111 protein-coding genes, 1 tRNA gene and 3 pseudogenes (2 of these 115 only partly in view) are annotated in these 112,116 nt (G+C 70.1%); 55 read left to right on the plus strand and 60 right to left on the minus strand.

The genetic code is table 11. From position 1 onward, the window contains the following. Positions 1-118, minus strand: the 5' portion of a protein-coding gene (locus ACPXB1_RS00545; RefSeq protein ID WP_355632346.1) for a DUF2786 domain-containing protein. The gene continues 1,148 nt to the left of window position 1, outside the view; 118 of the gene's 1,266 nt are visible here — the first part of the coding sequence; it begins with the start codon at positions 116-118; the stop codon falls past the left edge of the window. A gap of 194 nt (positions 119-312) precedes the next feature. Here ACPXB1_RS00545 and ACPXB1_RS00550 point away from each other — a divergent pair, with 194 nt between their 5' ends. Continuing rightward, positions 313-804, plus strand: a complete 492-nt coding sequence (locus tag ACPXB1_RS00550; protein ID WP_355588343.1) for a DUF2243 domain-containing protein — start codon at positions 313-315, stop codon at positions 802-804. Beyond that, the gene (locus tag ACPXB1_RS00555) at positions 801-1,688 is read left to right on the plus strand and encodes a cytochrome c oxidase assembly protein (protein ID WP_425734667.1); all 888 of its coding nucleotides are present in this window, start codon (positions 801-803) and stop codon (positions 1,686-1,688) included. Before ACPXB1_RS00550 ends, ACPXB1_RS00555 begins: the two co-directional genes overlap by 4 nt. On the opposite strand, the gene ACPXB1_RS00560 is transcribed toward ACPXB1_RS00555, so the two are convergent. From ACPXB1_RS00560 to ACPXB1_RS00595, 8 genes are all read right to left on the minus strand, one after another. Beyond that, on the minus strand, positions 1,689-1,964 hold the full coding sequence (locus ACPXB1_RS00560) for a hypothetical protein (protein WP_053658947.1): 276 nt from the start codon (positions 1,962-1,964) through the stop codon (positions 1,689-1,691). 14 nt (positions 1,965-1,978) lie between these two features. Then, positions 1,979-3,064, minus strand: a complete 1,086-nt coding sequence (locus tag ACPXB1_RS00565) for a hypothetical protein (protein WP_355630743.1) — start codon at positions 3,062-3,064, stop codon at positions 1,979-1,981. Beyond that, positions 3,042-3,383: a WXG100 family type VII secretion target gene (locus ACPXB1_RS00570; protein WP_425734668.1), complete on the minus strand. Its 342-nt coding sequence runs from the start codon at positions 3,381-3,383 to the stop codon at positions 3,042-3,044. The genes ACPXB1_RS00565 and ACPXB1_RS00570 overlap by 23 nt, the downstream gene beginning before the upstream one ends. A gap of 4 nt (positions 3,384-3,387) precedes the next feature. Further along, entirely contained in the window at positions 3,388-3,837 is a 450-nt protein-coding gene (locus ACPXB1_RS00575) for a YbaB/EbfC family nucleoid-associated protein (RefSeq protein WP_355588351.1), read from the minus strand. Positions 3,838-3,992: 155 nt separating this feature from the next. After that, positions 3,993-5,144 (minus strand): CaiB/BaiF CoA transferase family protein, encoded by a 1,152-nt coding sequence (locus ACPXB1_RS00580; RefSeq protein WP_355630746.1) that lies wholly within the window; start codon positions 5,142-5,144, stop codon positions 3,993-3,995. Further along, the gene (locus tag ACPXB1_RS00585) at positions 5,141-7,297 is read right to left on the minus strand and encodes a 3-hydroxyacyl-CoA dehydrogenase NAD-binding domain-containing protein (RefSeq protein WP_355630749.1); all 2,157 of its coding nucleotides are present in this window, start codon (positions 7,295-7,297) and stop codon (positions 5,141-5,143) included. The genes ACPXB1_RS00580 and ACPXB1_RS00585 overlap by 4 nt, the downstream gene beginning before the upstream one ends. Before the next feature lie 14 nt (positions 7,298-7,311). Then, entirely contained in the window at positions 7,312-8,526 is a 1,215-nt protein-coding gene (locus ACPXB1_RS00590; protein WP_355588357.1) for an acetyl-CoA C-acetyltransferase, read from the minus strand. Then, the gene (locus tag ACPXB1_RS00595; RefSeq protein WP_355630752.1) at positions 8,516-9,682 is read right to left on the minus strand and encodes an acyl-CoA dehydrogenase family protein; all 1,167 of its coding nucleotides are present in this window, start codon (positions 9,680-9,682) and stop codon (positions 8,516-8,518) included. The genes ACPXB1_RS00590 and ACPXB1_RS00595 overlap by 11 nt, the downstream gene beginning before the upstream one ends. A 180-nt stretch (positions 9,683-9,862) precedes the next feature. Between ACPXB1_RS00595 and ACPXB1_RS00600 the strand changes: the two genes are divergently transcribed. The 3 genes from ACPXB1_RS00600 (at position 9,863) to ACPXB1_RS00610 (ending at position 12,070) form a co-directional block, all read left to right on the plus strand. After that, entirely contained in the window at positions 9,863-10,516 is a 654-nt protein-coding gene (locus tag ACPXB1_RS00600; protein ID WP_355588361.1) for a TetR/AcrR family transcriptional regulator, read from the plus strand. A 77-nt stretch (positions 10,517-10,593) separates the two neighbouring features. Next, positions 10,594-11,442, plus strand: coding sequence for an MBL fold metallo-hydrolase (locus tag ACPXB1_RS00605; RefSeq protein WP_355588363.1), 849 nt, complete (start codon positions 10,594-10,596; stop codon positions 11,440-11,442). 7 nt (positions 11,443-11,449) lie between these two features. Then, a complete protein-coding gene (locus tag ACPXB1_RS00610; protein WP_355630755.1) occupies positions 11,450-12,070 on the plus strand; it encodes a CGNR zinc finger domain-containing protein in 621 nt (206 codons plus the stop codon). Positions 12,071-12,076: 6 nt separating this feature from the next. On the opposite strand, the gene ACPXB1_RS00615 is transcribed toward ACPXB1_RS00610, so the two are convergent. Further along, positions 12,077-12,865 carry a zf-HC2 domain-containing protein gene (locus tag ACPXB1_RS00615; RefSeq protein WP_355630758.1) on the minus strand — a complete coding sequence of 263 codons (789 nt, stop codon included), beginning with the start codon at positions 12,863-12,865 and terminating at the stop codon, positions 12,077-12,079. Between the two features lie 72 nt (positions 12,866-12,937). On the opposite strand from ACPXB1_RS00615, the gene ACPXB1_RS00620 reads away from it, so the two are divergent. From ACPXB1_RS00620 to ACPXB1_RS00650, 7 genes are all read left to right on the plus strand, one after another. Then, a complete protein-coding gene (locus ACPXB1_RS00620; protein ID WP_355630761.1) occupies positions 12,938-13,978 on the plus strand; it encodes a TRM11 family SAM-dependent methyltransferase in 1,041 nt (346 codons plus the stop codon). A gap of 423 nt (positions 13,979-14,401) precedes the next feature. After that, on the plus strand, positions 14,402-14,491 hold the full coding sequence (gene kdpF / locus ACPXB1_RS00625) for a K(+)-transporting ATPase subunit F (protein ID WP_036390805.1): 90 nt from the start codon (positions 14,402-14,404) through the stop codon (positions 14,489-14,491). Beyond that, positions 14,491-16,146 carry a potassium-transporting ATPase subunit KdpA gene (gene kdpA, locus ACPXB1_RS00630; RefSeq protein ID WP_425734669.1) on the plus strand — a complete coding sequence of 552 codons (1,656 nt, stop codon included), beginning with the start codon at positions 14,491-14,493 and terminating at the stop codon, positions 16,144-16,146. The genes kdpF and kdpA overlap by 1 nt, the downstream gene beginning before the upstream one ends. 20 nt (positions 16,147-16,166) lie before the next feature. Further along, a complete protein-coding gene (gene kdpB, locus ACPXB1_RS00635; protein ID WP_355630767.1) occupies positions 16,167-18,350 on the plus strand; it encodes a potassium-transporting ATPase subunit KdpB in 2,184 nt (727 codons plus the stop codon). Beyond that, positions 18,350-19,231, plus strand: coding sequence for a potassium-transporting ATPase subunit C (locus tag ACPXB1_RS00640; protein WP_355630770.1), 882 nt, complete (start codon positions 18,350-18,352; stop codon positions 19,229-19,231). The genes kdpB and ACPXB1_RS00640 overlap by 1 nt, the downstream gene beginning before the upstream one ends. 77 nt (positions 19,232-19,308) lie before the next feature. Next, positions 19,309-21,858: a sensor histidine kinase gene (locus tag ACPXB1_RS00645; RefSeq protein WP_355588375.1), complete on the plus strand. Its 2,550-nt coding sequence runs from the start codon at positions 19,309-19,311 to the stop codon at positions 21,856-21,858. Continuing rightward, positions 21,855-22,535 (plus strand): response regulator, encoded by a 681-nt coding sequence (locus ACPXB1_RS00650; RefSeq protein WP_053658977.1) that lies wholly within the window; start codon positions 21,855-21,857, stop codon positions 22,533-22,535. Before ACPXB1_RS00645 ends, ACPXB1_RS00650 begins: the two co-directional genes overlap by 4 nt. Here the strand turns inward: ACPXB1_RS00650 and ACPXB1_RS00655 are convergent. Both ACPXB1_RS00655 and ACPXB1_RS00660 read right to left on the minus strand, forming a co-directional pair. Further along, positions 22,523-22,948, minus strand: a complete 426-nt coding sequence (locus ACPXB1_RS00655) for an SAV_915 family protein (protein ID WP_355630773.1) — start codon at positions 22,946-22,948, stop codon at positions 22,523-22,525. The genes ACPXB1_RS00650 and ACPXB1_RS00655 overlap by 13 nt on opposite strands. Continuing rightward, positions 22,945-23,355, minus strand: a complete 411-nt coding sequence (locus tag ACPXB1_RS00660; RefSeq protein WP_355630776.1) for a hypothetical protein — start codon at positions 23,353-23,355, stop codon at positions 22,945-22,947. Before ACPXB1_RS00660 ends, ACPXB1_RS00655 begins: the two co-directional genes overlap by 4 nt. 252 nt (positions 23,356-23,607) lie before the next feature. Between ACPXB1_RS00660 and ACPXB1_RS00665 the strand changes: the two genes are divergently transcribed. Beyond that, complete coding sequence (locus ACPXB1_RS00665; protein WP_355588383.1) at positions 23,608-24,363, plus strand: dienelactone hydrolase family protein; 756 nt, start codon at positions 23,608-23,610, stop codon at positions 24,361-24,363. Between the two features lie 56 nt (positions 24,364-24,419). Here ACPXB1_RS00665 and ACPXB1_RS00670 read toward each other — a convergent pair whose 3' ends face one another. The 8 genes from ACPXB1_RS00670 to ACPXB1_RS00705 all read right to left on the minus strand — a co-directional run bounded on the left by ACPXB1_RS00670 (position 24,420) and on the right by ACPXB1_RS00705 (position 31,413). Beyond that, positions 24,420-24,944, minus strand: coding sequence for a DUF421 domain-containing protein (locus tag ACPXB1_RS00670; protein ID WP_355588385.1), 525 nt, complete (start codon positions 24,942-24,944; stop codon positions 24,420-24,422). A 78-nt stretch (positions 24,945-25,022) separates the two neighbouring features. Next, a complete protein-coding gene (locus ACPXB1_RS00675) occupies positions 25,023-26,180 on the minus strand; it encodes an L-dopachrome tautomerase-related protein (RefSeq protein WP_425734670.1) in 1,158 nt (385 codons plus the stop codon). A 139-nt stretch (positions 26,181-26,319) separates the two neighbouring features. Then, a complete protein-coding gene (locus ACPXB1_RS00680; RefSeq protein ID WP_355630781.1) occupies positions 26,320-27,192 on the minus strand; it encodes an SMP-30/gluconolactonase/LRE family protein in 873 nt (290 codons plus the stop codon). Between the two features lie 47 nt (positions 27,193-27,239). Then, positions 27,240-28,178, minus strand: a complete 939-nt coding sequence (locus tag ACPXB1_RS00685; RefSeq protein ID WP_425734671.1) for a sugar kinase — start codon at positions 28,176-28,178, stop codon at positions 27,240-27,242. Further along, positions 28,172-29,317 carry a galactonate dehydratase gene (dgoD, locus tag ACPXB1_RS00690; protein ID WP_355630784.1) on the minus strand — a complete coding sequence of 382 codons (1,146 nt, stop codon included), beginning with the start codon at positions 29,315-29,317 and terminating at the stop codon, positions 28,172-28,174. Before dgoD ends, ACPXB1_RS00685 begins: the two co-directional genes overlap by 7 nt. Next, a complete protein-coding gene (locus ACPXB1_RS00695; RefSeq protein WP_355588393.1) occupies positions 29,314-30,024 on the minus strand; it encodes a FadR/GntR family transcriptional regulator in 711 nt (236 codons plus the stop codon). Before ACPXB1_RS00695 ends, dgoD begins: the two co-directional genes overlap by 4 nt. Positions 30,025-30,063: 39 nt before the next feature. Then, a complete protein-coding gene (locus ACPXB1_RS00700) occupies positions 30,064-30,810 on the minus strand; it encodes an SDR family NAD(P)-dependent oxidoreductase (protein WP_355588395.1) in 747 nt (248 codons plus the stop codon). Between the two features lie 123 nt (positions 30,811-30,933). After that, positions 30,934-31,413, minus strand: a complete 480-nt coding sequence (locus tag ACPXB1_RS00705) for a winged helix-turn-helix transcriptional regulator (RefSeq protein WP_355630787.1) — start codon at positions 31,411-31,413, stop codon at positions 30,934-30,936. 105 nt (positions 31,414-31,518) lie between these two features. On the opposite strand from ACPXB1_RS00705, the gene ACPXB1_RS00710 reads away from it, so the two are divergent. Continuing rightward, a complete protein-coding gene (locus ACPXB1_RS00710) occupies positions 31,519-33,057 on the plus strand; it encodes an MFS transporter (RefSeq protein ID WP_425734672.1) in 1,539 nt (512 codons plus the stop codon). Here the strand turns inward: ACPXB1_RS00710 and ACPXB1_RS00715 are convergent. Continuing rightward, positions 33,054-33,176 carry a hypothetical protein gene (locus ACPXB1_RS00715; RefSeq protein WP_355588401.1) on the minus strand — a complete coding sequence of 41 codons (123 nt, stop codon included), beginning with the start codon at positions 33,174-33,176 and terminating at the stop codon, positions 33,054-33,056. The two genes, ACPXB1_RS00710 and ACPXB1_RS00715, sit on opposite strands and share 4 nt — an antisense overlap. 92 nt (positions 33,177-33,268) lie before the next feature. Between ACPXB1_RS00715 and ACPXB1_RS00720 the strand changes: the two genes are divergently transcribed. Both ACPXB1_RS00720 and ACPXB1_RS00725 read left to right on the plus strand, forming a co-directional pair. Next, positions 33,269-34,483: a PP2C family protein-serine/threonine phosphatase gene (locus ACPXB1_RS00720; protein ID WP_425734673.1), complete on the plus strand. Its 1,215-nt coding sequence runs from the start codon at positions 33,269-33,271 to the stop codon at positions 34,481-34,483. A 69-nt stretch (positions 34,484-34,552) separates the two neighbouring features. Next, positions 34,553-35,620, plus strand: a complete 1,068-nt coding sequence (locus ACPXB1_RS00725) for a DUF2855 family protein (protein ID WP_053659022.1) — start codon at positions 34,553-34,555, stop codon at positions 35,618-35,620. Between the two features lie 8 nt (positions 35,621-35,628). Here ACPXB1_RS00725 and ACPXB1_RS00730 read toward each other — a convergent pair whose 3' ends face one another. Then, a complete protein-coding gene (locus ACPXB1_RS00730) occupies positions 35,629-36,429 on the minus strand; it encodes an SDR family NAD(P)-dependent oxidoreductase (RefSeq protein WP_197281624.1) in 801 nt (266 codons plus the stop codon). Between the two features lie 262 nt (positions 36,430-36,691). Between ACPXB1_RS00730 and ACPXB1_RS00735 the strand changes: the two genes are divergently transcribed. Together ACPXB1_RS00735 and ACPXB1_RS00740 are read left to right on the plus strand one after the other, a co-directional pair. After that, a complete protein-coding gene (locus ACPXB1_RS00735; RefSeq protein WP_157552877.1) occupies positions 36,692-36,865 on the plus strand; it encodes a hypothetical protein in 174 nt (57 codons plus the stop codon). Positions 36,866-37,003: 138 nt separating this feature from the next. After that, a complete protein-coding gene (locus tag ACPXB1_RS00740; protein WP_425734674.1) occupies positions 37,004-39,856 on the plus strand; it encodes a hypothetical protein in 2,853 nt (950 codons plus the stop codon). 15 nt (positions 39,857-39,871) lie between these two features. Here the strand turns inward: ACPXB1_RS00740 and ACPXB1_RS00745 are convergent, their stop codons facing one another. Next, positions 39,872-40,330, minus strand: coding sequence for an ATP-binding protein (locus ACPXB1_RS00745; protein ID WP_425734675.1), 459 nt, complete (start codon positions 40,328-40,330; stop codon positions 39,872-39,874). 196 nt (positions 40,331-40,526) lie between these two features. On the opposite strand from ACPXB1_RS00745, the gene ACPXB1_RS00750 reads away from it, so the two are divergent. Then, positions 40,527-40,892, plus strand: coding sequence for an STAS domain-containing protein (locus ACPXB1_RS00750; protein WP_053659028.1), 366 nt, complete (start codon positions 40,527-40,529; stop codon positions 40,890-40,892). Here ACPXB1_RS00750 and ACPXB1_RS00755 read toward each other — a convergent pair. The 8 genes from ACPXB1_RS00755 to ACPXB1_RS00790 form a co-directional block, all read right to left on the minus strand. Continuing rightward, positions 40,889-42,124, minus strand: coding sequence for a PP2C family protein-serine/threonine phosphatase (locus ACPXB1_RS00755; protein ID WP_231640168.1), 1,236 nt, complete (start codon positions 42,122-42,124; stop codon positions 40,889-40,891). The two genes, ACPXB1_RS00750 and ACPXB1_RS00755, sit on opposite strands and share 4 nt — an antisense overlap. Positions 42,125-42,359: 235 nt before the next feature. Then, entirely contained in the window at positions 42,360-43,259 is a 900-nt protein-coding gene (locus ACPXB1_RS00760; RefSeq protein WP_053659031.1) for an ROK family protein, read from the minus strand. 98 nt (positions 43,260-43,357) lie between these two features. Further along, on the minus strand, positions 43,358-44,815 hold the full coding sequence (locus ACPXB1_RS00765; protein WP_053659033.1) for an argininosuccinate lyase: 1,458 nt from the start codon (positions 44,813-44,815) through the stop codon (positions 43,358-43,360). 46 nt (positions 44,816-44,861) lie between these two features. Beyond that, complete coding sequence (locus ACPXB1_RS00770) at positions 44,862-45,737, minus strand: creatininase family protein (protein WP_425734676.1); 876 nt, start codon at positions 45,735-45,737, stop codon at positions 44,862-44,864. Next, positions 45,725-47,473: an ABC transporter permease gene (locus ACPXB1_RS00775; RefSeq protein ID WP_053659037.1), complete on the minus strand. Its 1,749-nt coding sequence runs from the start codon at positions 47,471-47,473 to the stop codon at positions 45,725-45,727. The genes ACPXB1_RS00770 and ACPXB1_RS00775 overlap by 13 nt, the downstream gene beginning before the upstream one ends. Next, positions 47,470-48,543, minus strand: a complete 1,074-nt coding sequence (locus ACPXB1_RS00780) for an ABC transporter ATP-binding protein (RefSeq protein WP_425734677.1) — start codon at positions 48,541-48,543, stop codon at positions 47,470-47,472. The genes ACPXB1_RS00775 and ACPXB1_RS00780 overlap by 4 nt, the downstream gene beginning before the upstream one ends. Before the next feature lie 62 nt (positions 48,544-48,605). After that, complete coding sequence (locus ACPXB1_RS00785) at positions 48,606-49,664, minus strand: extracellular solute-binding protein (protein ID WP_053659041.1); 1,059 nt, start codon at positions 49,662-49,664, stop codon at positions 48,606-48,608. A 236-nt stretch (positions 49,665-49,900) separates the two neighbouring features. Next, positions 49,901-51,049 (minus strand): ROK family transcriptional regulator, encoded by a 1,149-nt coding sequence (locus ACPXB1_RS00790; RefSeq protein ID WP_053659043.1) that lies wholly within the window; start codon positions 51,047-51,049, stop codon positions 49,901-49,903. A 521-nt stretch (positions 51,050-51,570) separates the two neighbouring features. On the opposite strand from ACPXB1_RS00790, the gene ACPXB1_RS00795 reads away from it, so the two are divergent. Together ACPXB1_RS00795 and ACPXB1_RS00800 are read left to right on the plus strand one after the other, a co-directional pair. Further along, a complete protein-coding gene (locus tag ACPXB1_RS00795; RefSeq protein ID WP_053659045.1) occupies positions 51,571-54,288 on the plus strand; it encodes a sugar-binding protein in 2,718 nt (905 codons plus the stop codon). Positions 54,289-54,508: 220 nt separating this feature from the next. Continuing rightward, positions 54,509-55,129, plus strand: coding sequence for a pyridoxamine 5'-phosphate oxidase family protein (locus ACPXB1_RS00800; protein WP_425734765.1), 621 nt, complete (start codon positions 54,509-54,511; stop codon positions 55,127-55,129). A 40-nt stretch (positions 55,130-55,169) separates the two neighbouring features. Here the strand turns inward: ACPXB1_RS00800 and ACPXB1_RS00805 are convergent, their stop codons facing one another. Continuing rightward, complete coding sequence (locus ACPXB1_RS00805; RefSeq protein WP_355592813.1) at positions 55,170-56,090, minus strand: NB-ARC domain-containing protein; 921 nt, start codon at positions 56,088-56,090, stop codon at positions 55,170-55,172. Positions 56,091-56,403: 313 nt separating this feature from the next. Here ACPXB1_RS00805 and ACPXB1_RS00810 point away from each other — a divergent pair, with 313 nt between their 5' ends. Genes ACPXB1_RS00810 through ACPXB1_RS00835 form a run of 6 tightly spaced genes read left to right on the plus strand, consistent with a single transcriptional unit; the run spans position 56,404 to position 61,569 of the window. Next, positions 56,404-56,823 (plus strand): cupin domain-containing protein, encoded by a 420-nt coding sequence (locus ACPXB1_RS00810; RefSeq protein WP_355592811.1) that lies wholly within the window; start codon positions 56,404-56,406, stop codon positions 56,821-56,823. Further along, positions 56,816-58,186 (plus strand): class I tRNA ligase family protein, encoded by a 1,371-nt coding sequence (locus ACPXB1_RS00815; protein WP_355592809.1) that lies wholly within the window; start codon positions 56,816-56,818, stop codon positions 58,184-58,186. Before ACPXB1_RS00810 ends, ACPXB1_RS00815 begins: the two co-directional genes overlap by 8 nt. Further along, positions 58,179-59,228, plus strand: a complete 1,050-nt coding sequence (locus ACPXB1_RS00820; protein ID WP_355592807.1) for an NAD(P)/FAD-dependent oxidoreductase — start codon at positions 58,179-58,181, stop codon at positions 59,226-59,228. Before ACPXB1_RS00815 ends, ACPXB1_RS00820 begins: the two co-directional genes overlap by 8 nt. Before the next feature lie 13 nt (positions 59,229-59,241). Further along, positions 59,242-60,501 (plus strand): lysine N(6)-hydroxylase/L-ornithine N(5)-oxygenase family protein, encoded by a 1,260-nt coding sequence (locus ACPXB1_RS00825; RefSeq protein ID WP_425734678.1) that lies wholly within the window; start codon positions 59,242-59,244, stop codon positions 60,499-60,501. Between the two features lie 5 nt (positions 60,502-60,506). Further along, the gene (locus ACPXB1_RS00830; protein WP_355592803.1) at positions 60,507-60,887 is read left to right on the plus strand and encodes a hypothetical protein; all 381 of its coding nucleotides are present in this window, start codon (positions 60,507-60,509) and stop codon (positions 60,885-60,887) included. Further along, positions 60,880-61,569 (plus strand): LysE family translocator, encoded by a 690-nt coding sequence (locus ACPXB1_RS00835; RefSeq protein WP_355631161.1) that lies wholly within the window; start codon positions 60,880-60,882, stop codon positions 61,567-61,569. The genes ACPXB1_RS00830 and ACPXB1_RS00835 overlap by 8 nt, the downstream gene beginning before the upstream one ends. A gap of 133 nt (positions 61,570-61,702) precedes the next feature. Here ACPXB1_RS00835 and ACPXB1_RS00840 read toward each other — a convergent pair whose 3' ends face one another. The 6 genes from ACPXB1_RS00840 to ACPXB1_RS00865 all read right to left on the minus strand — a co-directional run bounded on the left by ACPXB1_RS00840 (position 61,703) and on the right by ACPXB1_RS00865 (position 66,308). Then, complete coding sequence (locus ACPXB1_RS00840) at positions 61,703-62,359, minus strand: NADPH-dependent F420 reductase (RefSeq protein ID WP_355592799.1); 657 nt, start codon at positions 62,357-62,359, stop codon at positions 61,703-61,705. Between the two features lie 199 nt (positions 62,360-62,558). Continuing rightward, entirely contained in the window at positions 62,559-62,951 is a 393-nt protein-coding gene (locus tag ACPXB1_RS00845) for an ester cyclase (protein WP_355592797.1), read from the minus strand. A 286-nt stretch (positions 62,952-63,237) separates the two neighbouring features. Next, complete coding sequence (locus ACPXB1_RS00850; RefSeq protein ID WP_355592795.1) at positions 63,238-63,720, minus strand: hypothetical protein; 483 nt, start codon at positions 63,718-63,720, stop codon at positions 63,238-63,240. A 67-nt stretch (positions 63,721-63,787) separates the two neighbouring features. Beyond that, positions 63,788-64,225, minus strand: coding sequence for a hypothetical protein (locus ACPXB1_RS00855; RefSeq protein WP_355631158.1), 438 nt, complete (start codon positions 64,223-64,225; stop codon positions 63,788-63,790). Between the two features lie 113 nt (positions 64,226-64,338). Beyond that, the gene (locus tag ACPXB1_RS00860) at positions 64,339-65,172 is read right to left on the minus strand and encodes a hypothetical protein (RefSeq protein WP_355631155.1); all 834 of its coding nucleotides are present in this window, start codon (positions 65,170-65,172) and stop codon (positions 64,339-64,341) included. A 53-nt stretch (positions 65,173-65,225) separates the two neighbouring features. Further along, positions 65,226-66,308, minus strand: coding sequence for a family 43 glycosylhydrolase (locus ACPXB1_RS00865; protein WP_425734680.1), 1,083 nt, complete (start codon positions 66,306-66,308; stop codon positions 65,226-65,228). 223 nt (positions 66,309-66,531) lie between these two features. On the opposite strand from ACPXB1_RS00865, the gene ACPXB1_RS00870 reads away from it, so the two are divergent. The 4 genes from ACPXB1_RS00870 (at position 66,532) to ACPXB1_RS00885 (ending at position 69,962) form a co-directional block, all read left to right on the plus strand. Next, positions 66,532-66,792, plus strand: a complete 261-nt coding sequence (locus ACPXB1_RS00870) for a hypothetical protein (protein ID WP_355592787.1) — start codon at positions 66,532-66,534, stop codon at positions 66,790-66,792. Positions 66,793-66,887: 95 nt separating this feature from the next. Continuing rightward, entirely contained in the window at positions 66,888-68,279 is a 1,392-nt protein-coding gene (locus ACPXB1_RS00875; RefSeq protein ID WP_355592785.1) for a glycoside hydrolase family 6 protein, read from the plus strand. A gap of 284 nt (positions 68,280-68,563) precedes the next feature. Further along, positions 68,564-69,091, plus strand: coding sequence for a DUF6244 family protein (locus ACPXB1_RS00880; RefSeq protein WP_355631149.1), 528 nt, complete (start codon positions 68,564-68,566; stop codon positions 69,089-69,091). 301 nt (positions 69,092-69,392) lie between these two features. Next, positions 69,393-69,962, plus strand: coding sequence for a nucleotidyltransferase family protein (locus ACPXB1_RS00885; protein ID WP_355592781.1), 570 nt, complete (start codon positions 69,393-69,395; stop codon positions 69,960-69,962). Between the two features lie 173 nt (positions 69,963-70,135). Here the strand turns inward: ACPXB1_RS00885 and ACPXB1_RS00890 are convergent, their stop codons facing one another. From ACPXB1_RS00890 to ACPXB1_RS00910, 5 genes and pseudogenes are all read right to left on the minus strand, one after another. Beyond that, complete coding sequence (locus ACPXB1_RS00890) at positions 70,136-71,461, minus strand: SMI1/KNR4 family protein (protein ID WP_355592779.1); 1,326 nt, start codon at positions 71,459-71,461, stop codon at positions 70,136-70,138. Between the two features lie 272 nt (positions 71,462-71,733). Continuing rightward, a pseudogene (locus tag ACPXB1_RS00895) lies at positions 71,734-71,994 on the minus strand (hypothetical protein); the annotation flags it as partial. A gap of 357 nt (positions 71,995-72,351) precedes the next feature. Beyond that, complete coding sequence (locus tag ACPXB1_RS00900) at positions 72,352-72,999, minus strand: nucleotidyl transferase AbiEii/AbiGii toxin family protein (protein ID WP_355631146.1); 648 nt, start codon at positions 72,997-72,999, stop codon at positions 72,352-72,354. A 2-nt stretch (positions 73,000-73,001) separates the two neighbouring features. Further along, a complete protein-coding gene (locus tag ACPXB1_RS00905; RefSeq protein ID WP_355631143.1) occupies positions 73,002-73,568 on the minus strand; it encodes a hypothetical protein in 567 nt (188 codons plus the stop codon). 96 nt (positions 73,569-73,664) lie between these two features. Further along, positions 73,665-76,013 (minus strand): TOTE conflict system archaeo-eukaryotic primase domain-containing protein, encoded by a 2,349-nt coding sequence (locus tag ACPXB1_RS00910; protein WP_355631140.1) that lies wholly within the window; start codon positions 76,011-76,013, stop codon positions 73,665-73,667. A gap of 61 nt (positions 76,014-76,074) precedes the next feature. Here ACPXB1_RS00910 and ACPXB1_RS00915 point away from each other — a divergent pair, with 61 nt between their 5' ends. From ACPXB1_RS00915 to ACPXB1_RS00930, 4 genes are all read left to right on the plus strand, one after another. After that, a complete protein-coding gene (locus ACPXB1_RS00915) occupies positions 76,075-76,386 on the plus strand; it encodes a hypothetical protein (protein ID WP_355631137.1) in 312 nt (103 codons plus the stop codon). A 6-nt stretch (positions 76,387-76,392) separates the two neighbouring features. Further along, positions 76,393-77,544 (plus strand): hypothetical protein, encoded by a 1,152-nt coding sequence (locus tag ACPXB1_RS00920; RefSeq protein ID WP_355631134.1) that lies wholly within the window; start codon positions 76,393-76,395, stop codon positions 77,542-77,544. Positions 77,545-77,674: 130 nt separating this feature from the next. Then, positions 77,675-78,256 (plus strand): RNA polymerase sigma factor, encoded by a 582-nt coding sequence (locus ACPXB1_RS00925; protein WP_355631131.1) that lies wholly within the window; start codon positions 77,675-77,677, stop codon positions 78,254-78,256. Next, positions 78,253-79,098 (plus strand): hypothetical protein, encoded by an 846-nt coding sequence (locus tag ACPXB1_RS00930; protein ID WP_355631128.1) that lies wholly within the window; start codon positions 78,253-78,255, stop codon positions 79,096-79,098. The genes ACPXB1_RS00925 and ACPXB1_RS00930 overlap by 4 nt, the downstream gene beginning before the upstream one ends. A gap of 39 nt (positions 79,099-79,137) precedes the next feature. On the opposite strand, the gene ACPXB1_RS00935 is transcribed toward ACPXB1_RS00930, so the two are convergent. Continuing rightward, entirely contained in the window at positions 79,138-79,698 is a 561-nt protein-coding gene (locus ACPXB1_RS00935) for a hypothetical protein (protein ID WP_205779329.1), read from the minus strand. Between the two features lie 223 nt (positions 79,699-79,921). On the opposite strand from ACPXB1_RS00935, the pseudogene ACPXB1_RS00940 reads away from it, so the two are divergent. The 5 genes and pseudogenes from ACPXB1_RS00940 to ACPXB1_RS00960 form a co-directional block, all read left to right on the plus strand. Then, positions 79,922-80,380 (plus strand): annotated as a pseudogene (locus ACPXB1_RS00940) (thiopeptide-type bacteriocin biosynthesis protein); the annotation flags it as partial. After that, entirely contained in the window at positions 80,377-81,447 is a 1,071-nt protein-coding gene (locus ACPXB1_RS00945) for a lanthionine synthetase C family protein (RefSeq protein ID WP_355631125.1), read from the plus strand. The pseudogene ACPXB1_RS00940 and the gene ACPXB1_RS00945, both read left to right, overlap by 4 nt. Before the next feature lie 13 nt (positions 81,448-81,460). Further along, entirely contained in the window at positions 81,461-82,243 is a 783-nt protein-coding gene (locus ACPXB1_RS00950) for a thiopeptide-type bacteriocin biosynthesis protein (RefSeq protein ID WP_355631123.1), read from the plus strand. A gap of 32 nt (positions 82,244-82,275) precedes the next feature. Next, positions 82,276-82,710 (plus strand): NUDIX hydrolase, encoded by a 435-nt coding sequence (locus tag ACPXB1_RS00955; RefSeq protein ID WP_355631120.1) that lies wholly within the window; start codon positions 82,276-82,278, stop codon positions 82,708-82,710. 33 nt (positions 82,711-82,743) lie between these two features. Next, positions 82,744-82,875, plus strand: coding sequence for a hypothetical protein (locus tag ACPXB1_RS00960; RefSeq protein ID WP_355631117.1), 132 nt, complete (start codon positions 82,744-82,746; stop codon positions 82,873-82,875). 293 nt (positions 82,876-83,168) lie between these two features. Here the strand turns inward: ACPXB1_RS00960 and ACPXB1_RS00965 are convergent, their stop codons facing one another. Both ACPXB1_RS00965 and ACPXB1_RS00970 read right to left on the minus strand, forming a co-directional pair. Further along, the gene (locus ACPXB1_RS00965) at positions 83,169-84,317 is read right to left on the minus strand and encodes a hypothetical protein (RefSeq protein WP_355631114.1); all 1,149 of its coding nucleotides are present in this window, start codon (positions 84,315-84,317) and stop codon (positions 83,169-83,171) included. Positions 84,318-84,721: 404 nt separating this feature from the next. After that, positions 84,722-86,137 carry a hypothetical protein gene (locus tag ACPXB1_RS00970; protein ID WP_355631111.1) on the minus strand — a complete coding sequence of 472 codons (1,416 nt, stop codon included), beginning with the start codon at positions 86,135-86,137 and terminating at the stop codon, positions 84,722-84,724. A gap of 741 nt (positions 86,138-86,878) precedes the next feature. On the opposite strand from ACPXB1_RS00970, the gene ACPXB1_RS00975 reads away from it, so the two are divergent. After that, positions 86,879-86,954, plus strand: a tRNA-Arg gene (locus ACPXB1_RS00975). 374 nt (positions 86,955-87,328) lie between these two features. On the opposite strand, the gene ACPXB1_RS00980 is transcribed toward ACPXB1_RS00975, so the two are convergent. Next, complete coding sequence (locus tag ACPXB1_RS00980; protein ID WP_167945990.1) at positions 87,329-87,502, minus strand: hypothetical protein; 174 nt, start codon at positions 87,500-87,502, stop codon at positions 87,329-87,331. Between the two features lie 327 nt (positions 87,503-87,829). Between ACPXB1_RS00980 and ACPXB1_RS00985 the strand changes: the two genes are divergently transcribed. Next, complete coding sequence (locus ACPXB1_RS00985; protein ID WP_355592777.1) at positions 87,830-88,099, plus strand: DUF6959 family protein; 270 nt, start codon at positions 87,830-87,832, stop codon at positions 88,097-88,099. 103 nt (positions 88,100-88,202) lie between these two features. On the opposite strand, the pseudogene ACPXB1_RS00990 reads toward ACPXB1_RS00985, so the two are convergent. Further along, positions 88,203-88,918, minus strand: a pseudogene (locus ACPXB1_RS00990) (LPXTG cell wall anchor domain-containing protein). A gap of 358 nt (positions 88,919-89,276) precedes the next feature. On the opposite strand from ACPXB1_RS00990, the gene ACPXB1_RS00995 reads away from it, so the two are divergent. Together ACPXB1_RS00995 and ACPXB1_RS01000 are read left to right on the plus strand one after the other, a co-directional pair. Then, the gene (locus ACPXB1_RS00995; protein ID WP_355592773.1) at positions 89,277-90,212 is read left to right on the plus strand and encodes a hypothetical protein; all 936 of its coding nucleotides are present in this window, start codon (positions 89,277-89,279) and stop codon (positions 90,210-90,212) included. Positions 90,213-90,266: 54 nt separating this feature from the next. Further along, positions 90,267-91,151: a maleylpyruvate isomerase family mycothiol-dependent enzyme gene (locus ACPXB1_RS01000; protein WP_425734681.1), complete on the plus strand. Its 885-nt coding sequence runs from the start codon at positions 90,267-90,269 to the stop codon at positions 91,149-91,151. 75 nt (positions 91,152-91,226) lie between these two features. Here ACPXB1_RS01000 and ACPXB1_RS01005 read toward each other — a convergent pair whose 3' ends face one another. The 3 genes from ACPXB1_RS01005 to ACPXB1_RS01015 all read right to left on the minus strand — a co-directional run bounded on the left by ACPXB1_RS01005 (position 91,227) and on the right by ACPXB1_RS01015 (position 93,595). After that, entirely contained in the window at positions 91,227-91,991 is a 765-nt protein-coding gene (locus tag ACPXB1_RS01005; RefSeq protein WP_355631103.1) for a hypothetical protein, read from the minus strand. 383 nt (positions 91,992-92,374) lie between these two features. Further along, positions 92,375-92,974 carry a ClpP family protease gene (locus tag ACPXB1_RS01010; protein ID WP_355592767.1) on the minus strand — a complete coding sequence of 200 codons (600 nt, stop codon included), beginning with the start codon at positions 92,972-92,974 and terminating at the stop codon, positions 92,375-92,377. Between the two features lie 135 nt (positions 92,975-93,109). Beyond that, positions 93,110-93,595 carry a helix-turn-helix domain-containing protein gene (locus ACPXB1_RS01015; RefSeq protein ID WP_355592765.1) on the minus strand — a complete coding sequence of 162 codons (486 nt, stop codon included), beginning with the start codon at positions 93,593-93,595 and terminating at the stop codon, positions 93,110-93,112. A 187-nt stretch (positions 93,596-93,782) separates the two neighbouring features. On the opposite strand from ACPXB1_RS01015, the gene ACPXB1_RS01020 reads away from it, so the two are divergent. Continuing rightward, positions 93,783-94,796 carry a potassium channel family protein gene (locus tag ACPXB1_RS01020; RefSeq protein WP_355592763.1) on the plus strand — a complete coding sequence of 338 codons (1,014 nt, stop codon included), beginning with the start codon at positions 93,783-93,785 and terminating at the stop codon, positions 94,794-94,796. A gap of 12 nt (positions 94,797-94,808) precedes the next feature. Here the strand turns inward: ACPXB1_RS01020 and ACPXB1_RS01025 are convergent, their stop codons facing one another. Then, positions 94,809-95,288, minus strand: a complete 480-nt coding sequence (locus ACPXB1_RS01025; RefSeq protein ID WP_355592761.1) for a MarR family winged helix-turn-helix transcriptional regulator — start codon at positions 95,286-95,288, stop codon at positions 94,809-94,811. 82 nt (positions 95,289-95,370) lie between these two features. Between ACPXB1_RS01025 and ACPXB1_RS01030 the strand changes: the two genes are divergently transcribed. Next, the gene (locus tag ACPXB1_RS01030) at positions 95,371-96,015 is read left to right on the plus strand and encodes an FMN-dependent NADH-azoreductase (RefSeq protein WP_355592759.1); all 645 of its coding nucleotides are present in this window, start codon (positions 95,371-95,373) and stop codon (positions 96,013-96,015) included. Between the two features lie 57 nt (positions 96,016-96,072). On the opposite strand, the gene ACPXB1_RS01035 is transcribed toward ACPXB1_RS01030, so the two are convergent. The 3 genes from ACPXB1_RS01035 to ACPXB1_RS01045 form a co-directional block, all read right to left on the minus strand. Beyond that, positions 96,073-97,107 carry a 2-oxoacid:ferredoxin oxidoreductase subunit beta gene (locus tag ACPXB1_RS01035; protein WP_355592757.1) on the minus strand — a complete coding sequence of 345 codons (1,035 nt, stop codon included), beginning with the start codon at positions 97,105-97,107 and terminating at the stop codon, positions 96,073-96,075. Beyond that, positions 97,100-98,947, minus strand: a complete 1,848-nt coding sequence (locus tag ACPXB1_RS01040) for a 2-oxoacid:acceptor oxidoreductase subunit alpha (protein WP_355592755.1) — start codon at positions 98,945-98,947, stop codon at positions 97,100-97,102. Before ACPXB1_RS01040 ends, ACPXB1_RS01035 begins: the two co-directional genes overlap by 8 nt. Before the next feature lie 368 nt (positions 98,948-99,315). After that, positions 99,316-100,752, minus strand: a complete 1,437-nt coding sequence (locus ACPXB1_RS01045; protein WP_355592753.1) for a hypothetical protein — start codon at positions 100,750-100,752, stop codon at positions 99,316-99,318. A 128-nt stretch (positions 100,753-100,880) separates the two neighbouring features. On the opposite strand from ACPXB1_RS01045, the gene ndhC reads away from it, so the two are divergent. Beyond that, entirely contained in the window at positions 100,881-101,258 is a 378-nt protein-coding gene (ndhC, locus tag ACPXB1_RS01050; protein ID WP_053659139.1) for an NADH-quinone oxidoreductase subunit A, read from the plus strand. 70 nt (positions 101,259-101,328) lie between these two features. Here ndhC and folP read toward each other — a convergent pair whose 3' ends face one another. Further along, positions 101,329-102,198, minus strand: a complete 870-nt coding sequence (folP, locus tag ACPXB1_RS01055) for a dihydropteroate synthase (protein WP_355592751.1) — start codon at positions 102,196-102,198, stop codon at positions 101,329-101,331. Positions 102,199-102,348: 150 nt separating this feature from the next. Between folP and ACPXB1_RS01060 the strand changes: the two genes are divergently transcribed. From ACPXB1_RS01060 to ACPXB1_RS01075, 4 genes are read left to right on the plus strand one after another with little or no spacing between them, the layout of a single operon-like run. Next, complete coding sequence (locus tag ACPXB1_RS01060) at positions 102,349-103,014, plus strand: DivIVA domain-containing protein (RefSeq protein ID WP_355592749.1); 666 nt, start codon at positions 102,349-102,351, stop codon at positions 103,012-103,014. Beyond that, the gene (locus tag ACPXB1_RS01065) at positions 103,011-103,508 is read left to right on the plus strand and encodes an SRPBCC family protein (protein WP_355592747.1); all 498 of its coding nucleotides are present in this window, start codon (positions 103,011-103,013) and stop codon (positions 103,506-103,508) included. Before ACPXB1_RS01060 ends, ACPXB1_RS01065 begins: the two co-directional genes overlap by 4 nt. Positions 103,509-103,565: 57 nt before the next feature. After that, positions 103,566-104,147 carry a DNA-3-methyladenine glycosylase I gene (locus tag ACPXB1_RS01070; protein ID WP_355592745.1) on the plus strand — a complete coding sequence of 194 codons (582 nt, stop codon included), beginning with the start codon at positions 103,566-103,568 and terminating at the stop codon, positions 104,145-104,147. Between the two features lie 13 nt (positions 104,148-104,160). After that, positions 104,161-104,784 (plus strand): hypothetical protein, encoded by a 624-nt coding sequence (locus ACPXB1_RS01075; protein ID WP_355592743.1) that lies wholly within the window; start codon positions 104,161-104,163, stop codon positions 104,782-104,784. Between the two features lies 1 nt (position 104,785). Here the strand turns inward: ACPXB1_RS01075 and ACPXB1_RS01080 are convergent, their stop codons facing one another. After that, complete coding sequence (locus ACPXB1_RS01080) at positions 104,786-105,577, minus strand: enoyl-CoA hydratase/isomerase family protein (protein ID WP_355592741.1); 792 nt, start codon at positions 105,575-105,577, stop codon at positions 104,786-104,788. 3 nt (positions 105,578-105,580) lie between these two features. After that, entirely contained in the window at positions 105,581-106,399 is an 819-nt protein-coding gene (locus tag ACPXB1_RS01085; RefSeq protein ID WP_053659154.1) for a PaaX family transcriptional regulator, read from the minus strand. A gap of 187 nt (positions 106,400-106,586) precedes the next feature. Here ACPXB1_RS01085 and ACPXB1_RS01090 point away from each other — a divergent pair, with 187 nt between their 5' ends. Both ACPXB1_RS01090 and ACPXB1_RS01095 read left to right on the plus strand, forming a co-directional pair. Next, positions 106,587-106,754 carry a DUF3117 domain-containing protein gene (locus ACPXB1_RS01090; RefSeq protein WP_007455245.1) on the plus strand — a complete coding sequence of 56 codons (168 nt, stop codon included), beginning with the start codon at positions 106,587-106,589 and terminating at the stop codon, positions 106,752-106,754. A gap of 145 nt (positions 106,755-106,899) precedes the next feature. After that, positions 106,900-108,375, plus strand: a complete 1,476-nt coding sequence (locus ACPXB1_RS01095; RefSeq protein ID WP_425734766.1) for a leucyl aminopeptidase family protein — start codon at positions 106,900-106,902, stop codon at positions 108,373-108,375. Between the two features lie 7 nt (positions 108,376-108,382). On the opposite strand, the gene ACPXB1_RS01100 is transcribed toward ACPXB1_RS01095, so the two are convergent. After that, positions 108,383-108,970, minus strand: a complete 588-nt coding sequence (locus ACPXB1_RS01100; RefSeq protein WP_053659157.1) for an O-methyltransferase — start codon at positions 108,968-108,970, stop codon at positions 108,383-108,385. Between the two features lie 281 nt (positions 108,971-109,251). On the opposite strand from ACPXB1_RS01100, the gene ACPXB1_RS01105 reads away from it, so the two are divergent. Further along, the gene (locus ACPXB1_RS01105; RefSeq protein ID WP_167947613.1) at positions 109,252-110,673 is read left to right on the plus strand and encodes a S1C family serine protease; all 1,422 of its coding nucleotides are present in this window, start codon (positions 109,252-109,254) and stop codon (positions 110,671-110,673) included. Positions 110,674-110,749: 76 nt separating this feature from the next. Continuing rightward, positions 110,750-111,175: a preprotein translocase subunit TatB gene (locus ACPXB1_RS01110; protein WP_167945984.1), complete on the plus strand. Its 426-nt coding sequence runs from the start codon at positions 110,750-110,752 to the stop codon at positions 111,173-111,175. 301 nt (positions 111,176-111,476) lie between these two features. On the opposite strand, the gene ACPXB1_RS01115 is transcribed toward ACPXB1_RS01110, so the two are convergent. Further along, a protein-coding gene (locus tag ACPXB1_RS01115) for an Mrp/NBP35 family ATP-binding protein (protein WP_053659160.1) crosses the window boundary here: on the minus strand, positions 111,477-112,116 show its 3' portion. Its footprint extends 509 nt past the window's final position; 640 of the gene's 1,149 nt are visible here — the last part of the coding sequence; the start codon falls outside the window, past its right edge — the gene reads right to left on this strand; it ends in the stop codon at positions 111,477-111,479.

A 112,116-nucleotide genomic window follows, 5' to 3' on the forward strand; every position in this document is an offset into this window, starting at 1 on the left:
TGCCGTCCGTCGCGCCGGTGCCGACCATCAGGTGGTCCAGCTGCCGTTCGGCCAGCCGTACGTCGGTGCCGCGCACCGCCGCGAGCGCGTTGGCGACGAGTTCGTCCGCGTCCGGCACGGGCACCTCCTTCTCCGGTTCCGCTGCCTTCTCCGGTTCCGCTGCCGACGAGGCGTACGCCCGCCCAGCTCCATGATCATGCCGTGAGCCGTGCCGGCGGCACGAAACGGGGATGTGCCAGCCGTATCGGCTCCGATCTGCATGGATCGCCCGGTCCGGGGTAGTTCGGCACCGACGTGGATGTGAGGTGTGTCGTGGTCGGTTCCAGCCTGTCGGGGAGGCGCACCGTCGACGTGCCGGACGGTCGTTCCTCCACCCTCGCCGGCGTCCTGATCGGCATCGCGATCATGGCGGCGGTGGACGAGATCGTCTTCCACCAGTTGCTGGGCTGGCACCACTTCTACGACCGGTCCACCCCGTCGGTCGCGCTGCTCTCGGACGGGCTGCTGCACGCCGCCGAGTTGATCGCCCTGGTCGGGGGCTTCTTCTGGTTCGCCGACCTGCGCCGACGGCGTGCCCTGTCCACCCGGCTGACGTGGGGCGGCTTCCTGATCGGCGCCGGAGGGTTCCAGCTCTTCGACGGGCTTGTCAACCACAAGGTGTTCCGCCTGCACCAGATCCGCTACGACGTCCACCTGGTGCCGTACGACGTGGTGTGGAACGTGGCCGGCGCGGTGCTGCTGCTGGCCGGCGTCGCCGTCGTGTGGTCGGCCCGGTCCCGTCGGGCAGGCGACGGCCCCCGATGACAACGGTCCCTGCCGGCCCGCAGGGCTGGCCCGCGCCGGGGACGGACGGGCCGGCGATGCTCCCGGTCGTCGCGCACGGCGGGCACGGTGCGGACGGACCGGGCTGGCTGCCGCTGCTGCCCGTCGTGCTGCTGGCGGGCGGCTATCTGCTGGCGGCGTTCCGCGACCCGCGCGGGTGGGACCATCGGCGCAGCGCCGCCTGGCTGGTCGGCTGCGCACTGCTGGCCGTCGCCGTCGGGCCGCTGGGCCACGTTCCCGACGACCCGCGCGGGCACATGGCGCAGCACCTTCTGCTCGGCATGCTGGCCCCACTGGGGCTGGTCCTCGGCGCCCCGGTGACGCTGCTGCTGCGGGTCGCGCCGCCGCAGGTACGCCGGGTGGTTGGTCGGCTGCTGCGCGCCCGACCGCTGCACCTGATCGCCCACCCGGTCACCGCCGCGCTGCTCAGCACGGGTGGGCTGGCTCTGGTGCTGCTCACCCCGTTGTACGCGGCGGCGGAACGCCAGCCCACACTGCACGACGCAGTGCATCTGCACTACGTGGCCGCCGGGTACCTGCTCGCCTGGTCGTTGGCCGGGCCGGACCCGGCGCCGCGTCGTCCTGGGCTGGCCGTACGGGTCGGCGCGCTGCTCGGCGCGGCGGCCGGCCACTCCGCGCTCGCCAGGTACCTCTACGCGAACGCCGGCACCCTTCCTCCCGGCCTCAGCGACCCGGACGCGGAGGCGTTCCGTTCCGCCGCCCAGCTCATGTACTACGGCGGTGACATCGCCGAACTGCTCCTGGCCGTGGCCCTCTTCGCCAGCTGGTACAACAGCCCGGCCCGGCGGGCCTCGTCGCTCAGAAGGGCCGCGGCACCGGGCGACCCGGTGCCGCGAGGCTCCTGATCAGCTCGGGGTACGGGCGTTCAGGGCGGTGGAGAGCTGGGCCAGGAAGGCGCGGATGCTCTCCTCGCTGTGGGGCGTCTCGGCCTGGTCGTTGAGCGGGCCCGAGTAGCGCAGCGCCTGGTCGAGCGCGTCAAGCGTCTCGGCCCGGTCACCCGGATAGAGCCCGCCGACCACTCCGTCGGCGACCCGGGTCACCACCGAATCGTCGAGCGCCCGGTCGAACTGGATCCCGTAGAGGATCCCGTTGACGTGGCCCTTCCAATTGTCCGTACCCATGAATCTCTGCTCCCCTAGAAGATCCGGCCGCCGTCCCAGCCCAGGATCGGAACGCCACCCAGGCCGTTGCGTTTGAACTCGGCGTCGAGATTGGCCATGTGGCTCACGTCGGGCTGGTAATGACCGCTGCGCGCCGTGGCGTACTGGACCATACCGTCCTTCACGACCAGCTCGCCCGCCGCAGCGACCGGCTGCCCGTTGCCAAGTGTCGAGTGGTGGAAGTCGCCGACCTTCTGGTAGTTCGACGCGTACAGGTTGCCGTTGCGGTCCATCACGAAGATGGCCTGACCGTTGCCGCTGAACACCGTCTGGGCGCTCGCAGTGTCGAACGGCTCGCCGCTCTTGGCGCTGCGCAGCATCCCGTTGCTGTCGAAGAAGACCCGGTGATCTTCGAGTTCCTCCGGACTGAGCCGGCGCACAGCCGTCGGGAAGTGCCCGCCGGGCAGGTGCTCGTTGCGGTACTTGTCGAGCATCGGCTGCGTGTGGTTGTAGCGGGGCGTCGTGTGTGGGCCTGGCACGCGGGGACCCCCAGGGCCCTTGCGCCCACCGCCCTTGCGGGTGAACTTGCGCAGCAGCGTCTTCGCCCGCTTCAGCAGCTGCGGAATGATCTCCTTGACGACCCGCTCGACGACCTCCTTGATGATCCGCTGGATCGCCATCCGGGCCAGGCCGATCGAGACCGGGATCTGGGCCAGCGAGGCGCCGAAGCTGGGGGCTGCCGCCGCGAGCGCGATCGCCACCTGCACGACGAGGATCGTCAGCTGGATGATCACCAGGATCTTCTGCGTCAGGGTGATGATGGCCATCACCAGCAACGCCATGCCGATCAACTCGGCGGCCTGCGCGCCGTCCTCCATCCGGCGCGGCGCGCCCTCCTCGCCGTACCAGGCCTGCTCGAACGCGCGGACGTCCTCCCCGCGGTTGGTCGCGCTTACCTTCGCCGCGCCCGCCTGCGCCTCACCGACAGCCGTACGCAGCTTGCCGGCGAACGCGAACCACATCTGCGACGCCTCGAACAGCAACTCCTCGTCGGCCATCGGCCAGGTGAAACCGACCCAGCCCAGAGCCTCGGCCAGCTCAGGAGGTAGCTGCATACCCATTGGGCAGCTCCATCCTGGTGAAGAGTTCGGAGTTCGCGGTCTCGATCGCCTCGTACGCGTCGGCGGACTGGTCGAGGTTCGCGGAGGTCTCCAACAACTGGTCGCCCATCGACCGGAACACGTCAAGCGCGTGCGTCAGCACCTCGACGTACACGGCACCGAGGAGGGAGCCCGCCTCGTCGGCACCCCACGGACTGCCCGCCCCGTTGACAGTCGACTCCAGACCGCTCACCGCCGCGCCGAGTTGCTGACCGGTGGCCGCGAGCGAATCGGCCGCGGCGCGCAGAGCGTCGAGGTCCACCTCGATCCCGTTGGCCATCGGCTCAGCGCCGATCCATCCGGCGGGTCGCCGCGTCGAGGTCGCCGATCATCCGCTGGAACCCGCGGAAGGCGTCCTCCGAGACCCGTCCGAGCTGCTCGGTGAGGGCTGCGCTGTCGACACCGGCCGCCGCCGTCAGCTCGGCCCGCCGGACGCGCTCGTCGGCCTGAGCCGCCTGGACCGCCTCCAGGACGTACTCGGCGATCGCGCTGGTGCCGGCGCGGGACAGGCTCGGGTCGATCACGAGGCTCTGAAGGCCGCCGTACGCGCCGACCTCCGCTTCGACGAGCCCGTCCCCGCCGACGCCCCGGCCCACCATCTGCTCGGCGGTCGGTGCCGCAGTGTCGTCGTCGGCCGCCGGTTGGGGCGAGGCCGCGGCACCGGCCTGGCTCAGGAGGCGCATCGCCTCTTCGAGTGACCGGCTCAGGCCGGACGGATCGATCCCACTCGCCATGTCGTCCCCCTACGACTCGCAGTCCTGCCCCGGGGAGCGACAGTACCAACGTCCCCGCAACGTTCGCGGCCCCGTAAAGTCCCTTGTGGACGAGGTTGGCGGCGCCACGCGAGCCCGGCGACCTGCGCCGCCCGACCCCCACGGAGCCGGGCGGATCACCGCCAGTCGGCGAGGATCGCGTCGACCGCCACAGCGTCGCGTTCCGGATCCGGGGCGGGAGCGGGCCGATCGGTGGGCGTCCGGTCGAAACGCGGTGCCGGTGCCGGCTGGATCTCACCGTCCACCTCGACGAACGTGCCTCGGGCCGCATTGTGCGGATGCCGGTACGCCTCACCGGGCGCGAGGACCGGAGCGACGCAGGCGTCCAGGTCGGCGAAGACCGCCGTCCACTCGTCCCGGGTCCGCTCGGCGAACCGCTCGGTGAACAGTCGGTGCAGCTCGTCCCAGCCGCTCGGGTCGTACTGGGCGGGCAGGTCCGGCTCGTCGGCGAGACCCAGACCCGTCAGCAACACGGCGTAGAAGGCGGGTTCCACGGCGCCCACTGCCATGAAGCCGCCGTCGGCGGTGGCGTACGTGTCGTAGAACGGCGCGCCGCCGTCGAAGATGTTGCGCCCACGCGGGGCGGCCCACAGGCCGGCGCCGAGCATCCCGTGCAGGAACGACGTGAGCAGGGCGGACCCGTCGACCATCGCCGCGTCGACGACCTGGCCGACACCGGAGCGTTCGCGTTCCAGCAGCGCGGCAAGCACGCCCACCGCGAGCAGCATGCCGCCCCCGCCGAAGTCACCGAGCAGGTTCATCGGCGCGTGCGGGCGCTCGCCGGCCCGGCCCAGCGGTTCCAACGCACCGGCCACAGCGATGTAGTCGATGTCGTGCCCGGCCCGGGACGCCAGCGGGCCGTCCTGGCCCCAGCCGGTCATACGCGCGTACACCAGCCGGGGGTTTCGGGCCTGGCACGTCTGCGGCCCGAAACCCAGCCGCTCGGCGACACCCGGCCGGTAGCCCTCGACGAGCACGTCGGCGGCGTCCGCCAGGCGCAGCAGATCCGCCACCCCCGCCGGGGACTTCAGGTCCAACGTGGTAACCCGGCGTCCGCGCTGCAACGGCCCACCGGTCGGCGCGGCCAGCCGCCCCGCACCCGGGCCACCCGGCCGGTCCACCCGCACGACGTCCGCGCCGAGGTCGGCGAGCATCATGCAACCGAACGGCGCGGGTGCGAGACCCGCCAGCTCGACCACCCGTACCCCCGCCAGCGGCCCGCCGCGCGCCGGACCGCCCGCCGCTGCGCCGGGGCCCGGGGCCGTCACGCGACGCCAGCCGGTGCGACGGTACGGGCGGCGAGCCGCTCCTCCAGGTCGGCCGGAGGTGTGAAGCGGTCACCGTAGCGGGAGGCCAGCTCACTGGCACGGGCCGCGAAGCCGGCCGGACCGCCCGCGTACTGCCGGACGTAGCGGATCACCCCTCCCGTCCAGGCCGGGAAGCCGATGCCGAAGATCGAACCGATGTTGGCGTCGGTCTCGGTACGCAGCACGCCCTCATCGAGGCAGCGCAGCGCGTCCAGCGCCTCGGCGAAGAGCATCCGCTCCTGGAGGTCGGTGAACGGCACCGCCCGGCCGGCGTCGGTGATCAGGTCGGCGAGCCCCGTCCACAGCCGCCCTCGCGTGCCGTTGTCGTAGGAGTAGAAGCCGCGCCCCGCCGCGCGCCCCGGCCGCTCGTACGCGTCGACAAGCTCGTCGACGAGGCGGTGCGAAGGCAACGGCAGGAAGTCCCCGCCGGCGGCCTCGAACTGGCGCCGGATCCGCTGGATGAGGGTGAGGCTCACCTCGTCGGCGAGCGCCAGCGGCCCGGTCGGGTAGCCGGCCTGGAGAGCTGCCTGCTCCACCGACGCGGCCGGTACGCCCTCGGCGACCATGCCGACAGCCTCGTCGATGAACCGGCCGATGACCCGGCTGGTGAAGAAGCCCCGACCGTCGTTGACGACGATCGGCGTCTTGCCGATCCGCCGGCCGAGGTCGAACGCCCGCGCCAGGGCGACGTCGCCGGTCTGCTCGCCCACCACGATCTCCAGCAGGGGCATCCGGTCCACTGGGGAGAAGAAGTGCATGCCGATGAAGTCGGCCGGCCTGTCCACGCCGGCGGCCAGCCCGGTGATCGGCAGGGTCGAGGTGTTGGAGGCGAGCAGGGCGCCCGGCGCCAGCACCGGCAGCACCTCGGCGAACACCTTCTGCTTCAGCGTCGGGTCCTCGAAGACCGCCTCGATGACCGCGTCGCAGCCGGTCAGAGCGTCGACCTGGTCGGTGGTGCTGATCCGGTCCAGGACGGCCCGGGCATCGGCCTCCGAGGCGCGCCCCTTGCGGACCTTGCGGGCCAGCAGCCGTTCGGCGTGCTCCCGGGCCCGCCCGGCGGCCTCCGGGGAGACGTCCTTGACCACCACGTCGATGCCGGCGCTGGCGCAGGCGTACGCGATGCCGGCGCCCATCATGCCCGCGCCGAGCACCGCCACCCGGCGCACCGGCGGCGCGTCCGCCACGGACGGGCGGGCGGCGCCGCCGTTGACGGCCTTCAGGTCGAAGAAGAACGCCCCGATCATGTTCTTGGCTACCTGCCCGGTGAGCAGGCCGATCAGGTGCCGGGTCTCCACCGTGAACGCGGTCTCCAGGTCGACCTGGGCGCCCTCCACTGCGGTGGCAAGGATCGCCTCCGGCGCGGGCAGTCGGGCACCCTTGAGCTGCTTGCGAAGGGTCGCCGGGAAGGCCGGCAGTTGCGCCGCAAGCGATCGGCTGGCGGGTGTGCCGCCGGGCATCCGGTAGTCCGGGCGGTCCCACGGCTGCTGTGGGCGCGGGTTGGCGGCGATCCAGGCGCGGGCCCGGTCCAGCATCTCCGTCTCGGTGGCCACTACCTCGTCGACGATCCCGACGGCCAGGGCGTCGGCCGGGCGCATCCGGCGGCCGGTGAGCAGCACGGTGGTCAGCGCGCCGGCCAGGCCGAGCATGCGTACCGTCCGGGTGACGCCGCCGGCACCCGGCAGCAGACCCAGTGTCACCTCGGGCAGTCCCAGCCGCGAGCCGGGCACTTCCAGCGCGATCCGGTGGTGGCAGGCGAGCGCGATCTCCAGGCCGCCGCCGAGCGCCGAGCCGTTGAGGGCGGCGACCACCGGTCGGCCCAGCGTCTCCAGCCGGCGCAGGTCCCGTTTGATGGTGCCGAGCAGATCGGCAAGCCCGGGGGCATCGGCGCCTGTCGCCCGGATCATCATCGGCAGGTCACCACCGGCGAAGAACGTCGACTTCGCGCTTGTCACGATGACTCCGGCGAGGTCTGGCTCGGCCTCCAGCCGGTCGAGCACGGCGCTCATCGAGGCGACGTACGCGCGGTTCATTGTGTTCGCGGACTGGTCGGGGTCGTCAAAGGTGAGCGTGACGATGCCGTCGGCGCCGCTGTCGTACCGGATGGTGTTTGTCATTGTGGTCCTCCGGGTCAGCAGCGCTCGATGACGGTGGCGACGCCCATGCCGCCGCCGATGCAGAGGGTCACGACGGCGCGGCGCAGGTCGCGGCGTTCCAACTCGTCCAACGCGGTGCCGAGCAGCATCGCTCCGGTCGCGCCGAGCGGGTGGCCCAGAGCGATCGCGCCGCCGTTGACGTTGACGCGGTCCGGATCCAGCCCGAGGTCGCGGACGTACTTGAGGACCACTGCGGCGAAGGCTTCGTTGATCTCGAACAGGTCGATGTCGTCGAGGGTCAGGCCGGCGGCGGCGAGCGCCTTGTGGGTGGCCGGGATCGGGCCGGTCAGCATCAGCGTCGGGTCGGCGCCGGTGACCGCCGCGCCGACGATCCGGGCGCGCGGGGTGAGGCCGAGGTCCCGGCCGACCTGCTCCGAGCCGACAAGCACCAGCGCGGCACCGTCCACGATTCCCGACGAGTTGCCGGCGTGGTGGACGTGCTCAATGGCCTCCAGCCAGTGGAACTTCTGCAAGGCGACAGCGTCGAAGCCGGCAGCCTCGCCAATCGTGGCGAAGGACGGCGTGAGCTTGGCCAGCCCTTCCCGCGTGGTGTCCGGGCGGAGGTGCTCGTCCACACTGAGGATGTCCAGCCCGTTGGCGTCGCGGACCGGCACCACCGAGCGGGCGAAATGCCCACCCGCCCACGCCTTGGCGGCCCGCTCCTGCGAGCGCAGCGCGTAGCCGTCCACGTCGTCGCGGGTGAAGCCCTCAAGTGTGGCGATGAGGTCGGCGCTGACGCCCTGCGGCACGAACGACGTGGCAAGCGCGGTCTGCGGGTCGGTGGCCCAGGCGGCACCGTCGGCGCCCATCGGCACCCGCGACATCGACTCCACCCCGCCGGCCAGCAACAGGTGCTCCCAGCCGGAACGGATCCGCGCGGCGGCGGAGTTGACAGCCTCCAACCCGGAGGCGCAGAACCGGTTGAGCTGCACCCCGCCCACCTCGTCGGGCAGCCCGGCCAACAGGGCGGCGGCGCGCGCCAGGTCACCGCCCTGCTCGCCGACAGGTGTGACGATGCCGAGCAGCAGGTCCTCCAGCCGCCCGACGTCAAGGCCCGGGTTGCGCTCACGCAGCGCGTCGATCAGGCCGACGACAAGGGAGATCGGCTTGACCCCGTGCAGCGCGCCGGTGTCCCGGCCGCGTCCGCGCGGGGTGCGGACCGCGTCATAGACGTACGCCTCAGAGGACACGGGCGATCAGCTCCTTCATGATCTCGTTGGTGCCGCCGTAGATCTTCTGGACGCGGGCGTCGGCGTACATCCGGGCGATGGGGTACTCGGTGGTGTAGCCGTAGCCGCCGAAGATCTGCAGGCAGCGGTCGACGACCTCGCACTGGCCCTCGGTGAGCCACGACTTCGCCATAGCTGCGGTCGCCACGTCCAGGTCGCCACGGCTGTGCCGGACGATGCAGTCGTCCAGGAAGACCCGACTGACCCGGGTGCGGGTGGCGCACTCGGCGAGCACCATCCGGGTGTTCTGGTGGCCCATCAGCGGCTTGCCGAAGGCGGTGCGCTCCTTCGCGTACGCGACTGTCAGCTCGACGGCGCGTTCCATGGCGGCGACCGCCCCGACGCCGATGACCAGGCGCTCCTGCGGAAGCTGCTGCATCATCTGGATGAAGCCCAGCCCTTCGGCGCCGCCCAGCAGGTTGGCCGCAGGCACCCGGAAGTCGTCGAAGAACAACTCGGCGGTGTCGTTGCCGTGCAGCCCCACCTTGGACAGCAGCCGGCCCCGGCGGAAGCCCTCCGGGTCGCCGCCGACCTCGCAGACCAGCAGGGAGATGCCGGAGGCCCGCTGCTCGGGGTCGGTCTTGACCGCCATGACGATCAGGTCGGCCAGGCCGCCGTTTGTGATGAACGTCTTCGCGCCGGTGACCAGGTAGTCGTCACCGTCGTGGACCGCCCGGGTGCGCATCGCCTGGAGGTCGGAGCCGCCATCGGGCTCGGTCATCGCGATCGCGCCGACCAGCTCACCGCTGCACAGTCCGGGCAGCCAGCGTCGCTTCTGCTCCTCGCTGCCGTACTCCACCAGGTAGCCGGTGACGATGCCACTGTGGACGGCCAGCCCGAGGCTGCTCTCCCCGGTGTGGGCCTGCTCGTGCAGCAGCACCGCCTCGTGCGTGAAGCCGCCGCCCCCACCGCCGTACTCCTCCGGCACTGACAGCCCGAGCAGCCCCAGCTCACCGGCGCGCCGGTAGTGCTCGCGATCCGGGTGGCCCTGGGCCAGCAGGCGCTCGGTGTGCGGCAGCACCTCCTTCGTGAAGAAGGTGCGGGCCAGGTCGGCGAGGTCGTCGTGCTCCGGCTGCCGCCAGGGCGAGGGGGGACCGTCGAGTGCGGGCGTCGGCATGTCCACCACCCTCGCGCGCTGTTGGCAGCCTGTCAATAACTCTTGATCCACACGCCTTCCTTGATATCGGGCTATCCGCAGCGTGGGGACACCCCGATGTCAGGGAAGGCGAGTCGATCAAGGCGGCGCGGCGGTCGACGCCCCGGGCCGACGTCGTGAGCTGCCGATAAGGTCGGGCAGATGAGTGTCGAGACGGCTCCGCGCCGCCGCCGTCTGGAGCCGGACGCCCGACGCGGGCAGATCCTGGCCTGCGCGGTCCGGCTGTTCGGCGAGCGCCCGTACGCGGACGTGTCGACCACCGACATCGCCCGCGAGGCAGGCGTCGCCAGAGGGCTTGTCAACCACTACTTCGGCGCCAAGAAGGACCTCTACCTGGAGGTCGTCCGGGTCATGGTGACCATCCCCGAGGTCGCCGTGGAACGACTGCCCAAGGGCGACCTGCGCACTCGGATCGACGCCAGCGTCACCTGGTTCCTCGACGTGGTGTCACGGCACAGCACATCCTGGCTGGCCGCCGTCACGGCGCGGGGCATGGGTGGCGACGCCGACGTGGAGCGGGTGCTCGCCGAGGCCGAGGAGGTCGCCGCGGACCGGATGCTCGTCGCCGTCGGGCTTGCCGACGAGGCGGAGCACCACGAGGAGTTACGCGGGATGGTCCGGGCGTACTGCGGCCTGGCGACCTCGACCGCCCGGGAGTGGCTCCAGCGCGGCGCGCTGACCCGCCCTCAGGTGCACCTGCTGCTCACCACCACGCTGCTGACGATCGTGGAGCAGGTCATCCCGCAGGTCATCGCTGGAGGTGTGAGGCAGGAGACTCGGCAAACGCCGGACTGAAATAGGCATACGACTTACGCTTATTTCGTCGGTGGACGTGCGCCGACGGTCGCGACCCGCGTCGCCGAGGAGGAGACATGTCCCCATCCGCCCTGTCCTACGAGGTACTGGTCCTGGATGGCCCGATCCGGGCCGGAGACCAGCGCATGCCGGACGGCTCGCCCATCCACTTCAATCCGACAGCCACCACCCTGATCTCGGGAGCCGAGGAGGCGCTGCTGGTGGACCCGCCGTTCACCCATGAGCAGATCGCGACGGCGGGCGACTGGATCGAGCGGTCGGGCAAGCGGCTGACGGCCATCTACGCCACCCACGGGCACGGTGACCACTGGTTCGGTGCCCCTGAGCTGGTCAAGCGCTTCCCCGACGCCGTCACCTACGCGACGCCCGGCACCATCGAGGTCATGCACCAGCAGGCCACCGTCGGGCGCCAAGAGGTGTTCGACAAGGTCTTCCCCGGGCTGATCCCGGAGTCGCCCGTCGACGCCATTCCGGTGCCGCCCGGCGGAATCCTGCTCGAAGGAAACGTCGCCCAGCCGGTCGAGACCGGGCACACCGACGGCGACCAGACCACAGTCCTGCACGTGCCGTCGATCGGCCTCGTGGTGGCCGGCGACGTCGTCTACAACGGGGTCCACCAGTACCTGCTGGAAACCGTCAACGGTGGTCTGAGGGAGTGGCTCAAGGCCCTCGACCGCGTCGAGGCCCTCGCGCCCCGGGCAGTGGTCGCCAGCCACAAGAACCGCAGCCTCCCCGATGACCCGTCGAGCATCGACGAGACCCGCAGGTACCTGCTGAACGTGGAGCGGCTGTTGGCTGAGAAGTCCACAGCCATCGAGTTCTTCGACGCGATGATGGAGCTCTATCCGGACTGGGTGAACCCGGGCCCGCTGTGGTACGGGGCGCTCGGCCTGATCGGAAAGTGATGTGACAATGCCGTCGGTGTCCCCTCCGCCGTGGCCCGCCACCGCGAGATACGGCCTCGACCCCGCACCGGGCGGCCTCGGGCTCGTCCAGGACCTACTCAACACGCTCCCGGCCGGAGCCCCACGCCAGCCGGATCTCCTCGGCGATCTCGACAGCGCCACGCAGTGGGCGCACGATGTCTGCGCCCGGTGGTCGACGGCCACCGGGCGGCCGGCACCCGACGTGACGCTCGACCCGGCGGACCTGCGGGCGCTGCGAACCTTCCGCGACGAGCTGCGGTACGGGATCGACGCCAGGCTGCACGCCACACCGGAATCCGGGCCGCCCGAGCCGGTGCCGGCCGCTCGTGCGACAGGTGCCACGCTTCTGCTGGACGGGGACGGCTCGGTCCACCTCGATCCCGCCGGGACAGGGGTCGAGTTGCTTGTCTCCCTCGTCCTGGCGGAGTTGTACGCGGCGCAACTCACCGACGTCGGCAGGCGCATCAAGACCTGCCGCAACCCCCGGTGCCAGGTGGCGTTCTACGACCGTTCCCGCAACAACAGCGGGGTCTGGCACTCCGTCCGCGTCTGCGGCCTTCCGGCGAACCTGCGCGCCCACCGGGCACGCCGGCGACAGGCGGGCTGAGCAGGCTCAGGCGGCCCGTCGGTCGCCGGTCCGTGCCGCCGGTGCCGCGTGCCGGTCGGCGGCCTGCGCGGGGTACGCCCCGGAGTTGACCACCCGCAGCGGCCGGTCCACCTCTTCGGGGCGGAACCGCCAGCGTGACGGTGCCTGCTGCCGCTGCGGCGAGGGCCCACCGGGGCGCAGCCCGGGGCGGGACAGCAGCACGGTGATCAGATAGCCGACCACCAGGAAACCGTGGCTGACCAGCCGCTGCCCGTCCACCGAGCCGGTGGCCAGGTCGTTCACCGAGAGCAGCAGCAGCGTGCCGACGAACGCGCTGAGCATCGGCAGCAGCCCGGCCGGCGGGGTGCGGCGTACCGCCACGAAGAGGAAGCCGGCACCCACCGCGACGTTCCAGGCGGCCGACTCGTGCCACAGGTGCTGGCCGGTGGGGTGCAGGTGGTCAGTGGCCGCGCCCCTACCCACCTGGGCCAGGCCGAGCACCAACTGCACCGCGCCGAGCAGGCCGAGCGCCGCGCGCAGCCCGGCGACCAGGGGTCCGCGCCCGGCCAGGCGTCGCCACCACGACTGCCGGGGCGGCGGGGTCGCCGCGGCGGCGGCCAGGATCGCGGCGGCCCGGTCGGGAACGTCGGTGACCAAACGGGTACGAACCCGACGGGTCACCGCAGCCGCCGCCGTGAACCAGGCCCGGCAATCGGCGCACTCGTCGAGGTGCACCTGCGCCGCCGCCCGTTCGTCGGCGGTCTCCTCCCCGTCCAGCTGCGCGGACAGGACCTCCCGCCACTGCTCACACCCCATGTACCGGTAGTCGCTCCGGCGGTCGCTCCGGTTCCCGGCGACCGTCACCCGTTGTGGAATACTCGCCGGACCATGACGCGCTACGGCCTGCTGATCCTGCCCGCCACCAACCGGGTGTACGCCCGCTCCGCCGTCGACCTCACCCAAGCCGAGCTGGAGATCTTCGGCCGCTCGGCGCTCGACGGTCGGATCGGTGAGTTGGACACCGAGGTCGTCGGTGGGGCGTCCTACGTGACGTTCGCCGGCGACGGGCTGACCGAGCGTGACTTCGCCGTCCTGGGCAATCTCTCCGCCGGGTACGCGCTGTTCGAGATCGTCGGCGACCTGCTGCGCCCGGTCGAGTGGACCAGGCTGGACCGCTACGACGACGACCTGCTCACCATCCAGAAGTACCCGGGCAAGACCAACGAGCAGTTCACCAAGCTGCTGCTCAACGTCACACTGCTCGCCTCGGACTGGGCCGGCGAGCTGACCGACCGGCGGTTCCGGGTGCTCGACCCGCTGTGCGGTCGGGGCACCACCCTCAACCAGGCGCTGATGTACGGCTTCGACGCCGCCGGGGTGGAGCGCGACCAGAAGGACGTCGAGGCGTACCGGGCGTTCATCACCACCTGGCTGAAGCAGAAGCGGATCAAGCACCGGGTGCTTGAGTCGGGTCCGGTACGGCGGGAGCGCAAGGTTGTCGGCCGTCGGGTGCGGATCGAGCTGGCACCGACCCGTGAGGAGCACAAGGCCGGTCGCACGCAACTGCTGGACGTGGTGAACGCGGACACCACCAGGTCGGGGGAGTTCTTCCGGCCGGAGACCGTCGACCTGATCGTGGCGGACGCCCCGTACGGCGTGCAGCACGGCAGTCGTACCGCCGATCATGGGTTGACCCGTGATCCGCTGAGGCTGCTCGCGGACGCCGCGCCGGTCTGGGCACGGCTGCTGCGGCCCGGCGGCGCGCTCGGCATCTCCTGGAATACCCACGTGGCCAGCCGGGACGACGCGGCGGCGGCACTTTCCGACGCCGGCCTGAGCGTTGTCGACGCGGAGCCCTACCGCGCGCTGCGGCACCGGGTGGATCAGTCGATCATGCGTGACGTGCTTGTGGCCCGCCGCCCGGCCTGACCGGCCCCCGCCTCCGCCTGCACCACGCCGCGCGAGCCACCCAGCCGGGTCGCTCGCGGTCACTTCCGTTGTGTCCTTTGCTCTGCTTCAACCAGCGCAACGGTGACAGCGCCTCCGTGTTGCGTCCGTTGAAGCAGAGCAAAGGGCGAACAACAACCAGCCTCAGCCTGCTCTGTGCCGCATTTCACCTGTTCAGGCACGGGTGTGAAAACCGCGTCAAGAAACGGTTCGCCGCCGTATTTGTCGCGTCACGACCTCTGCCGACCGGCGCGTAGCGGGGCTTTGATTGCCCCGCGCGACCGGAAGGCGGTCGCGCGAACCTAGCCGGTCTGAGGGAGTCAGCGTGTCTGACGTGGTGTTCGTGGTCCTGACGGTGGCGCTGTTCGCAGCGCTCGCCCTGGTGATCCGGGCGGTGGAGAAGCTGTGAACGCGGTAAACGCCGTCGGCCTGGTGCTCGCGATCGTCCTGGGCGCGTTCCTGGTGTTCGCCCTGTTGTTCCCGGAGCGCTTCTGATGACCATGACAACAGCGGGCGTCATCTTCGTGTTGACGCTTGTGGCGGCCATCGTCGCCGTCTACAAGCCGTTCGGCGACTACATGTTCCGGGCGGTCGCCGGCACCAAACAATCCCGGGTTGAGCGGGGGATCTACCGACTGGTCGGGGTCAACCCGGCCTCCGAGCAGACCTGGGGCGTGTACGCCCGCAGCGTGCTGGCGTTCTCCGGCATCTCGCTGCTGTTCCTGTACCTGTTCCAGCGGGTGCAGAACCACCTGTGGCTGTCACTGGGCTTCGACGCGGTGGTGCCGCACGGCGCGTGGAACACGGCCGTGTCGTTCGTGACGAACACCAACTGGCAGTCGTACTCGGGTGAGTCGACAATGGGCCACCTCGTGCAGATGGCCGGCCTGGCGGTGCAGAACTTCGTCTCGGCGGCGGTCGGCATCGCGGTGGCGGTCGCGCTGATACGCGGGTTCGCCCGCAGCCGCACCGGGCAGCTCGGCAACTTCTGGGTCGACCTGACCCGGATCGTGCTGCGGATCCTGCTGCCGATCGCGGTGCTCGGCGCCATCGCGCTGATGATCGGCGGGGCGGTGCAGAACCTGTCCGGCGGCACCGACGTCACGACGCTCACCGGCGGCTCCCAGACCATCACCGGTGGGCCGGTCGCCAGCCAGGAAGTGATCAAGGAGTTGGGCACCAACGGCGGCGGCTTCTACAACGCCAACAGCGCCCACCCGTTCGAGAACCCCACCTCGTGGACGAACTGGCTTGAGATCTTCCTGATCCTGCTGATCCCGTTCAGCCTGCCCCGGGTGTTCGGCCGGATGGTCGGGCAGAACCGGCAGGGCTACGCGATCGCCGCGGTGATGGGCATTCTCGCGGTCGCGAGCGTCGCCCTCACCAACATGTTCGAGCTGGCCGGTCAGGGCACCGTTCCGCAGGCCGTCGGCGCGGCGCTGGAGGGCAAGGAGGTCCGGTTCGACGTCTCGAACTCGGCGACCTTCGCCGCCGCCACCACGCTCACCTCGACCGGCGCTGTGAACTCGTTCCACGACTCGTTCACATCGCTCGGCGGCATGATGCCGATGGTCAACATGATGCTCGGCGAGGTAGCGCCGGGCGGCACCGGTTCCGGCCTGTACGGCCTGCTCATCCTCGCGGTGATCACGGTCTTCGTGGCCGGCCTGATGGTGGGTCGCACGCCTGAGTACCTGGGCAAGAAGATCGGCTCACGGGAAATCAAGTTCGCCTCGCTGTACTTCCTGATCACGCCGATCCTGGTGCTCGTCGGCACGGCGGCGGCGTTCGCCACAGGCAACAACTCGACAGCGCTGAACGTCGGCCCGCACGGACTCTCCGAGGTGCTCTACGCGTTCACCTCGGCCAGCAACAACAACGGCTCCGCCTTCGGCGGCATCACTGTCAACACCACCTGGTGGGACACCGCGCTCGGGTTGTGCATGCTGCTGGGCCGATTCCTGCCGATCATCTTCGTGCTCGCGCTCGCCGGCTCGCTGGCCCGCCAGGCACCCACCCCCGCGTCCGAGGGCACCCTGCCGACCCACCGTCCGCTGTTCGTCGGGATGGTCGTCGGCGTCACAGTCGTCCTCGTCGCGCTGACCTTCCTGCCCGCGCTCGCGCTTGGCCCGCTGGCAGAAGGGCTCTGACCATCATGAGGAACGAGGACATGTCCGTGACATCCGGGCAGCTCGCCACCGCAGCCGACCAGGGCAAGCGGGTCGGCGGAGGCCTGCTCGACCCCCAGCAGCTCATCCGGTCCCTGCCGGACGCCGTACGCAAGCTGAACCCGGCCACCATGTGGCGCAACCCGGTGATGCTGATCGTCGAGGTCGGCGCGGCCTTCACCACGGTCCTGGCGGTGACCGACCCGTCGGTGTTCGCCTGGGCGATCACCGTCTGGCTCTGGCTGACAGTGCTCTTCGCCAACCTGGCCGAGGCCGTCGCCGAGGGGCGGGGCAAGGCGCAGGCCGCAACCTTGCGGCAGGCCAAGAAGGACACCATCGCCACCCGTCTGGTCGGCTGGAAGCCCGGCGCGCGGGCCAACAGCTACACCGACGAGGCAGTCGCAGCCCCGGAGTTGCGTCAGGGCGACGTCGTACTCGTCGAGGCGGGCGGCATCATCCCCGGCGACGGCGACATCGTGGAGGGCATCGCCAGCGTCGACGAGTCGGCAATCACCGGCGAGTCGGCTCCGGTCATCCGCGAGTCCGGCGGTGACCGCAGCGCTGTCACCGGCGGCACCAGGGTGCTCTCCGACCAGATCATCGTGAAGATCACCCAGAAGCCGGGGGAGAGCTTCATCGACCGGATGATCGCCCTGGTCGAGGGCGCCAACAGGCAGAAGACACCCAACGAGATCGCGCTGAACATCCTGCTCTCCGCGCTCACGATCATCTTCCTGCTGGCAGTTGTCACCCTCCAGCCACTGGCCATCTTCTCCAAGGCGTACCAGGCGGCGGCACCGGACAGCGGGGCGATCACCGACTCCGGCGTCACCGGGATCGTGCTCATCTCGCTGCTCGTCTGCCTCATCCCGACCACCATCGGCGCGCTGCTCTCGGCCATCGGCATCGCCGGCATGGACCGGCTCGTGCAGCGCAACGTCCTGGCCATGAGCGGCCGGGCCGTCGAGGCGGCCGGCGACGTCAACACCCTGCTGCTGGACAAGACCGGCACCATCACGCTCGGCAATCGGCAGGCCGCCGAGTTCGTACCCGTCGAAGGGGTCGCCGTCGAGGCGATGGCCGACGCCGCCCAGCTGTCCAGCCTGGCCGACGAGACCCCGGAGGGGCGCTCGGTGGTAGTGCTGGCAAAGAACGAGTTCGGGCTGCGCGAGCGCGAGGCCGGCGTGATGCCGCACGCCACCTTCGTGCCGTTCACCGCGCAGACCCGGATGAGCGGCGTCGACCTGACCCCGGACGGCAGCGTGGACGGGGGGGCGGTGGGCACTGCCCGCCGGGTCCGCAAGGGCGCCGCCGCCGCGGTGATGAAGTGGGTACGGGAGAACGGCGGCCACCCGACCGAGCAGGTCGGCGAGATCGTGGACGCGATCAGCAGCACCGGCGGCACCCCGCTCGTGGTCGCCGAGCACGTCGACGGTGAGCCCGCCCGCGCGCTGGGCGTCATCCACCTCAAGGACGTCGTGAAAGCCGGCATGCGGGAGCGGTTCGACGAGATGCGCCGCATGGGCATCCGCACGGTGATGATCACCGGTGACAACCCGCGTACCGCGAAGGCAATCGCCGACGAGGCCGGGGTGGACGACTTCCTGGCCGAGGCGACACCGGAGGACAAACTCGCGCTGATCAAGCGGGAGCAGGAGGGTGGCCGGCTGGTCGCCATGACCGGTGACGGCACCAACGACGCACCGGCGCTCGCCCAGGCCGACGTCGGGGTGGCGATGAACACCGGTACGTCGGCCGCCAAGGAGGCCGGCAACATGGTCGACCTCGACTCCGACCCGACAAAGCTCATCGAGATCGTGGAGATCGGCAAGCAGTTGCTGATCACGCGCGGTGCGCTGACGACGTTCAGCATCTCCAACGACATCGCGAAGTACTTCGCGATCATCCCGGCCATGTTCGCCGGCCTCTACCCGAGCCTGGACGCGCTGAACATCATGCGGCTGGCCAGCCCGGAGTCGGCGATCCTGTCCGCTGTCATCTTCAACGCCCTGGTGATCATCGCGCTGATCCCGCTCGCCCTGCGCGGCGTGCGGTACCGGCCGGCCGCCGCGTCGAAGCTGCTCAGCCGCAACCTGCTGGTGTACGGCCTGGGCGGCATCGTCGTGCCGTTCATCGGGATCAAGCTCATCGACCTGCTCATCCAGTTCATCCCGGGGATTTCGTGATGCGCCTACCCACCTGGATCGCCCAACACCTCGCCGCCCTGCGCGCCGTGCTCGTGTTCACGGTGCTGCTCGGGCTGGTCTACCCGCTGGCCCTGGTAGCGGTCGGTCAGCTGCCCGGCCTCAACCACAAGGCCGACGGCTCGCTGATCACCTCGGGCCCGACGACGATCGGCAGCTCGCTTATCGGCCAGTCCTTCACCGACGCCGACGGCAACCCCATCGGCCGCTACTTCCAGTCCCGTCCGTCGGCCGCCGGAGACGGCTACGACCCGACCTCCACAGCTGCCAGCAACCTCGGCCCGGAGAGCGTTGTCGACACCCTGGCCACCGACCCGGAGGAGTCCAGCGAAAGCCTGCTCACCCAGGTCTGCGGGCGCAGCAGGTCGGTCGGCGAGCTGAATGGCGTCGACGGCAGCCGCCCCTTCTGCACCGACGACGGGGTCGGCGCGGTGCTCGCTGTCTTCCGCGCCGACGGTCTGACCGGCCCGGTCACCCGGGTGGTCAGCGTCAACCAGGCTGCCCCGGCCACGCCGTTCGTGTCCTCGTACCAGGGGGTGCCTGTGGAGCTGGCCCAGCCCGGCGAGGACTACGTGGCCGCCGGCGGGCTGATCACCCCGATCCGCGGCGACGCCCCCGCCGAGCCGGCAGTGCCCGCCGACGCGGTCACCGCCAGCGGCAGCGGCCTCGACCCCCAGATCAGCCCGGCGTACGCCGAATTGCAGGTGAACCGGGTGGCGCGGGAACGCGGCGCGGACCCGGCGGCCGTCCGCAAGCTGGTGGACGAGCACACCACCGGACGAGGGCTCGGCTTCATGGGCGAGCCGGGGGTCAACGTGCTGGAACTCAACATCGCGCTCGACAAGCAGTACCCCGCTCGCTGAACGCGTAAGGAAGGGCCCCTTCTTAACGCCTCGCGTTAAGAAGGGGCCCTTCCTTCTGATCGGAGAGGATGGTTCCCGTGCCACGCGGAGAACTGCGCATCTACCTCGGAGCCGCCCCGGGCGTCGGAAAGACGTACGCCATGTTGGAGGAGGCCCAGCGGCGAGCCGCGCGCGGCACCGACGTGGTGATCGGCTTCGTGGAGACCCACGGCCGGCAGCAGACCGCCGCCATGGTCGGTGACCTGGAGCAGGTGCCCCGCCGCACGATGACCTACCGGGGCGCCGAGTTCACCGAGATGGACTTGGACGCGGTGCTGGCCCGCCGGCCGGAGATCGCTGTGGTCGACGAGCTGGCACACACGAACGTGCCCGGCTCGCGGCACGACAAGCGCTGGCAGGACGTCCAGGAACTGCTCGACGCGGGGATCGACGTGCTGTCCACGGTCAACGTGCAGCACCTGGAGTCGGTGAACGACGTCGTCGCGCAGATCACCGGCACGACCCAGCGGGAGACGGTGCCGGACGAGATCGTCCGCGCCGCCGAGCAGGTCGAGCTTGTCGACATGACACCCGAGGCGCTGCGCCGCCGGATGGCGCACGGCAACATCTACCGCCCTGACAAGATCGACGCCGCGCTCGGCAACTACTTCCGGGTCGGCAACCTCACCGCGCTGCGCGAACTGGCGCTGCTCTGGCTGGCCGACAAGGTCGACGAGCAGCTCGAGGTGTACCGCAGCCAGCAGGGCATCGCCGCGACCTGGGAGGCCCGGGAACGCGTCGTGGTGGCGCTGACCGGAGGCCCGGAGGGCGAGACGCTGATCCGCCGTGCCGCCCGTGTCGCCGCCCGCAGCAAGGGCGCCGACCTGCTCGCCGTGCACGTCGCCCGCAGCGACGGCCTGGCCGGCGCGGACCCGGCCCAGCTCGCCCGCCAGCGGGTGCTCGTGGAGAGCCTCGGCGGCACCTACCACCAGGTGCTCGGCACCGACGTGCCGGCCGCGCTGCTGGACTTCGCCCAGGGCGTGAACGCCACCCAACTGGTGCTCGGCGCCAGCCGGCGGGGACGCCTCGCGCAGATCTTCGCCCGGGGCGTCGGGGTGACCACCACCGCGCTCTCCGGCTCGATCGACGTGCACCTTGTCACCCACAAACAGGCAGGCAAGGGCCGTCGGGCGGCAGCGGTGCCGGCCGCGCTGTCGCGACGCCGGAGGCTGCTCGGCTTCGTCCTGGCCGCGCTGGGCATGCCGCTGCTCACCCTGCTGTTGAGGACGCTGCCCGACCTGACGCTCACAAACGACATCCTGCTGTTCCTCGCCGGGGTCGTCGGGGTCGCGCTTGTTGGTGGAGTGTGGCCGGCGCTTGTCGCCGCGCTGGGCGGCTCGCTGCTGCTCAACTGGTTCTTCACCCCGCCGTTCCGCACGTTGACGATCGCCGAGGCGGACAACCTGCTCGCCCTGGCCGTCTTCGTCGGCGTGGCGTTGGCGGTGAGCTGGGTCGTCGACGTTGCCGCCCGGCGTACCCGGGAGGCCGCCCGCGCCGCCGCCGACGCGCAGACCCTCGCCGCCGTGGCGGGTGGCGTCCTGCGCGGCGAACGCCCGCTGCCCGCCCTGCTGGACCAGCTCCGGGAAACCTTCGGGCTGCGCGCGGTGAGCGTGCTGGAGTTGGCCGAGGAGGCCAGCGGCCGTCCGGACAGGTCCCGCGAGGAGCACGCCTGGTGTGTCGTGGCCAGCGTCGGCGACCAGCCGGCCGGCACACCCGACGGCGGTGAGACGGCGGTACCGGTCGACGACCGGATCACAGTCGTGCTCAGCGGACGCCGACTGGAGGCCGCCGACCGGCGGATCGTCGAGGCGTTCGCCGCCCAGGCAGCCGTCGCGCTGCGCCAGGAACGGCTCGCCGAGGAGGCAGCCACCGCCAAACCCCTCGCCGCTGCCGACCGCATGCGCACCGCGCTGCTCGCCGCGGTCAGCCACGACCTGCGTACGCCGCTGGCGTCGGCGAAGGCGGCAGTCACCAGTCTGCGCAGCCACGACATCGAGTTCGACGAGTCCGACCGAGAGGAGTTGCTGGAGACCGCAGAGGAGTCACTGGACCGCCTCGCCCGGCTGGTCGCCAACCTCCTGGACATGAGTCGACTCCAGGCCGGCGTCCTCGGCATCACCGCGACCGCGATCGGCCTGGAGGACGCCGTACCTCTGGCGTTGGACGAACTTGGCCCGGCGGCCGCGACAGTCGCCACGGACATCCCGGCCGACCTGCCGGCGGCCACCGCCGACCCGGGCCTGCTGGAACGGGTGCTCGTCAACATCGTCGCCAACGCGCTGCGCTACAGCCCGCCCGACAAGCCACCCACGATCACCGCGAGCGCGCACGCCGGGCAGGTGGAGCTGCGGGTGATCGACCGGGGGCCGGGCATCCCGGAGGACCAGTGGGAGAACGTCTTCCTGCCGTTCCAACGCCTCGGCGACAGGGACAACCAGACCGGTGTCGGTCTCGGTCTCGCCCTGTCCCGGGGGCTTGTCGAGGCGATGGGTGGCAGCATCATCCCGGAGACCACCCCCGGTGGTGGGCTCACCCTGGTGCTGCGGCTGCCCGCCGCGCAGTCCAGCTCGGAGGGGCCGCAGGAATGACGCGCATCCTGGTCGTCGACGACGAACCGCAGATCCTGCGTGCCCTGCGGATCAACCTGCGCGCCCGCCGGTACGACGTGGACGTCGCCGGCACCGGCGCGGCCGCGTTGAAGGCCGCCGCCACCCATCCGCCGGACCTTGTGGTGCTGGACCTCGGCCTGCCCGACATCGACGGGGTGGAGGTGATCCGAGGGCTGCGCGGATGGACGGCCGTGCCGATCATCGTGCTCTCCGGCCGGGCCGGCAGCGAGGACAAGGTGGCGGCGCTCGACGCCGGTGCCGACGACTACGTCACCAAGCCGTTCGGGGTGGAGGAACTGCTGGCCCGCATCCGCGCGGTCACCCGACGGCTGGGTACGTCAAGCGAGGCGGTGCCGGCACTGCGGATCGGCCAGCACACGGTCGACCTGGCCGACCGCAGCGTACGACGGGACGACGGCACCGAGGTCAAGCTGACACCCACCCAGTGGAGCGTGCTGGAGAAGCTGGTGCGGCACCCCGGCAAGCTTGTCAGCCAGCGGCAGCTCCTCCAGGAGGTGTGGGGGCCGGAGTACCAGAACGAGACCAACTACCTGCGGCAGTACCTGGCCCAGTTGCGGCGCAAGCTGGAGGACGACCCGGCCCGCCCCCGGCACCTCATCACGGAGCCGGGAATGGGCTATCGCTACCGCCCCTGACCCGGCCCGCCTCCGGTGCCCGCCAGGGCCGGCATCCGGACCGGCGCTGTCGGTGCCGCCAGGTCGCCGACACTCTCGGCGAGCGGTGGCGCCACCAACAGCGGGTCGACCTGAATCCGGTCGATGCCGAGCGGGCGCAGCATTGCCCGCAACGCCGACTCGCAGAGTTCCTCCCACGGCTGGTCCGCGCCCATTGCGGCCACCAGCAGGTCGACCCGGGTGAAGGCGATCCCCACCCGCTGCCCCTGCGGTGAACGGCCGGTCCGCACCGTCCGTACCTGCCGTCCCGGCAGATTGCGCACCGGAACGGCGTACCTTGTCGCTGCCTCGTCCATCGTCGGTTGGTCCTCTCTGTCGATCCCACGCCGGTAGACGCCCGCCGATTTCCGGCGGGCCACGGTGGGGAGGCTCATGCGGCGGGCACCGCCCAGGCCGGGCTGTCCTTCGCCGTACGCGGGTCCGCCGGATCGGTCAGGTCGAGCGCGCGGAGGATGTAGTGCGCCACCGCGACCTCCACCCCGGCACGGCGACGCAGGTCGGCCACGGCGCGGTGCAGCACTGTCATGCTGTCGGCGGAGAGCCGCACCACGGCGTCGACGTCGGCGGCGATCCACCACGCGGCGACGGCGCAGGGCTCGTGCCGCAGGTACTCCACAAGGTGACTGCCGGGCGCGGACGGGCCGAGCCGGACGCTCACAAGCGCCTCGTGCCGGCGATCCGGCTCGCCCGCACCCGTGGAGGGCTCGGCCGGGCCGTTGTCCGGGTCAGTGACCGGCAGCGGGTGCCCCCGTTCCCAGCGCGTCATCCGCCAAGGACTCATGAACCCATCGTCACCACCGGGCGGTGAAGACGGGCCCGTCGATACGCGGTTTCGACGGGTCATCGTCAGTTCTTGACGCGCTGTTCACGCGCCCGACCGTGTGCAGGAAACTGAGCCGCCTGGAGACGGTCCGGAGCCGCGTGGCGGCAAAGCTGGAGGGACCGGCGCCACTGGCTGGCGGACCGGTGTCGGGCACGCCGTCCAGGCGAGTACCGTTTCGGACGGACCAAGATCGGATTACGAGGAGGCCCGGTGCAGACGACGACGGTGGACATCCCGACAAGCGACGGAGTGGCGGACGCCTCTCTGACCCGGCCGGACGGGGACGGCCCGTTCCCGGCGGTGCTGCTCTTCATGGACGCCTTCGGCCCGCGCCCGCGCCTCGTGGAGATGGCGGAACGGATCGCCGCCCGCGGCTACCTGGTGCTGACGCCCAACCTGCTCTACCGGGCTGGCCGGGCACCACTTGTCGACCTGTCCCGAATCGGCGACGCCGACCAGCGCAGCGCGATCTTCGAGAAGGTCGTCCCGCTGATCCGCGCGCTGACCGCCGACGTGATCAGCCGGGACACCGCCGCGTACCTCGATTTCCTTGCGGCTCGCGACGACGTCCGCCCCGGCCCCGTCGCGATCACCGGCTACTGCATGGGCGGTACGAACGCGCTGCTGGCCATCGAGGCGCATCCGGACCGGATCGTCGCGACGGCGAGCTTCCACGCAGGGCGGATCGTCCTCGACGAGCCGGACAGCCCTCACCTGGGCGTCGGCTCGATCACCGGCGAGGTGTACTTCGGGCACGCGGACAACGACCAGTCGATGACGCCCGAGCAGATCGCCACTCTGGAGGAGGCGCTCGACGCCGCGGGTGTGCGCTACCGCTCGGAGTTGTACGAGGGCGCCCACCACGGATACACCATGTCCGACACACCGGCGTACGACGAGCAGGCCACCGAACGGCACTGGGTCGCCCTGTTCGACCTGCTGGACCGCAACCTGCCGACCAGCTGAGGCCGGCGGCGGGCTGCGCGCCTCAGCCGCGCCATCGGGCATACGGCGCCCGGCCGTCAGCCGAAGCCGCCCGCGTTGCGCCTGTTGCGGGGCCGACCGGGCGTACGGGTGGTGACGCTGAACCGACCGTCGGGCTCCATCCGCACCTCGCGGACGTCCGCCAGGTCGGAGACGCCCTGCTGGCGTAACAGGGTGTGCAGCTCCTCGTTGGTGATCAGTTCGCGGCGCATGTTCTCCCGCATGACCTCCCCGTCGCGGACAAGCACCAGCGAGCTGGGCCGGATCAGCCGTGCGGCGGCCTGCCAGCGGTACGCGACGGCGTTCAACAGGTACGACCAACCGATGATCACCCCGACCAGCAGCAACCCGTCGGTGATCGAGTTGTAGCCGCCGGACATGCCGTTCTGCGCGGCGTCGGCGAGCAGCACGATCACAAGCAGGTCGGTGACGCCTGTGGTGCCGCTCTCCCGCTTGAGGATGACCCGCAGGAGCGTGAACAGGGCGAGGTACATGACGCTGCCCCGTACCAGGATCTCCAACACCGGGGTGTCCGGGATGAACACCTTGCCCCAGTCGGCCATCCGACGGGCTACCCGCCGGCCGCCCAGCCATGCCTCCCGGCCGTGCCCGCACCGACCGGCGGCGCGAGGCGAGCCCTGTCAGCGGCGCAGCACCACCGGGCCGGCGTCGATCCGGGTGCGGAACAGCGCGTACGGGCGGCGTCGCAGGTCCTGCCCACGCTGGTACTGCGCCTGGCGGTGCAACTGGTTGGCGGTGACGTACAGGTAGCCGTCGACTGCCACCGACATGGTGTCCGGCCAGAGCAGCCGCGGGTCGTGGACCAGGGTCTCGTACTCGCCGTCGGGCAGTCGGCGCAGCACCGCGTTGTGCTCGTACGAGGTGAGGTAGAGACGACCCGCGTCGTCAGATTCCAGCCCGTCCGACGCGGTGCCCTTGTCGCCCTCGTCGACAACCGTGGCCGCGACCGCCTCCTGGGTGACCGACGGGTCGGCAAGTGCCTCGGTGGACACGCTGTACCAGCGGCGGGATGCCAGCGGGCAGTAGTACAACCGGGTGCCGTCGGCCGAAATGGCGATGCCGTCGGAGCCCATCGTCACGGGCTTCGGCGGCCCCTCCGCCGGCCGTTCGAGGAACGGTCGGCCCTCGACCACCGGACGGAACGTCGTCAGCGGCTCCGCCTTGGTGGACGGGTGGTCGTGCAGCCGCCGCCAGGACGCCCCACTGGCCAGGTCCACCACGATGATCCCGTTCGGCCCGTCGGACGCCGAGTCGGTGATGTAGGCGACCCCCGACTCCCCGCGCCGCAGGTCGAAGCGGACGTCGTTGAGGTACGTCGTCGGCAGCGCCACGTCCGGCGGGAAGGTGATCACCTGGGCGACCGTGTCGGTGTCCAGGTCGACTCGGACGAGCTTCGGCCCTCCGGGCTTCGTGGGCTGGAACATCGGGCTGCCGGTGTCGAGGACCCAGAGCCGGTCGGCCGGGTCCACCACGATGCTCTGCACCGAGACGAACGCGCCCGCGTCGTCGCCGCCGGACGGGTCGTTCCACGGCTGGTCGGGGTAGGGCACCTCACTGCCGTCGCGCAGCTCGACGACTGTGGCCGGCACCTCGTCGCCCCACTTGGGGAAGTTGACGAAGATCCTGCCCTGGTGCGAGACGCTCACACCGGTCGGCATCGGGCCGGTGAAGGTGTGCACCAGCTCCAGCTCGCCGAGCGGCTCGTCGCCCACCGGCCCGTTCACGACGTTCGCCCCGCTGCCCGCATCGTCCAGCCCCCTGCCGGTCCGGCTTCGCACCGGCGCGAACCCGCATGGTGCTGTTCCCGCCGTGGCGTCCGGTATGCGTGGCCGTGGCCGCCTCATTCGACCCTCAACCGGCGCCGGCAACAGGAAGGGCCGCTTCCCTGCTGCTCGGCACCGGAGCGGCGGGGCCGGATCAGCAGGTGGCGGTCGCGGTGGGCAGGCCGGGGACCTCGACGTCGACCGCGAGCAGCGCACCGTCCGTGGCGCCTGGCTCGGTGAGCCCGAGCCTGGCGGTCCCGATGAAGAGCCGGCGCAGGTCGGGGCCGCCCAGGCAGATGCCGGCCGGCTGGCGGGCGGGGAGCTGGATGTGGCGGTCCAGCGTCCCGTCGGGTCGGTAACGGCGTACCGCCGAGCCTCCCCACAGCGCGACCCAGAGGTGGCCTGCCGCGTCGACTGTCATCCCGTCCGGGGAACCGTCGGAGTCGGCGAGTCGCAGGAACGGCTCCCGCCCGTGCAGGGCGCCGGTGGCCCTGTCGACTGTGAACCGGTCGACCTCGCCGCGCGGCGAGTCGGCCAGGTACATGGTGGTGCCGGCCGCGTCGAAGGCCGGGCCGTTCGGGATGCTCAGCCCGGTCACAGCGGGTTCCGGCGCCGAGCCGGGGGCGAGCAGGTAGAGGGTGCCCTGGCCGGGCAGTCCCGCGTACGTCATGCTGCCAGCCCAGAAACGGCCGTGCGGGTCGGCGACCGCGTCGTTCATCCGGGTCGGCTCGGGCGCGTCGGCGACCAGGTCGGCGACGGGTAGGGGGTCGCCGGTGGCGGGCAGCACCGTGACGCCGGTGCCGGCGGCGGCCAGCCAGTCGCCGGGTCGGCCGGTCAGCGGGGCTACCGCGCCGAGCGGAACGTCCAGGCGGCGCAGCTCCCGCAGCCGGCCGGGGCGGTCGCCGTCGGTCTCCAGCAGTCGACCGGCGAGCAGGTCGACAAGCACCAGCCGGTCATCGACCCAGCGCAGCCCTTCGCCCAGCTCCAAACGGTCGGGGGCCCAGACGGTCGGTTCGGTCAGCTCCATCGTGCTCCTCCAACGATCTCCGGCGGTCGAGGTCGGCCGCCCGCCGGTCAGCGAACCGTGCCGCCCGGCCCGTGGTCGAGTAGCGCCAGCTCCGCCCGGTCGGGCAGGCCCTCCCAGTCGCCCCGGGTGGCGACCGCGAACGCGCCGGTGGTGACCGCCCGGTCCAGCCGCTCCGGTACGTCGTCGCCATCCAGCCAGCCGGAGAGTAGCCCGGCCACGAAGGCGTCGCCGGCCCCCACGGTGTCCACCACCGGAACCTGCCGGGCCGGCCGGTGCACGGTGCCGGCGGCGCTGTGGCTGGTGGCCCCGTCGGCGCCGTGCTTCACGACGACCTCGGTCACGCCGGCCGCGCGCAGCGACGCGACCGGGTTGGCGGCGTCGGTGAGGATGGCAAGCTCCTCGTCGGAGGCGACGACCAGGTCGATCGAGGGCAGCAGCGGTCGCAGCGTGGCGGCAGCCTCGCCGACCGACCAGAGCCGGCTGCGGTGGTTGACGTCCAGGCAGACGGTGCTGCCCGTCGCGCGCGCGAGCCGTACCGCCGTCACCACCGCGTCGTACGGCTCCGCGCCGAGCGCGCAGGTGATGCCTGTGACGTGCAGCAGTCGGGGCGGTCGCGTGTCGAACGCGGGAGTGACGTCGGCGGGGCGCAGCCGGGACCCGGCGGACCCGGTGCGGTGATACGTGACCCGGTTGATGTCGGCGACCCGGGCCTCGAAGAGGATCAGCCCGGTGGGGGCCGCCGGGTCGACACGGGCCCAGGTCAGGTCGACGCCTTCGGCGCGTAGCGTGCGGCGGACCAGTTCGCCGGGCTCGTCCGCGCCGGTGACCCCGACCCACGCCGCGTGGTGGCCGAGCCGGGCCAGCCCGATCGCCACTGTCGACTCGGACCCGGCGACGGAGATCCCGGCGGTGCCGCCCAGCCGCAACGGCCCGGTCGTGCGGAAGGCCGCCATCGTCTCGCCGAAGGTGAGCAGGTCGGTCACCATTCGGCGAACGACCCGTCGCGGTGCTGCCAGACCGGGTTGCGCCAGGCATGCGGTGTACGCGCGGCCTCGCGGACCGCCGCCTCGTCAACAGTGATGCCCAGGCCGGGCCGGTCGAAGCGGGCGATGTGCCCGTCCACGAACCGGAAGGGTTCCTTGTCGACCACGTAGTCCAGCAGCTCCGAGTCGACGTTGTAGTGGATGCCGATGCTCTGTTCCTGGATCAGGAAGTTCGGCGTCGCGAAGGCCACCTGGAGGCTCGCCGCCAGCGAGATCGGCCCGAGCGGGCAGTGCGGGGCGAGCAGCGCGCCGTACGTCTCGGCCAGCGCGGCGATCCGGCGGACCTCGGAGATCCCGCCGGCGTGCGACAGGTCCGGCTGCACCACGGCGACCCCGGCCTGCAACGGGCCGAGGAATTCGGAGCGGCCGTAGAGGCGTTCGCCGGTGGCCACCGGGATCGGGGTTCCGGCGACGATGTCCCGCAGGTGGTGGGCCTGGTCGGGCAGGACGGGCTCCTCCACGAAGATCGGGCGCAGTGCGGCAAGCTCGGGCAGGATCCGGCGGACTGCGGCCAGCCCTGCCCGGCCGTGAAAGTCGATGGCGATGTCCCGGTCGGGGCCGAGCACCTCGCGGGCGGCGGCGACCCGGCCGACCACCGCGTCCACCTCGGCGGAGGTGGGGATGGGGGAGAGTCGACCGCAGGCGTTCATCTTGACGCCTGTGAGACCGGCGGCGACCTGCGCGGCGGCGGCATCGGCCACCTCGTCGGGCTCGTCTCCACCGATCCACGAGTAGATCCGTACCTGGTTGCGCACCGGCCCACCGAGCAGCGCGTGCACCGGTGCCCCGTACGCCTGGCCGGCGATGTCCCACAGTGCCTGGTCGAGGCCGGCGACAGCGCTGGAGAGGATCGGGCCGCCGCGATAGAAGCCGCCCTTGCTGAGCACCTGCCAGTGCTGCTCGATCCGAAGTGGATCCTCGCCGATCAGATATTCGGAGAGCACCTCGACGGCGCTGCGTACCACCTCGGCGCGCCCCTCGACGACCGGCTCACCCCACCCGACGAGCCCGTCGTCGGTCTCCACCCGGCAGAACAACCACCGTGGCGCGACCAGAAAGGTCTCGATCCGCTCGATCTTCACTGACTGCCCCTTCGCCCCCGTGCCTTTTCGACGTCGCGGACGGCCTTGTCCAGCAACTCACGCATGGCGGCCTCGGCCGCTGTCTCGTCCCGGGCGCGTAGCGCGTCGACAACGGCGCGGTGGCTCGGCACCGGGTCGTCGTGGGCGGCGGTGCCGTGCACGAGCCGATCCCGTTCGGCCAGGCCCGTCTCCATCACCACCTCCATGCGTTCCAGCAGCTCGTTGTGGGTCGCGGCGAGCAGCTTGCGGTGGAAGGAGAGGTCGGCGGCGACGGCGGCCGTGGGATCGCCCCCCGCCTCGGCCATCTCGGCCAGTGCCCGGTCCAGTGCGGCGATGTCGTTGTCGGTGCGCCGGCGGGCTGCCAGCCGCGCGGCGGCCGGCTCGATGATGGCGCGGACCTCGTGCAGTTGGTCGAGCAGTGTCTGGTGCGGGCCCTCGGCGAACTGCCAGCGGATCACGTCACCGTCGAGCAGGTTCCAGTCGGCTCGTGGCCGGACGAACGTGCCGCGCTTCTGCCGGGCGTCGACGATTCCCTTGGCCGAGAGGACCTTCAGCGCCTCGCGCAGCGCCGTCAGGCTGACGTCGAACTCCTCCTGCAGGGCGGCGATGTTCAATGTCGACCCGGCGGCGATCTCACCGGTGAGGATGCGGCGGGCGATGGCCTCGACGGTCTGTCCGTGGACGCCGCGACTTGCATACTGTGCCAATGGTCTTCCGGCCTCTTCGCTGGTGTCGGGTTCGATCTTTCAGGCCGAGGTTTTCACCGCTGTCCAGCCACCGTCCACCACAAGGCTCGCTCCGGTGACGTAGGCGGCGTCCGGTGAGGCGAGGAAAGCCACCGTCGCGGCCACCTCTTCGGGTGTGCCGAACCGTTTCGCGACGGTCTCCTCGACGCTTCGCTGACGGTCCTGTTCGGACACGTCTGCCCAGGCGGCGGTGAAGATCGGGCCGGGCAGCACTGTGTTTACGCGCACCCGCGGGCCGTACTCCACGGCGAGCTGGCGGCCGAGCGCGACCAGGCCGCCCTTGGCCGCCGCGTACGCGGGACGGCCGGGAAGCCCCACCAGGGCGTGCACCGACGAGATCAGCACCACCGCTCCGGACCGTTCCCGCAGGTCGTCGAGGCAGGCGCGGACGCCCAGGAAGGAGCCGGTGAGGCTGACGCCGAGCTGGTGGTCCCAGGACTGCCGGCTGGTCTCGTGGGCCGGGGCGACCTGCACCGCGTAGGCGGTGCTGATCAGGATGTCCACCGGGCCGAGGTCGGCCCGGACGGCGGCCACGGCTGTCGCCCAGTCGGCGTCCACACTGACGTCACCCACTACGGAAAGCGCCCGGTCGCCGCGTGCTGTCAACTCGGCGGCCAGTGGGCGTGGGTCGGTCACGTCGAGCAGTGCGACGGCGGCTCCCTCGGCGGCCAACCGCCGGGCGATTGCCGCGCCGATCCCGCCCATAGCTCCGGTGACCAGCGCATTCTTCCCTTTGAGTCGGCGCATGGCCTGACCCCCTGACCGTGGGCGGCGATATCAACTAATCATTAATTACGAAGACATCTTCACAGTCGAAGGGTGCCGATGCAACCTCGGCCCGCCATTCGGCAGGCTCGGCAGCATCCGGTGTCAGTCGCGGCGGATCAGGCCCGGGCCGGCGGTGATGTCGATGTCGCCGCTGTCGACGTCGTGACCGGCCGAGCAGCGGAGCACAGCCCGCACGGGCTCGCCGCAGTCGTGGTGGCGGGCGACGATCGGAGGGCCTGCGTCGTCGGCGGCCCAGGCGTCGCCCCAGTTGCGCAGCGCGGTGATGACCGGCAGCAGTTCGCGCCCCTTGGTGGTGAGCTGGTATTCGTGACGTGTGCGCTGCCCCGGCTCCCGGTAGGGGATCCGTTCGAGCAGGCCGGCGGCGACCATCTCCTTCAGTCGGGACGCGATGGCGGGCTCACCGATCCCGACCCGGCGGACGAAGTCGTCGAAACGGCGCGTACCGAGCAGAGCGTCACGCATGATCAGAAGCGTCGACCTGCTGCCCACGATGTCCATCGCGCGGGCCACCGAGCAGTTCGTATTCGACCAGGAGTCGCGGTCGTCCCGTAGGTCCTCCATGCGCCAAGCCTACCTGACTTGCATTAGGGCAACCCAGGTGCTTCACTGGATCGCTGCTGGCTTCAGCAGAAGCAAGTCAGCCGGACGCACACCGTGAGGACGCCAATGGCCACCAACACCGCAGCACCCAGACCGGCTGCCACCGCCCGATCAGCCCTTCGCGGCTCTCCCGCCGCGACGCTTCTCGCCACGTGTCTGGGCGCGATGATCACCTTCCTCCAGATCACCGCCACCGTGTCGGCCCTGACCACCATCCAGCGCGATCTCCGGGTCGACGCCACCACATTGATCTGGATTCCCAGCGCGTACACACTGGTCGTGGCGAGCGTGGTGCTGTCCGCCGCCACTCTGGGCAACCGGTACGGGCGTCGGCGCATGTTCAACGCGGGAGTCATCGCCATGATCGCCGGCGGTGCCGTGGTGGTGAGTTCGCCAACAGTGACCTGGGTGATCGTCGGGCAGTTGGTCGCGGGTCTCGGTGGTGCCCTGATCCTGCCGAACAGCCTGGCGATCCTGGGTGCCACCTTCACCGACCCGCACCGCCGTACCGAGGTCATCACCGCCTGGTCGGCGGCCTCCGGCATCGGTCTCGCGGTCGGCCCGCTGATCGCCGGGGCGCTGTTGCGGCACCACTCGTGGCACAGCGTCTACGTGTCCACGATCGTGCTGGGCCTTGTCACCCTCGTCGTCGCCGCGATCGGAGTGGCCGAGTCCCAGCCGAGCGCGGGCCGCCTCGACGTACCCGGCCTGCTGCTCGGCACCGTCGCCATCGCCGCCGCCGTCTACGCCATGATTCGGGGCGGCCGGGACGGCTACACCAGCCTGGTGGTGACGTTGGCCTGGGCTGCCTCGGCCGCCGCGCTGATCGCGTTCGTGCTCGTCGAGCTGCGCACCAGCGCACCGATGCTCGACGTGCGGCTGTTCCGCTCGAAGTCGTTCAGCGCCGTCATGGTCGTCGCCGCGGTGTCGCTGTTCGGCTTCACCGGCGTGGCGATCCTGCTCGTCCTGTTCCAGGAGCGTGCGCAGGCCCTCAGCCCGCTGGACACCGGCTGGCGGATGCTCGCGCTCTTCGGTGTCTACGCGGTCGTGGCCTTCGGCGCGGGGCGGCTGATCCGCCGTACCGGGTTCAAGGCACCTCTCACCGCCGGTCTCGTCCTCGGGGCACTGGCCAGCTTCGGCCTCGCCACCCAGGGCCCGACCACCCCGTTCGACCAGCGGTGGCCGCTGCTCGCGCTGTTCGGCGCGGCCTGCGCCCTGGTGGTGGCTCCGGCGACCGCAGCGGCACTGGCGAGCGTCGCGCCCGCGCAGGCGGGCATGGCCTCCGGCGCCGTCAACGCCGCCCGCCAGGTCGGCTCGGTGCTCGGCTCGTCCCTGCTCGGCACGCTGCTCACCACCACGATGCTGTCCGACCTGCCCGAGCGGCTCGCCGCCCACCAGGTCGACGCGCCCACCCGGGTCGCGGTGCAGGCAGCCGCGGCCACCGGCGCCACCGACGGCCAACCACTGCCCGATCCGGTACGGGCCGCGCTCGCCGAGGCCCTGACCTCCGGAGTCCAGGCCGGCTTGTGGATCAACGGCGTCGTCTTCCTCGTCACCGCCGTTCTCGCGCTCACTCTCGTGCGCAACCGACCGCACCAGCACTAGCCAGGCGCGCCGACCGGGTCGAGCGTGAGCTGTCGGTCGAGCATCCCGAGCTGCTCGCCGCAGCACACCTCGACCGGCCGGGTGCGCCGGCGCCACGCCCGCACCGTAGCGTGTCGCACCGGTGCCCACGGTCGGATCGACCTGGCGCCGGGCGCCACTGGCAGGTTCGTCACCGGGCTTCTACGGTGGTGGGGACACGGGGAGGTGGAGCGTGGTCGACGCGGGCCAAGCAGCGCGTTGGCTACAGCTCAACGCACCCCGGGGCGGGCCCGACGAGTTGTCTCTGCTCGTCACCCGCGCAGCGCCGGCCATCGGCGCGACCGAGGTCGTGATCTACCTGGCCGACTACACCCAGTCCATCCTCGTGCCGCTGCTGGGCGCGGGTCTCGTCCGGGACGAGCTGACGATCGAGACGACGCTTGCCGGCCGCGCGTTCACAAGCCTCGACGTGCAGCGTGCCGCCGAGACCCCCGACCGACTCTGGGTGCCCCTGCTGCTCGGCTGCGAGCGGCTGGGGGTGCTGGAGGTCGTGTCGCCGGACGCTGGTGACGCGGCGATGGACGTGCCCGCCTGGGAGTTGGCGGTGAACATCGCCCAGGTCCTCGTGAACCGCCGGCTCTACGGCGATGTCGTCGAGCGGATGCGGCGCCGCCTGCCGATGCAGGTCGCCGCCGAGATCGTGTGGGGGCTGCTGCCGCCGTTGACCTTCGCCACCGACGAGCTGGTGATCACCGCCATCCTCGAACCGTGCTACGACGTCGGCGGGGACATCTTCGACTACGCGCTGAACGGTGACGTGCTCAGCGTCGGCCTCTTCGACACCTGCGGGCACGGCATCAAGGCGAGCACCCTCGCGTCGCTGGTGGTCAGCGCGTACCGCAACGCCCGCCGGTCCGGCCTCGACCTGGCCGCCACGGCGACGAGCATCGACCGGTGGGTGCACTCCGAGCACCCTGGCTCCTTCGCTACCGCGCTGCTTGCCGAACTGGACCGCCGCACCGGCCAGCTCAGAATCATCAACGCGGGTCACCCGGGGGCCATGCTGCTGCGCGACGGCAAGGCCATCCGGGAGCTGCCGGGCCCGACCGCCCTGCCGCTCGGCCTGGGGTACCTGTCGGCCGGCGCCCCCCGTGTGCACCAGGAGGAACTGCACCCGGGTGACCGGATCCTCGCCTACACCGACGGCATCACCGACGCGAAGAGCGCCGACGGGGAGCGGTTCGGCCTGGACCGGCTCGTCGATTTCGTCGGCCGCGCCCTCAACGACGGGCTGCCCAGCCCCGAGACGATGCGCCGCCTGGTGCGCGCCGTCCTCGCGTACCAGGACGATCAGCTCGACGACGACGCCACGGCCATGTTCCTGGAGTGGCGGCCACCGCATCTGCCGCTCGCGCACCTCAGCCGCCTCGGCGTGCCACAGGGCTGACCGCGTCGAGTGGGATTTTGCACTCGCAGTGCACTTGTCTCCGCATCGAGGGCTGTCTAGCGTCACAGCATGGCCGACTCGTGGACATTCGCCGTGGCCCGCAACGATCTGGGCCGGACCACCCTCGTCGACAGCGCAGCGCCCACTCCGGTTGACGGCGAAGCGCTGCTGCGCGTCGACCGCGTCGGCCTCACCGCAAACAACGTGACCTACGCGGTGCTCGGCGACGCGATGCGCTACTGGCAGTTCTTTCCGCCCGAGCCCCGCGGGCTCGACGGTCAGTGGGGGTTGCCGCCGCTGTGGGGCTTCGCCGAGGTCGTCGCCTCCACAGTGGAGGGTGTCGAGGTCGGTCAGCGCGTCTACGGCTACCTGCCTCCAGCGGGCCACCTGGTGGTACGCCCCGACCGGGTGAACGCGACCGGTTTCCGCGACGCCAGCGCGCACCGGGCCGAGCTGCCGTCGCCGTACAACTCGTACCGGTCGACCACCGGTGACCCCGCGTACCGGCCAGAGCAGGAAGACCTGCTGATCCTGTTCCGGCCGCTGTTCTTCACCTCGTTCATGCTTGCCGACCAGGTCATCGACAACGATTTCTACGGTGTGCGGTCGCTGGTGCTGTCGTCGGCGTCGAGCAAGACGGCGTACGCCGCAGCCTTCGAACTGCACGGCCGTGGCCCCCGCCTGGTCGGGCTCACCTCGCCCGGCAACCTCGCGTTCACGCGGTCGCTCGGCTGCTACGACGAGGTCATCTCCTACGACGACATCGACACCCTCGACGTCGTCGAGACCGCCTACCTCGACCTGTCCGGTGCGCCGGCGACCCGCGCCGCCCTACGCGGGCACCTCGGCGACCGGCTCGTGCGGGACATCGCTGTCGGACTCACCAACCAGACACCAAACGCCGACGCCGCCGGCGAGGTCTTCTTCGCGCCGGTGCAGATGCGCAAACGCGGCCAGGACTGGGGCCGCGAAGGGCTCGACGAACGGTTCACCGCAGCCTGGCAGCGCTTCGCCCCGATGCTCAGCGGGTGGCTCGACGTGCGGGTCGGCGACGGCCCCGAGGCACTACGGGACGCCTGGCTCGACGTCCTCGCGGGCCGTACGCCGCCCCGGACGGGCCACGTCGTCCAGCTCTGAGCCAACCGTCACGGAAGGATCGCGTCGACGTATCCGCCGTCGACCCGGACCGCCGCGCCGGTCGTCGCGGAGGCGAGCGGAGACGCGAGGTAGGTGACCATGTTGGCGATCTCCTCGGGCTCGATGAGTCGCTGAAGCAACGACTGCGGCCGGTGCAGGCGCATGAACTCCCGCTGCGCCTGCTCCCACGGCAGGCTGTCGCCCATGAGGTCGGCGACGAAATCCTCGACACCGCCGGTGTGGGTCGGCCCGGCGAGCACCGAGTTGACAGTTACGCCGGTGCCGGCAGCGGCCTTCGCGAACCCGCGCGAGACACCCAGCAGAGCCGTCTTCGAGACACCATAATGGATCATCTCGGCGGGGATGGCGACCGCCGAGTCGCTGGCCACGTACTGCACCCGCCCCCAACCGCGCTCCATCATCCCGGGCAGATAGGCGCGGGTCAGCCGCACACCGGCCAGCACGTTCACCTCGAAGTAGCGACGCCACTCGTCGTCCGGGATCTCCAGGGCCGGGCTGGGGCCGAAGATGCCGAGGCTGTTGACCAGGATGTCGACGCTGGGCAGCAGGTCGAGCGTGCGGGCCGTACCCGCATCGGTCGACACGTCCGCGTCGACCTCCACCACGTCGGCGCCCGGGACCTCGTCGCGCAACGTCGCGGCGGCGCGCTCGACCCCGGCGGCGGTACGGCCGTTGACGGCCACCCGGGCGCCGGCGCGGGCCAGGCCGGCGGTGATGGCGGCGCCGATTCCCTGGGTCGAGCCGGTGACCAGCGCGGTCCTGCCGGAAAGATCGATCTGCACCGTCATCGTCACCCCATGCGCTCGTCTCACCTCGGCCGTCCCCGTTCGGGGGCCGTTTCGACCGTAGCGGTGCCGCCCGCGCCCGGCAGCCCGAGTCACGCAAACCCCGGCCCCGCCACCTCGCGGTCACCAGCATGCCGCCGACCGCTAGGCTGTGAGCGCGGGGCATCGATGGCCCATCGCCGGCCCGGCCCCGCTGCGTCCCCACGGTTCCCCAGTTGCCGATGACTGAGTCGAGCGCTGCCGTGCACATCTCCTGGAGTTCCTCGTGACCGATATGACGTCCGCCCTGAATCCCTTCAGCGTCGAGGGGGAACGGGTCACCGACGACGAGCGCAGTCCGGAAGCGGACATCAGCGCGGATTCGATGACCCGCCTGCGTACCCCGTTCGCCACGGAGACCCCGGACCGCGAGTCGGCCGAGACGCCCGCCCGCAGCTAGCCCACAATCTGGTCACGACGGTTGGGGCTTTCCTCCACGCCGGATCGACGGGACATCCAGTTGTGGCTTCCGTCGATAGCATGACCTGGCCGGCATCGCATCGATCGAGGTGCCGTCACGGGGGAGGAACAAGTCCACATGAAACGCATCGGAGCAGCCACGCTGGCGACCGCTGTCGGTGTTGCGGCAGTCGTCCTGGCCACCGGCCAGCCGGCCCTCGCCGCCGACTTCGCCAATCTGCCGCTGTCGAGCTGGGCCTATCTCGATTCGCAGAGCCCGACGTCGAAGTTCGTCAACCCGCAGGTCGCGCCGCCGGTCGGCACGCTTGTCGACGATGCGAACAGGCCGCACACCTACCGCTCCTACTTCACCTACGACCTGACCCAGCTCAAGGGCACTGTCGTGCACAACTCGTACCTCTACACGTACGAGGACGCGGTCACCGACTGCTCCACGGCAGTGACGATCGAGGTGTGGCGGACTGCCCCGGTCAAGGCCGGGACGACCTGGAACAACCCACCGGCGGAGTTGGAAAAGCTGATCTCCGCCGGTCGGGGGCAGGGCTCCTACTACTGCCCCGGCTACCTGGGCTTCGACATGGTCGAGACGCTGAACGCCGCGCTCGGCCGTAACGAAAAGTCGATCACGGTCGAATACCGGATCACGGCCGCCCAGGAGGCCGACCCGCGCGCCGGCCGCACGTTCCAGCTGCCGACGCTGAGCTCCACCTCGAACCACCCGCCGACCGTGTCCGACCCGCACCTCGAATCTCCGAAACGACCGTGCGGCACCTTGACCAAACCGTCACCGGCCGCCGCGACGACGATGTTCAAGGCCACCGCCAACGATCCCGACGAGGGCGACTACGCGACAGTCCTCTACGCGATCTGGCCGGTCGACCAGCCGGACCAGCGCCGTGAGTTCTACAGCTACTACGGCACCGACCTGAGCCAGTACGCCGACGGTCAGTTGCTCGCCTGGCAGGCCCGCGCCAGCGACTACTACGACGCGGGGCCGTGGAGCAAGGCCTGTTACGTGATCATGGACAAGGCGCCACCGGCGAACCCGCCGGTGGTCACCTCGAAGCTCTACCCCGAGGGCAACATCCAGGGCGGTGGCGCCGGCGTGACCGGCAGGTTCCGCGTCGCCGCCGGCGATGACCAGGATGTGGTCGCCTTCAGTTGGCGTGACAGCGGTGGCAACTCCGGCAGCGTGAAGGCCCGGCAGCCGGGCCGGACGGCTGTCATCGAATACACCCCGAAGCGTGCGTGGATCGAAACCCTCTACGTCCACTCGGTCGACGCGGCCGGCAACCGAGGGCCGGAGAAGGCGTACCAGTTCTGGGTGGCCGACACCGCGCCGAGCGCGGAGGTCGAAATGGGCGGGGTAGGGCTGCCGAGCACGATCAGCCTGACCGCGCGCAAGCCCGAGACGACAGCCTTCGGCTACCAGGTCAACGGCGGCCCGCAGATCCGGGTGCCGGCCGTCGACGGGAAAGCCACCGACCAGTTCACCTTCACCGAGGTCGGCGAGGTCGCGATCGTCGTCAGCAGCTACGTGAAGAACAAGCTGATCGGGCAGGACACCCTGCGGATCCCGGTCACGGACTCCCCGCGGGTCGAGTCCGCCGAGTTCAACTTCGACAACGAGCCGATCGCCGGCAAGACCGGCTCGTTCACGTTCAAGCCGCGCAACGCCGACGTCGTCGCCTACGAGTACGTCCTGGACAACGAGGCCGCGCAAACCGTTACGGCGGCGGCGGACGACACCGCCGTACTGCCGTGGACGGCGACCGCCGGATGGCACATGCTGATCGTGTGGTCGGTGAAGGCGGACGGCTCGAAGTCGATGGAGGCCTACTACCAGTTCAGCGTCCTCGACCCGGTGCCGAGCGCGTACGCGCCGACGCTGGAATACCTGACCCGGATCGACGGCGTCGGCCTGCCTGTGGAGTTCTACCTGAGCAGCCAACTGCCGAACGTGACAGGCTTCGCCTACCGGTTCGACGGTGGCCCGGAAACCGTCGTGCCCTCCTACGGAGCCAGCGTGTCGATCACGGTCACGCCTGTGCACACCGGTGACAACACGCTGATCGTCGAGGCGTTGCTGGCCGACGGCACCCGGTCGCCCGCGAAGAGCTTCACCTGGCGGCCGTTCGAGGCGCCGGTCATCACGACCGATCCGCCCGGCGGCGGCGCGGCCGCCCAGCCGATGACGCTGACCTTCCGCTCGGTACTGCCCGACACCAGGGAGTTCCGCTACTCGCTGGACTTCGGCGAATACCAGACCATCGCGGCGCGGCCGGACGGCACGGCGACAGTGTCGTTCACACCTCAGTGGGACGGCTGGTTCTCGGCCCGGGTCACCGCGATCGCGCAGGACGGGACAACGTCGCCAGAGCGCGAGATGACCGTCCCTGTCCGCGACACCCGGGTCTCGGTGTGGAGTCAGTACAACGAGTGGTCCCCGCGGGGCGGCATCGGTGTCCCCGGTGACTTCGCGCTCAGCACCGAATGGAAGCCCGAGGTGGTGGAGTACCTCTACCGCCTCAACGACGGCCCGGAACAGGTCACGCCCATCGGGGACAGCTGGAACACGATGGTCCGGGTCGTGCCGGACCGCAACGGACCCAACACGCTAACAGTGCGGGGTCGCACGGCGGACGGTCGGCTCTCGCCGGTCACCGAGTACCTGTTCCAGGTTGGCACCGCGCCGCAGGTCTTCTCCGAGGCGTACCCCCGGGACACCGCTGGCGGCGGTGTCGGCGTCGAGGGTCGCTTCGAGTTCAGCGGCGGCACGGCCGGCATCACGTCATTCGAATACACGATCGGCGGGGTTGCCGGCACTGTGGACGCCGACGCGGAGGGCCGTGCGTCGATCACCTGGACGCCGACCGAGGCGACAGGGCTCCACCTGATCGTCAAGGGCCGCAAGGCCGACGGCACCACCACCGACGAGACCGGGTACTTCATCGTGGTGAAAGCGGACTGATCGGCCCTCGGGTCACTATGTGTCGAGTGGCGCCCCGCAGGGCGATGGCTGCCTGCGGGGCGCCGCCGCGCGTACGCCGCCGAGGTGCTTGGTGATGCGGAGCAGCACGTGACCCGGTGGCCCGACGACGAAGGTGGCCGTGTCGGCGAGGGCGGCGATCAGGGGCAGGCCACGGCCGCCGACGGTGAGCGGGGCGGGAAGCCCGGCGTCGAGTCCGGCGTCGAGCGGGGTGCGTCCCCGGTTGCCGATCTCGATCCGGCAGGCGTCGTCGTCGATCACGATGGTGATGTCGACAGCGCTGTCGGCATCGGCGTGCATCACCGCGTTGGCGCAGGCCTCACTGATCAGCACGGCGAGCTGACCGCGGGAGTCCTCGGTGGCGTCGGTGAGGCTCAGCAGGGTGTTGAGCACGTGGCGGGCGCGGGTCACCGAGGCCGGTTGGCGCGGTAGCGACAGCGTCAGGCTCACCCGCATCGCGCAGCTCCTCCCGGCCCCCACGTCAACAGCCGACCACTCTGTCATACCCGAGTTGGGCGCCGTGGTCGTGCTCAGCACTACCCGCAGGCGCCGAGGCGAAACGGTTCCCGTGCCAGCTCGACCAGCAGCGTGCAAGGGGTTCGCCGGTCGGCCGAATAGGGTATTCGGGGGCCATCGGCGTGGGGAGGTTGTTGTGGATCTGCTGTTGTCGGCCCGGCCGGGCCGGGGCTGCACGGTGCTGGAAGTGCACGGTGAGCTGGACATGGCGACGTCCTCCCGGCTGCGCGACGGCCTGCAACAGTTGATCGACGCCGGTGATCGTCGGGTGGTGGTGGATCTCGCCGGTGTGGCGTTCATGGACTCCAGTGCCCTCGGCGCGCTGGTGGTGATGTTCAAGGCGCTGCAAGGCGTCGGCGGTCAGTTGTCCCTCGCAGCGCCGCAGCCGGCAGTGCAGGGCGTCCTGATGATCACCTCGATGTACAAGGCCATCGACGTCTACGACAGTGTGCAGGCGGCCGAGGCCAAGGTGGCGCTCACCGACGACTCCACCGGCCGCTAGTTGTCGGGCAGCGCGGTGCTGGCCCGCCCCTGGTCGGCGCCGGCACTGGTACGCCGATCCTCGCCGTGCCCCCCGTGCCAGTCGAGGATGAGCAGGGTGGCGTCGTCGGCCAGGGACGGCCCGCTGACCTCCAGCACGGCGTCGGCCAACGCCCGGACGGCCTCGCGGGGGTGCAGACCGACGATCGACCGCAACATGGCCGGTAGGTCCAGGCTGGCGGCGTTGCGCTCCCGCACGCCATCGGTGACCACCACCAACCGGTCGCCCGGCAGCAGCGTCACCTCGCCCGCGTCGTATTCGGCCGCCGCGAACATGCCGAGAGGGAAGTTGCCCGGCAGCGAAAGCATCTGAGTGGCGCCGTCACGGACCAGCATGGGCGGCACGTGCCCGGCGTTGAGCAGCGCACACACGCCGGTGCGCAGGTCGAGACGGCCGAGCACAGCGGTGACGAAACCGCCGGGGACCGGGGTGTGCTCGGCGACCGCGGCATTCGCGGCCAGTGCCTGCTCCACCAGGCCGATCGCCTGGCGGCGGGTGTTGCGCAGGCTGCCCACGCCGAGGGTGGCGGTGAGCGCGCTGGTCACCCCGTGGCCCATGGCATCGGTGACGCTGAAGTGCAGAACGTCACGGGCGAGGCTGTAGTCGAAGGTGTCGCCGCCGATGCTCGCCGCGGGTTCGAGCCAGCCGGACAGGGTGAACGCGCTGCCCTCACAGGTGAACGCGGAGGGCAGTAGGCGGCGCTGGATTTCGGCGGACAGGGTGAACGGAGTGGTGCGTTGCCCCCACTCGAACAGATCGGTGTGCCGGCGGTTGGCGATCACCACGAACGCCAACAGGTGCGCCGTGCGGCTTATCTCATCCAGATCCCGTTGAACAGGCTCGGCGGGCAGGAGCATTTCAAGCAGACCGATCGCCTCACCACGGTCGGTCACCGGCGCCAACACCGTCCACCCGTCGGTGTGCTTGACGACCTGCACCGTCTGGGTGCGTAGCGCCTGCTCGGCGGGGCCACCATCGAACGGCAGCACCGTGGCGCTCTCGTTGCCGTCGTGGCGGTCCGCCCCGGTGCCGTCGATCGGCACCTGATCCAACCGGACCAACGCTCGGCCGCTGAGGTCCGCGATCAGGAACGCGACGCTCCGTGCCCCCAGCGCCGCGCCGATTTCCCTGGTGACCGCCTTGACCGCATCGACCGGCGAGGCGTTCTCCGCCGCGTCCAACATGTGGCTCATGACCTGCTCCCCGCTGCCTTCCACGATCCGAGCCTACGAGATCCGGCAGACCTCGCCGAGCACGAGTATCGCGGCCGTAGCAGGGAGGCAGGCCGGGACGCGTACCTGCGGTCGAGGGCGGGTGTCCGGCGACCGGCGGACACCGCCCTCGCCGTCGACCGGGGTTTCGACGCGGTGGGCACCGGCCTCGGGACGGTATCGGTCCGAGTAGACCCGAGGCGACGACCGGCTGGGCTCAGACGGGCGCGGGCAGGGCCGACATGGCCATGACGAGCGACCCGAGCAGCGCTGCGTCCTGCGCGAATGTGGACAGGACGATGTCCGGCCGGTACGGCAACGCGTGGTTGAGCCGTTCGATGAGCATTTCCCGCACGACCTCGTTGCCGGCGACGCTGCCGACAAGCACGATCCGCTGCGGGTCGAGCAGGAGGCAGCAGGTGACGAGTTGGCGGGCCAACTCGTCGACGCGCCGACGCAACTCGTCGCGGGCCTGGCCGGGCTGCGCCGCAGCGGTGCAGAGCGCGGCGGCCTGGCCGGTCATCCCCAGTCGCAGCGCCAGCTCGTCCAACGCGCGGCCGGAGAATGTCGCCTCCAGCATCGGCTCCAGGCCCGCTGGCCAGCTGTGATCTGTCAGGCCGTAGGCGATCTCCCCGGCCGCGCCGTGGTAGCCGGGCATCACCTCGCCGCCGACCGTCACCGCCGCGGCCACCCCGGTGCCGAGCCCGATCACCAGACCGGGATCGACTCCCTGCAACGCCCCGAAGCGCAGTTCCGCGTAGGCGGCGGCGTTGAGGTCGTTCGACACCCGTACGGAGGTCAGCCCGAGGTGGTCGCGGACCGCGTCGGCCAGCCGCAGTTGCTCCCAGCCGGGTACGTTCGGCGCCAGGTCGATGCTGTCGTCGTGGACCACGCCGGGGGAGGCGATGCCGGCCGCAACGAGCGTGCCGCCGGTGCGGTCCGCGAGTTCCCGTGCCCGGTCGAGAGCCCTGGTGAGGGCCTGCTGAGCACCGTGCTCGGCGTGGGTGGGCAGTCGCTCGGAGACGAGCAGTCGACCGTCGGCGTCGCCCACCCCGATAGCCATTTTCGTGCCGCCGAAATCGATGCCGAGCAGCCGCGGGTTCGCCGATTGTTCCATGGTGATGTCAGATCGCCCTTCGGGCCGTCGGTTTACGTCGTGCCGCGAACGCGGCGACACGACATCATCGTTCACGCGGTGCCGTGTCTGTTGCCCCGTCACCGCGCCACCCTCGCCGCGACCGCCTCGGCCAACGCCTCGTCGGCACGGACCAGCCGGTCCCGGAACGTGTCCACACGCGCCGCTACCGCCGTCATCATGCTTCGCAGTTGCGCCACCTGCTCGCGTACCGCCGCTTCGCCCGGACCGTCGGCCTGGGCCCGGCGGAGCACGAACTCCGGGTGCACCGCGGCGGCCAGCAGGTCCCGGATCGCGGCCTCGTCGAGCTCGGCGAGGCCGAGGTCGGCGGCGGTCGACCGGACGTCCTGTTCGGTCCAGGTGGCGGGCGGGCCGTTGCGCACCAGCCGACCGAGCAGCGAGTGTGCGCCCCGGAACGGTACGCCGTGGCGAGCCAGCGCGTCCGCCGCGGCGGTCGTGGTGGCGCCCGAGGCGACGATCTCCTCGCCGGCCGGCGGACGCAGCGGGTCCAACTCCGCGATCAGCCCGCCGAGTAGGGAGAAGAACCGGTACGCCCGGTCGTCGCCGTCCCAGAGCCGGGCCTGTACGTCGGTGGTGGCGTTGTTGGAGTCCTCCCACCAGGCGGCGCCCACGTTGTTGAGCACGCTGACGGCGTCCGCGGCGGCGGCGCCGGCCATCGAGACGAGGTGTTCCAGCACGACAGGGTTGCGCTTCTGCGGCATGATGCTGCTGCCCTGGGTGAACTCGCCGGGCGTGACGACCCAGCCCCAGCTCAGCCAGTCCATCAGGGTGCGGGCCAGCCGGGCGCCGGTGGCGAGCGCCTGCGCGTTGAGGGTGGCGACGCGGACGAGGTGGTCGGCGCCGGCCACCGCCTCGTACGAGTTGATGATGAGCCGCTCGAAGCCGAGCAGGTCCGCCAGGCGGCGGGGCGAGATGTCCAGGTCGGTGCCGGCGAAGGCGCAGGAGCCCAGGGGCGAACGGTTCATCTCGTCAAGCAGGTCGGCGTAGGCGAACCCCTCGCCGACAAGCGCTTCGGCGTAGCCGGCGAAGACGTGCCCGATGCTCGTCGGCTGGGCCGGGCGCCTGTGGGTGTAGCCGGTGATGACCACGTCGGCGTGCCGGTCGGCGCGGTCCAGGATGGTCCGGCCGGCGGCCAGCACCGCGTCGAGCACCTGGAGGAGTTGATCGCGCAGCACCATCCGGAAGACACCGGCGTCGAGGTCGTTGCGGCTGCGGGCGAGCTGCACGCTGAGCTGGGACACCTCGACCCCGCAGGCGGCGGCGAGGCGCTTCTCCAGCGTGTAGTAGACGTCCTCGACGCTGCCGTCGTAGTCGAACTCCTCCGGCCGGTCCTCGGTGAGGACGAGCAACCCGCGCAGCATCATCGCGGCCGAGTCAGCGGGGATCAGCCCCTGCTCGGCGAGCATGACGACGTGGGCCTGGCTCGCCTTGACCATCGCGGGATACAGGTGGGCGGCGTGGTGATCGAACACGACGCGGAGGTGGTGCTGCTGATAGATGGTCAGTGCGGGCGTCATCCAGGTCTCCCAATGCGATGCGTTGTCGTACGGGTGGCGGGCTGGGTCATCCGATGGCCTGGTCCGACCGGCCGGTGCCGCCGGACCGGTCGGACCAGGCGGTCTTGTCGGACGAGGCGGGCTGGTCCGCCCCGGGTGGACCGGGTAGCGGCGAGGCCAGCCATGCCTCGATCACCTCACGCAGCCGCGCGCCGGCCAGCTGCCGGATTTCTCGCCCGGCCGACTCGGTGGCCAGCGAGACGTGACCCGACCAGCCCTGCCACGGGTCGGGCCGCGACTCCACGAGCACGTACGGGTAGGGGGTGGTCAGCTTCGGCTTCGGTGGCAGGTCCGGCGCGGCGGCCAGGTGCACCGCCGCCGGGTCGAAGCCGAGCACTGCCGAGCTTTCGTACGCTCCGCCGTGTCCCCGGGACGGCAGAGGGCCGAAGATCTCGGCTGTCTCGTCCGGGCTGACCAGCTGGAACCAGTTGGCGAGCAGCAGGCTCGCCAGGTGCCGTCCGGAGACCCACTCCATTGCGGCACGCACTGTGGAGAGGTTGGCGTCGTGTCCGTTGACCACGAGGAGCCGGGGGAAGCCCGCCTCGACGATGCCGGCGAGCACGTCGCTGAGGTACCCGACGGCGATCTCGGGGCGCAGCGCCACGGTGCCCGGCCACTGTCGCGTCTGGCCGGGGCAGGCGGCGTACGGTGCGGCGGGAAAGAGCACGGCACGGGCCGAGCCGGTGGCCAGTTCCCCCGCGAACCCCTCGGCGAGGAGCAGGTCGGTGCCGAGCGGCAGGTGCGGGCCGTGCCACTCGACGGCGCCGACCGGCAGCACCGCGAGGTCCGCCGCCTCGACGACCGCGGCGAACGCGTGGCCGGGAACCCGGGTGACCGGGAGCAGCCCGCCCTCGACACGCCAGCGTTCGATCAGTTCGTCCACTGTGCGGCCTTCCTACTCGCGGTACGGCTGCTGTCCAGCCGACCGGAGAACCACATCACCACGAAGATGAGCAGCACCTGGAGCATTCCGTAGGCAGCAGCGGTGCCGAGTTCGAACGAGTACATCCGGTTGTTGATGGCCACCGAGATCGGCACCGTCGACGAGGTGTAGATCAGCACCGAGGCGACGAACTCGCCGACACCGTGCACGAACGCCAGCAGTGCGCCGGCGAGCACGCCGGGGAGCATCAGCCGCACGGTGATTGTGTAGAAGGCCCGCACCCAGGAGGCGCCGAGGTTGCGGGCGGCCTCCTCCAGCGACGGGTCGATGAGCGCCAGCGCCGCCGAGCTGGACCGGAACACGATCGGCAGGAACCGCACGAAGTAGGCGAGCGGCAGGATCCAGAAGGTTCCGACAAGTACCTGCCCGAGGCTGAACGCGTTGCCTGTGCTGAACGCCGAGATCAGGTTGATCGCGACGACAGTTCCGGGCAGCGCCCAGGCGATCATCACGGCCACGTCGAGCAGGCCGCGTCCGACGAACCGCAACCGCCGCACCGCGTACGCGATGAGCACGCCGATCACCACGCAGCCGACCACGGCGAGAAGGCTCATCTGTACCGAGTTGAGGATCGGCCGGAACGCCTTGGGGTCGGTGAAGATCGTGACGAAGTTCTCGAAGGTGTACGTCGTCGGCAGCACCTGCGTGGTCCAGGTGCGGTTCTCGGAGAACGCGACGAGCGCGATCGTGGCGACCGGGGCGAGCAGGATCATCGTGGCCAGCACCGAGGCGAACGGCGCCAACCACCGCCCGATCGGGTTGTTGATCTCGCGCCGGTTCGCGGAGATCCCCTTCGACTGCGACTGGTAGCTGCGCCGGCCCTCGTACCACCGCATCGCCAGCAGGAAGATGATGGAGACGATGCCCAGCACTGAGGCGTACGCCGAGGCCATCGGCAGGTCGCCGTTGGTCCGGTTGATGTAGATCTGCATCGTCATGGTCTGGCTGACGTTGAACAGCAGCGGCGCGGTGTACGACGCCAGTGAGGTCATGAAGACCAGCAGCGACGCCGAGACCAGCGCCGGGGTGAGCATCGGCAGCATGACGGTCAGCCAGACCCGCACCCGGCTGGCGCCGAGGTTGTACGCCGCCTCCTCGACCGATGGGTCCATTCCGGCAAGTGCTGCGGCGGCGGCCAGGTAGAAGAACGGGTACATGGTGAACGTGTGCACCACGAGTACGCCGGCGATCCCGTCGAACGCCAGGACCGGTTGGTCGGTGCCGAAGAGCGCCTGCAACCCGCGCGGCAGGATGCCGATGTTGCTGTAGAGCAGCTGGAACGACACGGCACCGATCAGCGGTGGCAGGGCCGCCGGCACCAGGATGAACGCCTCCATGAGCCGCCGGCCGCGGAAGGTGAACCGCTTGAGCAGGAAGGCCATCGAGACGCCGACGATGCCGCAGAGCAGGACGCTCGCCGCCGAGATGAACAGCGAGGTGAACAGGGACTGCCGGGCCACCCCGGAGGAGGTGAAGAACTGGAGGTAGTTCTTCGTGCCGTCGGCGCTGACGCTCTCGGCGAAGGTGGCGAACATCGGTTGGACGACGTAGCCCCAGAGCACCAGGACGAGGGGGAAGACGAGCAGGTAGGGGAACCACCGTGAGGTGGCGCCACCGGCCAGGCGCTGGCCGAGCCCTGCCAGCCGGCCGGGTGTGGGTTCGGAACGAACGGTCACGGCCGGACCACCCAGAGCCGTTCGGCTACGAGGCGCAGGCCCACGACGTCGTCGAGCTTGATGCCGGTCGGCGGGTCGATCACGGCTGCCATCACGTCGATGCCGTCGACGTCGACGTTGAGGTGGGTGGCCATGCCGGTGAACTCGATGTGGGTGATCCGGCCGCGCAGCGCCGCCTCGTCGTTCGAGCCGGCGAGCGTGATGTGCTCCGGGCGGGCCGACACCAACGCGGTGTCTCCCTCGGTGAGGCCGTGCCCCGAGGCGGCACCGACGTCGAGCGTCGCGCCACCGGGGAGGCGTACCTGCACCTGGGTCTCCGCCGCGCCGACCACAGGCAGGCTCAGGACGTTGCTGCGACCGATGAACCGGGCCACGAACGAGTTCGTGGGCCGGTAGTAGATCTCCTGCGGAGCGCCGACCTGCTGGACCTGCCCGGACTGCATGACGGCGATGCGGTCCGACATCGACATGGCCTCAGCCTGGTCGTGCGTGACGTAGATGCTGGTGAGGCCGCTCTCGCGGTGGATCCGCCGGATCTCGGTGCGCGTCTCCTCGCGGAGCTTCGCGTCGAGATTGGACAGCGGCTCGTCGAGCAGCAGGGTGCGGGGCCGGATGACAAGTGCCCGGGCCAACGCGACGCGCTGCTGCTGGCCGCCGGAGAGCGCGTCGATGCGCCTGTCGCCGTACCCGGTGAGGTGCACCTGGGCGAGTGCCTCGTTGATCCGGCGGGTCCGCTCCTCGCGGGAGACCCGACGGACCTTCAGCCCGTACGCGACGTTCTGCGCCACCGACATGTGGGGAAAGAGCGCGTAGTTCTGGAAAACCATGCCGGTGTCCCGTTTGTTCGGCGACCAACGCGTCACGTCGTCGTCGCCGAAGTGGATGTGCCCGGACGTCGGGAAATAGAACCCCGCCACCATCCTCAGGGTCGTGGTCTTGCCGCATCCGCTCGGTCCGAGGAGGGTGAAGAACTCACCGGCTCCGATGGTGATGGTGACGTTGTCGACCGCCGCTGCGTCGCTCGACTTGTCGAAGCGCTTGCTGACGGCCGCCAGCCGGACATCGATCATGTTTCTGGGTCCTTCCGGGACGGGGCCGGGTCGTGCCGTGGCACGACCCGGCCCCCGTTAACTCAGCCCTTGTCCTTGATCTCCGCGTTCCAGTGGTTGATCCAGGCCGTCTCGTTCTTGCCGATCACGTCCCAGTCGACGTCCATCGGCTTGAGGCCGAGGTTGGACAGCCACTCCGGCTTCTCGGAGATCTCCACCGCGGGGATCTGGAAGTAGTCCTTGGCGAGGGTGGCCCGCAGCGAGTCGTCGAAGAGGAACTCGAGGAACTTCTCGGCACCGGCCTTGTTGCCGCCCTTGACCGCGGCGACACCGTCGACGAGCACCGGGGCGCCCGAGGCCGGCATGACGTAGCCGAACGGCATCTTCTTGTCGGCCTGCAGCAGCACGTCCTGGAGGTTCCAGGCGCTCACCACACCCTGCTCACGCGACATCTTCAGGTACAGGTCGGCGGGGTTGGCGGCGTACTCGACGGTGTTGGCGTCGAGCTTGCGCAGCCAGTCGTAGCCGGGCTGGGGGTTCGAGCCGTCGGGCGAGAGACGCTGGATCATCGAGGAGTAGATCGAGCGCATGGTGCCGGAGGCGGCCACGTCCCGGATGATGATCTTGTCTTTCCACTGGGGGTCGATCAGGTCGTCCCAGTCCTTCGGCGCCTGCTCGGCGGTCAGCGCCTTGTTGTTGTACATGATGACCTCGGGCAGCAGGATCTCGCCGAACCAGCGGCCCTCGGCGTCCTTGTACCGCGCGTCCATCTTCCCGGCGAACGAGGGCTGCCAGGCCTCCAGCAGACCCTCCGTGGCGCCGGTGGCGAGACCCTGCTGGGTGCCGCCCCACCACACCGAGGCCTGCGGGTTCGCCTTCTCGGCGCGAACCCGCTCGAGCACCTCCTGGGCGCCCATGTTGAGCACCTCGACCTTGCCCTTGTACTCGGGGTTCTTCGCGGTGAACTGCTCGACGACGTAGTCGGTGACAGCCTTGTCGCGGGCGCTGTAGATGACGAACTTCTCGGCCGACGCGGCCGGGGACGAGCCGGCGTCGCCGCTGTCGTCACTGCCGCCGCCGCAGGCGGCGGTGGCAGCCAGCATCGCGCCGAGCGCGATTGTCATGACCCAGGGACGTCTCATTGGTACCTCCACTCAAGGGGGATCTACGGGGGATTTCTGATGGAAGCTCGTAAATCGAAATCGCTGTGCCGAAATACGGTGGTTCTCCGCCCGGTCACGTCGATCGACGATCGAGTGGTGCCCGGAGCGGGGTTCGGGGGTCCGCCGGTGCGGGATGTGGGCGTGCCTCGTCCGGTTGTTCAGGTGCGGACGCAGGGAGTGAAGAAGGGGGACGGGGTGTCGGTCGGTGGTGGTGGTCAGGGCAGGGTGGGCAGCGGAACCGCGGCCGACAGCGCGTAGCTGATCGCTCCGTGCAGCACGGCCTGGTCGCCGAGGGTGGCTCGACGTACCTCAGTCGGGGCCGGGGTCTTGGCCGAGAGCAGTCTCTGGAGTTGTTCGAGCGTGGCGTCGTCGAGCTCCGCGGCGGCGCCGCTGAGCAGCACCATCCCCGGGTCGATCACGCAGACGCAGGAGAGGATGAGCCGGGCCCAGGCGTCGAGCACCTCGTCGAGATACTCGCGCGCCGGGCGCGACGTGGCGGCGAGTGCGATCAGCTCCCGCACCGGCGACTCCGGCCGCCGCCCCGGATGCAGGGCGACCACCTGCTCGGCGATGGCGTTCACCGACCACCGGGCCTCGAACTCGCCCACGCCGCTGTAGCTGTGTTTGGGCGCGGAGTCCAGGGGCATGAAGCCCACCTCGCCGGCCGCCCCGCTGGCGCCCCTGCGGACCTTGCCGTCGAGGACGAGACCGGCGCCGATGCCGTCCGCGACGTGCACCAGCAGCAGGTTGGCGACGTCCGCTCCGGCGCCGGCGACACACTCACCGGCGGCCATCAGGTTGACATCGTTGTCGACGACGACGGGCACGCCGAGGCGTTGCTGAACCGACGCGCCGATCGGCCACGCCTCGACGAGCCCTACCGACGGCGCGAGGCGTACCGCGCCGTTTGTCGAGACGCCCGGCACCGCGATGGCGACGCCGCGCAACGACGGCAGGTTGTCGCCGACGAGGTCCAGGACGAACCCGCAGATGGTCTCGACAACGTCGCCACCGAACCGCGCGGTGCGGTGCGCGATGAGCGCGCCCTCGCTGTCGGCGATTTCGCAACTGATCCGGGTCGGCTCCAGCGACACCGCGGCGACGAGCTCGGCACGCGGGTTGAACTCGAGCATTTCGCGAGGACGGCCGGTGGTGGGGGCGCCCGGCCCGCGTTCGATGAGGTAGCCCTCGGCGATGAGCTCTCGCACGAGAACTGTCACGGTGGCCGCCGGAAGACCCGTCATCTCGGCGAGGTCCACCCGGGACAGCAGTCGCGCCTGCCGGGCAGCCAGGATCACCGAGAGACGCTTGATCTCACGGGACCGCTCACGGCTGACCGGGCTGGTCGTTGCTTTGTCGGACACAGTTATTTCCTACTGAGAAAAAACTATGGCGTCAAGTAACGAGATCATCTCGGTACCTGGCGTGGGAAAACAGAGATCCACGGCGGGCCGCGGTCCGGCTGGACGGTCCCGATCGGACGAATGCGGCTCCAGTGCAGAAGTCGCGCCTCCCAAAATCGGGCAAACGGCTCTGATCACCAAAGTGGAGCGACGAGCCAAGCCTGTGAACAGGCACATCGTTTCTTCGGAGAAGGAAGAAAGTCGCTCCGGCCTATTGACTAGCACGTCGCAAGATCCCTAGCGTTACCGCCCGAAGGCCTTCTGGTGAATCCATCCCTACCACTGTGCGAGCCGCTCTGACGTGGCGGTGGTCAGGCACCACACCCCCACTGCCGAGCGACCCTCACGCGTGGAGACCGCCCCGCGGTCTCCAGTGGACAGCTGTTCACTTCCGGGCCCGGCAGGAGCCAACTGCCAAGAGGCTCCTGCCGGGCCCACACCGTCCCCCCGCAGCACTCGCCCCCACACGAAGAGGTATGCCAATGAAATGGCGCACCACGGCGACTATCGCCATGTGCGGTTTGCTGTCGCTAGGCCTGACCAGTCCGGTCCAGGCCGGCCCCAAGGCCTCATCACCCAAGCCCGACGCCAAGGCCGTCAAGCCTGTCGACCTGGACGTCATGTTCATCGGCGCGCACCCCGATGACGAGGCCGGCCAGCTCGGCATGCTGGGATACTGGAACGAGTATCACGGCATGAAGGCCGGCGTCATCACCACCACCCGTGGAGAGGGCGGCGGCAACGCCACCGGCCTCGAAGAGGGCCCCGAACTCGGCATCCTGCGCGAGGCCGAGGAGCGCAAGGCGGTGGCCTACGCCGGCATCGAGCACATCTACAACCTGGACGCGCTCGACTTCTGGTACACGGCCAGTGCCCCGCTGACCGAAGAGGTCTGGGGTCACCAGGAGACGCTCTCCCGGATCGTGCGGGTGCTGCGGACCACCAAGCCCGAGGTCATCCTCACGATGAACCCCTCGGCCACCCAGGGCAACCACGGTAACCACCAGAAGTCGGCCATGCTGGCGGTCGAGGCGTTCTACGCCGCGGCGGACCCGAAGGCCTTCCCGGAGCAGATCAAGAACGAGGGCCTCAAGCCCTGGCGGGTCTCCCGGATCTTCCAGACCGGTGGCAGCGGCACGACCGGCACCAACGGCCCCGCCTGCGAGACCACGTTCACGCCGGCTGAGGCCAGCAACGTCATCTTCGGCACCTGGCAGGGCTACGAGTCGGCACGGCACGACGGCAACCGGTGGAACACGGTCCAGACCTGGGCCCGCCGGGAGTACGTGTCGCAGGGCTGGGGCAACAGCTCCTTCCCGACGACCAACCCGGCCAGCATCGGCTGCAACCGGCTGACCCTGATCGACACGCGCACCCCGTACCCGGACCCGAACGTCGGTGCCGGCACCGGTGCGCTTCAGGGCGCCACCCTCCGTGCCCCCGGCGGCCTGCCGCTGGGCACCGAGGTCCACGTGCGTCCGCAGAAGTGGGAGGCCCTCGCCGGCCAGCCCATCAAGGTCGACACGGTGCTCTACTCCGAGAAGGCCATCCCCGGCGCCAAGGTCACTCTTGACGTTCCGGCTGGCTGGACGGTCAGTGGTAACGGCAACGTCGGCACGCTCACCCCGCGCAAGGAGGTCGTGAAGAGCTTCACGGTCACTCCGCCCGCGCAGGTCACTGTGGGCGAGCGGTTCCTGATCAACGCCACGCTGACGAGCAAGAAGGACGGCAGCGGTACCAGCAGCGCCCGCGTGCAGGGAACTGCTCCGGTGCGCGGCACCCTGGAGCCGCTGGAGGAGATCGCCGACTTCCGCGAGTGGTCGGTCCGTAACAAGGTCCAGCAGCTCGACGCGCTCATCGAGTCCCTGCTGAACATCCCCAGCGGTGGCACCCGTGACGTCAAGGTCAACCTGACCAACCACGGCACGCGGGTCGAGTCCGGAACGGTCAAGCTGAACGTCCCGGCCGGCTTCACGGTGGCGCAGCAGCAGCTGGCGTACAGCGGGCTTCAGCCCGGTGCCCGCACCTCGGTGACCTTCACGGTCACCAACTCCGACACGTCGCTGCCGACCGCCAACCGGGCGCCGGACAACGGCGCGTACCGGGTGGGCATCGAGACCAGCTACAACGGTGGCAGCGCCATCGAGCCGGGCGTGTTCAACCTGGTGCCGACCACCACCATCCCGAAGGCGGCCACCGCGCCGGTCGTTGACGGCCACGGCCACGACCACGAGTACACCGGCGAGGTCGTCGACATCTCGACGCGCTGGGAGGGCACCGCCGCTCCGGCGTCGGACATCTCCGGCACCGCCCAGTTCACCCACACCGACGACGCCCTGTACGCCGTCTTCAACATCACCGACGACGTGCTCGGCACCCTCCTGCCGGCGGTGGACTGCAAGCGTCCGCGCCGTAACGACAACATCGAGTTCGGCATCGACCCGCGCGGCAACTCGGCGAACACCTCCACGGTGTTCAACGTGGCGCTCTTCCCGGCCACCAACGACCCGGCCAACGGCAACCCGCCGTGCTTCGCCCGGGAGCGCGACAACCACCAGGGTGGTCCGGAGACCGCGCCGGGTCTTGAGATCGCCTCGGTCGTCACCAGCAACCCGTACACGGGTTACCGGATCGAGGTCAAGATCCCGTTCAGCGTGCTGCCGGACAACATCGACCCGGCCCGCATGGGGATGAACGTCCTGGTCAACGACTCGGACACGCAGGATCTGTCCTCGCAGACCCGGGTCGGCTGGTCGACCTGGAGCGGCGTTCGGGCTGACCCGTGGCGCTGGGGCAACGCGATCCTGCCGGATCTGACGGCCCGGCCGTCGGCGCCCAAGGCTCCGATCATGCCGGACACGGCGGCGCAGAGCGTCAACTCGCCGCAGACCATCCTCCAGTCCTCCTCGGACGGGGTGGCACCGGGTGGTTACGCGGCGCTGCCGGACGGCACCGTGAAGATCAAGAAGGTCACCGCGACCAACTCGAAGGTCTCGGTGGAGCTCAAGGTGAAGAAGTCCGGCACCGCCCGGGTCTTCGTCTGGGACGGCGAGCGGGTCGTGGCGGAGACCACGGCCAGCCTGAGCAAGGACCGCACTCTGGTCCTGCCGCTGAGCGGGGCGCTTCCGGCCGGTTCGTCGCTGCTCGTCTCGTACGAGAGTGGTGACGCCACCGCCGGTCTCGCTCACCAGCTGCGCTGATCGATTCGGTAAACGCGTCGACCTGACGCACTGATGGGCCGGGCCGCGAGGCCCGGCCCATCAGCCGTGTCCATACCAGTCTCGTCGGAACGCTCCTACACTCCAGCCCGAACCACGCTCGGCCTTTCGAGGCTGCCGGGACAGGGAAACCGACGGGAGACCACAAGTGAGCGACGCCGACCTGCCGTTGTCCGCAACGCCCCGAACCGGGTTGCGTCGCATGAAGGAGAAGGGGCACAGCGATCGGAGCGCCCTCTTCGACGTCCTGCGGGCCAGCTTCGTCTGCCACCTCGGCGTGCTCGTGGACGGCTACCCGATGGTCGTTCCCACCGTCTACGGATTCGACGACAAGCACCTCTACCTGCACGGGTCGGTGGCCAGCCGGAGCCTCACCACCGGCGCGGAGGTCTGTGCCACCGTCACTGTCGTCGACGGCCTGGTCCTGGCACGCTCGGTCTTCGAACACGGGGTCAACTACCGCAGCGCGATGGTCTACGGTCTGCCGCGTTGGGTGACCGACCCCGACGAGAAGCTGCATGGCCTCCGGACGCTCACCGAGCACGTCGCCCCCGGCCAGTGGGACTACGCCCGTCAACCTAACCGGAAGGAACTGGCTGCCACCGCACTACTGGCGCTTCCGCTCACCGAGGCGTCGGTCAAGACGCGCAGCGGCCCGCCGGACGATGGCGACAGCCCGGACGCGGAACGTGGCAACTGGGCAGGGGAGCTGCCCCTTGTCGCGCGGTGGCAGCAGCCGTTGACCGACCCAGCGCTACCGGCGACCGTACCGGTGCCGGCGCACGTGGCCGCCCGCGTCGGTGCGCGGGTCGACAAACCCTGATCGACGGCGGCCGGGCCCGGCCGCCGTGGGTGGCGGCGTTCTAGCGCAGTTGCCGGGCAAGGTCCGTGAGGGACAGTCGGGGGTCGGTGGCCACGCAGGCGGCCGCCGCCGTCAGTGCACGGGGAGAGCCCGCGCAGTGGGCGATGATGCTCTCCAGCGCCTCGCGCTCGGTGGCGAGCCGCCGCTCACCGAGACGGGACCGGAGCAGGTGCCACGCCTCAGCGGGGCCGAGTTCGTCGACCACGACGGGACGCGCGGCCTCTACCGCCACCAGACAGCTCAGGCGATCCCGGCTGGTCACCACGACCATGCAGCCCGCGACACCGGGCAACAGCGGTCGTGCCTGGTCGGCGTCCCGCGCGTCGTCGAGCACGATGAGCATCCGCCGCCCGGCCAGGGCGCTCCGGTACAGCCCGGCCCGTGCGGCCGGATCGCACGGAATGTCGCCGGGTACGTCCAGCGCCTGGATGAGGCTGCCAAGCGCGTCGGACGGGGCCACCACCTGGTCGTCCGGGCGGCTTCCCCGCAGGTCGAGGTAGAGCACGCCGTCGGCGAAGCGAGGGGCGACGCGGTGCGCCCAGTGCAGCGCCAACGCCGTCTTGCCGATCCCGCTCGGCCCGGTGAGGACGCAGATCACCACTGCCGACATTCGCCGCGGTCCACCGTCGAGCAGCCCGTCGAGTTGGGCGAGTTGTATTGATCGACCGACGAAGTCCGGTGTGCCGAGCGGTAGCTGCATGGGACGTATCCGGGCCGTTGGTGAGGGGCGGGCGGGAAGATCGAGCGCGTCGCGCAGCAGACGAACGGTCGCCGGTCGCGGCTGGGTCACCCGCGCCGACTCCAGGTTGCGGATGCTCCGGACGCTCAGTCCGGTTCTCGCGGCCAATTCCTCCTGGGTGAGATTGGCCCGCTGTCGTGCTGCAATAATTTCATCACTCAGGGTATTGATGAAGCCGATCACAATGCCGTCTCCACTCGTCGGCCCGTACGGATTTGGCCGAATTGCGCGGGCGATGCGCCGGATTTGACCCGCTGTCTGGGAAGTCAGCAGCGACATTTGCCGGTGATCTGCCGGTGCGATTCCTGTTTGCGTGGTCACTTTAAGTCCACAGTGGCCTTGCCGCCATTGGTGGCGGTGAAAGTGGCCAGAACGCGTGACGACGTACCGAGCCTGCTGTGCGCCGTATGTCAGCACTGGTCGATCACCGCCTGGACATCGGCGGGATTAATTGCGTTGAGTAATACCTCAGTCCAACCGAGCACGGAGGATGGGCATGCGTAGATATGTCAGCGATGCAGCAGAACTTACCGAGGAGTACGGGATCCAGATCGGCCGCTGGAAGCAGTACCGGGACCTCGGGCCGCTGCCGTTCGACGCGATGTGGTGCGTCATCCCGCCCGGTGGCAGCAGCGCTGAGGACGTGCACCCGGAGGTCGAGTTCGCGGTCGTGACCCGTGGCACCGCCATCTACGAGGAGGGTGGGGAGAAGGTCGAAGTGCCGACCGGCGGTGTCATCCTGCTCGATCCCGAACAGCGCCATGTCATCCACAACCCGTCCCCGGTGCAGCCGCTGACGATCCTGAGCATCTACTGGATGCCCCAGGACGCCGCCGCTGCCGCCCACGCGGATGCCGCCGATGCGGACGCCGCCGCTGCCACTGACGGTGCGAGTGGTGGTGCGGGCAGTGACTGAGGCCCTCGGTGCGGCGGCACCGGGCGCCGTGCTCGTGGTGACCCCACCGCCGACACCTAACGGGCCACTGCACGTCGGCCACCTCTCCGGCCCGTACGTCGCCGGGGACATCGCGGTCCGCGCGCTGCGCGCCGATGGCCGCCGGGTGGTAGCGCAGTCCGGCCTGGACGCCCACCAGAACTACGTGCTGGCGCGCGCCGAGACGCTCGGGGAGACCGTGACGGACACCGCCGCCCGCTACCAGGCGTTGATCTGTACGGCCCTGGACGCGGCCCGCATCCGCTACGACATCATGGCCGATCCGCTGGCCGACGAGGGCTACCGCAGCAGCGTGGCCGGGCTGCTCACCGAACTGGTCGAGGCGAAGGCCGTCGAGATCGCCCCGGTGTCGCTGCGCGCCTGCTCCGCCTGTCACCGGGTCCTGCACCACGTACGGGTCACCGGGACCTGCCCGGTCTGCGGAGCAGGTGCCGCCGGCGGCACGTGTGAGGGCTGCGGCGGGTTCTGCACGGCCGAGACCCTGGTCGGGGCGCGGTCGACATGCTGCTCGGCCGCACCCGAGCCGGTCACCCACACGATCCCGGTGCTCCGCCTGGCAGAGCACCGGGAGCGACTTGCCGGGTTCTGGTCTCGCGCGGTGCTGCCGCCCCGGCTGCGCCGACTCGTCGGGTCGTACCTCGACGGGGCGCTGCCGGATGTGCCGCTCGCCTATCCGACGGACTGGGGCATCGAGTGGGACGACGGTCTGCGGATCGACGTGTGGGCGGAGATGGCACTGGCCAACCTGGTCATGCCCGCGCGCCACCTGCGTCCGGACGTGGACACCCTGGCCGGGTACCTCGACGCGTGGCAGGGCATCGACGAGCAGTGGATCTTCCTGGGGGTCGACAACGCGTTCTACTACGCGGTCCTGATCCCGGCCCTGCACCTTGCCGCCGGACTGCCCGATCGTCCGACCGGTCTGGTGGTCAACGAGTTCTACCGGCTCACCGGCTCGAAGTTCTCCACAAGCCGGCAACACGCCATCTGGGCCGACGGGTTCCTGTCCAGTGAGGACCCGGCGGTGGTGCGGGCGTTCGTCAGCTGGGACCGGCCGGACAGTTACGAGTCCGACTTCCGCCCGGAGGCGTATGAGGCTTTCAAGACGCGGTACGCGGCCGTCCTGGACGGGAATGCCCCCGCCCTCGACGCGGCGCTTGCGGACATCGAGCTGACGCGGGGCGAGCAGGCACTGCGCCCGGAACACTTCGATCCCGCCACGGCGGTCCGCGCGGCGCTTGCCGCGTACCGCAGCAGCCCGGAACGGGCGGCCCGGCTGCTGGGTCTGATCGGCGGAACCCTCCCGGCGGAGTCCGGTGGCTGAGCCACGGGTACTCGTCGTCGGTGCCGGCCTGGGTGGGGCCCTGCTGGCTCGACGGTTGCAGGATGCCGGCGCCCAGCCGGTGCTGATCGGCGCGGAAATCGACAGGTCGGAGGGCGGGTACGCCGACGCCACAGCCGCCTCCGGCGGCCTGGTGCGGGCGTTCGAGCCCGACCCGGACGCCCGGTCCCTGGCCACCGCCAGCCTCGCCGAACTGCTGGCCGACCCGGTGCTTGCCGAGCAGGCCGGCTGGCGGAAGACCGGCTCGCTCTACCTGCTGGACACCGGCGACTCCGGTCTGGTGGCCGGTGTCGAGGCGCCGGGGGTCGAGGTGCTGACAGGTACGCAGGTCGCCCGCCGGTTCGGCTTCGGCGGGCTGCCGGAGCGCAGCGTGGCGGTCTGGGAACCGCACGCCGGATACATCGTCCCGGACCGACTGCGCCGGGCGGCCCTCGCCGGGCTGGACCGGACCGAGGCAACGCCTGTGGCACGGCTCGACGGGGACACTGTCGAACTGCGGGACGGTCGGCGAATCACCGGCGACCTCGTGGTCGTCGCCGCCGGAGCGTGGACCCCTGGCCTGCTGCGTACCGCCGGGCTCGCCACCACATTGCGCACTAAACACATCCAGTACGCCCACTACGCCGTGGCGCGGAACGACCTGCCGTGTTTCGTCGACGAGACCAGTGGTCTCTACGGCCGACCGGCGGGACCGGGACGCCTGCTGCTCGGCCTGCCGAGCACGCGCTGGGACGTCGAACCGCCGGCCCCCGAGCCGGACGTCGACCTTACCGAACAGGTCCGGGCAACCGCCCTGCTGCGGCTGCCGGGCCTGGACCCGCGGCCGCTGGACCCGCCGGTAAGCGCCGTCGACTGCTACAGCGAACCCGCCGGTCTGGCGCTGCGAGCCGTCGCCGGAACCGCGCACACCTTCACCTTCACCGGCGGAAGTGGAGGCGCCGCCAAGACCGCGTTGGCCGCCAGCCGCCTCGCCGCCACCGCCCTGCTCGACAACCGTTCCGCCGTCAATGTCCCAACGGGTTAGACAGAGGCAGAAGATGACGCAGACATATCACGCAGTGGGTATTGGTGCCGGGCCAGCCAACCTGAGCCTCGCGGCAATGTACGACGTCCTCGCGCCACACCAGATCGCCCTGTTCGAGGCGCGTGACCAGCCGGGGTGGCACGACGGGATGCTGCACAGCGGCGTACGGATGCAGACCGGCTGGGTAAAGGACCTGGTCTCGCTGTACGACCCGACCCATCCGTTGTCGTTCCTCAACTACCTGGTCACCACGGGCCGGGTCTACGCCCTGCTGGGTGCGGGCTTCGACACGATCCCGCGGGTGGAGTACCAGCAGTACCTGGTGTGGGCTGCGAGCCAGTTGCCGCACATCACCTACGGCACCCGGATCGACAGCGTCGAGTTCGACGGCTCGCTGGTGAGCCGCAGCGGCGGGGAAGCTGTCGCCCGGTCCCAGCACCTGGTGATCGGCACCGGGACGACGCCCTTCGTGCCCGAGTTCCTGGGTGCCCTCGACCCCCGACACGTCTTCGTCGCCGACGAGCTGAACCAGCGCCTCACCACGGTGCCCGACGAACCGGACCTGCCCTGGATCGTGATCGGCAGCGGTCAGACAAGCGCCGAATGCGTCGCGGCGCTGCTCAGCCGTGGGTGCCGCGACATCAAGTGGATCGGCCGCCGGTCGTGGTTCGCGCCGTTGGAGGATTCCCCTTCCGCCAACGACCTGTACCGACCCGCGTACCAGGAGGCGTTCCTCAACCTCTCCAGGGACGTCCGCGAACGCCTCGTCTCGGGCCAGATCCTCACCAGCGATGGCATCTCGCCCGGCACGCTGCGCGGCATCTACCAACACAACTACGAGGAGCGGCTGCGGGCCGGGCGGTTCCCGGTAACGATCATGCCGAGCCGGACCGTTACCGGCGCCCGGCAGCTGGACGGCGAGATCGAGCTGGAGTGCCTCACCGCCGGAAGCGGCGAGGAACGGCACCGGGCGGCGAACGTTGTGGTCGCGGCGGGACGGCGGCTCGCGCCGCTGCCCTTCGACCCGGAACTGTCGGCAGCCGTCGACGTGGACGAGCGCGGCGAGCCGATCATCGAGTCGGACTACTCGATCCGGTGGAAGCACGCCGACGACCACAAGATCTTCGTGCTGAACCGGGGCCGTTACGTGCAGGGGCTCGTCGACTCCAACCTGAGCATCCTGCCGATCCGCAGCGCGATGATCCTCAATTCGATCGCGGGCCGCGTCGTCTGCCCGTTCCGCGACGACTACCTCAGCACCCAGTGGGCGTGAGCGCGATGAGCACATTCGACTACGACGACAAGATCTTCGTTTCCGTGGACCACTGCGATCCCGATGCCGCACCGCTTACCGGGCACTACCACCAGCGGGACGACCTCGTGTGGGCGGAGATCACCGGCGGCGCCGTGCGACGCGGCTCGCTGGCCGGGACCTGCGACGCCGAGGGCGTGGTGCGGTTCGCGTACATGGAGGTGCTCACCGACGGCGCCATCGTGGTCGGCGAGTGTGTCTCCCGACCCGAGCGGCTGCCGGACGGACGGATCCGGCTGCGCGAGGAGTGGCGCCGACACGGCCCACTGCCGGACAGCGGCGTGTCCGTCATCGAGGAGGTCGCCCAGGCATTGGCCGCTCAGAGAAAGAACCCGCAGCATGTCTGACATCCAGATCGTCGCCTTCGTCGCCGCCAGCCTCCTGATCATCATCGTTCCGGGGGTGGACTTCGCGCTCGTCACCAGGCAGACCGTCCGGTATGGCCGGCAGGCTGGCTTCGTGGTGCTGGCCGGGCTCGTCGTGGCAGCCCTGGTACATGCCTCGCTCGCCACGGCCGGTCTGTCCGCCTTGCTGCTCTCCTCGCCGGTGCTCTACACGGTGCTGCGCATCGCCGGCGCCCTCTACCTGGTCTACCTGGGCGGCACAATCCTCTGGGCCACCCGGCCACGGCGGGTGGCCCCGGCCGAGCAACCGGTCACGGTCGGCGCGGGCTCGGGCGGCAACGGTACGGGTACGACAGTCGTGGAGCCCTCTGTAGACGAGGAACCGCACGTGGCGCGGCGGTCGTTCATCATGGGGATCACCAGCCAGCTGCTGAACATCAAGGTGGTCATCTTCTACGTGTCGTTCGTGCCGCAGTTCGTCAAGCCCGGTGACGGGGCGGCGGCCCGTACGGCGGTGCTTGCCGCTACGTTCATCGGCCTCGCGGTGCTGTGGTGGGCCTGCTACATCCTGCTCATCGACCGGCTGCACCCCTGGTTGACCCGCCCGTCAGTGCTCAAGGTGATCGAGCGGCTGACGGGCGTGATCCTGATCATCCTCGCGATCCGGATCGCCGTCAGCTCCTGAGCGCGTCCGTGGCGGTCCACCGCGCGTGGACGTGCGTCGTCGGCCTTCGCCGTGGTGGCCGCCGTGGCGGTGGCGGCCGGGGGAGCGGCACCACCGCCACGGCAATGGGTGTGGCCCGGTTGAAAGGGAAAGGTCACCTCATGATTACCGGCTTCGCTCTCTTCAGGTTGAGGACCAACTCCTCGCGGCTCTGCCCGGGCACGGAACGGTTCCACATGGGAGTGCCGGGGGCGGAGCGCCACGATTCGCTCAACGGACTGTTGTCGACGGTGTCGAATCCGAACTGGTCGTACAACCGCGTGACAAGTTCGACCGCTTCGGGGTGGTCGCTTGAGACCGTCAGCGCAATCCGATCGGGAGCGCCTGCCGGTCGTCCCATCCTGAGCAGGCTGGGAGCCTGGATGTGAGTGAATGCCTTGGCGATCTTAGACCTCGGGAGTTGCTCCTGGCGTAGCTCGTGAACGGTCTTCTCGCCAGAGTCGATCACCGGAATATGTCCGTCGCGCCAGATCATGTAGTTGTTGGTGTCCAGCACGATCTTGCCCGCGAGTTCCTCGACAGGTAGGTCGACGACGGTCCTGTACGGAAAGGCGAGGATCGTGAAATCGCCCGCTGCCGCAGCCTCCGACGCATACGCGGCACGGGCCGCCGGGCCGAGCTCGGCAACAAGACCTTTCAATGTCCCCGGCCCACGCGAGTTGGCGATGACAACCTCGTACGCGTTCGCTATTGCCGCACGCGCAATCTGACTGCCCACCTCACCGGCGCCGACGATCGCAATTGTTGTCACGGGTGCCTCCACACAGGATTTCTCAGCGGCGGTGCTTCTTTCACGTGTCCGATCGCGCCCTGCTTTAGCACGCCGGGCGGTGGGGCAACTCCCTTCCGCCGAGGCCCAGGCATTCGCCGTGCACCGGCAAGCCAACCGCCGCCGACCGCGGGAAACAAGGTCGGCGGCGGGCGTCGAGGCCTGTTGTGCGGTTGGCGGGTCAGGCGGCGAGCTGCTGTCGTACGGTGTCGGTGTCCATCAGGTACCACATGTGCTTGAACTTGCCATCCTGGATCTGGTAAAAGGCAGTTTCGGCGAACGTGATGGACTTGCCGGTGGGGGTCAGGCCGTTCCATTCCTTCGCGGGTGTGCCGGTGTCGATCAGGCGGGCGGCTACCCGGTCGCCTTCGACGACGAGGTCCTGGACCTCCCAGTGCAGGTCCGGCACCGCGTCGACGTGCTTGTGGAACTCGGCGACCATGTCGGCCATCTTGACCGGGGTGCCGTTCATGATCACCTCTTCGTGGGCGAAGTCGGCCATGCGGTCGAACTCGCGCTTGTTCGCCAGTTCGACGTACCGCAGGTAGAAGTCGCGCAGCTCCTGAGTGGTCATGCCCGAAATCGTTGCGTTGGTGCTCATGATCAGTTTTCCATTTCGTTGGTGCCGCCTGCTTGTCCAGGTCGGCGGTGCGGCTGGAGCGGACCCGTCCATGTTTTGTACCGCTCGGTTGTAGGTTGAACCATAACAGGTTCTGTACCGATCGGTATGGTGAGTCGGGTCACCTGGTCTCGCTCGCCGCCGGACCGCTCCGGTGGGCACCCGGGCTCGGACGACCTCTCGTCATCGCGGGCCTGAACTCCGAAGGGCCGTCCCGCGCAGGTGGCAGTGCGCTGTCAGGTCAGCGCTGTCGCCAAACTCGGAACGTCTGCTGAAGCCGCCACGCTCCGTCGGGCTGACGAGCCTCGTTGCGCCAGCGGAACTCGTCGGCCTCGATGTCGGAGAAGGTCCAGCGCAGATCGTCACCGTCGAGCACGATCTCGTTGGCGACGCGGGAGGCCAGGAAAGTGTGCGTCCGACGTCGGCCCGGCCCGACCCAGGTCGAGCGCCAGATCCCCGCACCGGCGTTGGGGTCCGGGAATCGCAGGCTCACGCCGTGCTCGACGCCGGGCAGGATCCAGACATCGGTGGTTGCCGACCCGCCCAACGCATACCCGAAGTGCCACTCGCCTCGACGAACGGTCGAGGCGCCATCGGGGGCGTACTCGGTGCAGTCCAACAGCCAGGACCCGGCGAACTGCCCGAACAGACTGAGGTCGAGGCCTTCGGCAGGCCCGTCCGCGACGAAGGCGGCGGCGATGGCAGCGGACGAATCGATCACCATGCCAGAACGATAGTCGTCCGGTGATGTCGGCGAGGCACCTGACAGTCGCTGACCCGACCGATCGCAACTACCCGACGTCACGGCGGACGGCAGCCAGCGCTCCGGCGATCGTGGCTCCGAATCCGAAGGCCATCAGTGGAATTCCCCACCCGAAGGGCAACTGACCGACCCAGTAGAAGTCGGGGCGCTCCGGCAGCATGGCCAGGCTCATCGCGACCACGGCACCGGCGAGGAACATCCCGGCCATCGCCGCGGCGGTCGCGAACAGGGCGAGCCCCACCGACCGGCCGGCCCAGAGGCTGGCACCGATGGCGATCACGAGGAGCACCACTACCAACCAGGTCCAGCCGCCCCCCTCCTCCAGGTAGGCCAAGCCCGAGTACCACCACACGTAGAGGGTGCTGCGACGGAACCACGGGGTCAGGTAGCCGAACAGTGCGGTAGCGGTGCCGAACAGGAGGAGCAGGTCGGGTCTGGGGCGGTACCAGGGAGAGGTGTCGTCCATGGTCCAGGAAACTAACAGCTCTGATCAATGGCGCAGGTCGGCGATCGTCGCCTACCCGCTGTGCCCGGCGTCCCTTGGGGACGCCGGGCACGTGCGTGTCCGCGAACTGTCGATCAGGCGCGGCGGATCTGGAGCACCGCCACTCGAGCGTCGTGACCGTCGACGTTCATGGGGATGACCTTGCGTTTGCGGAGCTGGATCTGCACCCCGTTGGTGCCCTGGAGCCAGCCGATCTGGTCGATGCCGGTGGCGAAGGCGCGCGTCTCCTTCGCCGGGAAGAGCATCGGCATCGGGTCGCGGTTGGTGTCACCGGTCCAGATCACCGGGTAGCCACTGGCGTTCCAGTTGGCGATCCGGTCGTGGAGTACGTCGAAGTGGCGAGCCCACCGGTTCCTGCGCCACGCCTCCTCCGGATCGGTCCTGCCGTTGTGGGCGCCGGCGACGAAGTGCGTGTTGAGGAAGGCGAACTGAAGGGCCGCGTCGTCGTGCGCGGCCAGGAGAACCTCGGAGATGACGCGGTTCGGCGAGACATGCGCCTTGCCCTCGTGGACGGGCGTGACGTCGGCGCGGAGCACGTCGTACACCCGCGGCACGGAGATGGGTACGCGGTGCCCGCCGTCGTCCAGGTGCACATTGCGGTAGCGGGGTCCGAACTGGCCGTTGATCCAGCCCTTCTCCTTCGTGTCGCCGTCTCCCTCGCCGATCTCCTGCCAGCCGACCAGGGGTAGGTCCTCGGGGCCGGTCAGGCGCAGAGCGTTCCGGACGGCGGTGATCGCGGCTTTGCGCTGGCCGAGGTTGGTGCGGCCGATGTTGGCGGTGACGACGCCGAGGTCGCGCCAGGCGGTCGCCGCGCCGGCCGGTGCGGCGAAGGTGAGGGCACCGGTGGTGCCGGCGAGGACGACGCCACCGGCGACGCCGAGGGCCTGCCGTCTGCTTATCGGATTCATTCGATCCTCTCTGGGGACTGTCCGTCGGGGCGAGTGAGGTGTGGGATCGCTTACTACGAGACGAGGAAGCCGCTGGAGGGGCGGGTCAGCACACCTGTCATCGGGAACCGGGGGCCGCCGTCCCACCAGTGCCAGACCACCCGGGCGGTGCCGTCGGCGGCGCGGAAGACGTCCATTCCGCCGGGACCCTGGTGATTGCCGGGCAGGCCTCGGATCGGGTTCAGCCCGGCCGCGCCGGTGAAGCCGAAGAACGGACGGGTGACACCGTCACGGATGGGGGTGCAGCGGGAGCTGGGCAGCGGGGTCGTGCCGCAGTTCGCGATGCCGGTGGAGTATCGGGCGCTGTCCCAGTTGTTGCCCGAGTACATCAGGTACCACCTGCCGTCGGCCTCCTTCCACATCGACGGGTTCTCGACCACGTGGGTGCCGCCGCTGATCTTGGCGGTGTCCCAGGTGATGTCGCTGCTCTTGAGCATGTCCCGTCGGGTGTCCCAGATCGCGCGTCCCTCGCCGTCGGTGCGCACGGTGGAGATGCCGGTCCCCGCGCCGGTGGTGATGGCGTCGTCCCGATAGGTGACGTACAGGTTCCCGCCGCCCACGAACGGGTTAGCGTCGAGCGCCCACCGGCCCGCGTCGGGGCACGCCCATTCGCCCTGGTTCTGGAAGGGGCCACGGGCGGTGTCGGCGACGGCCCGCCCGATGCACTTCTGGCCGGAGCCCTTCCGGGACGCCGTGTAGAACATGAAGAACCGGTCGCCGAAGCGTGCGACGCCGGGTGCCCAGACCGACCCGCCGGGCTCCGCCCAGCCACCCGGGCCGGAGGGCAGTGCGTCGTGCGACGCGCAGTTGGTCATGCCGACGCTGTTGCCGGAGCCGTGGACGAGGACGGGCACGTACAGCTTGCCGGTGGCGCCGCAGCGCGCGCCCGTCCCAGCGCCGACCGTGGTGCCGTAGGTGACGTACGAGCCGTCCTTCGCCAGCACGGTGTCCGGGTCGGCGAGCGGGAACGTGGACGTGCTCGCCAGGGTGGCGAAGTCGTCCTGGGGCACCGCGCCGGCGGGCGGCGCTCCCGTGGTCGCGACCAGTGCGGCCGCCGCGAAGGCGACGATCGCCCCGCGCTTTCGGAAGGATTTCATCATCGGGCAGCCTTCTTCGAAATGGGTGGGTTCGCTGGATCGGTTCCACCGGTACGCCAGCAGCACCGCAGTGCCGAAGGCCCTCCGGCCGTTGGTCCGGGTCACGATGACCCTGGTTCGCTCGCGCCGCCGCTCGGGCGGTGCCCGCGTCTGCCTAGCCGAGGAGTTTCGCCGTCACCGCGTCGGTGACCGGTGCCGGTTCTGCCGTGGGAGGTGCGGTCGCATGGAACCTCCCTATCGATGGTCATCGCTGTTAGGGGGAGGCTATCGAAGGGTGTGCAAATTGTCTACGAACCTCGGTGACTTGATGAAGGATTTGTGCATCGAGACGTACCCGGAACCGACCTTCCGGCGGTGGGCGGGCGGCGATTCATCCGACCTGGCGCTGTTCTTCGGCGCCCGCAAGCCCGCCGCCGCGCTGGCCGAGATCACCGCGCTCGCGCGAGCCGTGACATCAACGACCGTCGCTTCCGTGTCGACGTAACCGCACACCTTGGCAGCGGGGCGCGCCTCCGCTACCGTCCATGGAAACGCTCCCATGAACTTGGATACATCGATGTGATCAGGAGGAAACACGTCGTGGCTACCCTGTCCTCGCTACGCCGCAGATCGGTGGCCGCCAGCGTGGCTGCCGTCGCGGGTGCCGCCGTCGTCGGGGCCTGCCTCGCCGTCGGCAGCGCCTCCGCAGGAACGCTGTCCGGATCGCTCTACCGTGACCCCACTTCGGCTGTCGTCCGCTGGGTCGCCGCCAACCCCGGTGACTCGCGTACCGCCGTGATCCGCGACAAGATCGCGAGTCAGCCGCAGGCCCGATGGTTCGCCAACTTCAACCCGTCGACAGTGCAGGCCGAGGTCTCCGAGCACATCAGCGCCGCCAACGCGGCGCAGCAGATCCCGGTGCTGGCGGTATACGAGATCACCAACCGGGACTGCGGCGGAGCCAGCGCGGGCGGGGCACCGGACCTCAACCAGTACCAGACGTGGGTGTCCAACTTCTCCAGAGGACTGGGCAACCAGACCGTCATCATCATCCTGGAGACCGACTCGCTCGCCCTGCTGACCTGCCTGAGCAGCGCTGAGATCAACGCGCGCAACCAGGCGATCACGACTGCCACCCGGACCATCAAGGCGGGCAACCCCAACGCCAAGGTGTACCTCGACGGCGGCCACTCCACCTGGAACAGCGCAGGTGAGACGGCCAACCGGCTCCGCGCTGCAGGCGTGCAGTACGCCGACGGCTTCTTCACCAACGTGTCGAACTACAACTCCACCTCCAGCGAGGCGAACTTCGGCCGGGCCGTCATCTCCGCCCTCAACGGCATGGGCCTCTCGGGCAAGCGCCAGGTCATCGACACCAGCCGCAACGGTGGCGCCAGCGGTGACTGGTGCGGCGACGACAACACCGACCGGCGCATCGGGCAGTACCCGACGACGAACACCGGCGACAGCAACATCGACGCGTACCTCTGGGTGAAGCCGCCGGGTGAGGCGGACGGCTGCCGCTACACGGCCGGTTCGTTCCAGCCAGACCTGGCATTCAGCCTGGCCAACGGTGCGCCCAACCCGCCGCCGACGACCGCTCCTCCGACGACCCCGCCGCCGACCACGGCTGCCCCCACCACCCCGCCGCCGACCACGGCTCCCCCCACCACGCCGCCTCCCACCACGCCGCCGCCGACCGGTAACGGCTGCTCCGCTTCGGTGGTGCTCAACCAGTGGCCCGGCGGCTTCACCGCGAGCGTGACGGTCACTGCCGGCTCTGCGGCCATCAACGGCTGGACCGTGACCATCACGCTGCCCGGCGGCGCTGCGGTCACCAGCACCTGGAGCGCCCAGGCCAGCGGTAACAGCGGAACCGTGCGGTTCACCAACGTGAGCTACAACGGACAGGTCGGCGCCGGACAGTCGACCAACTTCGGCTTCCAGGGCACCGGCACCGGACCGGGTGCGGCCACCTGCGCGGTCGCCTGACCCCACCACGGCGGGCCCGGCTCGGAGGACCACCCTCCGCGCCGGGCCCGCTCCCGTCCTGAGGTACGCCTGCGGTTGGCCACCGAGAGGTGAGCCGGCCCCGGAAGACCTGCTTCACGAAAGCCGTCCGTCGGCGAAGGGCTTGCCCCGCCAGGGGTGCGGCTGGCCATACTTCTTTCGGCGGCTCGTCCAGCCGGGCTGCGCGGGGTCGGTGCATCCGCGAGGAGCCCGGTAGGTTCAGGTGTCGAGCACCTTCACTGTCGTCGTTTGGGGGCGCTGGCCACGTGTCGCAGATCGAGAAGATCACCGGTGAACTCCGCGCGTTGATGGCGGGGGTCGAACGCGCGCAGGGGTTGGCAGCCGCCGCCGACAGTCAGGCGCAGGAGGTGGCGTTGCGGGCCGCGGGCGCGGGCTTCGTCGCCGTGGCGGCGAGTGTCGCGCGGGTGCGCAACGCGATCGCCGGTATCCAGGGCGGCCTGGGAAGTCTCGCCGGGTCGATCGGTGAGGCGACGAAGACCACCGCGTCGGTGCCGAACGAGGCCAGTGCGCAGGAGACGATCGCCGGGCTGGCGCCGGTGCGGAGCGCCGTGGATGCGGCTCGTGACGCGGCAGCCGGGGCCATCATCCAGATCGGTGAGGCGCAGCAGCTCGTAACAGTGGTCCTTCAGGGCGGGCAGCCCGGGCCGCTGCTGCAGGCACTGGAGGCCGTCAAGCAGGTCCTGATGCAGGTGGTTGCGCGTACCGGCGGGGCCGGGCAGGCCATCGAAGTGGCGATCGCGGAGGCGCGGCAGCTGGGGGCGTCGGGAAACTGACGAGGGCAGGCGGCCTTAACGCGCGACGGTGCGATCATTCAGCTCGTTCGGCGAGACTGATGAAGAGGCGCAGATGACTGTCGAGTACCGGCTGACGCTGGCGGGCGACATCCCGCTGGAGCAGATGGTGTAGCTGGCTGCTCCCGGAGCGGTCGAGACGTCCACGGCGTCCGGCGGCAGGATGCTCGGCGCCGACCTGAACGACGAGCACGGGTACGTCGTGGACATCACCGGCGGCCGGCCCTCGTAGGCCGAATGTTTGGCTGACCAGCAATCCCAACTGCGGCAATCTGGGGAAACGATGCGGCAAGACGAACTGCGGGACCTGGTCCAGCGCAGCCCGTGGCTGCTCCGGGCGCTCGGCGTCGTCCGGGACTCCGGCCTGCCGGACGCATGGATCGGCGCCGGCGCCATCCGCGACCTGGTCTGGGGCGAGCGGTACGGCGATGGATTCGACCCCTCGCTGGTGAGGGACGTCGACGTCGTCTTCCACGACCCGACGGACCTGAGCCGCGACAACGACGACCGGGCAACCCAGCGGCTGGTGACGGCCTGGCCGGAGCCGCCATGGGAGGCGAAGAACCAAGCCGCCGTGCACACCTGGTACCCGGCCAAGTTCGGCGGCGGCCCGGTGACGCCGTTGCGCACCATCGCCGACGCGGTCGCCACCTGGCCCGAATACGCCACCGCCGTGGCGATCCGCCTCGACGCGTACGACCAGATCGCGGTGTGTGCGCCGCACGGCCTCGATGACCTGCTCGACGGAGTGTGGCGGCGCAACCCGACCAGGGTCAGCCCGAAGATCTCCCGGCAGCGACTGGCCCGCCATCGCCCCACCGAACGCTGGCCCGGCGTCCGCGTCGTGATGTGAGCCGGCGTTCGAAGCCCACTGCCCCTGCCGACCTGCTGCTCCCAGGGGTGCCGTCATGGCGTCAGATGCGTACGCCTGGCCCTATCGCTGGAGTTCGATCCAGTAACGCCGGGTAGGGCCGAACTCGGTGTCCCCGATGGACTCGAATACGCCGCCGCATCGCTCGATCGTTTTCACCGAATGTCGATCACCTGGATCGGTTCCTGCTTCCAGGCCGCCAGCAGACAGTTGACCACGTCGACCGTTTCTGTCCAGCCGGCACGGCCACTCAGGCCGGCGGCCAGCAGGCTCGGCGGGACCTGCCCGGCACGCAGAAGTTGCTGCCAGCCCGCGGCGTCGAGCCGCAGGTATTCCAGCGCCGGCAGCTCGCTGACGGCCGGAAGATTGGCGACGACGGCGGATTCGGTGACCACGGTGCGCAGCCGACGGTGGCCGGCAAGCGCGGACAGGTCAGCGGGTGCCGTTCCGGCCCCGACGTACAGCACCTCGGTCTCCGGCCGGACATCGGCGAGCGTCTTGCCGGTGCGCGATCCGACCCGTAAGAGCAGCCCGCCTTCCGGACCCAGCGTCGCCAGGGTGGCGGGCCGCTCGGTGAGCAGTTCAGTCAACGAGGGCGCCAGCCAGCGGGCGCCGGCCGACTCTTCGTGGTCGACGAACAGCACTTGGCCGAACGTCCCCTGCGGCCCGGGGGCGAGGTCGATGACGTAGAGGTTGCCGCCGCCGTCGTCTCCGACGACGAACCATGCCGGCGAGGCCGCCAGCGGCTGCACCCGGCCGTGCGGATCGGGTGCGACGACCTCGGTCGCGCCGTACGTCCAGGACAGGTATCGGGCCTGCGGTTCCAGGTAGGCTCGGGCGGCGGCGTCGGCCAGCGGCACGATTCGCATTCCATAGAAGCGTTCCTGGTCGGCAGGCTGCAGGACTAGGGTGCCCTCGGCTGCGGCGAGGTATAGCGCTCGGACGTCGTCGGGCAGTGCGACGCCGAGGTCCGCCTCCGCCCCGGCCACCTCCGACGGGTCGGCCGGCCGTGCGTCCGGCAGCAGATGTCGGACCAGCGCGGTGACGGTGGCCGCGTCGGCGCCGGCGGAAACGGCCACGTCGTAGCGGATCGGCTTGCGGCGGTACGGCTCCGGGTGTGCTCCGGCGACCAGGTGCACGTTCTCCAGCAGATCGCTGCCCATCCCGAACGAAACCTGCGGCGCGCTCGGGACGATGCTCACTACCGCCGGCCCGGAGCGGGTCGTTACGCCGCGCACCGCGACGGTCTGTCCGCCGGTCAGCCCGGCCAGCGATCTGAGCATGTCCGTCGGCCGCTCACCTCGCTCCAGGCCCAGCCCGTGGAGGCGGTGGTCGCCGTCGTAGGTGATCGATCCGCCGAACGCGCCCGGGGCCATCGTGCCGCGGAACTCGGCCTCTGCTGCCTCGTGCGGCATGCTGCTGCGCAGCGCGGTGACGAACGGACGCCAGACATCGGCCTGAAGCAACGTAGCGTCGATCATCGGCTGATCGTAGGGTGCTCTTGCCTGCTTGGCGTGCCCCGTTGATCAAGACGACGCGGGTGTCCGCCAGAGCAGCATTGACCTGCGCGGCGGCGTGGCGGCGCGGCGGGGGATCAGACGCGGTGTGGGCACGGCGCCATCGTAGCGGCCACACTTCTAATCTGCGGGGCCACTGACTTTCGATTTGCGGCACCAGGTGCGTTCGTCATGCGGTCATCTGGTGTTCGATTTGCGGGCCCCGTCAGCGGGGCGGCCGTGGAAGAGGTCCACCGCTACGCCGTGTTGCTGCGGGTGGCGGCGAGTTCGAGGAAGGCGTCCTCCCAGCGCTGGCGGAGCTGGGGTGGTAGCCACAGGGTGGGCCAGAGCCGCCGGAGGAGGTCGGCGTCGAGCCAGGTGTGCAGGTCCTCGACGGTACTGGCCTCGGTGAGGACCACCTTGTGCATGCTGGCCAAGCGTGCGGCCCGGTTCAGGTCGTACTCGGCATGCCCGGACCAGTCGAGGTGACGCGGAAGCGTCACCGTGCTGTCGGTCGGGACCACTAGACCCTGCCCATCAAGATCAACGGGGTCCCATGGAGGCTCGGGGTGTGGTCCTGGGCTGGGAGAACGGCGGTCCGGGTGGCGTGGGTGAACGCGGGCCACTCCCTGCCACCTCAGGTGAACCCCAGGTCGCTAGACTGGGCCCTCGCGCCCTCGTAGCTCAGGGGATAGAGCATCGGTTTCCTAAGACGACGGTCTGCCGGTGTCCACAGGCCGACGACCTGCTTTCTCCTGCTGTCCCTCGTGGCGTGCCGGTCGCTTCGCGGGCTCGCTGCGATCGCTTGCCGAAGATCAGCTGGACGCTCTGGGCCCTGCGTGTGCAGGCTTACGCTGCCGGGAGTCGGGACCGAGTCACCCTTCCTCGCCGTCGAGCAGGTCGCGGCGCCACTCCGCGAATCGGCTACGGAGATCGTCCAGCGCTGGGCCGGTGATGCCGTACTGGGTGAAGTCGTCGGAGTCGAGCTGGGCGGCTTGTCCGAGGGCGTCGGCGAAGATGCGCGGGTCGAAGCCGCGGTCGGCGCGCTGCGCGAGGGTGAGGAGGGCTTCGCGGGTGTAGCGGCCTGACCGCAGGGTGGCGTCGATGTCGATGAAGTCCCGGGCGAACGCTCGCCCGTAGAGGGCGCTCATCTTGTTCGCTACCGCGTCGTCAGGGTGGAGGACCGGTCCGATCGCCATGAGGATCGGTTCGTTGGCACGCCAGTCCACGCCGAGTTCGACCTTGGTAACCCGTACGCCGTCGGTGACGGCCAGCCGGGCGAAGGTGTCGTACTGGCGCTCGGTCTCGACGGTGAGGCCGTCGTCTCGGTAGGCGTGCACGACGGCGGTGACTGCGGCGGTGAACTCGTCGCGGCGGTCCCAGGCGGTGAACAGGTCGATGTCCTCACTGGGCCGCTCAACGAGGCCGGCGGCCTGGACCGCGTAGCCGCCGGCCAGCGCGAAGCCGTATCGATCGGCCGCGCCGAGCCCGGTACGGGCGAGGCGTTCGTGGAAGGGGTCCACCGCTATGCCGCGTTGCTGCGGGTGGCGGCGAGTTCGGGGAAGGCGGCCTCCCAGCGTTGGCGGAGATGGGGTGGCAGCCAGAGCGTGGGCCAGAGCCGTCGGAGGAGGTCCGCATCGAGCCACGTGTTCAGATCCTCGACGGTACTGGCCTCGGTGAGCACCACCTTGTACATGCTGGCCAGGCGCGCGGTCCGGTTCAGGTCGTAATCGGCGTGCCCGGACCAGTCGAGATGCCGCGGAAGCGTCACCGTCCCTTCGGTGGGACCGTGCAGTGCGGCGAGGGTTTCGGCCACCACGTAAGGCTTCCGGTCGCCGTAGGGCCGGTAGTCCGCTGGCGGCTGGGGTGACATCCTGCGCCGGCTGAGGTTCGTCGCCCGCCGGACTTCCGGTCGGAGTGCCTGGCGGATCGTCTCCCGGCTGTATCCGGTGACCCGCTGCAGGTCCACCGGCCGCCATCCGGCCGCGTGGAACGCCCGCAGCTGCTCGTCCCGCTCGGTCAGCGCGGCGGCCCGCGTCGCCTCATACCGGGAGACAACCGCGTGCAACTCATCCTCGGAGAACCGGCCCACAGTCCTTAGCCTACTACGCTAGGCCCAGCACGCTTGGCGTTTGGTCGTATCTCTGTGATCGGCGGGACCAGTCATGGTGATCGCGATGGGGTGTACTCATGTTCTGGTGAAGCCGAGGGCCCGGTATCCGGGCATGCGGCGTGGGAGTGAGGCGGCGAGGATTGGTGTGGCCGGGTCGTGGTAGTCATGGACCTCGGCGAGGTCCTTGCCGGGCGCGGCGCGGATAACGCGGCCGGCGCATTGGACGAGTAGGCCGTCGTAGGAGATCGGGCCGGCGAGGAAGAGGGTGTCGAGGGCGGGGGCGTCGAAGCCTTCACCGATGAACGGTGTGGTGCCGATGACAAGGAGGCCGTCGCCGGCCTTGGCGCCGTCGAGCCGGTCAACGATGGCCCGCCGTTCGCGGGTGCTCATCGCGCCTTGGAGCACGAGCGCCTGATGTCCGCGTGCGGCGAGTAGGGCGGTGAGGGTCTCGACCTGGGCGACCCGGCGGGTCAGGACGAGACAGTTGCGACCGCGGGTCAGGGCCGCGGCGACGTCGTCGGCGATCTGGGTGTTGCGGGGCTCGTCGAGGGCCAGCCTTCGGTGCACTTCGGCGAGCGCGCCGGGCGCGTCCAGGTCGACGTCGCCGGGTTGGAAAGTGGTCTCGTGGATGAACAGCGCTCGACGTGGTCCGGCGTCGGTGTGCATCGCGGCCGCGAGGGTGCCTTGTTTCTCGTCGGTCAGGGTGTGGCGGACGGGGCCGAGTTGCCAGGTGACGAGTTGGCCGAGGCCGTCGCGTCGGGTGGGGGTGGCGGTGAGGCCGAGCCAGAACTGCGCGGCGATCCGTTTGACCGAGTGCTCGTAGGCTGCGGCGCCGAGGTGGTGGCATTCGTCGACGATGACGTGCCCGTACCCCTGGGTCAGGGTGGCGACGTCGTCGCGCCGGGCGAGGGAGGGCAGCAGCGCGATGTCCACGGTGCCGGTGAGCTTGCGTCGGCCGCCGCCAAGTTGACCGGGCTTGATGCTGAGGAACTGCTCGATGCGGGTGCGCCACTGGTCGGCTAGGGCTTTGCGGTCGACGAGAACCAGGGTGGAGGTGCTGCGTTCGGCGATCACGGCGCAGGCCATGACGGTCTTGCCGGAGCCCGGTGGGGCGACCAGGATCCCGTCGTCGTGGGCGAGCAGAGCGCCGACCGCGTTGGCTTGCCTGCTGGTGAGTTCGGCGGTGAACGCGGTGTCGATCTCGGTCCCGGAGTTTCGTGCGTCCGTGACGGCCAGCCGCGACCCGGCGCGCTCGACGATCGTGGCGATGGTGTGCCGCAGGCCCCGCGGGAGCACCAGGCGATCATCGAGGGTGAGGTCGTAGCCCTGGATGAAGCGTGGGGTGTCCCAGGTGGACTTGCGGAGTCGCTGCAGCTCGTAGAACTTCGGGTTGGTCATGGCGGCGGCATGTTTGAACGTCGCCAGCGCGGCAGGGGTGAGCTGGCCGGCGTCGAGGCTCAGCCCGGCACCGGCTTCCGCGTGGACCACCGCAGGGAGCGGAGGGTGGACCTGGGTCGCGGTGGACCGGCTCATCGTGGCGACGTCCGCGCCGGTGAGGGCGTGTTTGGCCTGCCGGGCGACGTGTTCGGCTTCGCCGGGGCTGAGTCGGTCCAGCGTCGACAGGAACGCCCACTGGTCGGCGTGCGGCTCAAGGGTGCCGAGGTCGAGGAAGGTGGTCAGTCCGTCCTTGCGGCGGCGACCCTGAAGCGGCGCGGCGATGAGGTTGCCGAAGCCACCCTCGGGCAGCACGTCCTGGTTGGGGAACAGCCGGTCGTAGGACCGCAGATCCATCGACCCGCGCAAAACCATCGCCTCGCGCAGCAGAACCGTGCCGACGGCGCGCGCGGTGGCCGCGGGAACAGCGCCGGTGAAGAAGACCCACACGTGGGCGCCGCGGCCCGACTGGGAGATCTCCAACGCGGCCGGCACCGCGCTGGCCCGTGCCGCCTTCACGTACGCGAGGGCGTCGAGCACCGCCGTCGGCCCGTCGAGGTCGGCCACGACGAAGTGGCAGGTGTTGTCGGGCATCAGCGGGTACAGGCCCATGAACACGTCGCCGACCAGATGCGCCGCGACGACCTCCGTCGTGCGGGGCAGGTAGGTGGCACCCCGCCGGGTCGTACCCTTACGCCAACCGCCCGCGACCGCGGGCATCCACCCGGCAGCGCCGGTACGGGCGTTGTCCCACCGCACGGCGTACACGTCGGCCCGGGCCCGGAACCGGTCGGCGAACAACGTCAGCTTGTCCCGGGTCGGCGAAGCCATGGTGACCAGCCCTGGCGGCTCAATCGGCGCGGACAACTGCTCCGGCGCCGCAGACGTGTCCTGGCCGCGCAGCTCCAGCAGACGCGCCAGCCGGGCGTTCTCTGCCCGTAACCGCTCCACCTCCCGCCGAAGATCGACGAACTCGGCCACCGAACCCATGCCGACCATCCTCGCGTATCAGGCTCCGAACACCCCGACACCGGTCCGCTATCCTCCGCCGATGGCATCGAAGGGGACCGCCGCGTTGGAGGCGATGATCGAGGAAGCCACCGTCGACACGGACGGTCACGAGGACCAGCGCGCCGGCCTGTCCGCCATGATCGAGGAGCATCTGGCGGTGCCGTTCACCACCACCGTCCTCGGCGTCGAGGTCACCATAGGCAAGATCGAGCTGGCCGCGGACAGCATCGCCGCGGTCTGCGCCCGAGGCCGCCACCGGCAACGTGTCGGCCTTCTCGACCTTCCGCTACCCACCCCTATGCCGGACGGTGCCGCGTGGATCGATGCCTACCGGCACTGGGCCGGGAGGTAGGCCACGATGAGCGAGTACCAGTACTACGAGTTCACCGCCGTCGACCGTCCCCTCACCGGCCGGGAGCGGGCCGAGCTGCGGTCGCTGTCGACACGGGCCGACATCAGCGCCACCAGCTTCGTCAACACCTACGAGTGGGGCGACTTCAAGGGCGACCCGCGCACGCTGATGGAACGGTACTTCGACGCGCACCTGTACCTGGCGAACTGGGGCACCCGCCAGCTCATGCTCCGGCTACCGAAACACGTGCTCGACCCCGCCACGGTCGCCCAGTACTGCCAAGGTGACAGCGCATCCGCGTGGACTGCCGGCAAGCACGTCATCATCGACCTGCACGACGAGGACGAGGACGGCGCGGACGAGTGGGACCTCGACGGCCACGGCCTGCTCACCTCCATCATCCCGGTCCGGGCCGACCTCTCTGCCGGCGACCTGCGCCTGCTCTACCTCGCCTGGCTGCGCTGCGTACAGTCCGAGGAGATCACCGACGACGAGCCCGAACCGCCCGTCCCCGCCGGGCTGGACACCCTCGACGCGCCCCTCACCGCCGTCGCCGAGTTCCTGCGCATCGACCCCGACCTGATCGCGGCCGCGGCGGCCGGATCGCCGCCGGCCGCATCCGGTGAACCGACCGCCGCGCGACTACGCACCTGGGTCGTCGGCCTACCCGCCCCGGACAAGGACGCCATCCTGACCGACCTGATCACCAGCGGCGAAAGCCACCTGCGCAGCCGACTGCTGCGCCGCTACCGCGACGCACACCGCACTGATACGCCCACCCCAGCAGCTGCCCGCACCGCCGGGGAATTGCTCGCCACCGCCGCGGAGCTGCGCGCCGTGCGGGAACGACGGGATGCCGAGCAGCGGGAACGCGACCGGATCCGCCGCGAACGGTCCGCCGCAGCCGCCCGGCAACGGCACCTCGACACTCTCGCAGTCGACCAACCCGCCGCCTGGCAACGGGTCGACGAACTCATCGCCACGAAGAAGGCCCGCGAATACGACACCGCTGTTCAACTCCTCGTCGACCTGCGCGACCTCGGCGAACGCGACGGGGACAGTTCGTCGTTCCAGCACCGGCTGGCCGAGCTACGGGTGGCGCACGCCCGCAAGCCCAGCCTGCTCGAACGCCTCAACCTCGCAGGCCTCGACACCTGACGGCATGGTTCGCCGCCCGGTGAGCTGGCCGCCATCGCCTGCACGCGCTGCGGTTCTCGCGCCAGCGCCACGGCCTCAGACGTCGACCGTCGGCCTGCAACAAGGACGGCGTGGGCGGCCATAGTGTGGTGTGAGGCATCAAGTATGGCCGCCGGACGAGGACCTGTGGTCCTCGATCGCCGCCGGTGACGAGGCGGCGTTCGGTCGGCTCTTTGACCGATACTCCCGCCCGGTCTACAACCACGCGTTCCGGCTGACCGGGTCGTGGCCGACGGCTGAGGACGTCACTCAGGCGACGTTCCTCGTCGCGTGGCGCCGCCGGCACGACGCCCGCCTGGTGGACGGATCGGCGCTGCCGTGGCTGCTGGTCGTCGCCACCAACGCGGTCCGCTCGGAGTGGCGGTCCGCGCGCCGGTGGCTGGCGCTGCTACGGCGTCTACCGGGTGAGCGGTACGCCGATGGTGACCTCGCCGACGAGGTTGCTGCGCGGCTCGATGACGAGCGGCGGATGACCGAGGTCCTCTCGGTGGTCCGCGGATTGCCGCCTGCCGAGCGGGAGGCGGTGGCGTTGTGCCTGTGGTCCGGCGTGTCGTACCCGGACGCGGCAGCCGTGTTGGGCATCAGCGAGGTGGCGGTGCGGTCGAGGGTGAGTCGTGCGCGCAGCCGCCTGGCCCGTCTGATGCCGCAGGAGATCCAGGAGGGGGAACAGTGAACGACATTCTCGACCTGCCCGCGGAGCGGGACCTGCCGCCGGATGCGGCACACGCGATGCGGGCCCGGATCCTCGGCTTCGTGAGGCCGCGTCCGGCGCGTACGCCGCGACTGCGGATCGCCGTGGCCGGGATGGCGCTGCTGGCCGCGGCATCCGGGGCCGCGGTGGCGGGGTGGGACCGATCGGAGCGATCGACCGTACAGGTGCTGGCCATGGGGGCCGGTGAGCTGTCGCCGACGCTGCGGGACGCGGCGCAGCGGTGCCTGCAGTGGAACTCCCCGCAACGACAGACCCGCCAGGCACCAGGGGAGCGACCCGTTCCGGTGGCCCTGGCTGACCTGGCGGTGGCCACGGAGCGAGGTGACCGTGCGCTGGTGTTGTTCATGAACGACGTCGGCTACGCCACCTGCGACGTGGACGGGGCGGGGACTCCCCGCGAGTCCGGCGGGGGCGCCACTGAGCCGTGGCCGCACGGTGACCTGCTGCCCGGGCCGGTGCAGCGGCTGCTGCTGACCTCCACCGAGCACGACGGCGGGGACGTCAGCGCCAGCGGCCGGGTCAGCAGCCGCGTCCACCGGCTCGTGCTCGACCACGGCGACGGCCACACCACCACAGCACGACTGTCCGAAGGCGCGTTCGGCCTGATGACCAACGACGCCCGACTCAAGGCCGGCAACGACCCTGAACTGGTTAGCTACGACGCCCGCGGGACGGAGATCGACAGGCGTCCGCTGTTCCAGGCCGAAGACCAACTCGAGCACTGCTACGCGGACCCGGACGGGAAGCGGATCTACGGCAAACCGACCAGCGACTGCCGTCCCGCCGAGACGTGGGGGCGTTAGCCATGATCGGAGGCTGCCCGCTGCCCGGGGCGTGGGTCGTCACTCGCGGGTCAGCCCCGGTGGCAGCGCGTCCTCGCCAGGTCGGACCTGGCGGGCACTGGCCACCGGGTCATGTTCCAGGGTGTGGATCAGTGGTGCCGGGCCGCCGACGCAGGTCCAGGTGTCGTCCCAGAGAGCGGAGACCAGCCATGACCGGTCGGCGGGGAAGAACATGTCCGGCAGCGCGCCGTGCGGGTGGCGGATATGACCACCGGTCCGCCAGGTGAGGGCCTGTTCGGGGCCGGCCTGGACCAGCACGTACGGCCAGTTCCAGTAGAGGAACACCCTCGGGGCGTGGGGGAAGACGACGTCGTGGGCGCCGGTGTCGAGGTAGGCGAGCCACCACGGCTGGTCGGGGGTATGCGTGGTGAGGTCCTCGATCAGGGCGTGCTCGTAGGCGGTGGCGGTGACGTCGTCGGTCTGGTACGTGGTGGCGTAGGCGTCGAAGATCGGCGGGATGGCGGTGGTGATCGAGACGCCGGCAGTGGTGTGCCCGGCGATCCAGCCCACGTCGGCGGCAGTGCCGACGCACCAGCCCCGCCCGTCCTTGCTGACCTGCACACCACCATTCAAGCCGCTGCGGCGACGGTTGGCGTGGCAATCGGGCCGTCGCGGAGCGGCGGCCGGCGACCAGCCGTCGTGGGCCACGATGCCCAACGCCTGCCCCGCGCTCGGTGGAGCGCTGATGCTCGCAGGTCCCGCACATCGTGTCCGGGGTGCCGGCCGGCGACGGCGGCAGGCTCAGGGTTGCCGCGCCCGCGGGGTCCGAGGGTGGGGATGGCTGAGCCTGCACCCGTACCGCCCCGAAACCCGCCACGGTGCCGCAACGACCCTCGCCGCCGCCGAGCAGGTGTTCGCCGCCGACTCCCGTGCCGCCCTGCACAGACTCACCGGCGACCGACAAGCCGCCACCGCCGCCGGAATGATCGCCATCGCCGACGGCTTCACCGGCGACGGGCCGCGCTGGCTCGCCACCCACGTCGCCCACCAGACCGGTACCCGCCTCGACCCCATCCAGCTCGAACACGCCCGACGCCGGGTGCACGACGAGCCGCTCGCGGCAGCGCTGGCCGCCTACCGGTCGATGGTCGACGAAGACGGGCCCGACCCCGACGAGGTGCTGGGTGACCTGCTGCACCTGCACCACGCCCGCATGATCGGCGTCGACCCCGCCTCTGAAGAGCACTGTCTGCGGCTGGCCCGAACCATCGCCCGCACCACCCTCGCCGGACGTAAGCCGTGACCGCGGGACAGTCCCTCGCCGATGGCACGGCCGGCATCGCCTTGCTGCACCTAGAAACTGGCAACTGGCCGGCAGCGTACGAGGCATTGCGCCATGCCACCGCCGGTGGCGTGAGCATCGCCGAGGGGGCCAGCCTCTTCTACGGCGCTCCCGCACTCGCGTTCGTCCTCGCCACCACCGACCACCCGGGGCTCGCCCAGGCGCGAGCGGTCACCGCCGACGGCACCGCCACAGTGACCCGCCGACGGCTCGACGCCGCCCACCGCCGCGTCGACCAACACGAACAGCCGCACTACGCCGAGTACGACCTCATCCGCGGGCTTACCGGCCTCGGCGTCGTTCTACGCCGGCTCGGCGATCACGACCTGCTCCGCCAGGTCCTGGATTACCTCGTTCGGCTCACCGAACCGCGAGGCGCACTGCCCGGGTGGTGGTGCGGGAATGGGCACGAACGCCACCAGCCACCGCCCCCAGGCGGTCACGCGAACTTCGGCATGGCCCACGGCATCACCGGCCCCCTGGCGCTGCTCGCCCTCGCCCTCCGTGACGGCATCACCGTCGCCGGACACACCACCGCGATCAACCGCATCAGCCAATGGCTGGACGCATGGCAGCAGCACACCGACGGCACGATCTGGTGGCCGCAAACCATCACCCTCACCGACCTACACAACGGATCGCCAGCGCAGAGAACCCCGCTGCGGCCGTCCTGGTGCTACGGCACGCCGGGCATCGCCCTCGCCCAGCAACTCGCCGCGCAAGCCCTGCACGACACCACCAGCCAGCACCTCGCCGAGACCGCCTTCACCACCTGCATCACCGACGCCGGACAACTCCAGCGGCTCACCGACCGCAGCCTGTGCCACGGCACCGCCGGACTCCTGGCCACCGCCCGCCGCATCGCCGCCGACGCCCTCACCCCCATACCCCTCGATCTCGTCAACGATCTCCACCGGCAAGCCACCCCCACCAGCAACGAGCCCGAAGGGCTCCTCGACGGCAAGGCAGGAGCCGACCTCGTCACCGCCGCCACGACCGCCTGGGACGCCTGTCTCCTCCTCACCTGACGAAAGAGCCACCGTGGACCACACCCCCTGGCACCAGGTCAACATCAGCTACCCCGGCCAGACCGCCCGCGATCGCGAGCAACAGGCCGTCAGCCACCTCAGCCGAGTGCTCCCCGCCGCCGAGACCGCCGGCCTGATCACCTCCTGGTGGTTCATCCGCAAAGGCGCCTGGCGCATCCGCTACCTCCCCACAGACAGCCCAGACAGCGGAAACCAGGCCCGTCGGCTACTCACCGAAGGGGCCACCTGGACCGGCGACATCTATGAACCCGAAACCCACGCCTTCGGCGGCCACGACGCTATGACCACCGCCCACACGCTGTTCCACCACGACAGCCACCACCTCCTCACCTACCTCCACCAGCACCCCACCACCCGGCGCGAACACTCCCTCATCCTCTGCACCTCCCTGATGCGCGCAGCCGCGCTGGACCTCAACGAGCAGGGCGACGTCTGGGCCCAAGTCGTCGAGCACCGCGCAGCACACCTCAACCAGGCACCCAGCACCGATGGCCGCAGGTGGCGGAGGTTCACCGGAGACGTTCGGAGCCTGCTGCTTGGTGCACCTCGCACCACCGGCACCTGGCACACCGCATTCGCAAACGCAGGCGCAGCCCTACACCGCCAACGGGAACAGGGCATCCTCACCCGTGGCCTGCGGGCAGTAATCGCCCTGCACGTGATTTTCCACTGGAACAGGCTCGGCCTATCCGCTACCACCCAGGCCAGCCTTGCTCTGGCCGCCCAAGACGCCATCTTCGGCCTGCCCGACCCGCACCTGCCACACCCCGGGTAGACGCACCAGGAACGAGCGGAGGGAAAGGCACCATGCCCGAGAAGGTGATGACCGACAAGGTTCTCTGCTACGTCGTGCGGGAAGGGCGCTTGCTCGTCTTCCGGCACATCGACTTCAGCTACGAGGAGGTGGGCATCCAGGTGCCCGGTGGCAGCGTCCGCCTGGGTGAGGACCTGGCGGACGCGGCGCTGCGCGAGGCCCGCGAGGAGACCGGACTGACGGGCTTCACCGTCGTGCGCAAGCTGGGGGAGATCGAGTACGACATCAGCCCGCTCCGCTTCGAGATCCAGCGTCGCCACGTCTTCGAGCTGGCGCTGCACGAGTCGACGCCCGAGCGGTGGGCGAGCCAGGAGAACCACGACGGCGAGCAGGAGCCCACCCAGTTCGAGTGCTTCTGGATACCGTTACGGGCCGCGCACGTCCTGCAGTCCGGCCAAGGTGCCCTCGTAGGCCGGCTGTTCGACTGAGCAGGCATCCGACAGAGGCAACCGGGGGAGACGATGCGGGAGGACGAACTGCGGGACCTCGTCGAGCGCAGCCCGTGGTTGGTGCGGGCGCTGCGCGTCGTTCGGGACTCCGGGCTACCGGACGCCTGGATCGCGAGGTCGTTTCTACGCGGCCGTGCGCCGTGACCTTGGCGTGAAATTCGGGGAGTCATCCGAGCCTTATGAGTGGCAGATGTCCAAATGGCTGGCGGACATTCCAAAAGGTCGGCAGGACGTCGCTGCCCATAGAACTGTCGATCCAGAGCGCCAAGGACAGGCTCTCTGATCACAGCGCGACGTTCGCCAATGCTGAATTCCTCGGTCAGGTCTGTTACTCTCGGCCGGCCGTAGATTAAAAGCTCCTGCGATTTTTGCCGCCCTCGCGCCGTGAACTGCTGATGGTCTGGTACTTCCTTGCCTCTGGCCGGCAAGACCGGGTGTCAGCGCTGGACGAATCCCAGAGCCTCGTCACGTAGCCCTTTGAGCACTTCGACGTTTTGTAGTATGACGCCGGGGTCGTGGGTATGGGTGACCTTCAGTCTCGACATCCGATCGAGCACCTCTCCGTCGGCCAGGTTGGCCAGCCAGGCTGCGATCTGCTGGTCGCTCGGTGAGCCGTCTACCCGACTGACCAGATCGACCAGGTCGGTCCGGGCGGATGCTGCGGTCAGGCGTTGTTTTTGGCGATCTGCGGCCGACACCGACGAACCCACCGCCATTGCCCGGCGTTCGTCCTGGTGGCCAACGGCAATCTCATAGCGCGCCGGAAGTGCCGGCTCGGGCGGTTCTGTGCCCGTGACGAGTCGCGGCACGGCCTGGGTGCGGACCCAGCTGGAGATCTCATCGAGTTCGTGCATCAGGACCGGCCACCGGTCTGTGCCCGGTCGATTTATCCCGACCGTCGGAAACAGGGTGACGGGGATGAAGGTGCCGATCGGGGTTTCAGCGATGACGCTACCGACGCGCAGCGGCTCCTCGGGCCGCGACGGCAGGTCGCGTACCGAGCGAGGCATGTGGTCTTCCCGGTACATAGCAGCTAAGCGGACCGCAGTGATCGCGGGTGTCCGGTGCTTCGCGTGGTTCGTGTGGAGCACCAGTCGAGCCAGAGGGTGCATCTGCGGATCGCTCTGACGGTGGAAGGGCTGCAGGCGATCGATCCGCCGCACGAGTTCGCTGCCAGCTCGCAGAGACGGCGGACGGTCACGGAGTTGCTTCCTTGTCCACGCCTCGAATTTTTCGTAGGTGTCCGACGCCGGCACCTCGACGAGCCTGGCCGCCTTCTCGTCGAGCGGCGCCCCCTCCAAGAACTCGACCTCGGCGAACAGCGCGTGCTCAAGCGCGGCCCTCAGTGCCACCAACGCGTCGGCCACGAGGAGTGGCACCTTGCGCGGGATCGGAGCCACGCTGTCTACGACGGTCCGACTGAGTGATCTCGCCGGAACCTCGCGCAAGCCGACCACGCCATCGGCCTGCGTCTGGTAGGCGAAGAGCAGATCGCCGACCTGTCCGATCAGTTCGTCCGCGTGCGAGAGCGTCGCGGCGACGCCGAGATGGCGCTCGGGGAGCCAATGAGGGGTCGGGTCCGTCACGCTGCGATCTTATGTGGTGTGGAGATCGGGCACCCTCGTGCGACGCACCTTCTCGGCCCGATCGCACGCTGGGCACTGCCGTCCTTGCGTCACCTTTTGTATCGCCCGATAGGCGGCAGATCCCCGTGATCTGCACCGGTACAGGGCGCGCTGGCAGCGTGACCAGGCGGCTGCGATTGGCCCGGCATGTGTCCGGTGGCGGAAGCATCTGGGACGACAAAGATCCCCGGTCGGGTCGATCATTCCGGCATTCAGCCCCCGATCAACTCGTCGCCGAATCGGTTGTCCTGCGCGCTCCCGATCGGCTCACCGCATTGCTTAAACGGCACCGACCGTGCGCAGCAATACCGCCACATCGGCGCGCTCGTGGGGGCGAGGCGACGTGGCGGCAGTGCGAGCGATACTCAGTCGGTTCCTGGAATCTCTGTGTCGAGCAGGATGTCCTCATCGGCGTAGATAATTAGCCGCCGGGAAGTGGGGTAATATTCGGTGTGCGTCGCTCCGGGGACCGCGTCGAAGCCAGCGTCGGTGGCACTGCCGACAAGCACGAGGTCGCCGTCGTGAGCTGGATAGACCGTGGTATACCGCACGTTGCTGCCGCTACCTCGGTGCATCTCATCGATCCGTGAGAACTGGTCGGGCTCCGTGAGGAGCGGCGCAACTTTCTGTTCCGCCTGGCGCACACAGTCAAGCAGACACGTGCGCATCGCGGCCGCAGATATCGGCCCGGTCATGACTTCGTCGATGAACCGATTCGAGAACACCTCGTGGTGCCCGTCGCGCGCCCACCGTAGGAACCGGCCGTCCTGCAGGGTCAGACCGACACCGTCGTCGTCTCGCTCTTCGAAAATCGCGAGATCGACCAGCCGGATCATCACTAAGTCGGATTCCAGCAGCGCAGCCCGGAACTCCCAGTCGATTGGGTACGACAAGATCGAGCGACAGTATGGCCGCGGCTCGTTCAGCTGGTCGAAGTGGAAAGACAGGCATGGTCGGCGCAACGAGGGGAGCGTATCCACGACGTCTCCGACGCGGTCGACGCCGAGTTCGTTCCGATCGCTGAGCAACAGGTAGTCGCCAGCACCGATCTCCACCAATCCCACCCCCTGCGGCGACTCCTCGTACCGCATGCGCGCCGTGACCAGCCACTCAGGATTCGGCTGAGGCAGGTCGACGTCCATCGCGACCAGGTTTGGGGAAGCCGCAGAGGGACGCAAGTGCGCTGGGATGTCGAGGGCATCAGCGATCACGACGCCCAGCTCGGCCCCTTCGGGGTACGGCATCACACTCTCACGCAGGTAGCCCGTGAGCCTCTCACCGCGTTGCCGTTGCCTCGCGAGCCGCCCACTGCCCGGCGGTCGCAATGGAGTCCGACTGTTCTTGCACTCCACGACCTCGATCCCGCCGCCGGGTTCGACAGCGATCACATCGCCGACCAGCAGGACGTTCGTCAGGTCGGCAATGATAGGCACCCGTCCAGCGCGGAACAACCGGTCAACCACCTGCATGACGAACGCGGCGTCCTCTGTATCCGTCGGCGGCGGCGCCGCGCGACCCGGGTGCTTGGACAGCGTCCGGATGGTGTGCGCGGGCAGCAACAGCCATGCAAGCGCGTCGCCGATCGCCCGGAGCTTAATTCGATGGTGTTTGAGAAGGTCACGTTCAACTCGCGTAGCGCCCTTCCGGGCGTGCTCGGCGAGAAGCCTCCGCTGCAGGTCGACCACGGAGCCGGAGTTCGGCAGGTCGGCGAAGAATTGCACCAGAAGCCGTCGGATGCCGTACAACTCCTCAGCCAGCGCGGCTTCCTCCTCGGGGTCCATGCACCTCATGGTGGCCGAGCGCTCAAGAATTCGCGAATGTGATTTCCCGGCCCGGTAACGCCAGGGTCATTGCGTTCTGGTCGTGCCGACGTCTGAGCTGGGGTTTCGGAGTTGCATTGCCTCAGTGGAGGCGGTTGAAGCCCTCAAGGCGATCATGAAGTTCTCACGCTGCACGGCAACCGATGGCCCCCGACGATGACATCACCTCTGGTGTCCGTACTGACTGTGACAAGCCCGGGACCGACGCGCCAGCCGAGCCGACGCCGGAGGAGATCGTGGGTGCTGCGCTGGCCTACCGCCCGATTGCCCTTCCGGCTCCGCCGACGCACCCGTCCCACGCTCCCGGCGACGCATCCCGGACCAAGCTAGCTAGGTTGGATACGCGGTCATCGGCATGACTGGAAGCTCGGCGGAGACAGTGGCTGTCGATATGACGGCGAGGTCCGAGAATCCGGAGTGAGCGCCGCTTAGTCCTTCGGTGGCGACGCCGAAAGTGAATACATGGTCTGAACTTTGCTGATCTTCGATGATGTGCGCGACGTGTGCTCTCCAGCCGGCGCCAACCGGGGTGAACCGGTGCCAACGCGGGTCAACCCCGGGCGACGGCGGTCGCAAACCGGGGTTCGTGTGCTCGGCGTGTGCTCCTGGGCTGCGACAACGGCGGTCCGGGGAACGTGGGTGAACCCGTGCCACTCCCTGCCACCCCCGGTGAACCCCCAGGTCGCTAGACTAGGCCCTCGCGCCCTCGTAGCTCAGGGGATAGAGCATCGGTTTCCTAAACCGTGTGTCGCAGGTTCGAATCCTGCCGGGGGCACCAGGTCACAGCCGTGAGTAACGATCACTGTCCGGTCTGCCAGGGCTTGCGTGCCCGATCGCGTCGCCACTGACCTGCTCACGTCAGCGCGGCCCGCAAACCGCCGCGCCGCCCGGCTCCGGCCTGCTGGTGACCTCCGGCTATCAGCCTCGACCGTCATCGTGGGACGTAGCCGGTTGCGAAGTGGACCAACAGGCGCATCGAAGATCGTCTCGCCGACGCCCAGGGTCAGTGCCACCGCGGCGAGCGCCGCGATGCTGCCCCAGCCTGCGGTGAGCAGCACGGCGAGCATCGCCAGGACGGCGCCAGATCACCGCCGAGGGCAAGGGCGGGACGACCCCGCGCCCGGCCGAAGCGGGAGCGCGGGGCCGGCGGGGTCAGCGGACCAGCGCTGTCACCAGCGTCCCGATGCAGGCGACGATGGCGGCGATGATCGGACTGAGCGTCTTGACGTACGCCAGGATGATCCGGTGCCTGTCGGACTGCTCGGCAACGGGTTCGTCCTCGTCCCCTGGTGTCTCGAAGTCTGACCCGCGAGGGATTACAGTCAACGTGACTCCTTCCGTTGCAGCGGTGGAGTCGAATGCGGCGTCCGGTGGCAGCCGGGCGCCGCCCTCTGTGTGAGGCGGCGCAGTACCGTTCGACGGTTCGAGCATCCTCTCGGCGGACGGCTAGCACAAGAGTCGACATTTCACTGTCGGGTACCTGACAAGCAGATGCATCGTATCGAGAAAATTTCGGTGCTACCTCTTGCCAAATGCAATTTTCCGTGAAGCTGTTCTACCGAGCGTGACTGCGCCGAAGCGGATGGTGAGCAGGCGGGCGGTCTGGCCGTCGGACAGCTAGCCGCGTTGCAGGTAGTACTGGATCCTGATCGGATGAGCCAGGAGCAAGCGCAGGTGCTGACCCGTGGTGTCAACTGTGCAGTCGTGCAGCTGGTGGGCCGAACATTTCCTGGCATCCATCTGCAGGGCGACACGTTCGCAGGGATCTGGACGCAGTTGGCCGACGCGGCTCGTACCCTGCGCGAGGACCCCGGTAACGGCGAGGCTCTCGACGACCTGGACTGCACCATCGGAGAGCTGAAGGGCTTCCTCGGCTATTACGAGGCGACGCTCTCGGAGCGAGGGATCCGGCGGCCGTATTGACGAGAGCGGTCACCACGGCACGGTTCGCGGCGCAAACACGAAACGAACCCCGCCAAACACAGCGCCCGGCCCACGAACCATCGGGCCGGGCGCTGTGTTTGGGCTATGCCACGAAGCGGGAACGGCGTCGGCGTCCGATGAGGTAGCCCACGCCGCCGAGGAGCAGAAGCGCGCCGCCAGCGCTGGCCACGGTCGCGGTGTTGGCACCGGTCACAGGCAGCCCACCGCCATCGCCGCCCGAGGCGCCCGGGCTGTCGGAGGACGAGGGGGTCGGCGCAGCGGTCGTCGTGGCGCTTGGCGACGCGGTCGGCGTCGGCTTGGGCGTCGGCGTCGGCTGAGCCGCGCAGTCAAGCGCACGCGCGGCGTACACGCCGTCGTTGAGGTAAGCCAGGAAGGCATCGACGGTGCCCGCGTCGAGCGTCTTCTGCGCCGCCGCCCGCACGTTCACGCCAGCGCCCGTCATCGTCTGGCCCACTTCGATCCGCAGATCCGTTGTCCAGACCGTCTGCGCGTCAGTCTTGAGGAACGCGCGGAGATCATCTTCGGTGCCGTTGAGTCGTTCCTGCAGTGCGCCAGGCAGAACGGTCAACGTGTTGGTGTCTGCCTCGTGCAGGATTCGGGCGGCCAACAACCGCACCTGCACGGTGGCAGCGGTGTCCAGGTCGATTGTGTAAAGCTCCCGGATGTCCTTGTACACCTGGCGCTCGACCGTTTGGCAGGCCGCGTCCAGCCCGGGCGTACGGTTTGAGCCATCGCCGGTGCCGCCGGAATCAGAAAGGTCAGCGCTAATAAGGCGCTGGCCGTGGTCTTCCATCGCACGTGTGTTTCCTCCCCCGCTACAGATCAAAACATGGGGATATTGCCGGCGGTGGAAGGAAAAGCAAGATGGATTGACGTCCTGGAGCGCGCGCGGAAGCTGACCCTGCGGTTCTGCTTCGGCCAAGCGCCGCCACAGCCGGTAGGGGTGGCGACGCCGCCCGCGGTTCGCGCGACGAGTACTGGCTGCTCAAACCGGTCAGCTCCTGGATGTGCCTGCTGTGGTCGGGCCAGTCGCCAGTTCGCTACGACGAGCCGGACCGTCCACTGCCGACTGCGCATTCTCGAAGATGCACATTGATCGCCTTGAGTGACATCATCACCGCTCACAGTCATCAGGCGCTGACCCAGGGAGAGATGGATGACGGAAACGCGCACCACAGCAAGACAACAGGTTTCGAGCGTCTCCGTTGACCCTCGACCCCAGCGCAACGGCGTCATCATCGCGGCAAGCGTCGCGGCTGGTGTCCTGCTGGCGGTGCTGTGGTCCTACGAGTTCGTCGACTCGGTCATCGGTGACAACATCGCCAGCGGCCTTCTCGGTCACGACGCGAAGGAGACCGCGATCGCCGGTACCGCCGCCGGTCTGATCTTCGCGTTCGTGTCGGGTCTGGCGGGCACGTTCACCGCCTGCAACATCGCGATGATCGCGTCGATCGGGCCGCTCAGCGCGGCCAGTAGCGGCACCAGTGCCCGGCTCCGGCTGCTGTTGCGGCCGGTCGCCTACCTCACCCTGGGGATGGTCGTCGTCGCTGCGGTGTACGGGTTCGTCGGGGTCCTGCTGGGTGACAGGCTTCCGCAGTTGTCGACCGAGACCGCCGGCGGGGTGCCGGTGCGCATCATCCAGTCGTCGGTGGTGTTCGGCCTCATCGGGTTGGCCCTCATCTACCTCGGGTTGGCCGCGATCAAGGTGGTGCCCGACATGTTCGCCGATCGTCCGGTCGCGCGGGTGGTGACCCTCGGCGCGCTCATCGGCGGTTTCCTCATCGGCCGGCCCTATCCGTTGTTCAACAAGCTCTTCCACTGGGCGGTCGACAGCGGCAACCCGTTGTACGGCTCAGCCGCGTTCGTTCTCCAGTCCCTCGGCAACATCGTCGTGGTCACCGCGCTGTTCGCGCTGCTGATCCTGGCCACCCGGGGCCGGTTCATCACCTGGCTCGCGTCCGACGTGCGGCGCAGCACGGTGCTAAGCGCCGCCCTGCTCATCGCCCTCGGTGTCTTCAACGTCGTGTACTGGGACGTCCGGGTGCCTGCAATCTTCGGCTTCGGCTGGTTCCCGACCATGTTCTACAACTGACACCTGCGCCATCAGGCGTACAAGCGATGAAGCGGGGGCTCGATGCTGTTCGACGTGACTGGCGCAGGCGCTGCGGACAGGTGGCGCCTGGCCAACACGGCACTGCGGGCGGCCACCGATCGGTTCACCGATCTGGTGGCCGCCGCGCCGTCGCCAGGGTTCAGGGTTACCGCCGACTGGACAGTGGCGGACACGGTGGCGCACGTGGTGTCGATAGCGGTCCTGTACGTGGCGAGGCTGGAGGACACCGAGGTCCCCATCCCGGTGCCGGGCTTGGAGGACATGCTTGCCGTCACGAACGTCGACACGGTGGCCGACGTCAACACCCACGTGCTCGCCCATTTCCGCGAGCGCGACCCGGCGATCCTGCTGGCCCAGTTGAACGCGGCGGTCGACGGTCTGCTGGCCGCGACCGCTGACCCGCAGTCGACGGTGAGCTGGCTGGGCAACGCTCGGGTGACGGTCGGTGGTCTGTTCGCCCACCTGACGAACGAGCTGCTCGTGCACGGCTGGGACATCGCACGGGCGTCGCGTCAGCCGTGGCCGATGCCGGACGAGCACGCCGCGCTCTACTGGGATCTGTTCATGTTCGACATGCTCCGTGACACGTACGGGGTGTTGCTCAACACCGAACTGCCGATGCCCCGCCACCACGTGTCCGTGCAGTTCCGTTCCCCGCATACGACGACCACGACGCTGACGCTCGGCGACCGTAGGGTGTGGATCGCGCCGGCCGATGGCCCGTTCGACGCGCGTGTGACATTCCGTCCCGCCAGGTTCAACCTGATGATGTTCGGCCGGATCAGCATCGCGCAGGCGGTGCTGCGGCGCGACGTCGTCATCGGTGGGCCGAGGCCGTGGCGGCTGCCCGCGTTCCTCCGGGTGGTGCACATGCCCAACGGCCGGCTCGCGCCGAAGCCAGCAGATCGGCGCGGTTGATCGCACCTCGACAGTCCTGCTGACGCGACGGTGCCCTCCGCAGTGAGATCCGGAGGGCACCGTCGTTCCGTCTGATCAGAGGAACTTGTACATCTCCTCGGAGGCCGCCTCGGTCTCGTTGGCCGGCGGGGCCTTCACGGTGACCGGCTCGCCGAAGCCACTCATCTTCATCTCGGTGACGAGGTCACCGACGCTCTTCGTGGCGATGGTGTAGGACAGCGCGGTGAGCCGGCCCTCGCTGTCGAGGGTCGCCTCGAACGGGATCGCCGCCGGGTCCTTGGCCAGCTTGGCGGTCGCCTCGAGGCCCTCGCGCATCCCGCCGTCCGAGCCTGCGGTTTCGGCGGCCTTGTTCAGGTCGGCTACACCGGTGTAGCGGCCGGGGCTGACCTCCTGGGCGCTCACGACGCCGCCGATGATGCCGGTCTGCGCCTTGAGGTCGAACGACTGGCGCATGGTGCTGGTCGGCTTGAGCTTGTTGAGGTCGATCTTCATCCACGGCTTGCTGCCGTCGAGCGAGTCCGACTTGATATAGGCGACGTCGCCGATCAGGCGGGCCTCGACCGGCTCGGGGGCGTTCCCGGTGACCTGGATCGCCTTGGCGGTGGGGTCCATCTTTCCGCTGAGGGTGATGTTCTGGTTGCCAGCCTTGACCGAGGCGTCCATGGTGACCGTGTTGGTGAGGCTGCGGTCCATTCCCTGCCGGATGGCAGCGACGGGCTCGACCTTCGACGTCTCGGCGGCGGGGGGCGCGGATCCTCCGGTGTCACTGGAAGTCGTGCCGCAGCCGGCCACGAGGGCCGCGGTGATGGCAATCGAGAGGGTTGGGATCAGTCGACGCATAGACGTGACCCTAACGGGGCGGTGCCACAGGATTTTCGCGGGTCCGGAGCCTGAGATGTCGTGGCTGCGGGATCGCGGCCGGGCTGGCGCTGCCTTTCGCATTCGTGTTCGTGTGTGTAACGGGAATCCGCGGAAATGCGCTGCGGCTCGACGGCAGTCTCCATTCCCACCGCTGCGAATAGGGTCGTCGGTATCGGGGGCCCGGCGGCGAAGGCATGTCCGTAGCTGTTGGACGCGGATCGAGGGGGTCGCGTCCGGCATCGGCGGCGGTCACCGTCGTACCCCGGGATTGGGGTGCCAGGCCCGCGTTGACCTGCCGTGACCGGCGCGGGTTGCTGGTCGCGGTGGCGGCCGGCGGGACCATCGCCGGCCGCCACCGCGAATCAGAGCGCCGACAGTTGGTCGGCTCTGGTGATTACCTGGTCGATGAGGCCGTACTCGCGGGCCTGAGCGGCAGTGAACCAGCGGTCCCGGTCCCAGTCGCGTTGGATGTCGTCGAGGGTTCGTCCGCTGTGCTGGGCGATCAGCTCCTGCATGGTCCGCTTCACGTGCAGCATGTTCTCCGCCTGGATGGTGATGTCCGAGGCGGTGCCGCCCATCCCGCCGGACGGCTGGTGCATCATGATCCGCGAGTGTGGCAGCGCATACCGTTTGCCGGCCGCGCCCGCGCAGAGCAGGAACTGCCCCATCGAGCCGGCGAAACCCAGCGCCAGCGTGGCGACGTCGTTGCGGACGTAGCGCATCGTGTCGTACACGGCCATTCCGGCACTCACCGACCCGCCCGGCGAGTTGATGTAGAGGAAGATGTCCTGGTCGGCGTCCTCGGCGGCGAGCAGCAGGATCTGCGCGCAGACCCGGTTGGCCGACTCCTCGGTCACCTCGGTGCCGAGGAAGATGATCCGCTCCCGCAGCAGCCGCTCGAACACCTGATCACCGAAGGACGGTTGCGCACCGTCGAGCATTCGCACGCCGTACCCAATCATTCGCCGCCGCCTTTCGCCGTTGCCGGCGGGCGGCGGGACCGCCCGGTGGACCGGCCCCTCCAGCGTGCGACCGGACACCGTGGTGGCCCAGGGATTCTGCCGCCGGCAGATGTGCCGACGGCAGAACCACGCGGCCTACGCGACGGTCACCCGCCGCGCGCCAGCCCGGGCGCACGCCCAACCCAACCGAGCGGGGGTACGCGGGCCGGGGCGCAAGCCGCCAGCGGAGGCGGTCCGGCCGACACGCAGGGTCGGCCCGTTCGCCCCGGGCCCGCGCTCAACGATCGGCCTGCCCGTCCGCACTGTGTGCTGGCCGGTGGCGTGTCGGGCCACGTCGACGCGGCCCTGGCGCGTCAGGGCGGCCCGTGGTGCGGTCGGGATGCGCGGCTCGACCCGGCGCAGGTCGTCGCGGGCCTGCTCCAGCAGGTCGGACAGGCGGATGCCGAGCGCTCGGCAGATCGCCGCGAGCACTTCGGAGGAGGCCTCCTTGCGGCCCCGCTCGACCTCGGACAGGTAGGGCACCGAGACGCCGGCGGACGCGGCCACCTCGCGCAGTGTGCGGCCCTGGCTCTGGCGTAGGCGGCGGAGCACCCCGCCAATGACTCGTCGCAGCAACGACATGCCGGCCTCACTTCCGCGGTCGTCGTCGGGGAACAAGCCCCATTCTGCCCGTCCGCGGCCGTCTCGACCGCCCCGTGCGGGTTCGTCGAGCGCGCTCGGTTGTGCGCTGCGCAGCCGGGGCGTGCGGATCACGACATAACCGCTATGTTGTGGTCGTGCAGGCGACGGTGGTGGAGCAGGTTCGACGGTGATCCATTTTCCCGCTCAGCGGCGGGGCCCGCTCAGTGCGCTGAGCCTTCGGCTCGCTGCCGCCCTGGGCCTCGTCTTCGCCGTGGTCGCCGCGGTCTACATCGGCCGGGACGGCTACCGCGATGTCAACGAGGACGGCCTCACCCTGCTCGACTGCTTCTACTACGCGGTCGTGTCGCTCTCCACCACCGGCTACGGCGACATCACGCCGGTAGGGCAGACTGCGCGGCTGGTGAACGTCCTGTTCATCACCCCGGCCCGAGTGCTCTTCCTGATCATCCTGGTCGGCACCACTCTGGAAGTCCTGACCGAGCAGTACCGGACCGGCCGTCGCCTGTCGCGGTGGAGGAGAACCGTGAAGGACCACGTCATCATCTGCGGCTACGGCACCAAGGGCCGCAGCGCGGTCAACGCCCTGATGGAGAACGGGTTGGACCGGTCGAGGATCGTGGTGGTGGAGCGCAACGGCGCCGCCCTGCGGCAGGCCACCTCCGCCGGGTTGGTGGCCATCGAGGGGTCGGCCACCCGCTCGTCTGTGCTCAACGAGGCGCACGTCCGCAACGCGAAGGCAGTGATCATCGCGACCGACAGCGACGACGCCTCCGTGCTTGTGGCGCTCACCGTACGGCAGCTCACCGCCGGTCAGGTCCGGATCATCGCGGCGGCACGGGAGGCGGAGAACGCTCCGCTGCTCAAGCAGAGCGGTGCCCACCACGTGATCGTCTCCTCGGCGACCGCGGGCCGGCTGCTCGGCCTGTCCACCTCGGCGCCGCCGCTCATCGACGTGGTGGAGGACCTGCTCACCCCGGGGCAGGGCATGGCGCTGGCGATGCGCTCGGCGGAGCGGAGCGAGGTGGGCCGCTCGCCGCGCGAGCTGGAGTCGTTGGTGATCGCCCTGGTGCGCCGGGGCAAGGTGGTCAGCCTGGCCGACCAGGCTGGCGCGGTGATCGAGACCGGCGACATGCTTGTGCACGTGCGTGACGACCGCCCCCAGGCCAGCACCACGGCCTGACCTCGGCCGCCGTCAGCAGGCGTCGAGGTCTTTCTGCAGCGTTTCGGTGCAGATGGCCGACGAGGCGTTGGCTGCCCGCCGGAGCAGGTCGTAGAGCGTCTTCCGCTCGGCGGGATCCAGCGCTCCCAGCACTTCGTCCTCCGCGCTCGCCAGGGCGCATTCCGCCTCGTTGAGGCGTTTCATCCCATCCTCGGTGAGATCGACGACGTGCCGGCGGCGGTCCTCGGGTGAGCGGCGTCGCTCGACAAGGTGCTCGGCTTCGAGGTCGTTGAGCAGCCCGACGATGTTCGTGCTGTCCATTTCGAGGATGGTGGCCAGTGCCTGCTGGCTGGTGCCGCCGCCGTTGCGCAAGACGGTGAGCGCGACGAGGTGCCGGGGGCGCAGGCCCAGCGGTGCCAGCACCGACTCCGATCGCAGTCGCATCCGCCGGGCCAGGTGGTCCAGCAGGGCACCCGAACGGTGCTCTGCGGAATCAAGGGGCGGGGCGGACATGTGAGCCAGTCTACCGACATGAGGGAACATCGACCTGGTATAAATGATTGACGTAACACAGACGATCCTTGGAAGGGAAGCCATGCATCTGCTGCATATCGATTCGAGCATTCAGGGTGAACGCTCGATCAGCCGGCGGCTCACCGCCCGTGCCGCCGCCGCCTGGCGTGCGGCTCACCCGGACGGGAGGCTTACCTACCGCGATATCGGGGCCGAGCCGCTGCCACACCTGGACCCGGTGGCCTTCCAGGCCCAGACCACGCCGCCGGACCAGCACACCCCGGCGCAGCGCGAAATCTGGGAGATCAGCCAGCGACTTGTCGACGAGGTGAAGCAGGCCGACGTCGTGCTGCTCGGACTGCCGCTCTACAACTACGGCGCACCGAGCAGCGTCAAGGCATGGGTCGACCACCTGACCGTGGCCGGCCTGTCCTACGACCTGGCGACCGGGCAGAGCCTGCTCGGCGACCACGATTTCATCGTGCTGGCCAGCCGGGGCGGCGGCTACGGCGAGGGCACCCCGCGCTACGGTTGGGACCACGCCGAGCCGTGGCTCCCGCACGGCCTGTCCCTGACCGGCATGAAGCCGCGCTTCATCACCGCCGAGCTGTGCCTGGCCCCCGTGGTCCCCACCATGGCCGAGCTGATCCCGCTGCACGAGGCGAGCCTCGCGGCGGCCGAGAAGGAGATCGACAATCTCTGGGTGTCCGCCTCCGCCCAGCGCTGACCAAACGAAACGGCCGCCCCCGCTTCCGGGGACGGCCGTTTCGCTGTGCCGTACGGGTCAGACGATCGTCCAGGTGTCGCCGCTGCCCAGCAGGCCGGCGAGCTGCTGCTCGGGAGTCTCGGTGACCTTCGCCTTCGCGGCGGCCAACTGGTCCTGCACGACGCTGTCGTAGGACGGCCGGGCCACCGAGCGGAACACGCCGATCGGGGTGTTGCGCAGGTCCAGACCGGGCAGCCGGGACAGCGCGAAGGCGTACGCCGGGTCGGTGACCGTCGCGTCGTGCACGACGATCTCCTCCGGGCGGACCGAGCTGGTCTCCCGGACCTCCAGGCCGAAACCGCCCGGCGGGTGCACCACGCAGAACCGCCCGTCGGCGCCGAAGGTGATCGGCTGCCCGTGCTCCAGGCGGATCAGGTAGTCGTCCCGGGTGGACGGGTCCTTGAGCTGGTCGAACGCGCCATCGTTGAAGATGTTGCAGTTCTGGTAGATCTCCACGAAGGCCGAACCCTCGTGCTCGGCGGCGGCCCGCAGCACCGACTGAAGGTGCTTGCGGTCGGAGTCGATGGTCCGACCCACGAAGCTGGCCTCCGCGCCGAGGGCGAGCGAGAGCGGGTTGAACGGGGCGTCCGCCGAACCGGCCGGGGTCGACTTGGTGATCTTGCCGACCTCGGAGGTGGGCGAGTACTGACCCTTCGTCAGACCGTAGATCCGGTTGTTGAACAGCAGGATCTTGAGGTTGACGTTGCGCCGCAGCGCGTGGATCAGGTGGTTGCCGCCGATGGAGAGCGCGTCACCGTCGCCGGTGACCACCCAAACCGACAGGTCCGGACGGGACACCGACAGGCCGGTCGCGATCGCCGGCGCGCGGCCGTGGATCGAGTGCATCCCGTACGTGTTCATGTAGTACGGGAAGCGCGACGAGCAGCCGATCCCGGAGACGAAGACGGTCCGTTCCCGGGGGATGTTCAGCTCCGGCATGAACTGCTGGATGGCCGCCAGGATCGCGTAGTCACCGCAGCCGGGGCACCAGCGCACCTCCTGGTCGGACTTGAAGTCCTTCGCGGTGAGCTTGAGGGCGACGGGCTCAGACATTCTTCAGGACCTCTTCCAGCGTCGTCTCCAGCTCGTTGGCCGTGAACGGCAGGCCGCGGACCTGGTTGTAGCTGATGGCGTCGACCAGGTAGCGGGCCCGGATGACGTGGGCGAGCTGGCCCAGGTTCATCTCCGGGATGACCACCCGGTCGTAGGAGCGCAGCACCTCGCCGAGGTTGGCAGGCATCGGAGCCAGGTGCCGCAGGTGCGCCTGGGCGATGGACAGGCCACGCTGACGGACCCCACGGCACGCCGCCCCGATCGGCCCGTACGTCGAGCCCCAGCCGAGCACCAGCACCCGGGCGTCGCCGTCCGGGTCCTCCACCTCGATGTCCGGCACCGGGATCGTCTCGATCCGGGCCGCCCGGGTACGCACCATGAAGTCGTGGTTCGCCGGGTCGTACGAGATGTCGCCGGTCTTGTCGGCCTTCTCCAGACCGCCGATCCGGTGCTCAAGCCCCGCCGTGCCGGGAATGGCCCACGGCCGGGCCAGGGTCTCCGGGTCACGCAGGTAGGGCAGGAAGGTGGTGCCGTCGTCGCCGTTGGGCTTGGTGGCGAACTCGACCCGCAGGTCGGGCAGCGACTCCACGTCGGGCAGCAGCCACGGCTCCGACCCGTTGGCGACGTAGTTGTCCGACAACAGGATCACCGGGGTGCGGTAGGTCAGCGCGATCCGTGCCGCCTCCAGAGCGGCGAAGAAGCAGTCCGACGGCGACCGGGGCGCGATCACCGCGACGGGCGCCTCGCCGTGCCGGCCGTACAGCGCCATGTTGAGGTCGGCCTGCTCGGTCTTCGTGGGCATGCCTGTCGACGGTCCGGCGCGCTGCACGTCCACGATCACCAGCGGCAGCTCCAGGGCCACGGCCAGGGAGATCGTCTCGCTCTTGAGCGCCACACCCGGGCCGCTTGTGGTGGTCACGCCGAGCGACCCGCCGTACGACGCGCCAAGCGCCGCCCCGACCGCGGCGATCTCGTCCTCGGCCTGCATGGTCAGCACACCGAAGCGCTTGTGCTTGCTCAGCTCGTGCAGGATGTCCGACGCTGGCGTGATCGGGTACGCGCCGAGGAAGACGGGCAGCCCGGAGCGGACCCCGGCGGCGACCAGACCCAGTGAGAGCGCGGCGTTGCCGGTGATGTTGCGGTAGGTGCCCGGCTGCATCTTCGCCGGCTTGACCTCGTAGCGGACAGCGAAGTCCTCGGTGGTCTCGCCGAAGTTCCAGCCGGCCCGGAACGCGGCCACGTTCGCGGCGACCAACTCGGGACGGGAGGCGAACTTGCGCTCCAGGAAGCGCAGCGTCGACTCGTACGGCCGGGAGTACATCCACGAGAGCAGGCCGAGGGCGAACATGTTCTTCGACCGCTCGGCATCCTTCTTGGAGACCTCCAGATCGGCGAGCGCGCCGACGGTCATGGAGGTCAGCGCCACCGGGTGCACGACGTAGCCGGCCAGCGAGTCGTCGTCGAGCGGGCTGGTCTGGTAGCCGACCTTGGCCAGGTTGCGCCTCGTGAACTCGTCGGTGTTGACGATGATGTCAGCGCCGCGCGGCAGGTCGGCCAGGTTGGCCTTGAGCGCCGCCGGGTTCATCGCCACCAGCACGTTCGGCGCGTCGCCCGGGGTGAGGATGTCGTAGTCGGCGAAGTGCACCTGGAAGCTGGACACGCCGGGCAGGGTGCCTGCGGGTGCCCGGATCTCGGCGGGGAAGTTGGGCAGCGTGGATATGTCGTTGCCCAGCTGCGCCGTTTCGGAGGTGAAGCGGTCGCCGGTCAACTGCATGCCGTCGCCGGAGTCACCGGCGAACCGGATGACCACCCGGTCGAGTTGACGGATCTGCTTGGTCACTGTGCCACCTTCGTTCGCGACTGCGGAGCTCGCAGAACCGGCTCGTTCCTCGCACTCACGCCTGCACCTCGCTTCGCTGCGCGCGGTCGCGCGTGCGGCTGAACATGTTGGTGGCCTCGCCTTGCCCGGTCACGGGACCTCCTTGACGCAACGCTGAACCGCACCGCCCGGGCGGGCTCGGTCCGCTGTCGTTCCTCACCGAGAGCCTACGTCCAACGTGCCCCCGAGCCTTCCTGTAGATAGGCCAACTGGGACCGGATCGAGGGAAGAAATGAGCTGATTCATGTGCTTTCGCGCCGCCCGCCGTAATTCAGATCACCAGACGAGGCACCCACCGGCGACCCCGCTTCGGGGTCGTCGCTGATCGATCAGTCGACGGACTCGGCGGCGGGCCCGGTGGCCGGCTCGCTGAACCGCCGACGCAGGGAGGTGGTGGCGAGCACGAGGGCCAGCACCACAAGCAGCGCGGAGACCGCGACCAGGAGAGCCGCGGTGCGCTGCACCGAGGTCATCCCCGTGTCGTCCCCGGCGGCGCCCGCCGGGAGTACGCCCTGGGAGCCGGTCGGCGCGGGCGGCGACACCACAGGGGTGGCCAGCGCGGCAGCGGCGGTGATGCGGAAGCTCATCTGCACCCGACGGGTCGGACCGCTGCGCGGGTCGAGCTGACCGATCGCCGCCCCCGACAACGGCGCGTTTCTCTGCGCCTGCGGCGTCGCCTCCACCGGCAGCCGCACTTCGCCGGCCTCGCCCGCGGGCAGCGACCCCACGTCGCACCGGGTGCGGCCCGCGTCGGCCGCCGCACAGCCGGCAGGTGGGTTCGGCACGCTCACCCCGTCCGGCAGGACCACCTCGATCAGGCCGGCGGCGTCCACCTTGCCGGTGTTGCCCAGCCGGACCACGAGGGAACTCGCCGCGCCGCTGATGTCGAACGCCACCTCGTCGGCCGACAGCGAGATTCCGGGCACCGGCGGGCCGGGCGGAAAGAGCACCGCGAAGCCCTGGTCGTCGGTCGCCTGACCGGGCACGTCCGGCGCGTCCCCGACCACCCGCACGGAGCCGCTGAGCGGCATGCGCTCCCAGGCGGTGCCGGCGACCCGTAACCGGAGCACACTGCTGAACCGGACGCCCGCCTCGACCGTCCAGGCTCCACAGCTGTACACGTCGCCCGCGCTGACGCACCCCTTCGTCCCGGCGTCGGTGACCCCGGCCGGCAGGGTGTACGAGAGTCGGGCCCGCTGCGTGGCGGTGCCGGTGTTTGCCACCGTCACCCGCAGCGTGGTGGTCGTGCTGGCCGCGTTCCAGTACGCCCCGGGCAGGACGACGTCCTCGGTGGTGACCTGTACGCCGAGCGGGCTCGGTGGTGCTGCGGGGGTGTCGCCCGGCGCCGACGGCCGCACCGGAGGCACCGGCGGGCCGACCGTCTCCGGCCGGACGGTTCCCCCCGGCACGGGAGCGGTGGTCGCTGCGGGCGGTGGTACGTCGGGTGCTGTGGTCTGCGGTGCCGGTGGCGTCGTCATCGGCGGCGGCGCTGTGGTCTCCGGGGCCGGGATGACCGGGCTGGGGTCGCCGCTCGGCTCCTCGGTCGGTGTGGGTTCCTCCGCCGGGCTGGTCTCCGGAGCCGGCCCGGGTTCGGCGGTCGGGTCGGTGACGGCCGCGATCGGCAGGACGGCCGGCGTCGTCGCGCCGGCCCACGCCGGTGCCACGGCCAGCGCCGCGAGCAGGCCGACCGCGAGAGAGGTCGCCAGCAGGGGAGCGGGACGCCGTCCCGCAGCCCGCTGCCTGGACGGAACCTTCACGCGGGCCATCTGACCTCCGGTGTCATGGGTGGAAGTCCAATATTCGGTAACAGTTGCCCTAGTGCACTAGTCTCCGCCGGAAACAAATCCGTAACGTGTTCGGGACGTGCCTTCCGGCCGAGCGGTAGGCTCCCGGCGTGACCGGTTACCTGGGCTCGTACGCGACGCTCGGTCTCTTGCTGCTCGTCAGCGTCCTGTTCTTCGTAACGGCGTTCTCGGCCAACCGAGTGTTACGTCCGGCCCGTCCCGCCGACCCGATCGGCAAGCGGGCCACCTACGAATGCGGCCTCGACCCGGTCGGCGCGGACTGGGCGCAGATGCAGATCCGCTACTACGTCTACGCCTACCTGTACGTGCTGTTCGCGGTCGAGGCGGTGTTCCTCTTCCCGTGGGCGGTGGTCTTCGACCGGCCGGGCTTCGGCCTCGTGACGGTGGTGGAGATGGCGGTGTTCGTGGCGGTGCTCGCGCTCGGCATCCTCTACGCGTGGCGTAGGAACATCCTGCGCTGGACCTGACCGCCACGACCTCCGGCGATCGTGCCGGCCCGCCGGCCGGTAACGGTCGGTCGCTCCAACGACCGGACAGTCAGGCCAGGCCCCGGCGGGTCGCCGTGGGTGGCCGGTCACCACGAATCGACGCCACCATGTCCAGCACCCGGCGGGTCGGGCCGACCTGGTGGGCCCGGAACACCCGGGCGCCCAGCCAGGCGGAGAGAGCCGTGGCGGCGAGCGTGCCCTCCAACCGCTCGGCCACCGGCAGGTCCAGCGTCTCCCCGATGAAATCTTTGTTGGAGAGCGCCACGAGCACCGGCCAGCCGGTGTCTGTCAACTCGCCGAGCCGACGGGTGATCTCCAGGGAGTGCCTGGTGTTCTTGCCGAAGTCGTGGGCCGGGTCGATGAGGATGCCGTCGGGGCGTACCCCTGCGGCCACCGCACTGTCGGCGAGCCCGGTCACCGTCGCGACCACGTCGGCCACGACGTCGTCGAAGGCGGCCCGGTGGGGCCGGGTCCGGGGGACCAGCCCACCGGCGTGCGAACAGACCAGCCCGGCTCCGGTGGCCGCCGCCACCCGGGCCAACGCCGGGTCGGCACCTGACCAGGTGTCGTTGAGCAGGTCCGCGCCGGCCGCCACCGCCTCCGTCGCCACCTCGGCACGCCAGGTGTCGATGGAGATGACCACTTCCGGGAACGCGGCCCGTACGGCGGCGATGGTGTCCACCGTGCGCCGGATCTCCTCGGCGACGTCCACCTCGGCACCGGGGCCGGCCTTCACCCCGCCGATGTCGATGATCTCCGCGCCTTCGTGTACCGCCCGCTCGACAGCACGCAGCGCGCTGTCGGCGGCGAAGGTGGCGCCGCGGTCGTAGAACGAGTCCGGAGTGCGGTTGACGATGGCCATCACGACCAGCTCACCGGGGCTGAACGTCCGCCCACCCAGCCGAAGTGCCCCGGCCATGCCGCCTCCTGAAGGTCCGCACCGCCGCCGCCGCGTCGGCCGCTTCCGACGCTAGCCGGTCGATCGACAGGTACGCGGAGCGGGCGTGGACGTCGATCGTGATCGGGGTGGGGGGTCGCTCCGGGCCGACGGTCGTGCCACGATCAGTGCATGGGTCAGCTTCTGCTCCTCCTGGTTGTCGCGTTGACCGTCGCGGCGGTGGTGTTCGGCGTGACGGTGCTGATCAGCGGCCGCGATCCCGGCCTGGTGCCGGCCGAGCCGGATTCGCAGGCCGTGCCCCTGCCGGGCACCCGGCCGCTGCGCGAATCCGATGTGGGCGCGGTTCGCTTCGACACCGCGCTGCGGGGGTATCGAATGGCCCAGGTCGATCAGGCGCTGCGCCGCGCCGCCTACGACATCGGCTACAAGTCGGAGTTGATCGGCGTACTGGAGTCGGAGGTCATCGCGTTGCGTGAGGGGCGCACCGACGACGCTGACGCGCTGCGCCAGGCCCGCGAGCAGGCCGCCGCAGCGGTTCCGGGCGCGACCGACGCGGGCGTCGACGTGCCGCCGGCCGGCTCGGCCGGAGCGGACCCGTTGCCGGATGCCACCTCCTCGGCGGCGGACGCCGACGGCGCGGCCCCGGCCGACGACGCGACCCCCGCGACCGACGCGACCCGGACCGACGACGCGACCCCGGGCGACGACGCGGCACCGACCAGCGACGTGACCCCGACGACCGGCAGCGCCGCACCGGCCGACGGTGAGCCGGCTGACGACGACAGGGCCGACAGTGCCGGGCAGCGCGGCCCGGCGCTCCGGTCGGAGTCGGCGTGACCGACCCGCAGGGCGCCAGCGATCTCGGGGACGTCGCCCAACCTGGTGCCGGCGAGGTGACCGCCACGGTGATCGTCGACGCGCCGGCGGAGCGGGTCTTCGCCGCGCTGCTCGCCTGGGAACGACAGTCCGACTGGATCCCGTTCACCCGCGTACGGGTGGTCGAGGGCGACGGGCGGGAGGGCAGCCGGATCGAGGCGGTGACCGCGCTCGGCCCGGCGGTGCTGCGCGACGAGATGCGGGTCGTCCGGGTCGACGAGCCGTACGAGATCGGTGTGGTGCACTGCGGCCAACTGCTGCGGGGCCCGGGCGTGCTGCGCTGCACCCAGTTGGACCGGGCGCGTACCCAGGTGGTCTGGCACGAGTGGTTCCACCTGCCCGGCGGCCGAGCAGGCCGACTGGCCTGGCCGGTGCTCTGGCCCGGCTCCAAGGTCGGCCTCACCCAGGCGCTGAAGAGGTTCGCCCGGCTCGTCGAGCAGGGCCGGTTGCCCTGACCACGCCGGCCGTCGGGCGGCGGTGGGCTGTCGGTGTGATGGCCTAGCGTGTACTGAGTGACTGACCTGGTGATCGGTGCCGACGGGCTGGCCCGCTGCGCCTGGGGGGCCAGCACCCCCGACTACGCCGTCTACCACGACACCGAGTGGGGGCGGCCGCTGCACGGCGACGACGCGCTCTACGAGCGGATGACGCTTGAGGCGTTCCAGTCCGGCCTGTCGTGGCTGACCATCCTGCGCAAGCGTCCGGCGTTCCGGCTCGCCTTCGACGAGTTCCGGATCCCGACCGTCGCGGAGTACGGCGACGGCGACGTGACACGGCTGCTGGCCGACGCCGGCATCGTCCGCAACCGGGCCAAGATCGAAGCGGCGATCGCCAACGCCCGCGCCGCGCTGGAGCTGCCCGACGGGCTGTCCGCGCTGCTCTGGTCCTTCGCGCCGCCGCCCCGGCAGGCCCGCCCCGCCTCGTTCGCCGGGGTGCCGCCGATCACCCCCGAGTCGACGGCGATGGCCAAGGCGCTCAAGAAGCGCGGCTTCCGGTTCGTCGGTCCGACCACCGCGTACGCGCTCATGCAGGCGACCGGGATGGTCGACGATCACATCGTCGGCTGTCACGTCCCGCCCGTGACGGCGTCGTGATGGGATGGCAGGCATGACCACCGAGACCGCGCACCGGGCCGGCGGGACCGGCCACGCCGATGGGCCTGGCACGTGGGCCGTTCTGCTTCCCGCCGAGCGTTACGAGGCCGAGCGTCTCGTGCACCACGACACGCTGGAGTTGACAGGGCTCACCGACGTCGGTCAGCCGCGCCCGGGCGACCAGGTGGCGGTGCTCGCCGACGAGCCGCCCCGACTGGTCGCCCTCGGCCGGGTCACCACGCCGGCGCAGCGGCACCGGGAGGACCCGGACGACCCGCAGTCCCCGGTCGAGCCCGGGACGCTCGTCATGGCGTACACCCGGCGGGTCTTCGACGAGCCGGTGCCGGCCGACCTGTTGACTGTCGACGGGCCGCTCACCGCGCTGGCCCCGGCGGCCTTCCGGGCGCTTGCCGACCAGCTCGGTCCACCTCCGGCGCGGCGCACCTGGCTGGTGAGCCTGGACCTGCCGATCGAAGCGGCCACGCCAGCCGAGGCGGTCCGGCTGTTCTGGTCCTACGTGCAGGAGTTGGGGCCGCGTGAGCTGCCCGCGTTCGTGTCGCCGTCCGGGGACGAGCTTGCCATGCAGGCGTTCGTGCTGGGCGCGGAGGCCAACCAGGATCCGGAGGAGGACGACTAGCTCAGCGGCCCTCGAAGACCGGCTTCTGCTTGGCCACGAATGCCTCGGTGGCCGCCCGGTGGTCCGCCGTGGCGCCGCAGATCGCCTGCGCCTGCGCCTCTGCCGCCAGGGCGTCGGCGAGGGTGCCGGCGTCGGCGATGGAGAGCTGCCGCTTGATCGCCCCGTACGCGACCGTGGGGCCGGCGGCGAGCCGTGTGGCCAGCTCCTGCGCGGCCGGCAACACCTGCTCGTCGTCGTCCGTCAGCCGGGTGATCAGCCCCAGCCGGCAGGCCTCCTCGGCGCGGACCGGCTCGGCAAGCATCAGCAGCTCCACCGCCTTGGCGTGACCCACCAGCCGGGGCAGCGTCCAGGATGCTCCGGTGTCGGCGGCGAGACCGACCTTGGCGAAGGCCATCAGGAAGCTGGTGCCCGGCCCGCCGACCCGGATGTCGGCGAGGAAGGCCAGCGACGCGCCAGCACCTGCGGCCATCCCACGGACCGCTGCCACAACCGGCTTGGGCAGGTTGGCCAGCCGGGCGGCGATCGGGTTGTAGTGCGCCCGGACCGTGTCCAGCGGCGGGGCGGACGAGTTGCCAAGCGTCGCCACGTGCTCCCGCAGGTCCTGGCCGGCGCTGAACGCCCCACCTGCTCCGGTCAGCACGACAGCCCGGCAGGACCTGTCGGTCTCCAACTGGGCAAGCGTGTCCCGCAGCGCCTCCTTGAGCGCCAGGTCCAGCGCGTTCATCGCGTGCGGCCGGTTCAGGGTGAGGGTGACGACGGCGTCGGTCCGGTCGACGAGCAACGGCTCGGTCACTGTCTAACGACCCTTCTGTCGAACGATGCGGCTGCTGGCGTCGAGGCACTGCTCGACGTACCGGTCGGCGGCCGGACGCAGGCGTGCCGCGTGCCGGTCGAAGAAGCTGGCCGCGGCGGTGCCGGGCCAGCGCTCGGGCAGCAGCGCCGGCGGCAGCTGCGGATCCCGGAACAGGAAGGTACGCCACGCGTGCACGAGCCGGAACCGGGCCGCGTACGCCTCCTCGTCGCTGCTGCGCACTGTGACAGTGGCGAGCAGGGGGCGTTGGTCGGCGACGAACTGTTCGTAGGCCTGGCCGATCTCCGCCAGGTTCCAGGCGCGGCGGACCACGCCCATCGCGCCCGGGGTGCCGGCGAAGTGTGCGGCGGTGAACCGCTCGAACCGGATGCCGGCCTCGGCGAGCAGCAGGTCGACGTCCTCGGCGGGCCGGGTGGCCACCCAGGTCTGCTCGTCGAGGGTGCCGTAGCCGAGGAAGCTGAGGTTCGAGGCGAGGCGCTGTCGGTCCCGCCGGGAGCCCGGGGCTTCCAGGACGAGCAGATCGAACCGCCCGTCCCAGGTGACCCGGCCCGTCCGGTAGATCCGGGCCGCCGCCTCGTCGAGTCGCCGAGCGGCTTTTGGTGTGATCGAATATCCCGGTCCGGAGGCCAGCCGGAGCGGGTCGAGCCAGCCTTGACGCACCATCCGGGACACGGCGGTGCGAACGGCGGGCGGCGCGATTCCCAACGGCGCCAGTAGCTTGACCAGGGCGGCAACGGGTGCGCGGCCACCTCTCGGTCGGAGGTGGTCGCCGTACAGGTCGAAGAGTGCCGACCGTGCCTGCATGACCGCACATTGTGACAGGCCTTCTCAAGATAAGCTAGATGCTGTTACATCAATGCTGCTCCGGTTTGGGTCCGGCGGTGTTCATCAGGGAAAATCGTTGGTCGACACCCCGCGACGGTTGCGGGTGGCGTGAGAAGTGGCTGTGGGGCAACCCACCGACCCTGGTGTAGGTCTGAGGGGAGACAACATGGCGGCGATGAAGCCGCGGACGGGCGACGGTCCGCTGGAAGTCACCAAGGAGGGCCGGGGCATCGTCATGCGGGTCCCGCTGGAAGGCGGTGGCCGGCTCGTTGTCGAGATGACTCCCGACGAGGCCAACGCGCTCGGTGACGCGCTGAAGGCAGCCGCCGGCTGAGTGAGGAGCGAGCCGGGCGGCATCCGCCGTCCGGAACGTTCCCTGACCCTGAGCCACCGGCACTGCCGGTGGCTCAGGGTCTTCATCCGTGCGATCGGCGGGCCCGGCTCCCGCTCCGCGACACTTCCTGGAGGTACGGTTCCGCGTGCTCGACATCTGCCCGATCGCCGAGCCCGACCGGCTCGACGTCCTCGTCCTGCCCGTCCGCCCCTCCGATGAGGCGCCGGGGGGCGATGCCTCGGCAACACCGGCGTCCACAGCCGTGACGCTGCCGGACGGCACCGCCGAGGAGGCCGCCGCGCTGGTGCCGGCCGCCCGGCTCAGCGGCCGGGCCGGCGAGATCCGCACCCAGTTGCGCCCGGGTCGCAGCCCTGGCCGGCTGTTCCTGCTCGGCATCGGTGACGGCAGCGAGTCGGCGTGGCGGTCCGCCGGTGCGGCACTGGCCCGCTCCGCCTCAGATGAGACGCACATCACTATCGCGCTGCCGGCCGACAGCGGCCCCGAAGCGATTCGCGGGCTGACCGAAGGGCTGCTCCTCGCCTCGTACCGGTTCCGGCTCGCCCAGACCGACAATGCGCCCGCGCTCAGCTCTGTCGACCTGCTGGTCGCCGACCCGACCGCCCACGAGGCCACCGTCGCCACGGCCCGGACCACCGCCGCCATGACGCGCCTCGCCCGCGACCTCACCAACACCCCCTCGTCGCAGAAGACCCCGCAGTGGTTCGCCGACCAAGTGATCTCCGCCACAGCTGATCTGCCCGACCTTCGCCTCCGGGTCCGTGGCCCGGACGAGCTGGCAGCCGAGGGCTTCGGCGGGATCCTCGCAGTGGGCGGCGGCTCGGCCAGCGCTCCGCGACTGCTCGAGTTGGACTGGCACCCGGCCGACGCGCGTACCCACGTGGTGTTGATCGGCAAGGGCATCACGTTCGACACCGGCGGCATCTCGATCAAGCCGGTTCCGGCGATGAAACTGATGCGCAAGGACATGGCCGGCGCTGCCGCCGTCGTCGCGGCCACCCTCGGCGCTGCGGCGCTGCGTCTTCCGGTCCGGGTCACCACGCTGACCCCGCTCGCCGAGAACATGCTCAGCGGCTCCGCGTTCCGCCCGGGCGACGTCATCCGGCACTACGGCGGCACGACAAGCGAGACGACCAACTCCGACGCCGAGGGCCGCCTGGTCCTCGCCGACGCGCTGGCGTACGCGGTGCGGCAGCTCAAGCCCGACCTGCTGATCGACCTGGCCACCCTCACCGGTGCCAACGCCGTCGCGCTGGGCAAGCGCACCGCCGCCCTGTACAGCGAGAACGACGCCCTGGCCGCCGATGTCCTCGCCGCGGTCGAGGCCGCCGGCGAGGCGGCCTGGCGGATGCCGCTGAACAACGACTACGTCGAGTACCTGGGCAGCGAGATCGCGGACCTCTACAGCGCGCCCACCCAGGGCGCCGGATCGGTGCTCGCCGCGCTCTACCTGCGGGAGTTCGCAGGCGAGATGCGGGACCGCTGGCTGCACCTGGACATGTCGGCACCGTCCTGGGCCGACGGCGACCACGCGGAACTCACCCGGGGGGCGACCGGCTGGGGCGTACGCTCGCTGCTGCGCTGGCTGGCCAGCATCGACTGACCGCGGGTCAGCACTTCACGGCGGCGAGCACCCCGTGCCCGACCGGGAGCAGCGCGGGGATCCAGTGCTCCGACTCCCGGACCGCCTTGATCGTCTCGCGGACCGTCACCGTCTCCGCGTCCCGGGCGGCCGGGTCGGCGATCCGGCCGCCGGCCAGCATGCCGTTGAGTGCCAGTACGCCCCCGGGACGCAGCAGCCGCAGCGCTGCCTCGACACAGGCGTGGAATCCGGTCGCCTCGGCGTCCACGAAGACGAGGTCGTACGCCCCGTCGGCGAGCCGGGGCAGGACGTCCAGCGCGCGACCCGTGATGATTCGGGTACGGCCCGCGGCGAAGCCCGCCTCGGTGAAGATCCGGCGGGCGATCCGCTGGTGCTCCACCTCCAGGTCGATGGTGGTGAGCACACCGTCGGCACGCATGCCGCGCAGCAGCCAGACACCACTCACCCCGGTGCCGGTGCCGATCTCCACCACCGCGCGGGCGTTGCCGGCCGCAGCCAGCAGCCGCAGCGCCGCGCCCGCGCCGGGCGTGACCGCCTCGAGGCCCACCTCGTGAGCCAGGCTGCGGGCGGTACGCAGGACGAGATCCTCGGTCACGTACGACTCGGCGAACTGCTGAGCCTGGGCCGTCGAACTGCCGGAACCGGCGACCGTGGCGATGGGGCACCTCCGGGCGGTGCGTGGTGCGGGGGCGGGTTGGCACTGTGAGCGTAGAGGCGACCGCCGAGAGGCGCAGCCGCGCCTCCGTCCCTTTCGATCACCGGCGGCAACCGCTGACTGCACCGCGCGCATCCGTGCAATCCTGGAAGCGGTATTCCGTGAGCCTCGACCGCGCCGAGCCGTGGCCGGGCGCCGCCGCCACGGGATCCGGGGACGGACTGGGAGGCACCGACGTGACCGACGGCTGGGATTGGCGCCGGGGCGGTGAAACTCCGGCTCCGGCGCGACCGCCCGGGGCAGGAGTCCCGTCGGCGGGGCCGCCGGCCAGGCCGGGGAGCGGCTACACGCCTCCGGCAGGGCCACCGCCAGGAGCCTCACGGCCCGGTGTGCCGTACGCCGGGCCGGCGCCGCCCGCGGGCGGCGCCGGCGCGACCGGCGCCTCGCCCTGGTGGTCCGACGCCCTCGGCGACCCGTGGCGCGACCCGGCGGCACCGGCTGCCGTGGTGGTGCCCGGAGTGGTCGCCGCCGGCACCGAGCCCGAGCCGGTCATCGACCCGGACGCGCCCGGCCGGCCGTCGCTGCGCCACCTGCTGCTCATCCCGGTGATCACCGCGCTGCTGGCCGGAACCCTGGGTGGCGCCCTGGGCTACGCGTTCGCGGTTCGCGGCGGTGCCGGCGGCGGCACGGTGCTCGGCGCCGAGCCGGTGGATCCGCCAGCGCTTGCCCAGCGCAAGCCGGAGTCACTGGCCGGGGTCGCCGGCCGGGTCCTGCCCAGCGTGGTCACCGTGCGGGTGAGCAGCCTCGGCGGGACCAGCGAGGGCTCGGGCTTCATCGCCAGCGCCGACGGGCACGTGATCACCAACGATCACGTGGTGGCCGGCGGCAGCGGCAAAGCCTCGGTGGTCTTCAACGACGGCTCGACCGCTCCGGCGACTGTCATCGGTCAGGACCCGGAGTCGGACATCGCGGTGATCAAGGTCAACCGGACCGGGCTACGGCCTGTGGAGTTCGGCGACTCCGAGGGGCTGGCCGTCGGTGACCCGGTGCTCGCCATCGGCTCACCGCTCTCGCTGGCCAACACGGTCACCGCAGGCATCGTGAGCGCCCTGGACCGGACGATGCAGGCTGGAGAGCCGGGCGGCCCGGTGCGCTACTACGCGGCCATCCAGACCGACGCCGCTGTCAACCACGGCAACTCCGGCGGGCCGCTTGTCGACGGCGCCGGGCGGGTGGTCGGGGTCAACTCCACGATCAAGTCGCTGGTCGCCGAGGGGCAGGAGGCCGGCAACATCGGGCTCGCCTTCGCCATCCCGATCAACCAGGCCAAGCGGGTGACCCAGGACATCATCGGCACCGGCAAGGCCCGGCGTACGGTGATCGGCGCCCAGGTCGGTGGCCCGGGCGCGGGAGCCGGCGGGGGCGTACGCCTGGCCGCCGTGGAACCTTCCGGCCCAGCGGCTGATGCCGGGCTGAAGGCCGGCGACGTGATCATGAAGCTCAACGGCCGACCGATGACCGAACCGACGGACCTGATCGCCCTGGTTCGCAAGTTCGCACCCGGCTCGGTGGTGACTGTCGAGTTCCGGCGAGGTGCCGACCGGCAGAACACGTCGGTCACCCTCGCGGCGGACGCCAAGTGAACTGCGGGTCACCCCCTGCCCGAAAGCCGGTTCACGTGCGTAGTCTTGCTGCTGACGGCGAGAGGGGGCCTGCGGAATGTTAGACAACCTGAACTGGTGGGAGATCGGTGCGCTGCTGCTCCTGGCGCTGTTGATCTTCGGGGACCGGTTGCCCAACGTGATCAACGATGGTCTGCGGATGGTCCGTAATCTGCGCAACATGGCCCGCAACGCCACGGGCGACCTCAGCAGGGAGTTGGGCACCGACATCCAGCTCGAGGATCTGCACCCGAAGGCCTTCATCCGCAAGCACCTCCTCAGCGAGGAGGACGAGGCGGCGATCCGCAAGCCGTTGCAGGGCGTCTACGACGATTTGCGCGCCGACGTCAACGGCGTGCACAACGAGCTGAAGGACGTGGCCAACGCCGCGGACCTCCGGTCGAACGGCTCCCGGCCGACCAGCACCGCCACCAGCGCCTCACCGGCACCGGCCCCGCGGGCCAGCTACGACGACGCCACCTGATCCGCCCTGCGGGCAGCGATCAGGCGTAGCGCTAGCGCTCGGACCGTGCGGCGGCACTCGGGCCTGTGTCAGCCTCGCTCAGGCTCAGGCTCCATCCCTTGGGCCCTTGCCTGTAGCCCCGGCCCCTGGCCTCGCTCAGCTCGGTGACCCCGGATCACACCGCTCGGCTGCCCTTCGGAGCTGGATCGCCGACGTCCTCCCGGCCGGGCCGGGAGATCCGTGCGACATCAGCTCCAAAGGGCAGCACGGGCTGTGCGTGTCAGGGCCAGCTCAACCCCCGCCGGGCTGCCGGTTCGACCGCTCAGCGGCCGGCGGGCTTGAGGCCGAGGGGCTTGCCGAGCAGCGACTCACGGCGCAGCGCGAGCCGGTCGGCGATCGTGCCGAGCGCCTGGGCGGCCGGGGAATCCGGCTCGGCCAGCACGATCGGGTTGCCGGCGTCGCCGGCCTCGCGGACGCGGGTGTCCAGCGGGATCTGCCCGAGCAGCGGCACCTGCGCGCCGATCGTCCGGCTCAGCGACTCGGCGACGGCCGTACCGCCGCCGGAGCCGAAGATCTCCATGCGGGAGCCGTCCGGCAGTTCGAGCCAGGACATGTTCTCGATGACGCCGACCACCCGCTGGTGGGTCTGCAGGGCGATCGCACCGGCCCGCTCCGCGACCTCGGCGGCTGCGGTCTGCGGGGTGGTGACCAGCAGGATCTCCGAGTTGGGCAGCAGTTGGGCCAGCGAGATGGCCACGTCGCCGGTGCCCGGGGGCAGGTCGAGCAGGAGTACGTCGAGGTCGCCCCAGTAGACGTCGGCCAAAAACTGCTGCAACGCCCGGTGCAGCATCGGGCCACGCCACACCACAGCCGCGTTGCCCGAGGTGAACATGCCGATCGAGATCACCTTCACGCCGTGCGACTGCGGCGGCATGATCATGTCTTCGACGCGGGTCGGTCGA

Origin of the sequence: Micromonospora sp. DT68 (genome assembly GCF_049847245.1) — a bacterium.
Taxonomy (GTDB): domain Bacteria; phylum Actinomycetota; class Actinomycetes; order Mycobacteriales; family Micromonosporaceae; genus Micromonospora; species Micromonospora profundi.

Bases quoted from the DNA above. Each gene is read 5' to 3' on its own strand.
- ACPXB1_RS00555 (WP_425734667.1), top strand. From the start codon at position 801: ATGACAACGGTCCCTGCCGGCCCGCAGGGCTGGCCCGCGCCGGGGACG.
- ACPXB1_RS00560 (WP_053658947.1), bottom strand. From the start codon at position 1,964: ATGGGTACGGACAATTGGAAGGGCCACGTCAACGGGATCCTCTACGGG.
- ACPXB1_RS00565 (WP_355630743.1), bottom strand. From the start codon at position 3,064: ATGGGTATGCAGCTACCTCCTGAGCTGGCCGAGGCTCTGGGCTGGGTC.
- ACPXB1_RS00570 (WP_425734668.1), bottom strand. From the start codon at position 3,383: ATGGCCAACGGGATCGAGGTGGACCTCGACGCTCTGCGCGCCGCGGCC.
- ACPXB1_RS00575 (WP_355588351.1), bottom strand. From the start codon at position 3,837: ATGGCGAGTGGGATCGATCCGTCCGGCCTGAGCCGGTCACTCGAAGAG.
- ACPXB1_RS00585 (WP_355630749.1), bottom strand. From the start codon at position 7,297: ATGACAAACACCATCCGGTACGACAGCGGCGCCGACGGCATCGTCACG.
- ACPXB1_RS00595 (WP_355630752.1), bottom strand. From the start codon at position 9,682: ATGCCGACGCCCGCACTCGACGGTCCCCCCTCGCCCTGGCGGCAGCCG.
- ACPXB1_RS00600 (WP_355588361.1), top strand. From the start codon at position 9,863: ATGAGTGTCGAGACGGCTCCGCGCCGCCGCCGTCTGGAGCCGGACGCC.
- ACPXB1_RS00605 (WP_355588363.1), top strand. From the start codon at position 10,594: ATGTCCCCATCCGCCCTGTCCTACGAGGTACTGGTCCTGGATGGCCCG.
- ACPXB1_RS00610 (WP_355630755.1), top strand. From the start codon at position 11,450: ATGCCGTCGGTGTCCCCTCCGCCGTGGCCCGCCACCGCGAGATACGGC.
- ACPXB1_RS00615 (WP_355630758.1), bottom strand. From the start codon at position 12,865: ATGGGGTGTGAGCAGTGGCGGGAGGTCCTGTCCGCGCAGCTGGACGGG.
- ACPXB1_RS00620 (WP_355630761.1), top strand. From the start codon at position 12,938: ATGACGCGCTACGGCCTGCTGATCCTGCCCGCCACCAACCGGGTGTAC.
- kdpA (WP_425734669.1), top strand. From the start codon at position 14,491: ATGACCATGACAACAGCGGGCGTCATCTTCGTGTTGACGCTTGTGGCG.
- kdpB (WP_355630767.1), top strand. From the start codon at position 16,167: ATGTCCGTGACATCCGGGCAGCTCGCCACCGCAGCCGACCAGGGCAAG.
- ACPXB1_RS00640 (WP_355630770.1), top strand. From the start codon at position 18,350: ATGCGCCTACCCACCTGGATCGCCCAACACCTCGCCGCCCTGCGCGCC.
- ACPXB1_RS00650 (WP_053658977.1), top strand. From the start codon at position 21,855: ATGACGCGCATCCTGGTCGTCGACGACGAACCGCAGATCCTGCGTGCC.
- ACPXB1_RS00655 (WP_355630773.1), bottom strand. From the start codon at position 22,948: ATGAGCCTCCCCACCGTGGCCCGCCGGAAATCGGCGGGCGTCTACCGG.
- ACPXB1_RS00660 (WP_355630776.1), bottom strand. From the start codon at position 23,355: ATGAGTCCTTGGCGGATGACGCGCTGGGAACGGGGGCACCCGCTGCCG.
- ACPXB1_RS00670 (WP_355588385.1), bottom strand. From the start codon at position 24,944: ATGGCCGACTGGGGCAAGGTGTTCATCCCGGACACCCCGGTGTTGGAG.
- ACPXB1_RS00680 (WP_355630781.1), bottom strand. From the start codon at position 27,192: ATGGAGCTGACCGAACCGACCGTCTGGGCCCCCGACCGTTTGGAGCTG.
- ACPXB1_RS00685 (WP_425734671.1), bottom strand. From the start codon at position 28,178: ATGGTGACCGACCTGCTCACCTTCGGCGAGACGATGGCGGCCTTCCGC.
- ACPXB1_RS00700 (WP_355588395.1), bottom strand. From the start codon at position 30,810: ATGCGCCGACTCAAAGGGAAGAATGCGCTGGTCACCGGAGCTATGGGC.
- ACPXB1_RS00705 (WP_355630787.1), bottom strand. From the start codon at position 31,413: ATGGAGGACCTACGGGACGACCGCGACTCCTGGTCGAATACGAACTGC.
- ACPXB1_RS00710 (WP_425734672.1), top strand. From the start codon at position 31,519: ATGGCCACCAACACCGCAGCACCCAGACCGGCTGCCACCGCCCGATCA.
- ACPXB1_RS00725 (WP_053659022.1), top strand. From the start codon at position 34,553: ATGGCCGACTCGTGGACATTCGCCGTGGCCCGCAACGATCTGGGCCGG.
- ACPXB1_RS00730 (WP_197281624.1), bottom strand. From the start codon at position 36,429: ATGACGGTGCAGATCGATCTTTCCGGCAGGACCGCGCTGGTCACCGGC.
- ACPXB1_RS00740 (WP_425734674.1), top strand. From the start codon at position 37,004: ATGAAACGCATCGGAGCAGCCACGCTGGCGACCGCTGTCGGTGTTGCG.
- ACPXB1_RS00745 (WP_425734675.1), bottom strand. From the start codon at position 40,330: ATGCGGGTGAGCCTGACGCTGTCGCTACCGCGCCAACCGGCCTCGGTG.
- ACPXB1_RS00755 (WP_231640168.1), bottom strand. From the start codon at position 42,124: ATGAGCCACATGTTGGACGCGGCGGAGAACGCCTCGCCGGTCGATGCG.
- ACPXB1_RS00760 (WP_053659031.1), bottom strand. From the start codon at position 43,259: ATGGAACAATCGGCGAACCCGCGGCTGCTCGGCATCGATTTCGGCGGC.
- ACPXB1_RS00765 (WP_053659033.1), bottom strand. From the start codon at position 44,815: ATGACGCCCGCACTGACCATCTATCAGCAGCACCACCTCCGCGTCGTG.
- ACPXB1_RS00780 (WP_425734677.1), bottom strand. From the start codon at position 48,543: ATGATCGATGTCCGGCTGGCGGCCGTCAGCAAGCGCTTCGACAAGTCG.
- ACPXB1_RS00785 (WP_053659041.1), bottom strand. From the start codon at position 49,664: ATGAGACGTCCCTGGGTCATGACAATCGCGCTCGGCGCGATGCTGGCT.
- ACPXB1_RS00795 (WP_053659045.1), top strand. From the start codon at position 51,571: ATGAAATGGCGCACCACGGCGACTATCGCCATGTGCGGTTTGCTGTCG.
- ACPXB1_RS00800 (WP_425734765.1), top strand. From the start codon at position 54,509: ATGAAGGAGAAGGGGCACAGCGATCGGAGCGCCCTCTTCGACGTCCTG.
- ACPXB1_RS00810 (WP_355592811.1), top strand. From the start codon at position 56,404: ATGCGTAGATATGTCAGCGATGCAGCAGAACTTACCGAGGAGTACGGG.
- ACPXB1_RS00825 (WP_425734678.1), top strand. From the start codon at position 59,242: ATGACGCAGACATATCACGCAGTGGGTATTGGTGCCGGGCCAGCCAAC.
- ACPXB1_RS00830 (WP_355592803.1), top strand. From the start codon at position 60,507: ATGAGCACATTCGACTACGACGACAAGATCTTCGTTTCCGTGGACCAC.
- ACPXB1_RS00835 (WP_355631161.1), top strand. From the start codon at position 60,880: ATGTCTGACATCCAGATCGTCGCCTTCGTCGCCGCCAGCCTCCTGATC.
- ACPXB1_RS00845 (WP_355592797.1), bottom strand. From the start codon at position 62,951: ATGACCACTCAGGAGCTGCGCGACTTCTACCTGCGGTACGTCGAACTG.
- ACPXB1_RS00850 (WP_355592795.1), bottom strand. From the start codon at position 63,720: ATGGTGATCGATTCGTCCGCTGCCATCGCCGCCGCCTTCGTCGCGGAC.
- ACPXB1_RS00855 (WP_355631158.1), bottom strand. From the start codon at position 64,225: ATGGACGACACCTCTCCCTGGTACCGCCCCAGACCCGACCTGCTCCTC.
- ACPXB1_RS00860 (WP_355631155.1), bottom strand. From the start codon at position 65,172: ATGAATCCGATAAGCAGACGGCAGGCCCTCGGCGTCGCCGGTGGCGTC.
- ACPXB1_RS00865 (WP_425734680.1), bottom strand. From the start codon at position 66,308: ATGAAATCCTTCCGAAAGCGCGGGGCGATCGTCGCCTTCGCGGCGGCC.
- ACPXB1_RS00870 (WP_355592787.1), top strand. From the start codon at position 66,532: ATGGAACCTCCCTATCGATGGTCATCGCTGTTAGGGGGAGGCTATCGA.
- ACPXB1_RS00885 (WP_355592781.1), top strand. From the start codon at position 69,393: ATGCGGCAAGACGAACTGCGGGACCTGGTCCAGCGCAGCCCGTGGCTG.
- ACPXB1_RS00890 (WP_355592779.1), bottom strand. From the start codon at position 71,461: ATGATCGACGCTACGTTGCTTCAGGCCGATGTCTGGCGTCCGTTCGTC.
- ACPXB1_RS00910 (WP_355631140.1), bottom strand. From the start codon at position 76,013: ATGGGTTCGGTGGCCGAGTTCGTCGATCTTCGGCGGGAGGTGGAGCGG.
- ACPXB1_RS00915 (WP_355631137.1), top strand. From the start codon at position 76,075: ATGGCATCGAAGGGGACCGCCGCGTTGGAGGCGATGATCGAGGAAGCC.
- ACPXB1_RS00920 (WP_355631134.1), top strand. From the start codon at position 76,393: ATGAGCGAGTACCAGTACTACGAGTTCACCGCCGTCGACCGTCCCCTC.
- ACPXB1_RS00955 (WP_355631120.1), top strand. From the start codon at position 82,276: ATGCCCGAGAAGGTGATGACCGACAAGGTTCTCTGCTACGTCGTGCGG.
- ACPXB1_RS00960 (WP_355631117.1), top strand. From the start codon at position 82,744: ATGCGGGAGGACGAACTGCGGGACCTCGTCGAGCGCAGCCCGTGGTTG.
- ACPXB1_RS00970 (WP_355631111.1), bottom strand. From the start codon at position 86,137: ATGGACCCCGAGGAGGAAGCCGCGCTGGCTGAGGAGTTGTACGGCATC.
- ACPXB1_RS00985 (WP_355592777.1), top strand. From the start codon at position 87,830: ATGAGCCAGGAGCAAGCGCAGGTGCTGACCCGTGGTGTCAACTGTGCA.
- ACPXB1_RS00995 (WP_355592773.1), top strand. From the start codon at position 89,277: ATGACGGAAACGCGCACCACAGCAAGACAACAGGTTTCGAGCGTCTCC.
- ACPXB1_RS01005 (WP_355631103.1), bottom strand. From the start codon at position 91,991: ATGCGTCGACTGATCCCAACCCTCTCGATTGCCATCACCGCGGCCCTC.
- ACPXB1_RS01010 (WP_355592767.1), bottom strand. From the start codon at position 92,974: ATGATTGGGTACGGCGTGCGAATGCTCGACGGTGCGCAACCGTCCTTC.
- ACPXB1_RS01015 (WP_355592765.1), bottom strand. From the start codon at position 93,595: ATGTCGTTGCTGCGACGAGTCATTGGCGGGGTGCTCCGCCGCCTACGC.
- ACPXB1_RS01025 (WP_355592761.1), bottom strand. From the start codon at position 95,288: ATGTCCGCCCCGCCCCTTGATTCCGCAGAGCACCGTTCGGGTGCCCTG.
- ACPXB1_RS01030 (WP_355592759.1), top strand. From the start codon at position 95,371: ATGCATCTGCTGCATATCGATTCGAGCATTCAGGGTGAACGCTCGATC.
- ACPXB1_RS01035 (WP_355592757.1), bottom strand. From the start codon at position 97,107: ATGTCTGAGCCCGTCGCCCTCAAGCTCACCGCGAAGGACTTCAAGTCC.
- ACPXB1_RS01045 (WP_355592753.1), bottom strand. From the start codon at position 100,752: ATGGCCCGCGTGAAGGTTCCGTCCAGGCAGCGGGCTGCGGGACGGCGT.
- folP (WP_355592751.1), bottom strand. From the start codon at position 102,198: ATGGCCGGGGCACTTCGGCTGGGTGGGCGGACGTTCAGCCCCGGTGAG.
- ACPXB1_RS01060 (WP_355592749.1), top strand. From the start codon at position 102,349: ATGGGTCAGCTTCTGCTCCTCCTGGTTGTCGCGTTGACCGTCGCGGCG.
- ACPXB1_RS01075 (WP_355592743.1), top strand. From the start codon at position 104,161: ATGACCACCGAGACCGCGCACCGGGCCGGCGGGACCGGCCACGCCGAT.
- ACPXB1_RS01085 (WP_053659154.1), bottom strand. From the start codon at position 106,399: ATGCAGGCACGGTCGGCACTCTTCGACCTGTACGGCGACCACCTCCGA.
- ACPXB1_RS01090 (WP_007455245.1), top strand. From the start codon at position 106,587: ATGGCGGCGATGAAGCCGCGGACGGGCGACGGTCCGCTGGAAGTCACC.
- ACPXB1_RS01110 (WP_167945984.1), top strand. From the start codon at position 110,750: ATGTTAGACAACCTGAACTGGTGGGAGATCGGTGCGCTGCTGCTCCTG.